The organism is Bacillus xiamenensis (assembly GCF_001857925.1).
Classification (GTDB): domain Bacteria; phylum Bacillota; class Bacilli; order Bacillales; family Bacillaceae; genus Bacillus; species Bacillus xiamenensis.
This window is the reverse complement of the sequence record NZ_CP017786.1, coordinates 1,730,145-1,845,487: the sequence shown is the minus strand read 5'-3', so window position 1 is coordinate 1,845,487 and position 115,343 is coordinate 1,730,145. Positions and strand designations below refer to the sequence as shown.

Genomic DNA, 115,343 nt, shown 5'->3' with positions numbered 1-115,343 from the left:
CTGCTAAAGAAAAGTGAAGCGACAAGACCGGCGACACCATAGACGCCGATTAAACGGACATCTCCCCATGTTTTCATCGTGAGATTCGACTGTCCTGACTGATTAATGGTGATATTAAAATAGCTGCAAATGGTGACAAATGCCTCTGCCATCCCAGTAAACATGGCATTGATGGCGATCCCAACCAAAATCATACGGATCGGGCTTAAACCGCCCTTCCAAGACAGGACGTATACGAGGAAACATGCAATGGCCCCGCCTAAAACCGAAAATAAAGGAGAGTAGAAATAAAATTGAGGAAGCGCTGTAATCGCCATTAAAGAAAAGAAGCTGGCTCCTGATGAAATGCCAATGACGCCGGCATCCGCTAACGGATTTCTCATAACCGACTGCAGCAGGACACCGGAGACAGATAAAGCCGCCCCTGTAAACATTGCAATGAGCATGCGGGGGATTCTCAAATCTTTAATGATTTCTACCTGTGCATGTTGACCGGTGATGAGCCCTTCCAATAATTCAATCGGAGTGACATGAATGCTCCCAGTAATGGCGGAATAAATAAATACGCCGACCAATAAGAAACTGACTATCAGAAACAAAAACCCTGTTTTTTTCATCTTGAACGTCCTTTTGTCATTAAGATTCGCCGCTTATGACGGATACAACATACGGGTCAATTCCTCTAATGCCTCTGCTGCTTTTAAATTCCCTGTTGTCCCGAATAAGCTTTCTTCTAGGTCGTACACTCGACCTTGCTGGACTGCGTTAAAATGCTTCCATATATCATTTGTTTTGAATTCTTGATCAAACATACGGACGACTTCATCTGGCATCCCATGGGCGGCCCGGAGAATGATATCTGGATTGGCTTTTTGTAAATACTCTGTATTGGATGCCAAATACTCCATCTTCTCACCTTTGACGATGTTCTCTCCTCCTGCGATACGCACAAGATCACCGATATATGAATTCTCTGTTGCCACTAAATAACTGCCTGGTACACCAAGCAAAATGAGAACGGACGGTTTACTCTTTCCCTTCGTCCTCTCCTGTATGTCTTTCTTTTTTTGCTCAAAGTCAGACACAATGCGTTTGGCTTGTTTCTGTCTGTCATACTTTTCTCCAAGCTTTGTGATGGCTTTCTCCATGTTGTCCAGACTTTCAAGATTTAAGTATGTGGCAGGGACACCTGCTTGTTGAAAAGGTGTCTCTAAATCGTATTGAAGGGTCGTGACAGACAAGACATCTGTCGGTTGAAGTGATTGGATGATTTCCATGTCCGGGCTCATTGGGTTGCCGACTTCTGGCAGTCCTTTGTAACGAGCTGGCAAGGATTTTTGACTTGTTGGAACCCCGGCAAGATCCACCTCTAGGGCATCCATGATCTCTGCAGCAGCTACAGTCGTTGCCACAATGCGTGCACTTGATTCTGCACTTTTTTTGCCTTTTGCTGAGCTTTCAGCTGACTGTGAACAGCCTGACAAGATCATGCACATGCTGAGAGCAGCGATCAAGGTCCATAGCATTCGATGCTTCAAAAAACAAAAGCCTCCTTTCGAAAAAAGAGCGTGGATGCGCCAAGATGAATGGCGCATCTCACTGAAAATAGATCATTTTATCTTGTACGAGTTTGATACTTTCTCACGAGCACGAATAACGAGCCGCCGAATAAAAGAAGATACACCCAGAGAAGAGAGGTATCTCCTGTTTTCGGGTTCAGCTGTCCAGTCTCAGACTTGGTTTGGTCATCTGATGGGGTAAATGTCATTTGCTCTGCACCCGTTTCCTCTGGTGCCAAATTCACAAGCTGGTTTGTTTGAGAATCGTGATCATTTGGATTTTTAACAAAGCCGATACCCTCATCGTCTCCAATCACCGTCGCAATCCCGCTTCCTTCACCAAGTGCGATTCCTTTTGTGTCATAGACAAGCTTGACATCATATTGCTCATGGTAATTCGCAGCTGGAATATCGATCTTCACACGTGCCATCTGATCACTGCTTAAACTTTTTGTTTCATATTGAATCACTCGTGTATCTGCTTTTTGGTCTGTCTTTGCCACAAGTGTCTCTGCATATTTCCCGCCAGTCCCTATTTGGAAGGACGTGATGGCTGAGCTGTTCTTCACTGTATATGAAACGAAATAGCGGTCATTTTTCACCACCAATGTCGCAGGGCTCACGACGTAATCGTTCATTCGAGACAGCTCATCCTTGTCCGCTTTCTTTATTGAAAAAGGAAGCTTGTATACACCATCTTTTAGCTGCGCAGTCTCTTGATTGGCTCCGCCGTTAGTGGTTTCTGCGGCTGGTGTATTTGGTGTTGGTGTTTCAGAAGAAGCTGGTGTCTCCTCTTCTACCTCACCGTCCTTCAGTGGAGCGATACTATTTGAATCAAATTGAAAACGAATATCGTACGTTTGGTCATAGTGAGCGGCGGCTACCACAATGTGTACTTTTCCTTTCACCGCTTTTGTCAGATCAGCTACATCAAATGAGACCACTCTTGTGTTCTTCGCTTGATCTGTGCTGACAGTCTTCACTTCTTGATATGAACCGTTCTTCTCTGTTTTCAAAGAAGCAACAGACGTATGGTCCTTCACCGTAAAGGAAATGGTTTGTTTTCCATTTTTGACGGTTAAAGATGCAGGGTGTGAGAAGTATTGGTTCATCCGAGATGCCTCATCCTCATCTCCTTTGAGCACACTATAATTGATACGATACACACCATCTTTTAATTGATTTTGTGCAGAATCATCAGGTGTTGTCGATTGATCGTCAGGCGTTGTACCGTTTTGATCATCCGGCGTTGTTTCGCTATCATCTGGTGTTGTGCCGCTGTCGTCCGGTGTTGTTTCGCTATCATCTGGTGTTGTGCCGTTTTGATCATCTGGCGTGGTGCCGCTGTCGTCTGGTTTCGCAGGCGTGACAAGTGTGAGACTGCTTGGATCGAAAACAAGCTGTACGTCATACGCTTCGTCATAAATAAAACCGCCTAAATCCCAGTAAATTTTGACCCAGCCATTTAATTTCGCTGATAAATCGGCTACATCAAACTTGATCACACGTGTATTGGCTGTTTCATCCTCACTCACCGTTTCAGTAGTGACGAGAGTGCCATTTTGTTCGACCTTAAAATCTGTGATTTCTTTGCTTTGTTTTAGTGTGACATAGGCTGTCGTTTTGCCGTTTTCCACAATCAACTTAGCTGGCTTTTCTGTATAGGTATCCATCATGGACGCTTCACTGCTGCCATTTTTTAAAATAGTGAATCCGGCTGTATATTCACCATCAGCCAGCGATGCCGCTTGAGCCGTTCCTTGAGGCAGCTGAAACGCAGTCAACAAACTGAATAAGACGAGCAGAATGGCTGCGTTTAGATGAAAAAGACGTTTCAAAAGGTGACACTTCCTTCCGTCAATGCTTGATGATCCACTTTCTCGCTAAAAACCCGCCTGAGCATAGGACGAGCACAAGGAGCCATCCTATCTGGCTTGTATCACCAGTTTGAGGATTTTCTTCTTGTTTCGTATCAGTGGATGCATCAGATTTTTTTGTTGTTTCTTGTGATGATGCATGCTTGTTTTTTGCACCTGCTGTTTCGTTCGAGCTGTTCGACGAAAGTGACTTGATGCTGCTTTCATCGAATTTCAGCTGGATGGTATAGTCGTGATCGTAATCAGCAGATTTCACTGTGACATGAATTTTTGACTTGATTGGTTTAGACAAGCTCTGCGCTTGGAATTGAACGAGCCTTGTGTTGGCTTTTTTATTCGTTGATAGAACCGTCGTGTCGACATAGCCGCCATTTCCCGGCACTTTAAATTCCGTTACCCAGCTGCTATTTTTAATGGTCATTTGCACAGTCAGTTTCCCATTTTTCACGATCACTTTTGCTGGCTTCAGCCAATAATCATTTGCCATAGAGACCGCATTTCCTTCGGCCTTCAGCACAGTATAATTGACGGAGTATGTACCATCATTTAACGAGGCAGCCTGTGCGTTTGAAAAGGGCAGTATAAGTGCCAGTAAACATGCAGCCATCAGGGCAGGCATTCTTATCCATTTTTTCATCAAACGAATTTCCTCCCTTTTTATTGAACAGTTGCTGCATCAAACTTGATGCGAATGTCGTAATTGCCTGTGTATCCAATGACCGGTACAGTCACACTCACTTTTGCTGGTACAACGTCTGTCAGGCTGGTTACATTGAATTCTACCGTTCTCTTATTAGCAACTGTGTTTGTACTGATCACCGTTGCATCTTTGTATACACCTTGATCAAGTGTTTTAAAACTTGTAATCCAAGAGCTGTTCGTTAACGTGACTTGTGCTTTGATTTTCCCATCTTTCACGACAAGCTTGGCTGGTTTTTCAAAATACGAATTTGCTGTTGAAGTCGAATCACTATCTGCTTTCCATACCACATATTGTGCTGAATATTGACCATCTGCTAAGCCTGCTGCTGAAGCAGAGCTAACCGGAGCTAGAGCAAACAATAGAACAAAGCTAAAGAATAATAAGATATGTGATGTTGAACGAAGTCCTTTCATCATGAACCCTCCTAAATGATATTGATAATTATTCTCAATAGACAATAAAAAAAATAACCTTTATCCGTGTGTAAAATCCACTCGTAAATGATTATGATAATCATTATCAATTGAGGTAAAAAAATAAATCTTTGCTTCTAAAAAGTCAAAGATGTTTGTTTCTAGATGATGAATTGATACTTGTTTTAGGCAATCTGTCCCATTCATGATACCATGGCATAACCTCCATTCCATTACAGGGAAAAGAACCCTCTTCTCCTTGATATTATATGATGGATGAATTTATTGTCAATATCCTTTTTCATACTATTGTCTTAGATTTCTGGAAAATCACAAAAAAATTTCGATCAGACAGACTGATCGAAATCAATTAGGAAGGGACATGTTCCCCTTCTTTGCTGTAATTTCGCTCTAAAGACCAAGCATACATTTCCCGAATAATCGGTTCAATTTTCTTTCCTTGTTCTGTTAACTCATATTCGATTCGCACTGGGATGTCGGGATATACTTTTTTCTCAACGAGTCCTTCAGCTTCTAAATCTTTCAGCCTTTCCGATAATAATCTTCCGCTGATGTTCATTTCATTTTCAAGCTGACAAAAACGTTTCGGCCCTGTCAAAAGCTGATTGATGATGAGAATGACCCACTTCTTCCCTAGAATCTCCATGGCATCTGTAATTGGGCAGCCATCTACTTGAGCCATACCTTACTCCCTCCTGCTTTTCTCTACTTTTTTTCATTATAACACAATTAATTACTTGAAATAAGTCACTAACTATTATATAGTTTAGTTACTAAAAGTAACAAGGTATTCATTTTTATAGATTATCTAAAACATTTGAACATGCTGATGCATATATCATGAAGGAGATGACCGAGCTTTGAATAAAATCGAGCAGCTAAGATTGGGTGTAACGGAATTGCACGTATCCAGCTTTGAGCGTTCTTTACCTTTTTATACAGACATTTTAGGCTTTACTCTATTAGAAAAGACAGAATCGACCGCCACTCTTGGCAGCAATGCAAAGGAACCGATCCTTTTACTGAAAGAAGATCCACAGCTGAAGGAGAAGCCTGATCATGAGCCGGGTCTTTATCATTTTGCCGTTTTATTACCTGCCAGAAAAAACCTGGGCACATGGCTGGCGCATGTGATCAAAAAAGGCTATCCTTTAATTGGAGCAAGCGATCACTTTTTCAGCGAAGCCGTATATTTAAGTGATCCAGACGGCATTGGCGTCGAGATTTATGCTGATCGCCCCGAAGACATTTGGGTCGGTGAGCATGGAGAGCTAAAAGGTGGCGGGAATGCTCCGCTTGATGGAGATGGTCTCCTGCAAGAAGCCGCGGATTCCACATGGGAAGGACTCCCGGCTGGAACAGTCATGGGACATTTGCATTTCCATCTCAACCCAGAAGAAGCTGATTCCTTTTATGTCAATACGCTCGGTTTTCATATCCGCATGGCTCCCCCAGCAAGTTTATTTATCGCTGCTGGCGTGTACCATCATCACCTTGCCTTTAATGCATGGGGACGCGGGAGAAAAGGAGCCATTGATCCACGCTTTTCAGGAATTAGAAGCTATACTCTGGTTTTTCCAAAAGAAGAAGATCGAACATCTGTCGTCGAACGTCTGACTAAAGCTGGCGTTTCCATTAAAACGACGGCAAAAAGCAACGAATTTATTGATCCATTTGGCGTTCTCGTTCGTTTACAGATTGAAGAAACTGACAAAAAAGAAGGTGCAGAATATGGACAAACACACAGAGCATAAAACAGCCATTTTAAAAGATAAAATCAAACGAGTACAGCAAGAAGACGGGTATATATATATCACTGGACCCATTAAACTGCCAGTGAATTTAGACGGTAGAACAGTGATGTTCAACTGGTATTCATGGTTAAAGGACGATGGAAAAGAACCCTTATCAGATGAAAATTTAATCGAAAGCCTTTCCTCCCGTGAGCTTGCAGATCACCAGCAATCAAGCGTCCTTGTTTACGGAGACTTCGAGCAGGCCGATGAAGCACTTATCCGCATGCATTCCATTTGCCATACTGGCGATATTTTCGGAAGCAAACGCTGCGATTGCGGGTTTCAATTGAAACAGTCCATGCGGATGATTGAGGACAATGGAGCAGGCGCCCTGTTTTATTTAGCCAACCATGAAGGACGCGGGATCGGTCTTTTCAGTAAAGCCATGGCCTACATTCTTCAAGAGAACGGCTACGATACAGTAGAAGCAAACGAAGCACTGGGCTTTGAAGATGACACACGTCAATATGAAGAAGCGATTGCTGTTCTTCAAACATTGCGTACAAAGCCAGTCAGACTCATTACCAATAATCCGAAAAAGACAGATGCCATCAGCCATGCAGGCCTTTCTCTTTCTGGACGAATTCCGCTTTGGGGTGATGTCTCTGAGTTCAATGAAAAATACTTACAGACAAAAATTAACCGCTCAGGCCATATGAAGGCGGATCAAGAGGTGCGTACGATTGCCACATCATGAGCGATATATGAAGCTAGCCCTTGAAAATGCACGGGCAATGAAAGGTCAGACTTCTCCAAACCCGCTCGTCGGGGCTGTCATTGTGCGAGAGAATGAAATTGTTGGTGTTGGTGCCCACATGAAGGCCGGTGAACCACATGCTGAAATTCATGCACTCAACATGGCTGGAGAAAAGGCAAAAGGCGCCACGATCTATGTGACCCTAGAGCCTTGTTCCCACCATGGCCGCACAGGCCCATGCGCTGAAGCACTTGTGAAAGCTGGCGTAGAAAAGGTGGTTGTCGCAGCACTTGATCCGAATCCGCTTGTGGCCGGCCGCGGAATTGCCATTTTACAAGATGCAGGTATCCAAGTAATCACGGGCGTACTTGAACAGGAATCCATTCTCATGAATGAAGTGTTTAACCACTTTATTACGAAAAAAACGCCTTTCGTAACGCTCAAAGCGGGCATCACGTTAGACGGAAAAATTGCATCTGCTACGTCTGACAGCAAGTGGATTACATCAGAGACATCCCGTTATGATGCGCATCACATTCGCAGTATCAACGATGCGATCTTAGTCGGTGCGCAAACCGTCATACATGATGACCCTTCATTAACTGCGCGGATTCCAAATGGGCATCATCCAATTCGAATTGTCTTAGACTCTAAACTGTCTACACCGCTGACGGCAAAGGTCGTCACCGATCAGATGGCACCTACGTGGATATTTACAACAAAGCAAGCCGATAAGGAAAAACGAGCCGCTTTAGAAGCAGCAGGGGTCAACGTCATTATGACAGATGGAGACACGCGAGTCCCTTTGCAAGAGGTGCTTCAAGTGCTTGGAGAAAGACAGGTCTCTTCCCTTATGATCGAGGGAGGCGGTCAAGTCAACGCTTCATTTTTAGAGCAGCAGCTTGTAGATAAATTGGTCATCTACATGGCACCTAAACTCATTGGCGGACGACTCTCTCCTTCCTTTTTCGGAGGCGAAGGCATACGCCTCATGAGTGATGCCATTGAACTGGATCACCTCTCTATTGAACAAATGGGGAAAGATATCAAAATAACGGGCTATCCCGTTTATCAATAATCATAAGGCTGTCGAGAAAATTTCGACAGCCTTATGATTTCTTTTTGAGATGCACCCTAAAAAATGTTTTCTACACCATTCTCTCTAAAAACTCAATTCGATTTCCAAATGGATCATCTACATAGAAACGGATTGCTCCGTCTAAGGGCTGATCTTCTTTTATCAGAATGTGATGTTTCATTAATGTCTCTTTTAAATTTGATAGACTCTTTACTTGAAAAGCTGGATGAGCTTTTTTCGCAGCATGAAATGGCTCTTCAATACCAATATGAAGCTGCTGATTGCCGCACTGAAACCAAACTCCACCACGTTTAGCTAGATGAATAGGCTTAGGTATTTCACTCATTCCTAACATGTCTCCAAAAAACAAACGTGCTTTCTCTTCACTCCCCTTTGGGGCAGCTAATTGGACATGATCGATCCCAAAGAAATTTGACACCATCGTTCTCCTTTCCTGTTCCTTTCATTTCTCAAACATGATGTTTTACTATCACGTTTGAGAAAAAGCCTAGGGTGATGTACTCAAGCCATATGATGTTGTCCATTCCCCATCAACACCATAAAATTTGTCGTAAAATGTTTCATGTGAAACATCTGTGACCTGATATCAATCTCCTTCTACCAGCCTGCCAAAGCTTTCGGGTGAAAGTCCCGGTGAAATGCGAAGGCGGTGTAAGGACATCATGCCTTGTTCCTTTTTGGCATGTCCTGGCTCAGTGGTCACAGCCATCTCATATCCTGCTTCCTTCGCCAGCTTCAGCGTGTCTTCGTTATAGCGTCCGACCGGATAGCTAACCATGATCGTTTGCTGAGAAAACCGCTGATCAAAGAAGGCTTTCGATCCTTTTAATTCTTCTTCCTGCTGCTTCTGTGATAAACGATTGAGCTCTAAATGATGAATGGTATGACTCTCAATTGATATACCGTGCGCCATCATGTCATCCATTTGAGCATCTGTTAAGTGATGCAGGCGGCCAATGGATTGCTCAATCATGAAAATAGTTGCTTTCATTCCATATTGTTTTAAAATCGGAAATGCCTTTATGTAGTTGTCCGTATATCCATCATCAAATGTGATGAGAACACACTTTTCACTTGGTGTCGAATTTGTCATGAGGACCTGATAGGCATCTTCCGGCGACAGCGTGACATAGTCGTTGTCTTTCAGCCATTTCATATGAGCCGCAAACTCGCTCATTGGCACACGTAACGAGTTGCCGCTGGAGATGCTGTGATACATCAAGATCGGAAGCGCAACTGGTTCCTTTTGCTGAATCCAGTTTTGTTTGTCTATCTCTGCCACTTCTATTTGATGTGTCTGTTTTGTTTCTTTTGCTTGTACTTGACCCTTTTCCTCTTTTCCTGCTTGCTGGTTTCCTTCTGTTTGCTGCTTCGTTCCCATACAGCCCGAAATCAGCAGCAAGACAAAAGCAACCGACATCCACATACATGTTTTTTTCATTCACCAATCCTGCTTTCTCTCTATCTACCGAATGATTATAACAGAAATTGGTTAATAGCTGACAGCTATTTTGACAGGGTGTTCATTTTTTTACACATTTCGATCATTTCAATGGCAAGCAGATGGATGGTCTCTGTTGTGAGCATTTGATCTTCTGCATGTATGAGCAGTAAAGAAAAGGGAAGCTGTTCACCCGCCGCCTCTTTTTGAATAAGCGACAAGTGCAGGTGATGAATGCTTCGAAACGCTTCCTCCCCTTTTTCAATCAACTGCTGCGCTGCTTCAAAGTCATCCGCTCTTGCTAGACGAATAGCTTCTACATAATGGCTCCTCGCCTCACCTGCATGGGCAATGATTTGAAAGGCTGCTCCCTGCATTTCCTCTAATACCGTCATCTGCTTCTCCTCCGATTACTCAAGATTCATTTGCTAGTTTCAATGCATGCTCTAGAATTTTGTCTCCGTTCGCTGTTCCGTATAATCTTACATTTACAACATCGACAGGGATGTGATAGGGTGCCGCCGTTTTTTCTGCTGCCTTTCTCATAAAGCTGACTTGCGGTCCTAGCAAAATGACTTTTACATCGTCTCCATGCTCTTCTAATTCATCCGCAATGGCCCCTTCAGGTATGGCATAAATATGATAATCCAGCCCTTTTGCTTCTGCGGCTGCTTTCATTTTAGACACAACGATTGATGTTGACATTCCTGCTGCGCAAGCGAGAATGATTCGTTTCATACTCCATCAACTCCTATTGATAAATGAAATCTGGTTCAACCTTGAGTTCTCTTGTTTTGATTAATGTTTTGTACCAATATGCTGATGCTTTCAGCTGACGATTCCGTTCATTTTCCAGCTGGATTTCAACTAATCCGTAGCGATTTTTGAATGCATTCATCGGTGAGACATTATCCGTAAAAGCCCATAGCATATATCCCTTGCAGTTTGAGCCTTCTTTTTTCACTTGAAGGGCCCTTTTCAAATGCTGGCTGATAAATGAAATGCGGTATTGGTCATCAATGATGCCTTCTTCGTTTTTAAACCGCTCTTCCTGCTCTACCCCCATACCGTTTTCAGCTACAAACCACTCAATATTCCCGTATTCTTCTTTGATTCTCATGCCCATATCATAGACGATATCCGGATAGATTTCCCAACCTCTAAATGGATTCATTTTTCTACCTGGAAGTTCAAACATATCGTAATAATAGGATGGATGAAACGGTGTTCCTTCGTTCCAAGCCTTGCTCGGCGCCTTGACACGATGCGGATAGTACAAATTGAGACCTACCACATCTACTGTATGATCTTTGATGATCTGAAGGTCTTCCTCTGCTGCATCGAAAAGAATGTCATGCTTTTTCAATACATCAAGCAGTTCCTCAGGATACTCGCCTTTGATGGAGGGATCTAAGAACACGCGATTAAAAAACAAATCATACATACGGGCCGCCTCTTGATCATGTGGAGCCGTAGATCTTGCATACGTCACTTCTGGATTAAGAATGACCCCGATTTTTGCACCCGCAGATTCCTTCAATCCCATTTCCCGAAACAGCTTCACTACTTTTGCTGTCGCCAGAGCTTTATGATAGTTCCACTGCATCCACTTCTTCGTATTCTGTTCAAAGGGATAACGGATTGCATCTAAATAAACACGTGTCTGAACAACAATAGGTTCATTAAAGGTAAACCAATGTTTGACCCGGTCTCCATAGCGCTCAAACACCTTCTCTGCATAGAGAACAAACAGCTCCACAACGTGCTTAGATGACCAGCCGCCGTACTTTTCAAGTAAAACAGCAGGAAGTTCATAATGCTCTAGGCAAAACATCGGCTCTACACCTGCAGCAATCAGTTCATGAATCAAATCATCTATATAACGAGCATAGGTCTCATCCACAATCCCATTCTCGTAATCTATGAGAAACCTTGACCAATTGATGGACGTTCTGTAATGAGTTAAGCCAATCTCCTTCATGAGGGCTACATCTTCGGGATACCGCTCGTAAAAATTCGTCGCTCCTGCCGGCCCATACCCGTTGTGCCACACGTGATACCCTTCCTTATACCAGAGATCTATATACGAATCCTGATGCGGCTGCTTTCCTTTCCAGCCTTCCGTCTGCCAAGCAGAAGCCGCAGCACCTAGGATAAAATCATTCGGTATATTCATTTTGTTCATGTGCCACCTCACCCTTCTTCGTTTGAATTTGAAGTCCTTCCCAAATCCCTTGTACATACATAGCCCCAAGTGCTCGGTCATATAAGCCATAGCCAGGTCTGCCTGTCTCACCAAAGATCATTCGCCCATGATCTGGTCGGACATAGCCAGTAAATCCTTCCTCAAACAACGCCTTCACAATCGCTCCCATATCAAGACTGCCTGCTGACGATAGATGAGCCGACTCTTCAAAATCACCGTTCTCATACAACTTGACATTACGTAAATGAGCAAAGTGTATTCGCCCTTTTTTCGCATACTTTCTTGCAAGTGAAGGAACATCGTTTTTCACATCACAGCCGAGGGAACCAGAACAAAAGGTGAGACCGTGCTGCGAGCGGTCATCAATCTGAAGAATACGATCTATATGTCGTTCACAACTGACAATACGAGGCAGGCCGAATATATCCCAGGGGGGGTCATCTGGATGCAGTGCCATATTGATGTTCTCTTCCGCTGCAACCGGAAGGATATTTCCCAGAAAATAAACCAGGTTCTCAAATAACCCTTCAGCTCCCAAATCCCTGTATGCAGCCATCAATTGTCTCATTTCTGCCTGCGAATAAGACGTATCCCATCCCGGTAAGGAAAGTTGATCTTTCTCTATATCCATATGTTCAAGCTGATGCTGAAAATAGACAAGGGTTGTCGATTGATCAGCTAGTTGAAAATCGAGCTGTGTTCGTGTCCAATCAAGGACAGGCATAAAGTTATAACAAATGACCTTCACACCATGTTTGGCTAATCGGCGGATATTTTCTTGATAATGCTTAATATAGATATCCCGGCTAGGTTTCCCTAGCTTGATATCTTCATGGACTGGAAGACTTTCTACGACATCAAAAGTAAGATCATGACTTTCAATTTGCGCTTTTAATTGAACAATACTTTCCTCTGGCCACAGATCACCAGCCGGCACATCATAGACGGCACTGACAATGCCTTTCATGCCTGGAATTTGACGAATATATGAGAGTGAAACAGGATCTTCCTCCCCATACCACCTAAATTGCATGTTCATTCATGAACCCTCCTTCTATTCTGAATCAGGTGCAGCCTCTGGCTTCCGGTTGGACAAAAGGACAAACGGCAAATAAATGAAGACTGCGACGACAATACAGATCAGCTGTGTGATAACAGCCCCCATGCTGCCAGCAGTAGATAGCCAAGCATTCACAATCGGGGGTGTCGTCCACGGCACCATCACGACTGCTTTTCCAGCAAAGCCTGTAGCCGTTGCGATATAACCAATCGTACCTGTCACAAGCGGTGTGATGATAAACGGAATCGCCATCACAGGATTCAGCATGACGGGTAATCCAAAAATAACTGGCTCATTGATGTTGAACAATCCAGGTCCTGATGAGAGCTTGGCAATGCTTCGCATCTCTTCCCTTCTCCCAGCGATAAAAATCGCAATCAAAAGCCCAATGGTCACACCCGAACCACCAATACTCATATACACATCCCAAAATGGCATGGTGATAATATTCGGAATCTCTTTTCCCTCTTGAAATGCCGTCATATTCACTGCAATCGACCCTAATAACAGCGGCTCCCGAATCGGCTTAATCATTTGGTTGCCATGAATACCGATCACCCAGAAAAATTGAGCCACAAACATCAACGTTAAAATGCCTGGCAGGCCCTGCACAACACTTTCAAGCGGACGCTGCACCACGTTATACACTGCTTCATGCAAATAAATGCCTGTCAAACGGTGAAACGCAAATCCGAATGAACTAATGATTGTAATTGTAATGATTGATGGAAAAAGTGAAGAAAAAGACGTCGCCACATTAGATGGAACAGAATCTGGCATCTTGATTTGAAGCCATTTCACTTCGGTCAGCTTACAAAAGAGCTCAACAGATACGATGGCAATGATCATGCCTAAAAATAAACTTTTTGGATCGGAGAATTGTCTCGCCAGGACATCTACCACCTCGCGCATTGATCCATCGACCTCTAGAAGAAGAGTCGTCGGTATAACAGATATGAAGGATATCAATGCCATCAAGCCCGGGAACAAAGATTTGTGTCCATTGATTTTTCCAAGCTCGATTCCGATAAGGAACACAGCCCCAATCGTTAAAAAGTTCAGCGTGGCATAATTGATTGCCTTCATAATTGGCTGAAGCTCTGCTAAAAATCTGAATATCTCAAAATGAGCAAGCCCTGTTTCCGGACTCATGATCATATTCGCCACTAGTACAGCAAAAGCCCCCGTAATGATGATTGGCATCAGCGTGACAAATGCTTGTTTAATCGCCATAATATATTTCTGATTGGTAATGCGGTAAGCGACATGTCCCATGACGTCTGCCGCTTTCTCTTTGAAGCTCATGATCCATCTCCCCCTTTACAAAAACTCGTAATCATCCTCCTTTTTGATGTTATTTTAAAAGCGCTTTCATTAACATCTAATCTTTTTCCTCACAGATGCGGAAATGGGTGTCCATTTTTTTCATCTGGCTGTTCCAACACGTGAAACGCTGCGGTCAACTCCTCAAATGAAGCAGCTTTGATGATTTGCTCGACCACTTCCTTCTGCTCTGTCAGCCGCACAAGAAATTGATAAAGAGACTGCAATTCTTTTTGATACGTCTTTTGAATACTTAACAAGCAGACGACCTGTACTCGCTCTTCGCCCCATAGCACCGGCTTTCTCAACGTACAGATCGCACAAAACGTATCATCTGTTGCCGGTTTAATTGGATGGGGGATCGCGACCAAATGACCGAATGACGTAGGTGACACTTGCTCTCTTTCCAGCAATAGCTGTTCGAACTCATCCGGTATGCGATTTTGTTCCTGCAATACTTTCACGAAGAATTGAAGAACCTCTTCCCTTGTTTGTAGATCTTGCTGAAAAAAAGTCATCTTCGGACTGACATATTGCAAGACCCCCATATTCTGTGCCCCCTGTACAAACCGTTTCAATCTCAAAATATCCTCTTCACTGAGAATGGTATGTACATCAATCACTGGCACGGGCAGTGTGTTCCGAAGCGGAATGGTACTAATGATAAAATCTATACTTCTCAGGTCATACGACAGAAGGTCACCAACACTTGCAGTTCCAGCAATCTCGAGCCTTCCGCTAAAGGCGGCCTTCAGCTTATGAAGAAGAAGCTGACTGCTGGCGACACCCGTTGCACACACAATCAGGCATTTTTTTCTTACATGTTGGGTGTTTGTCCGCTCTATTGCAGCACCAATATGGAGTGCCAAATATCCAATTTCATCCTCATGAATCTCTACATTCTCTTTTTCCTTCAGCCATCTGCCCATATATATGCCTGCCTCAAACGCAATTGGATAATGCCTTTTAATGTCTGATAAATAGGGATTTCGAATGTTCATGTCATACTTGAATCGATGAATAGCTGATCTCAGATGAAGGCTTAGTCCTACGATCAGCTCCTTGTCTGTCTGAATATCCAGTGACATGTGCTTTTCGACATAAGCAAGTAATTGGTGGGTTAAACGAAAATGATCTTCATCAAGCATGTGAAATAGTGTGTGGCCCGTTTCTCCATATGCCACCATTTTTGCCCCCATTAAATGAATCGCAATATACGCCATTTCAGATGCAGGAAATTCTATACCAAGCACGTGACGCATATCTTCTGCCATTTGTCTCGCCACTTGAAAAACAGGCTGTGTTTGAATGTCTTTTAGTTCGGCCTCTGGCATCATGACCAGCTTTTTCTCTTCGATTCGTTTGCACGCGATGGCGATATGTGTCACTAAGTTACTTAAACCGATCTCCGACACATGAAGACCGCTTGCCTTTGTCCGTGAACGCACCATATCCTGAATCAATTGATACGTTTCTTCGGGTAAAAGCGCAGGATTTGGATGCTCCTGCTGAAATACATGCTCTGCGAGACAGTACCTTAATTTCATTTCATCCCCCGTCAGCCTTAGTCCATATTTAGGCCGATGTGAAACAGAAAGTCCATGTAAAGAAAATAAGTGCCTTACTGCTTTCAGATCATTTTTCACGGTAGATTCACTCACAAATAATTCCTCAGCCAATTCGTCTAATTTGATATAGTCTTCAGACAATAAAAGCCTTCTCAGTAAATAAAAGATGCGGTCCTCTGGCTGATTTGGAATGACCTGATTCTTTTTTTCATTTCTTTCTCTCATGGACTTTTTCAAAAATGTACGAAATGCTCCATAATCCTCGACAGTCAATGTATATCCTGCTCCGCGTTTTACATGAAGTGTCGACCCATGTTCTTCCAATATTGATTTAAGCGCTTTCAAATCAGTTCGAACTGTTCGTGATGTGACGCCTACCAGGCGGGCAATTTCTTCACCTGTCAGCTCCTGCTCCGCCTGCATTAATCGCCTCAGCAGCTCCTCCTGACGTAGAGATAACATAGACTCCCCTCCCTTAGTCAATTACTTTTGCCTATCATCATAAACGAAAATAGAACTCTTTGCCCAGTTTTTCTTTCGACTCGGGAACTTCGTTATAGCTCAAACGTATGAATATGAAACAAGAGGAGGGATACATCATGTTTGTGATCATGATCATATTGGCTTCTTTAGGCGCCATCGTTGCCCATATCCTTACACCGAAGGATAAGCGCACATCTTCTAAACATTCTGCACATCACAGTTCAACAACAAGTCACTATACTGATTCGTATACACATCACGCTTCTAATGCCTCCTGCGGGGGTGATGCAGGCGGAAGCGGCGGATGTGACTAAAACAAAAAAACAGCCGCTGTTCGGTTTAGCCGGCTGTTTCATTTATTTGATTAAAGAGCTTTCCAGCCCCGTTCGATTAAATGTTTGACATCCTTTGCAAAATCCTCGCCCTTTTCCATCACATCTTGGGCTCTTCCAGCAAAATTACTAGCGACAGCGAGCTCCATTTTTTTTAACTCAAAGTGCATAATTTTTTGGTCAATCTCCGTAATATAGGTTTCATACTCATGGTTCACAATGTCGTGCATCGCACGATAGGCTTCTTTCCGATGGCGGTGAAAATCTGTTCCCCTCTCACCTTTCCATGACAAATCTAGAGCAGGCTTCTTGATTTCCTTCATGTCAGACTGCGCAAGATCTTGTTCTGTTCGAATATTACTTTTGGCTGTCTTTAACCGAGAGATCATTTCGTCAAATTCTGCACGCTTGTTTTCAATTCCCATATGCAGATGGTGCAGCATCTCGGATAAACTCATGTCATCCACCTCTATTGGACCTCATAAGAAAGCACGGCGCCAGAGTCTTGGAAACCGAGCAGATCACCTGCTTTTTCCAATCCTGACATTTCTATCGTTCGCTTTCATTAAGTATAGTATAAGGTGAAAAGCCTTAGGCTTAAATAGGGAAAAGGTGTCCTTTTACCATGAGGTTTGAAAAAAAACGGAATAATACAAGGTCATAAATCCTGAATTATATATGAGTCTTTGAGACTATATTTCAATTAATATTCAACTATGCTGTCAATAAAACGATTGTGACACATTATTTTGCAGCAATCGCTTCGTCCTGTTCTTTTAATGTTTTCACATTAGAGCGTGTATCCTGAACATTTTTGATCAAGGCTTCTTTAAAGCTTGAAACCATTTCGCCCACCTCTGCTTCACGTGCCGTCCACTTGGTCACAAATTCAAGGCTGTTTTCACCAGCTTTATCTGCTGCTTTTTTCATTGTTAAAGCTTCAACTGCTTGGGAGACTTCATCTAGTTTATCCATGACTGTTTGGTAGTTTAACTTAATTTGTCCCATTGTGATATCCTCCAGATTTGTTCAGCGTGAGGGCAGCTTTACAAGCTGCTCCATGCTTTTGAGATCAAACGTTTTGCGTCTTCTACTGCGTCTTCTCCTTTTTCAGCCAGACGTGCGGCGTCTCCAGCTAAAGAGCTGGCAAAAGATAAGGCAGACTGCTCAGCTTCTAATGTACTGATTTTGAATTCAATGCGGCTCACATAGCGTGGGTATTTGTCATTCACGATCGTTTGCAGCGCATCGTGTGCTTCATTCCGCTTTGATTTAAAATCTTGGCTCCGCTCACCTTTCCAAGAGGCCCCAAGCTTTGGCTGCTTGATTTGCTTTAGGTCTGTTTCTGCCGCATTTTGTTCACGTTCAATCTTACTTTTCGCTTTTTTGAGTCGATCGATTTTCTCTTCGATCTCTGCCTTTTTATTTGAAATGCCACCGTTAAGGGCAGACAGCATATCCGATAAGCTCATATGGGTTCCTCCTCCTGTCAAAAAATAAAAACGCTGCTTAGAGTCCCTCTAAACGAGCGTAATGGCGAATCGTACTTTTTCCAATATTGTTATTATAAGGTTCAAAGACTCATGTTTGAATAGGGATTTGTGCCCTTTTTATGGTATAAATATGCTTTCGATCTACCGCATACCACACCTTGAGCTCCCTTTTATAAGGGGTCAAAATACACATTCGTCCATTAGACGATACATATAGTCTTCCGGTCCTAGGACAAACAAAAGCCGCCCCTCTCACGGGACGGCTTTTGTAAACGCTTATGATGCCGCTTCTTCTTTTTCTTGCTGGTCTTTCACGTACCAAATGAACTTCCCTGTATATCCATAGATGATCGCAAGTCCAATGGCGACAAAGCTCAACCACATGAATGGTAAATATGAGAATGTCGACACGCCGAGAATCCCTGCCATGTAAATTCCGTTATCTGACCATGGAACCATACCAGAGGTAAGCGTTCCTCCGACCTCAGAGTTTCTAGATAACACACGTCTGTCTAATTTTAATTTGTCATAGCTTTTTTCCATGATTTTTGGTGTAAGAATGATGGATACATACATTGCACACCCAAAAACGTTGGCAAAGAATGCTACAAGAATTGTGGACAGTGTCACATTTCCCGCATTATATAGCTTTTTCTCAAATGTTGAGACAATGACTTTCAATACACCCAGATGTTCTAATACTCCGCCAAAGCCAAGACCCAGGATAATGACGACCAAAGAGCCGAGCATGTTGACCATTCCACCACGATTTAATAATTGGTTAAGGAAGTCTACATCTGATTGAATTGAAAATCCATTGTATGCTGAACCAATTGCATCACTTGGATTCGTTCCCTGAAAAGCAAATGCCCAGACCGCCCCAAACAAAGCACCAATCGCAATAACCGGTAAAGCAGGCTTTTTCATCACGAGTAAAACAACAACAATCAGAGCTGGAATGAGCATAAACACATTAATATTAAATGTATCAAGCAAGGCATTCTTTAAAAATTCCACCTTCTCTTGATCAATATTGCGCCCTCCATAGATAAATCCAGTCACTGTAAACATAATAGCTGTAATAACAAAGGCCGGTATGGATAATACCATCATCGCTCTTACATGTGCGAGCACCTCAACCTTTGATAAAGACGAGGCAAGAACTGTACTGTCTGATAGCGGAGAAAGCTTGTCTCCAAAATAAGCGCCAGACAACACTGCACCTGCTACGATTGGCAGGGGAATTCCTAGCCCTTCACCGATCGCAACCATGGCAATACCAGCTGTACCAACTGTTCCCCAAGAAGTACCTGTAGCAACAGACATGATCGCACAAATAATTAATGTTGCGAGTAAGAAGATATTCGGATGAATAAACTCTAGTCCATAATAAATGAGTGTAGGGACAACGCCACCCGCAATCCATGTTCCAATTAAAGCACCGACAGCAAGTAAAATTAAAACAGCTTCAAGCCCATTTGATATTCCTCTAGTAATAGCATTCTGTAAATCTTTATAAGAGTGCCCTAAATGAAGACCAAGTCCAATTGCTAGAAACCATGAAATAAATAAAGCCAGTTGAATATCTAAGTTAAAATAAATAGTAAAGGATAAGACAATCGCTAAAAATAGCCCTAGTACTGCGATGATCTCTACCATAGATGGCAAGCGAACCGATTTCAATGTTTGTTTCCTCCCTTTGTGCGTGCGTTAAGCGTTTTCAAAATATTGCGAAAAAAGTGTGTCAATTTGAAAGAAAATGAATTGCCTGTTTTTTCTCTCTTTCACAGGCAATTCCACATATTAATAAAATAAATTTTTTGATATTATTGTCGCTCTAGCAGCTCTTCACCGGCAATACCAGGCTTTGTCATCTCGTAAGGATTTAAAATAATATCAAGTTCTTCTTCCGTTAAAACATCATACTGCAAGCAAAGATCTCTGATCGATTGTCCCTTTAAAATCGCTTCTCTTGCAATCCTAGCGGCTGCTTCATAGCCTAAGTGAGGGTTCACGGCAGTGATCACGCCCGCACTTTTTTCTACATATTCTTTCAAACGTTTTTCATTTGCTTCGATGTCCACTAAACAATGATCTGTGAATGAGCGGAATCCGTTGTTCATTATACTAATAGATTGAAGCAAGTTAAAGACCAAAACAGGCTCCATCACATTTAACTCCAGCTGACCTGCTTCAGAAGCAAGACAGATGGTGTGGTCGTTCCCAATGACCTGGAATGCGATTTGGTTAATGAGCTCTGCCATCACTGGATTGACCTTCCCAGGCATAATGGATGATCCCGGCTGACGGGCTGGCAATGCAATTTCAGCAAGACCTGCACGTGGACCAGACGCCATTAAGCGAAGGTCATTCGCAATTTTAGACATGTTCATCATACATACCTTTAATGCAGCAGATACTTCTGTGTACGCATCTGTATTTTGCGTAGCATCAACAAGGTGCTCTGCGCCTACTAATGGCAGCCCTGAAATGTCAGCGAGTTTCTTCACCACGATCTCAATATAGCGAGGATCTGCGTTAAGGCCTGTCCCAACAGCTGTCGCACCCATGTTGACTTCATATAAATGCTGTTTTGATTGGTTAATTCGTTTAATATCACGGCTAAGCACACGGCTGTATGCTTCAAACTCTTGTCCCAAACGGATCGGAACAGCATCTTGTAGATGAGTACGCCCCATTTTGATCACATGATCGAATTCTTGTGCTTTCTTTTGAAATACGTCCTGCATGGCTTGCATCGTCTCAAGCAGAATGTCTAACTGCTTCAGCACAGCAATATGGATCGCAGTAGGGAACGAATCATTTGTCGATTGCGACATGTTGACATGTGTGTTTGGACTTAAATGAATGTAGTCACCCTTTTGATGTCCCATGATCTCCAGGGCTCTATTCCCAATGACCTCATTGGCATTCATATTCATGGAAGTTCCTGCGCCGCCTTGAATTGGGTCTACGATAAAGTACTCATGGAGCTTGCCTTCAATGACTTCATCCGAAGCCTGAACGATGGCATTGCCAATTCCTTCATATAGACGTCCAACTTCCATATTGGCTTGAGCGGCTGCTTTTTTGACGATAGCAAAGGCTCTAATGAGTTCCTCATGCATGCGATATCCTGTAATCGGAAAATTCTCTTTTGCACGAAGGGTTTGAACACCATAATACACGTCTGCCGGAATTTCTTTTTCACCAAGAAAATCCTTCTCGTAGCGATAAGTTGCTTGAACCATCTTGTATGACCTGCTTTCTATAGTTAAATCACTAAATCTTCTGCGATTGGCGTTTCCATAATCTTTTTCACTTCTCGTGGATCTGTTGTTTTGCCTAATGCCCACATGAGCTTCGGCACGATGGCTTCTGTGTTCATGTTGCGTGAACGTGCCACCAGTTCTTGATTGATTTTGCGCCCTACTTCGTACACACTCATGTCTTCTCCTTCTTCGAGACACTGAGTTGTGATGACAACAGAAATGCCTTCTTCCAGCAATTCGTTGATTTTTTCTAGAAGGTTTCTTCCTTCGAAAGGAATGCCGCCGCTGCCGTAGCTTTCAATGACGACACCTTTGTATACACCTTTGATTGAATCTAAAAACTCAGGCTTCAGCCCTGGGTGCAGTTTTAATAAACAAACATCTGTGTTCAAGGATGCATCTAATTTAAGCGGTTTCATTGGTGATCTTTTTACTTTGCTATTGTATTCAATTTGATGGTTTTCAATCGATGCAATATATGGGTAGTTGATGCTTTCAAATGCATCGTAACTTTTCGTTCTTAGTTTGATTGCACGCGTTCCTTGAATGACCCTGCCATCAAACACGACATACACCCCGCCAACGCCGTCACATGCAAAGCGAATCGCATCTGTGATGTTTTTCTTCGCATCTGTTTTCTTAAAGGTAATCGGAATTTGTGAACCTGTAATAACGATCGGCTTATCAGGATTTTGTAGCATATAAGATAGTGCTGCTGATGTATAGGCCATTGTGTCAGTTCCGTGCGTGACGACAAATCCGTCATATTGATCATAATTTTCATAAATGGCTTTTGCGATATCCACCCAGTATTCAGGCTGCATATTGGTACTATCTATACTCATCAGGGACTTTGTGTCCATTGTGTACTCTGCATTAATTTCGTTTAAATAGCTTAAAAGGTCCTCAGCTTTAACACCTGGAGCTAAACCATTTTCACTCTCTACAGATGCAATCGTCCCACCAGTCGTTAAAAGCAATAATTTCTTCAACAGGTCCACCTCTTTCAGTAAAATTACTTCGTTTGTCACACATATTATAAGCCAGCTTGTGCTATTCTATAATATACGCTTTACGCGTACCTTCATTGCCATTATAGTCACATAACGCGAATTAATCAAGAAATTATTACGCATAACGCGTACACTCTATGTCAAAATATGATATACTGTTGTTGTATATAAAGGAGCGTTCATGTATGATACTCGATCGTTTAACCACCCTTAGAAAGAAGAAAAAATGGTCTCTCCAGCATACGGCAGATCGCCTAGGTATCGCCAAAAGCACCTATGCCGGTTACGAATCTGGGTACCGACGACCTTCGCTTGAAGCAGTGAAGCTGCTGGCTGATTTGTATGATACGTCCATTGATTTTTTACTTGGTAGAACGGACGAGCCAGAGATACAACGCAAAATCTCTGATATCAAAATTGAACTGACGGAAGCAAAAGAAGGAACGATCTATGTAGACGGCGTTCCACTAACTGATGAAGAAATCAAACAGCTTGTTGCCTTTATTCGGGCGAAAAACACTCTGAAAGTATAAACACAAAAAAGAGAGGTCCCTGTCATACGGGTACCTCTCTTTTCCCTTTCATATCAGCTGCTGCTTACGACAGCTCACTTAATTCCTCTAACCGCCGCTTTGCTTCTTCTTTATTAAAGGAACTATAATAGCGATAATTCTCATCGTCTAAGATGCGGTAATGCTGGCTTAGTACATTTTGCTGGAGACGAAACGCACCTTTTTTCACAGACGTTCGCCACCAAACCTTTCCGCCAATCGTACGTTCAACCGATAGATGCAATTCATCATGTGCCACGACTTCCAAAATCTCGAGCGGATCATCCCCAAGTGTTCCTTTTAAAATGTCACTATCCCTGAATAATGCACATACGGCCGCCGATTGTGTCCAGTTGAGGCGGAGTCTATTTTTTTCTACTTGCTGCACATGCCGCTTTGATAGACCAAGCACCTCAGCCATACGATCCTGCGTATAATTCTTTTCTTTTCGAATTCGTGCCATTTGTTCTGTGACGAGGTCGATTACCATTTCTTTGTCCATCTCTCATCACCTCTTGAATGTTCAGTCTTTACTGACATCATACACGATTTCTTCAAAAAAGTAGCGTCTCATCTCATGAAATCATGACAAATTCAGCTTAGTTAACCGGCTCTTCGCTCTGACCATGCTGCTGTCTCCAATTCTGTTGGGCTGTCTCATGTAAATATGGATATATGTCTTGCTTGACGGTTTGCTCAAATACTTCTTCATCTAAAATACTGTACGCCGGAATCTTTATTAATTTCCCATCTATTTTACGAATGAGCACATCCATGAAAAGAAAGCCCCTTATACTGTACCGATGCCTACGCATATCAATGGATTGGATATCTTGAAAAGGGATCTTTTGTTGTTGATACAAAACAGCGCCATTCTCTCCGAGCTGAATGCGAAAAATGACATTTCCTTTCTTCGTAAAAGCCGGCAGGATCATCAAAAAGGATATGCATCCGTAGACAATGCCTAATAGTCCGCCTAAAAATAAAAACAACGTATAATTCGATTCAAATGTAAGAGCTTCTGAAAATAACCAAATACCGATGATACCAAAGCCGCCCGTTGCTAAGAATGCCCATACTCTTAGAAAGAGCCTGCTCCTCACTTCTATTACTTCACTTGGATTCAAGCGCCATTCTCCTTTTCCCCATTAGAATATAGAACGTAATCCGTCTCTATGAGCTGTCTCTATGCGAAATTCGTTTTCCTTGATCCCAGACACAAGCCAAGAATGCCTCTCCCCCGGAATAACAAATATCATAGATTCTACATCCGGCGTATTGTTTTTGTCATAAGCGACCTTCATGAGGGAGTCCATTTTCCCTTTTCTTGCCCGCACATCAGAAACAAATGCCATCACAAGCTCTTGGTTCTCTGCTTGGTTTAGAAAAGAAAGCCATTCACCTTTGCCTTCGCTGGCTTGTTCTAACAGCATTTCAAATTCCTCTGCCTGCAGGTTGATGACGGATGTGGGGTGATCACTCATGTGTATGTTCAAGAAGGTTGTCACTTGCTCCTCTGTCTGCTGATCGTCTTTTAGTTTGTGGATCTGATGCACTTGCTGGTCATAAAGCGTATGATGCGCATACACACCTGCCTGCGTCGTATGAAAGGACGTACTGACCTCTTCATCTAACGCGCCAAATCTTGAAGCCTTCACGGTATGCGATGCATCATTCATGGCCTGAATGAAATGCCGGTAATCTTCTTTATAACGGTATTGTCTGTTTCGAAATTCCAGTACGCCCTTTGCCAGCAGAGAGCGGCATGCGATTTCAAATAAAAAACCAAGACGTTCATCCTCTACTTCTGGATAATAAGCTTCCTTTAATGACATGCCTTGTTCAAAATAGCCTTCACTGTAAAAACTAAAGATGAGCTCCTCGATACTTAGACTTAGCTGATCCAACTTGATCTCTCCTTATCCAAAAGAAAATGCGCCCTTCAAGAAATCACCTGCACCTTTCATCAGCGAATCTGCGGTTTCTTTTGTTTTTTCTATTCCTTTATGTATCATCTGATTTGCTTGATCAATGGTGTCATTGACTGCTTTTACCCCTTGACCCGCCAGTTCAAATGCTTTTTTCCCTTTGTCGACGACCGCATGAATCGGGTCTTTCAATTTCACTGCGACCTGTTCTGCAAAACCGGATGTAAGTTTGGCGACTTTTTCACCAATAAATCCACCCACTGCCGATCCTATCGCTCCGCCGACTACTGTTCCAATCGGCCCTGCAAAGCTTCCAAGAGCGCCGCCGACAACGGCACCTGCAACGGACCCGCCTGCGATAAAGACCGTATTATTCACTGCATTTCCAACTGCCTTTGCATTTTCACGCTTGAGCACTTCCGGTTGATCACCGAATTCTGCATAGTTCTCAGCAATTTTCAAACCACAGCCAACCGTTTCTGTTGCACCTGTGACAACCGTTGCAATGATGGCATTTCCTTTCGCAAATCTTGCACCATTTTTCAGAACAGACTTGATTCCAGCTGTGTCCTTCCAATTGATACTTCCTTTTGTGAAATCACGGACACTGTTTGTAAACGCAACCGTGTCGTCAGGATAAAATTTTGTGAATTTCTTATGGACCAAATCAGCCATCGACCAGTTCGACCGTTTTAATAATTCTTTTTTACTCAGCCAAATCCTTGCCAACCGGTCAAATCTCGTTCCTTCGACCCGGCTTGTCAGATCAAGAAGCAGCTTTGAATGCTGCGCTGCATAGCGGCCATTTTCCCTCAAGAAGGTCGTCATCCCAAGCCCATAGTATTTCGCCTGCATCATCACAATACCAGCTAAGCTCGTGAGTGTACCATATTGATCATAAATGCTGTACATTTTCCTTAAAATATCATCAGCTTCGACCATTTTATCCTTGGCATGACGAATGGCAATATCATCACTGCTCAATTTGCTGATTAAGGCTTGGCCAGCGCTCCATGCGTCTCCAACTCCAGAAAAACAGCTTCTATAACGAGGATCACAGCCTAGGATCAGACCATCCAGTTCACTATGTAAATCGTGATGCTTTGTTTCAATGACCGAAAGCTCTCCTATCACATCATTCGCCAGCCCTGTCAACTGATCTGGGTCCACTACAATGTCACGTGCCATCACATCATCTCCCTTCTCGAGCTCTTTCTCTCCGTTCTTCTCTTCTTTTTCGTTCAAGCTCTTCCATTCGAGCAATTTCAGCTTTACGCTCCTCGATTTTGGCGGCTGCATCCCGCAGTTCCTGACTTGTTTCAAGCAAATCCTTTTCAAATTGATCATAGCGTGCCGCTGTTTCCTCAAAGCTTTGATCAAATTTATTTCTTGCTTCTCCTTGCCAGCCTGATCCCACTGCCTTCAACCGGTTCTCAAGCAGCTGCTTTGACTGCCGAATGTCATCAGCCGCTTCTTGAAACTTTTGAGCGAGTGCCAGCGTTTGACTAGAATCCAACTTTCGCACCCCTTTCTCCCAAATTAACGTACAAATGGATGATTTTATATGTCCTCATTATAAATAAAAAGACACCCAAAAAAATCACCCTAAAGAACCATTCAGCACATCACAAAATAAAAGTAGGCCTTTTTTCTCCCCAATTGTCAGAGAAAGCCTTTTTTGTTACGAAGCACATTCAAGACATGATAAAATGAACGTATTCTACAAAAGGAGTGACGTATTGATGAAAGACGAAATGATCCAGCGTTTCACACGTTATGTAAAAGTGGATACCCAGTCTGATGCAGAAAAAGAAAGCTGTCCATCGACTGAGGGACAGTTGAACCTAGCGAGGCAGCTTGTTGAAGAGATGAAAGACATCGGCATTCAAGAAGTGACAATGGATGATAACGGCTATGTCATGGGAACGATCCCATCTAACACAGACAAAGAAGTGCCGACCATTGGCTTCCTGGCTCATATCGACACAGCCACTGACTTCACTGGCAAAAATGTAAAACCGCAGATCCATGAGAACTACCAAGGCGGCAACATTACGTTAAATGAAGATCTACATATCGTCTTATCTCCAGCTCAGTTTCCAAATTTACAAAAATACCGAGGACATACACTGATCACCACTGATGGCACGACCTTACTTGGTGCAGATAACAAAGCAGGTATCGCAGAAATTATGACCGCCATGCATTACCTCATTCAGCATCCAGAAATCAAGCATGGAAAAATTCGAGTCGCCTTCACACCAGACGAAGAGATCGGCAGAGGGCCGCACAAATTTGATGTTGATGCCTTTGGCGCTTCTTATGCTTATACGATTGACGGCGGGCCGCTTGGAGAGCTTCAATATGAAAGCTTCAACGCAGCAGGTGCAAAAGTATCAATTAAAGGAAACAGCGTCCATCCAGGAACAGCAAAAGACAAAATGGTCAGTGCTGCGAAGATCGGAATGCTCTTTCACAACAAACTTCCTTCAGACGAATCTCCAGAATATACAGAAGGATACGAAGGCTTTTTCCACCTCACGAGGTTTGTAGGAGAAGTAGAAGAAGCAGAGCTGCAATATATTATTCGTGATTTTGATAAAGAAAAGTTTAACAAACGCAAAGCATTATTTGAAAAAATCGCGAATGACTTAAAAGCGGTATACGGTGAAAACAGCATTACCCTCAGCATTCAGGATCAATATTACAATATGAAAGAAAAAATTGAGCCGGTGAAACATATCGTGGACATCGCTCATGAAGCCATGGAAAACCGCTCAGTGACACCTGTCATTGAACCGATCCGCGGCGGCACAGATGGTTCACAGCTTTCATATAAAGGACTCCCAACACCAAACATTTTTACTGGTGGAGAGAACTTTCACGGTAAATATGAGTTCATTTCTGTGGAAAACATGCTAAAAGCAACAGAAGTCATCGTAGAAATTGCACGTTTATTTGAAGAAAAAGCATAAATATGTTTAAAACCGTTCCTGTTCGGGAACGGTTTTTTAATGAAAGTTTACAATTTTCTGAAACTTCTGTGACACTTAATCGTACTAATAGAGACAACCCCAGAAAAATTCTTCTTGACGAGTGAAATAACTGGAAATATAATAGTTACAAACGACCAGTATTTTAGACCTAAATTAGCAGATAAACTAAACCTTAAGGACTAAACTGAGTCTGCTGCTTATTTTCAGTTATAAACATCACTCACCCTGTCTACACTGAAAGAATAGGATGAATTGGAGGAATGTCATATGATGATTTTATTGATTATCGCTTCACTTTGCTGCTACTTACTACTCTCTTTCAAAAAAGATAACCGCACCCAAAAACGAAAAAGCGCAGAGCTTTCGGAGTTCGAAATCTTTCGTATGCGCCGCCACTACAACGGCAAACGCCGCCACCCACTACACAATGCACCCAAACAAGTATAAATTGAAAGGAAGAGCCTGATCAGGGGCTCTTTTTGTTTGCAAATAACCGATTCAGACACATCAAAAACGACCAAATTCATGGCCGTTTCTCTTTTTTTATTTATACACCTTCGCAGGAACTTGAATCATAGGGATTCCTTGAGAGTATGGTGCGATTTCATATGGCTGGAAGACAACTGCAATTCCCTTTTTCGTGAAGTAATACTGCGTGTTGTAGTCGATTTGAATATCACTTTTTTTCAGGTCCGCATAGAATTTACTTTTATGCTTCTTCGTATATTTATAGATATAATCTCTTACTTTCGTGCGTTTTTTCTTTGTTTTCACAACATCTGTTAAGTACAACTGCTTTGTCTTTTTCTTTGTTAACACATAGTTCATGCTCGTGACCATCGTATCCCCATGCATGGTGCCGTCATTCATGTAATCATAGTTTAAGAAACTTAGTTTCTTCCCATTGTTAAATTTCGTTTCGAACGATCTCTCGTACGTGATCTTCCCAATGCCTTCTTTTTTCGCTTCGTCCTTTAAGAACAAGTACATAGAATAGGAGAATGCGATATCTTCTTTTAAATCATGGTTGATGGTTTTCATATGCGCCTTACTAAGGTTTTTCACCTGTGCATATTTGAACGTTTTTTTCTTCTTATAATAATGTGTGCTTACTTTTGCTTTTTTTGCTTGTTTGGCATCTGCAGATCCAACTGGAGCAAACAACGAAACAATCAGCGAAAAAATGAGCAGGCTGATCGTTAAGCTCTTTTTCATTGTCATAGTAAAAACCCCCATTTTTGTCTATTACCAACTGAGTATACCATGACAAAAGAACCAAAAAAGTATTTTTTCCATATTATCCTTTCTTTTTCCACATCAGGTTTGTTTACCGTTTTCATTAGTTCCTGTATGCTTAATATAGAATGTTAGATGAAGTGTGGTGTTTATCATAGAAGAGAATATTTTTAGTCATATTAGAACAACGTTTCATAGTTTATCTCCAACACAGAAAAAGATTGCCAATTACATTTTGCAAAACCCTCAGAAAGTTGTGCTTCATTCCATTAGTGCGCTCGCCGCTGAATGCAACACAAGTGAAACGACGATCTTTCGGTTTCTACGAAAAATTGGCTATGAGTCATATCAAGTGTTTCGCGTCCACATCGCGCAGGATATTGCGACCAATACGCCCCAATCAATATACGGCGAGATCGAGGCATCTGATAGTGTCGCAGATATTAAACACAAAGTCATAGAGTTAACAACAAACTCGATTCAGGATATGAAGCATATTCTAGAAGACCAGGCTGTGACAAAGTTTATTGAGAAAATGAAGCAGGCACATAAAACTGTCTTCTTTGGAGCAGGTGCATCCGGTTTTATTGCTGGAGATGCCTATCATAAATTCCTTCAGCTTGGTTTTGAAGTGAGTCTATGCAGTGATCCTCATATGATGAATATGATTGCAACCCATGCAACGGAACATGATTTTATCGTTGCAATCTCACATTCAGGAGAAAGCAGAGAAATCCTGGATGCCGTGCAATTTGCTAAGGAAAAAGGAGCAGCAATCGCTTCGATCACGAGCTATCCAAAATCAGAGCTCGCCAAGCGATCTGATTTTCATCTGCTCAGTTCATCAAGAGAAACAACCTATCGCTCCGACTCAATGATTTCCCGTATTAACCAGCTTGTGATCATTGATGTTCTGTACGTTGCAGCTGTTTTAGAACTAGGACCACATGCGATCGAAAACGTCAAACGATCTCGATTAGCCGTAGCTAAAAATAAAACATAAATGGCATAAGACCGGAGCTGATTCCGGTCTTTTTTTGTGACTTCCCTCATATTTTCCGTTGACACGTTCTATCACGTCATGTACATTAAATGAACAATAGTTTATTTCCTACTATCAAATATAATAGATAGTATATATACTAACAAAAAGAAAAGAAAGCGCTTTTTGTAAGGGTTTTCGAAATGGGAGGCGACAAAATGACGAAGCAAATTGGATTCATCGGATTAGGAATTATGGGAAAACCTATGGCACTTAATCTATTAAAAGCCGGTCATACTGTGACTGTTTTCGATATTCATACGGAAGCTGTTCAAGCATTAAAAGAAGCAGGAGCAAAAGGCGCCACTTCAGCTGCTGAGGCAGCATCTGAAAGCGATATCATAATCACGATGCTTCCCAAGGGTGAGCATGTAGAAGCAGTTGTAGCAGGTGAACAGGGCATTTTAGCTGCCGCTAAACCTGGCACGGTCATCATTGATATGAGCTCTATTTCACCTGTTACTTCTAGAGCATTAGCTGCACTGGCAAAACAGCATCAGGTCGAATTTATTGATGCACCTGTCAGCGGCGGAGAGCCGAAAGCGATTGACGGAACACTGGCGATTATGGCGGGCGGCGAAGAAGCGATCTTCGAACAAGTGAAGGATGTCCTGCATGCCATGGGCACAGATGTCGTATTAGTTGGATCAAATGGAAGCGGTACAACCGCTAAGCTTGCGAATCAAATCATCGTCAACTTAAATATCGCTGCCATGTCCGAGGCGCTTGTTCTTGCCGCTAAGTCAGGCATTGCGATTGATAAAATGTATGAGGCTATTCGCGGTGGACTGGCAGGAAGTGCTGTTCTCGATGCAAAGGTTCCGCTCATCTTAGAACGAAACTTTGAACCTGGCGGACGCATCGACATCAACTTAAAGGATTTAACCAATGTGATGGAAACTGCCCATGATATTGGCGTTCCTCTTCCGCTTTCTAGTCAGCTGCTTGAAATCTTCCACGCCCTCAAAGCGGACGGAAAATCTGGACTTGATCATGGCGGAATCGTTCAATATTACGAAAAAATGGCTCATGTTGAAGTGAAGAAGGGATGAGGCTTTATGAAACAAAGTATTGATTTACTAAATACCATTCCGAAAGCGGATTCAAATAGTATCCAATCAGCATATGAACAAGCACTGAACCATTTTCATCATAAAATCATTGTATTAGACGATGATCCAACTGGCATTCAAACCGTACACGGCGTCTCCGTTTTCACCGATTGGTCAGAGAAAAGCATTGAAGCTGGTTTTCTTGAAGACAGCCGTATGTTCTTTATCTTAACCAACTCTCGCAGTATGACAGAGAAAGAAACGACGGTTCTTCATGAAACGATCGCATCAACGATTGTGAAAACGGCTGAACGGCTTGATCAAGATTTCATCATTGTCAGCCGGGGGGATTCCACCCTGCGTGGACACTTCCCGCTAGAGACTGAAATTCTCAGAACAACCATTGAACAGCAAAGCTCCCACCAATTTGACGGCGAAATCCTTCTTCCCTTTTTTAAAGAAGGCGGGCGCTTTACGATTGGCAATATTCACTACGTACAGGAAGGACACGAATTAATTCCTGCTGGTGAGACAGAGTTTGCACTAGATCGTACATTCGGATTTCAATCTTCTCATCTCGGTGAGTGGATTGAAGAGAAATCAGGCGGATCGTTCACAAAGGAGAACACTACCTATATTTCTTTAGAGGATATACGGGCTTTACGCATTGACCAGATCAAGAATCAGCTTATGACCGTGAAGAATTTTCAAAAGGTGGTTGTGAATGCGGTGGACTATGATGATGTCAAAGTCTTTGTCACTGCCCTCATAGATGCCATCAAAGCAGGACAGCAATTTCTATTTAGAAGTGCGGCCGCTCTTACAAAAGTGCTTGGCGGGGTTCAGGATCGACCCTTATTAACAAGAGAAGATTTGATCCAAGAAGAAAGCCAGCACGGTGGTCTCATCATGGTTGGTTCCCATGTCAAGAAAACAACGGAACAATTAAAAGCACTTCAACAAAATAAAGAGATCGCTTTTATCGAGTTCGATACACACCTCGTGTTAGAACCTGAAGCATTTCAAGTGGAAATTGACCGCGTGATCCAACAGACTGAAGCGTTGTTAACATCAGGGCAATCTGTTGCTGTTTATACAAGGAGGGAACGGCTTGATCTTGGGGACGATCGTCAAGAGGAAGAATTGAAGCTGTCTGTTCAAATTAGTGATGCTGTGACAAGCATTGTCCAGCGCCTCTCCATTCGTCCTAAGTATCTGATTGCCAAAGGTGGAATTACCTCAAGCGATATAGGAACAAGGGGTCTTAACGTCAAGCGTGCGACTGTCGCCGGTCAAATTCGACCAGGTATTCCCGTTTGGCAAACAGGAGAAGACAGTAAATTCCCATTCATGTCTTATGTGATTTTCCCGGGAAATGTTGGCTCAAAGGATACGTTAAAAGAAGCTGTAGACATACTTGAAGGATAAAGCATAGGGAGTGTTCACGCTCCCTCATGCAACACAAAGGAGGAAAGATCATGTCATTAGTTTTTATTGGACTTGGCGTTTTGTTATTACTTTTACTTATGGTGGTCTTTAAGTTAAACGCTTTCATTTCATTGATTATTGTCTCTTTAATTGTTGCCGTGTTAGAGGGCATGTCACCACTTGAAGCGATCGCATCTGTCGAAAAAGGGCTCGGAAGCACACTCGGTCACTTAGCATTGGTTCTTGGTTTTGGAGCGATGCTTGGTAAATTGATGGCTGATTCTGGCGGTGCTCAGCGTATCGCGATGACACTCATCGACCGATTTGGTATCGGAAAAATTCAATGGGCGACGATGCTGACTGGTTTTGTTATCGGAATTGCTCTATTTTATGAAACCGGATTCATCATTCTCATTCCATTAGTCTTTACCATTGCTCAAGCCGCAAGACTTCCTGTGTTGTATGTGGGAATGCCGCTCGTCGCTGCACTCATTACAACACACGGCTTCCTCCCTCCTCACCCAGGGCCGACAGCCATTGCCAATGTATTTCAAGCCAATATGGGACAAACCTTATTAATTGGAATCATTTTAGCGATTCCTGCTGTTTTAGTAGGCGGACTTCTCTTTACAAAACTATTTAAAAAGGATCAACTGCACGCACACATTCCAAAGAATTTATTTAATCCAAAGGAATTTACAGAAGATGAAATGCCTAGCTTCGGCATTAGCATTTTCACCGCTGTTTTGCCTGTATTGCTCATGACATTCAGAGCATGTTTAGAAATTTTCTTCCCGTCCTCTCCACTGCTACCGGCGGCTGAGTTTTTAGGTGAGCCCGCGATCGCCCTATTAATCTCTGTGCTGCTTGCCATCTACACATTTGGCCTTGGCAGAGGAAAGAGCATGCAGGACGTCATGAAGTCGATTACGGATTCAATTGGCTCCATTGCGATGATTCTATTGATCATTGCAGGTGGCGGCGCCTTTAAACAGGTGCTCATTGACAGCGGTGTTGATCAATACATTGCAGGGATTATGCAAGGAAGCACACTGTCTCCTCTGCTCCTCACCTGGCTGATTGCCGCTGTCCTTCGTGTCTCTTTAGGATCAGCCACTGTCGCCGGTCTCACAGCGGCTGGCATTTCTGCACCGCTGATTGGTTTGACGGGTGTCAGCCCGGAATTAATGGTGATTGCAACAGGTGCCGGGAGTATTACATTCTCTCATGTGAATGATGCGGGTTTCTGGATTTACAAAGAATACTTTAATCTGTCGATGGCTCAAACCTTTAAAACTTGGACATTGATGGTGACTGTTCTTTCACTTGTCGGACTAGCTGGTGTCCTCGTCGCTGATTTGTTCATGTAGGAAAATAAATTGTAAAAACCATTGACTTTTTCTCAAAAAGGTTGAATAATTGTGTTTATTAAGAAAATTGAATCAAAAGGTAACCTTATTAAGAGTGGTGGAGGGACTGGCCCTGTGAAACCCGGCAACCGCTGTTCCTCGGAACAGAATGGTGCTAATTCCTTAAACAAGCTGATGCTTGTTTGAAGATAAGGCAGAGATCTCACAGTATATGATGCTCTTCCTTATCCAAGGAAGAGCTTTTTTATTTGAATGTTAACCTGAAGAAAGAAGGGATTCAGCATGACACAAGTACAAACCATCGGAAAGAAAACAACAAAGCCGCCATTTCGCGCAGATCAAGTAGGGAGTTTGCTTCGTTCTGAGCGCATCAAAGAAGCTCGCAAGCAAAAAGCCGACGGTACACTGACAGCAGAGCAGCTAAGGCAAATTGAAAACGAGGAAATTACACGTATTGTAGAGAAGCAAAAGGAAATTGGATTAGAGGTTGTCACAGATGGAGAATTCAGACGTGCATGGTGGCATTTTGACTTTCTAGAAGGACTTGATGGAGTCGAAGGATTTGAAGCAGACCAGGGCATTCAATTCCACAACACGACGACAAAAGCGAGAGGCATCAAGGTAACAGGCAAGATTGATTTTACAGATCATCCAATGCTAGAGGATTATCGCTTCCTTCACAGCATCGCGGGTGATCATACGGCTAAAATGACGATTCCAAGCCCGAATATGCTCTTTTTCCGCGGCAAGCTAGATGAAGGTGTGTATGACAGTTTAGATGAATTCCACCATGACGTGGCACAGGCTTATAAAAAAGCCATCCGTGCATTTTATGATGCTGGCTGCCGCTACTTACAGCTAGATGATACAGCATGGGCTGTGTTCTTCTCTGAAAAGGGACATGAACAAATCAAAGCCTTTGGCCGCGAGGAAAATGAACTTCGTGAGTCGTTTGCAAAAACAATTAATGAAGCCGTTGCCGATCGACCAGATGATTTAGTCATTACAATGCACATTTGCCGTGGTAATTTTAAATCGACTTGGGCAGCTGAAGGTGGCTACGAAGCCGCAGCAGAAACGATTTTTGACGGCCTAGATCTGGATGGTCTCTTTTTAGAATTCGACGATGATCGTTCTGGCGGATTTGAACCCCTTCGATATGTGAAGAATCCAAACCTTCAAATCGTACTTGGCCTGATCACGTCAAAGTACGGCGAGCTTGAGCCAGTGGAACAGATCAAAAAACGAATCGAGGAAGCGGCTCAATACGTGGACATCAACCAAATCTGTTTGAGCCCGCAATGCGGATTTGCTTCAACAGAGGAAGGCAATCTGTTAACAGAAGAGCAGCAATGGGAAAAGCTGCGTCATGTGATTGAGATTGCGGATCAAGTGTGGAAATAAAATGTATAGTCCTAAGCTCTCTTGGCTTAGGGCTTTTTTTATTAAAAAAAGAACTGCCATTCAGCAGTTCTTCAGGTTGTTGACAAAGAATGCGAGGTTTTGTCTACATCTTTCTTTTCTTAGTTTCGCAATCTTGATACGATATTCTCTTTTGACAGTTCTTTCTTCATACGTTTTGTGATGATGTAGCGCACAAACCATTTATTCAGTATAACCAAGACGAGAAGAAGTCCAACTGCTGTACCGCCAATCCATAAAATGACCTCTCCTGGTAATTGTCCAAGTAACAAAGCACCCAAGACAGCAATGAGTATTACCGCCACAATATACACTCTTAGATTCATCTTATCTATACTACGGTAGAATTGCTTGATCATATCCTTGGGTGACATCCCATTTAAATACAAGGACAACAAATCTCGATTCAAAATGCTAATTAGTGTATGCATCTGACCTCGATAAATAAAAGCAATGACCACAAATAAAATGGTCTGAAATACGACAAGCAACAAAAATGACAATTTTGAATTAGCAACTAATTTCTCTAGCCCTTGCGCTTGATAGTATACAAAAACGTCCTCTTCATCAAACATCCGATCAAACTGGTTCACAAACTCATAAATATCCTCGGTTTTATTTAAATGAACAATGAGTGTTCTAACACCATCGTAGTTCTCACCAATCTTAATTTGACTACTCAGTTTTTTGTACAGATCTGGTGATAGGTAACCGTAATCTTTTAAGAAATAGTTACCTTCACCTTTATAGTACTCGATATTCGCTTCTAATGGCTCCACTTCACCATCATAGGCTTTGATTTTTTTACCCTTGAACCTTTCTGGAAGAAGGATGGTGTTCTCTTTTAGATCTCCCTCATAGCTCACAGCCTCTTTGGTTGTCGGATTGAAGGATAGAGCTGATAATATATCCGTTTCTCCATCTGCTTCGATAGATAACGAGACATCATATTCGTAGACAATGTCTTTGACATTCGGCATACGCTTAATTTTATCTGTATCGTACTCGTACTCACCAGTTTTCGAATACCCATTAATTAAAACCATTGAAAGCCGATCGTTAGTCAATACGTTTTTGTAAATATTATCAGCTGAAATCAAGATAGTAAATATAGAGAAAAAGATCAACATCAGCAAAACAAAATTCAAAACAGCCAATTTTCTCAAAGTCGATCGATGTTTCTTTTTTAAATACTCAAACACGAATAACATTTTCATATGGATTGGTTCCTTTTATTCAAGTCTTCAAAACGAAGGACGACATCGGCTTGTTGCACAACGATATCAGAGTGTGTAACGACTAAAATTGTCCTCGTTTTCTTCAATTCAGATAACATACCAAGCATCATCTGAATATTATCTTTATCAAGGTTATTTGTTGGTTCATCTAAAAGAATCAGTGAATAATCAAACAGCATGATTTTCAAAAAAGCCGCGCGCTGCCTTTCTCCACCTGATAGGTTACTCACTGTTACATCAAGTTTCTCGCTCATTTTGAGCTTCTTAGCCTGTTCTGCTAATCTTTCATTTGAGATTTCTTGTTCATTGATTAACGAGATGACATGTAGATTCTCTCTCACAGTCAAAGACTCAATCAGGTTCAAATCTTGAAAGAAATAGGCAATTTTCTTGCGGTATTCATCAACCTGTTCTTGATTCGTAAAGTCAATGGATTGATTGAACAACGTCATCTTCCCGGCACTCGGTTTTTGAATCAACGCAATAATGTTAATAAATGTCGTCTTCCCACTACCACTTTCCCCATGAAGGGCATAAAGGCCAGAGCCTTGAATATGTAAAGATAAATCTTTTAATATGGTTGCATCCCCATATCGAAAGCCAAGGTTATCGATCTTTAGAATCGACGTATCTCCTTTATTATCTAAGTTCACTAGCCATCTCAATCCCCTCTAACAAATTAAGTGTGTGATTGCCATAAACACCCAATTCAAAATCATAATTTCCTTTAGATGTGCAATAACCCAAACCACATTGGGAGGATTTAATTTTTTTCTTGATTTGATCTTTTGGCACATTAAGGTTATAGCGCAATAAAAGATCCGTATATAAATTGAGAATAATGTAATGATTAACTCCATGATATGAAATAACTTCATTAAACATATCTACCAATTTATTCTTATCTTCTTGATTTATGTCTACAATATCATATTTCATAAGTGTTGTTAATAAATCATCCGAATCGCTCCACTTCACAATACTCTTATCGGCTTTTTCCCCTTTAAGTTTAAAACAATAGTACATTTCACTACTGTTCTCTATGTTTTGACACGCGCCACCAGGGATCGATGTTTCGTCAAACGGTAAACCTAGTTCACTCGTGATTTGCTTTGCGAAAAACTGATTTTGATAACTGCTTAATTGATGTTCATCTTCTAGTAAACCTTCATATCTATTAGTTAAAATCTGTCTATATTCTTCTGCTTGGTCAAAATCAGCACTAGAAAAAATGTTTGACATTAAATAAAGATTCCTTAAAGAATCTAATGAGTAAAATAGTGAAGGAAAAGGCTTATAATCTGAAGGAATGTTAAAAGTAAGGTCGCTCTCTTTTTTATGATTCATATCCTGTAATAACTGAATGATTTGAAAGTGAAACCAATATGTAATTTCATCTCTAAACAAAATGGTTTTTTGGTTACCTTCATTAAAATAAATCTTCGTTAAATGTTTCACATTTGGTTCTACCTCTAACATATTCGCCAATATAAGAGATGCGTAAAGAATGATAGGCTCGTCATAATCAAAAAGAGATAGACTTGTATATTGTTCCAAGTTAGATTGAATCTCTTTCTCTAAAAAGGAAGGTACCTTATGATGGAAATATGATGTCAATATTAAATAATAATGGTACTCTATTTTATCTTTCGGAGACGGCTTTTCCAATTTGGAGAAAGTTTCATTGACTAGTTTAACACCTTTAGAATCCTTAATTTCAGTAAAAACATTATATAATAAAAAAAGATTTAAATAGGAATCCATACCGGTAATATCTTTCTTTGAAAATTGACTTTTATTCACACTGCGAGAAAGTGCCACCTTACAGAAAAATTGATTTTTTTCTTCCCTACACTCTACTTGTTTACGATCGTGACCATGATTTTTTTGGTAAAGGGCTAGCGTGTTTTGAATTAATTCGGATGGTTGCTCTTGCTGACTATTGACCTCAAAGACTTGACCTCCTGACTCACTTTTCATATAAGAGTGGATAGTACGTAAAAAGTCTTTGTTATATATCTTTCGTTGCATAGATATCTTTTCATTTTGACTACATCCCGTTACAATCAAGATCATTGAGATGATAAATATTAGTATTCTATACATGTTGTATTCTCCTAATACTAATTGAAATAAGTGCGGAATAACTGAATCAATTGACTTTTAGATTTAGATTTTAGCTGTAGCTGTGTAAGTTCTGCTGCTATTTTGATCTACTTCAGTTGTCGTATACATACCAAGATAAATAGCTAATCCGCCTGCACAAACGTTACCTGAAGTAGTGTAGATTTTACCTTTCGTTGACTTACTATAAGATTTACTTGATGCACTTCCTGTAGCTCCCGTTCCTGGAGCAGAAACACTTCCTCCAACAGTGTAAAAACTGACATCGTGGTGAAGTTTCTTAAAGCCTGTACGTGTTGTTTGACTTTGAGCTTTAAATTTACCGCAACCTTTAAGATCAGACCAATACGGTAAATCCGCTTTAGCCGTTACCTTAGAAATTGTTTTTACTGCTCTATAAGCTTGAGCATCTTGAACATAAAATAATGATGATGCAACTACAAAAATAATAGCTAGATATAAAAATTTGAATTTAGACATATCTTCCCCCGATTTCTCGATACAGTTATTCCGCAATAGGGATGATTATCCTATATTACCAATTTTATATCAACTACTATCGATCGACATATCACGACAATCCTCACAAACTTTTAATATAATTCATATATATTTGTTAATTGTAAAAAAACAAAACCACTCATGGTAATGAGTGGCCAGGCTGTCGAGAAAATCTCGACAGCTTTATTTTTTCCTTAAAATTTACATCTTCTCATTTTATAATAGAGAAAAGCCTACTAAAGGAAGGTGTTTTTCTCATGTTCCACACTAGAAATTCTTCTCAGCACGAAGCCGAATTTGTATTGCTAGATCAACTGGTCGAAGAGGATCACCTGCTTCGTAAAATTGATCAGTACATTGATTTTTCATTTATCGTAGATAAAGTAAGACCGTATTATAGCGAGAATAAAGGTCGCCCTTCTCTTGATCCACTTATTTTGTTCAAAATGATGTTTATCGGATACCTGTACGGTATCCGTTCTGAAAGACAACTTGAAAAAGAAATTTACTATAACATGGCGTATAGATGGTTTTTAGGTTTGAACATCAATGATCCCGTTCCTCATCACTCGACCATTAGCTGGAATCGTCGCACTCGATTCAAAGATACAACGATTTTTCAAGACATTTTCGACGAGATCGTGCTTCAAGCTATCAATCATGATATGGTAGGAGGCCGCGTTCTTTTTACTGATTCAACTCATCTTAAAGCCAATGCCAATAAACATAAATATACGAGAAAAACGATTGAACAAGATACCCAGAACTATATAAATGATTTAGAAGAAGCGATCCAAGAAGATCGGATGGCACACGGAAAAAAGCCCTTAAAGGTAAAAGAGGAAGTGAAAACAAGCCAGAAGGCTTTTTCTACCTAGACCACCGTACAACAGATATGAAGTACAATATCATCACTGATGCTCATGTCACACCAGGTAATGTCCACGATTCTGTACCATATCTTGAACGACTGGATCACCAAATCGCACGATTTGGTTTTCAAGTAGAAGCTGTTGCCCTTGATTCTGGTTATTTGACAACCCCAATCTGTAAAGGTTTATCCGATCGACGTATTTTTGGTGTTATCGCACATAGACGCTTTCATCCAACAAGAGGATTATTCGAGAAGTGGAAATTTCAGTATGATTCTGAACACGATCACTACATATGCCCGAATGGTGAAAAGCTTTCATATACCACAACTGATCGAAAAGGTTATAGGTTCTACAAATCAGATCCCAAAAAATGTGCTTCGTGTCCTTTTCTTGAAAACTGTACAAGATCTAAAAATCATCAAAAGGTCATCTCAAGACATGTGTGGGAGGAACATAAAGAAAAGGTCAGACAAAATCGTCTGTCTCCCGCTGGAAAAGAGCTATACAAAAAAAGAAAAGAAAAAATAGAGCGAAGCTTTGCAGATTCAAAACAACTGCATGGGCTTCGCTACTGCCGGTTGAGGGGAAAACAAAATGTGAGTGAGCAAGTGCTTCTCACAGCTGCCTGTCAGAACATGAAGAAGATTGCCACACACCTAGCGAAGTTAGGCTAGGTGTGTGGGAGGCCTTTTTCATTCAATCTTATCCATCATACTTACGCTGAAAATAAAAAAGATTGTAGAAAAACATGAGTTTCTCTACAATCTGACCACTCATGGTAATGAGTGGTTTTTTGTTTTTTATTATTTATGCATCTAAATGCTCACCATTCGTAGCAATCACTTGCTTATACCAATCAAAGCTTTTCTTTTTCTTTCTCTCTAATGTACCGTTTCCTTCATTATCACGGTCGACATAAATGAAGCCGTAGCGTTTTTTCATTTCCGCTGTTGAAGCACTGACAAGGTCAATTGGGCCCCAGCTTGTATAGCCGATGAGATCCACACCGTCTGCGATGGCTTCTCTTGCCTCTAACAAATGGCTTCTCAGGTAATCAATTCGGTAATCGTCTTGAATGGATCCGTCTTCTTCTACTTGATCGACAGCGCCCAATCCATTTTCTACAATAAACAATGGTTTTTGATAGCGGTCATACAGCTGATTCAGTGTCGTACGAAGTCCTTTCGGATCAATTTGCCAGCCCCAATCACTTGCTTCTAGGTAAGGGTTTTTCACGCCAGCAAATAGGTTTCCACCTTCCGCCTGATCAAGGATTGCAGGGTCTGTACTTGCCACGAAGCTCATATAGTAACTAAACCCAATATAGTCCACTGTATGGTTTCTTAGAATGTCTTCGTCACCGTCTTGGAATTCAATGTTGATGTTATTTTCCAGGAAATAACGTTTCATGTATCCAGGGTAATAGCCTCTTGCCTGTACATCTGAGAAGAACAATGTTTTACGATCTTGTTCAATCGCAGCAAACATATCTTCCGGTCTTGAGCTGTACGGATATGTCGTCATAGCTGCAATCATACAGCCTATTTTCGCATCTGGAATGATTTCGTGTCCTGCTTTGACAGCTAGAGCACTTGCAACAAATTGGTGATGTGCTGCTTGATATTGAATGCTCTTCTCGTCTTCGCCCTCTTCAAATACAAGGCCGCCACCTGTGAAAGGTGCATGTAACACGACGTTGATTTCGTTGAAAGTCATCCAATATTTCACTTTGTCTTTATAACGAGTGAACAATGTTTTGGCATAGGTTTCGTAAAAGCCCACAAGCTTACGGTTTCTCCAGCCGCCATAGTTTTTCACAAGTGCAAGCGGCATTTCATAATGAGAAATGGTGACAACCGGCTCGATTCCATGCTTATGCAGTTCATCGAATACTTTGTCATAGAAAGCGAGTCCAGCTTCATTTGGTTCAGCATCGTCGCCATTTGGGAAAATACGCGGCCAAGATATAGATAGTCTGAAGCATTTGAATCCCATTTCTGCAAAAAGGGCAATATCTTCTTTATAGCGATGATAGAAATCGATCGCATCATGGTATAAGTTAAGGTCTTTCATTGACTCATCGAATGGATGCATAATGCCATGCGGTGATACGTCAGCTGTAGATAAGCCTTTTCCATCTTTGTTATAAGCGCCTTCAATTTGGTTGGCTGCTACTGCGCCGCCCCATAAGAAACCTTTAGGAAATGTTTTTTCTAATTTGGTCATGTTGAATGCCCTCCTCATTTTCTTCCACACTGACTGTAAGCAGTGTTTCTTTCACTGTAATCGTACCATCTGTTTTCGCATCAACTCGCGCAAAATCGTTTGTGTTTGTGACAATAATCGGTGTGGTTACGTCATAACCATCTTGCTGAATGCCGTTGATATCAAATTCAACGAGTACATCTCCTGCCTGGACAATATCACCTGACTGCACATGAGTTGTGAAATGCTTTCCGCCAAGTTTTACTGTATCAATTCCGACATGGATGAGAAGCTCTGTGCCTTGATCACTCTTTAAACCGATGGCATGTTTCGTTTGGAAAATGGTTTCAACCTTGCCGTTGAACGGTGCAACCACTCGTCCAACTGTTGGTACAATGGCAGCTCCTTTGCCCATGATTTCATTAGAGAATGTTGCATCATTTACTTGATTTAGCGGCTTTAGTTGACCTTCAAGCGGGCTTTGTACCACTTCATTTTGAAGCGCTGTTGTATCTTTATTTTCTTCTGGTTTGTCTGCTTTTGTATCATCTTTCACTGGTACATCTTTAAATCCAAGCACAAGTGTCATGATGGTTGCTACGACAAAGCCGATGATTAAACCAATGATCGAGTAAACAAACGTTGGTCCAATGAACGTTGGGATACCTGGAATACCTGCTGATCCAGACACCACATAGGATTTTACTTTAAAGATGGACATGAACACGCCGCCTGTTGCCGCACCGATGAGGGCTGCAATGAACGGTTTTTTCAATCTCATGTTGACACCATACATAGCAGGTTCCGTAATACCCATTAATGCTGTGATACTTGTTGACATTGCCAATGACTTGAATGTTTTGTTTCTTGATTTTAAGAAGACACCAAATGCTGCACCGGCTTGTGCCATATTGGCAACAAACATCATTGGGATAATGTAATCAAAACCGTTTAACGTAATGTTGTTAATCATGATTGGAACAAGTGCGTAGTGCATACCCGTAATGATCAATGGTGACATGAAGCCGCCGATTAAGAGTCCTGCTAAAATACCTGCATGTTTAAACAATAAATCAATTCCGCCTGAAAGGCCATTTCCGATAATGGCACCAATCGGTCCAACTGCTATGAGCATAATTGGCACAACGACAAGAAGTGTAACCGTTGGAACAAGGATGATTTTTAATGATTTCGGACTATATTTTTCTGCGAATCTTTCAACATATGAGCCAAGCCAGATTGTGAGCAGAATCGGAATCACCGATGAAGAGTACACAACGGCTACCACTGGCAAGCCTAGAAATTCTGTATTTCCTGCACCAAGTAAAGCGGTTAGCTGTGGATGCAGCGCTGCTGCAGCAATGGCTGCGGCAATATACTGATTTGTGCCCAGTTTTCTGGCTACGCTTACAGCAAGCAGGATTGGTAAGAAGTAAAAAGCTCCGTCTCCGATTGCTGTTAAAATGGTATATGTGCTGCTTTTATCTGATATCCACTGGAACGTCAGCATGAGTGCCAATATTCCTTTGATCATACCGGCTCCAGCGATGGCTGGAAGAATCGGTGTGAAGACACCAGAGATAAAATCGAAAAGTTTTGACAATACATTTTGTTTTGTTTCTTCTTCTGTGCCGCCTGACTTTACCTCTGTTGATAGCCCTGAATCAGCAACCATCGCTTGATAGACGTTTGATACGTCGTTGCCGATAATGACATGGTATTGACCACCGCTTTGATTCACACCCATGACGCCATCTGTTGATTGCAGCTTCTCCTTATCCGCCTTGCTCTCATCGTATAAGTTAAAGCGAAGTCTTGTCATACAATGTGTGACGTGCTTGACATTCTTTTCACCGCCGACTAGCTCTAGAACTTCTTTTGCTGTTTGTTTGTGGTTCATTGTGTTACCCTCCAATCGTTGATTTCATTTTATAGAAAAAACCTAAACATCCATTAATGCCCGAAAAATAGCGATTCAGACATTAATCGATATTTAGGTTTTGCCTGCTTGACCAGTAACAATCCTTCATAGCGATTGATCGTTATTCAATTTTATCAGTCTTTAGATGCAAAAAAACCTAAATCATGCCTTATCAAAGATAGGGACAATGATTTAGGTTTTGCCTGCTTGACCAGTAACAATCCTAAAAGATTGTGGGTTATTGAGTTTATAGTTATAAATTATCATGTTAATTTTGTGATGTCAACGCTTTCTTTTTGATTTATTTTCTTTTTATGACTCGATCGATATGCAAAGTTAAGTATAACATCTCATCTTCTATGAGACTTCGGTTGTATTCTTTCTGAACATAATCATTAATTTTCTCAGCACATTGAAAAGCTGCTGTGTTTTTTTCCTTTACCACTTCATACAGAAATTCATTTTGATTTTCCATTTGTGTTTCGTTAAACAGACGTTGTCCAAAAAACTTTAAATGCGTGACAAAACGGAAATAATTTAATGATTCCTCGTCCAAATCAATTTGAAAGTGATATTTGACGATGTTCAAAATATCTTGAATCAGCTTTGTGATTTGAATAACGTTTGGCATTTCCTCATTGAGCTCTGCATTGACGATATGCATGGCAATAAAACCTGCTTCATCCTCAGGAAGGCGGATGTTGAGCTTGTCCTGTATGATGCGAATTGCTTCTACACCGCACATAAACTCATCTTTATACAACCGTTTGATTTCCCAAAGCAAAGCATTTTTAATGTCCATTCCTTTTTGATGACGTTCAATGGCAAAGGTGATATGATCCGTCAACGTGACATAGATACTGTCATTTAAATTTTTGTTCAGGCTCGTTCTCGCATGATCAATAATCGCCTCACACACTTGCATATACTCAATTGGAATATCGTAAAGCAGGGTTTTGAATTTTTCTGATATATCTTTATTTTGAATGGAAAATACTTTTTCGATACGTTCTTCGTCAATCGGATCTCCGCTTTTCTTTTGAAACGCAATTCCTCTGCCCATAATGACCAGCTCATGCTGCTCGTCATCATAAGCACTGACCACATTATTATTGATTACTTTCGAAATGATCAATTGATCCCCCCCCAGTACATTCCGCTTTTTCAAGCATTTCATTGTTGATATGTCATTTTATTATTATTTTCAAAAAAGAGGACTTTAAGATGATTTTACATTTTTTTTTGATACGGTCAACTAGAAAGAATGACATATTCCCTCTCAGAAATGATGAAATAGAGGCAAAAAAGTCTAAAAGCAGACAAAAAACACTCTATAAAAGAGTGCTTTTGATAAAATTAGGAACAATCCCAATTATAGACGACATTCTCGAAATTCTTTCGTTTGAGGTCTTCTGGTTTGATAAAAAAGTTGGCGATTCCGCAATCTCCCCACAACATATCTACTTCATCATCTGAGTCAATTTGCAATAACAGAACGGTATGTTCTTGATCTTCATAAGTACGCGGGTCTTCTTGTGTAAACCCTGGATACCCGCCCAATTTGTGACCAAAGCCACTCGCTGTTTCATAGAATTCATCCAACAGGGTATCTGCTTCATCACCATCAATACCAACTGCATCTTCGAATAGGTCCCAGCTATGCTTTCCTGTGACTTTTTCAAAGCGGAAATCTCCTACACTGATCGTTTCGCTTGCTAATTCACCTGTAATTGCGCCTTCCTTCGTAACGGGAAAATAAAAATCGTCTGGAATTTTCACAAAAGAAAAATCAGTCAATAACTCTTCTTCTGCTAAGAAAGGTTCTTCAATAAATTTGATCCGGAAATCTTTTTGTTCTGTTTTATGGTCAATATTCATTCCATAAAGATCATCATGCACAGAAATAAAGACTTGCAAAAGTCCTGTTTCTGGATAATCTTTCAGCTTCGGCAGCTGGCCGAAATTAATTTGTGCCAATAGCTTCATAGGATGACCTTCAGCATCCACTGGATATTCATCGGTCTTTGGGAAGTAGGGATCACCTGCTATTTTACTGTCATAAGGTCCTGTTTTTCCTTGCTTCATTTGTAATTCAATCTTTGGTTTTTTGGTTTGATCTAACAATGTACGGTAAGGCGCTAGTACTTCTTGCAGCTTTGCTGATTGTGTCACGATGATCTTCCTCCTTATGAATCGGTCTAGTGATCAAACAGGTATCTCTTTTTCTATCATACAGAAGTGTACCCTACCTGTCAGCGATCAACCGGTCAATATTCTGACAAATACCTCACCTTAAAACGTTAAAAAACCTCCGATCTAGCTGGAGGTTTTGGTCAAAAAGTTTTTATTTTACTTGATAATTTACTAAGTCATCTGCTAATGTTTTCATCGTTTCGTTTGTTTCATGAAGTCCTTCAATAATTTTTGTGAAAGTGCTGACAAGCTCTGCTTGATGTTCAGAAGAAGCTACAATTTGTGCAATTTCTTCTTCCATTCCTTTAATCGAGCCCTGCACATCTTTCAATGCTGCTTCGATATCCGTTGTGGCTTGCTTGGCGTGGGTTGAAAGTTTTCTGACCTCTGTTGCGACCACTCCAAAGCCTGCCCCTGCTTCACCTACTCTTGCAGCCTCAATGGATGCATTGAGTCCAAGTAAGTTTGTTTGATCAGAAATTCCTTTAATGAGATTGGACACTTGATTGATTTTAGAAGAATTTTCGACAGTGGCTTTTGTATTTTGTAGAATTTGTTCACTTGTCGCTTGTAGTTCCTCTGAATGTGCGGCCACTTGCTGGACCATCGCGACTAGTTTTTCAGAAGCTTGGTTACTTTCTGTCATAATGTGTTCTAATCGTTGTTGATTTGACTGATCATAAGCAACACAAAAGACAGCTACCACTTGACCTGTCTCATCTGTGATTGGTACGGCTACGATATCCAATGGAATTCCGTACACCTCTTGAGGAACTTGGATAAATGATGCCTCTCGGCCATTTTTCAGCATAGAAAAATTTTGAAATCCCTCATCAACTGCATCACCAGTTTTAAACCCCAAGTTAATATCCCCGTGTTGCTGATAATAAAGTACCTTCTCTTTACCTAAAACAGAAAAGGTGAGTTGCTCTCGCATAGCTAGTCCAACGATGGGTAAAGTGGCTATTATGTTTTCAACAATTCTTTGTGACATTCGCTCACGTTCATCCTCTCTTTTCTCAGTACACCCTCTATATCGGTTCGTTATATGATCTATTACAGCCTGTAATGCGTCCCAATATCAACCAAATGACCTAAGTCACATAAAAAACCCACATTCCATCATAAGAATGTGGGGGTTTATCAAAAAATAAGCATGCACAACAGGACACTCACACTAATGAAAAAGAGATACATGTAGTCAATCCATGATGTGCTGATGACATGATAATACGTTCGCTCTCTCGTTCCTGTGAAGCCTCTTGCTTCCATCGCAATGGCCAAGCGCTCTGACTTCCGAATGCCCTGCGTGAAAAGGGGCAGTGCATAACGCATAAAAGCTTTCCAGCTGTTTTTTTGCTTGTAGCCTCTGATTTTATGCGCAGCCTTCATTTGCTTTAATTCACTTTGAAACAACGGGATAAACCGGAAGCCTGCAAGCATTCCATACGCCCATTTTGGTGACATTCGGCATTGATGTATCAAGCTCATCATAAAGGCCGTCAAATCAGTTGTGGATGTAAAAAGGAGACCAAATGTCACAAAGCCAAGCATTCTAAAAGAAATGGTGAGTCCATTTCTTAAACTCTCCTCTGTGACATGAAACCATGCCCACTTCCACACAGTATGATCCCCCTTACCAAAAGCCGCCATCATCCAAAACACGAGAATAAAAAAGAGCAGATAAGGAACAAGTCTTGTGATGAGATATTGGATATTCCAGCCGCCTAAGACAAGCCCGATGCCAAGGGCCAAAAACCAGATGACGAACGTTGTTTTAGGATCGGAAATGGCCATCAGACAGCACATCGCAAGGAGATGAGCGAGTAATTTCACGACTGGATTCACAGTGGATAGAAAGGAATGATTACTTTGCAAGCGTAAGCACTTCCTTTCTTTCAACCACATAGCGGTAATGCAAAGGCACTCTCAGCTGATAACCATTGACGAGTTCCTGATTTGAAAATAAATCGAAAGGCGTCCCATCATACACATGCTCCCCTTGATGAAAAAGAAGTACCTGATCAGCGCACGCATCGACGAGCTCCATATCATGTGTGACCATGATAATAGTGGTGCCTTGCCGTTGACGCTCTTTCAGACGTCTGATTAGCTCCTTCGCCGTTTTCTCGTCCTGCCCGAAGGTCGGTTCATCTAAAAGGAGTACATCCTGATCGAAAAGAAGCATCGTGGCGACACTTAGTCTTCTTTTCTGCCCTAAACTTAAGGTGAATGGATGCGCGTTTGCATGCTTCTCTAAGCCGAACTCTACTAATAGCTGATTCGTTTTTTCTTGCACCACTGATTCTGGCCAATTTCGCTGTCTTCCACCAAATGCGATTTCATCAAACACTGTGTCCTGTATAAATTGAAGTTCAGGATTTTGAAATACAAAGCCCGCCTCTTCATATAGTGATCGGTCAGACCACTTTTTTAGATGTTTTTCTTTTAAGAAAATGTGGCCTTTTTTTAATGGCTCTAAACGTATGACATGTTTAAGAAACGTACTTTTCCCGCTTCCATTTTCACCGATGATCGCAACCCAATCGCCTGCTTTTATGTCTAGCTGCAGGTCATCTATAATCCTTTTTTTCCCGTAGCTTAGTTGAAGGTGTTCGGTTCGAAGGATTGTCTCTCCATCTATTGATGAGACTTTCTCATGCCGCTCTTTTCTTGCCTCAAAGGTTTGCATGAGTGTTTGGCTTAGTGGATGAAATGGATCTTGTACGACTGTGGACCATTTCTCGGGAAATATTTTCGGACGCCAAATTCCTGCCTCTTTCATTTCTTCCCCAAACGCTTTCATCACGTCTTTTGGACGTCCATCTGCTATAATACGGCCTTGATGGTCTAATAAAATCACCCGATCCATCCACTCGATCACACCGTCTAACACATGCTCCACAAAAATCATCGTTTGATCCTGATCAGCAGAAAGCTGCTGAAGCAGTTGAAATACCTCCATTCGTCCTGCTGGGTCAAGCTGTGCAGTCGGTTCATCAAAGAACAGGACATCTGGCTCTAGCGCTAGTAAACAAGCAAGCGCCAGCCGCTGCTTCATGCCGCCAGATAATGTATGAATATCTGTATTTGGAGCGACATCCAGCTTTACCTTTTGCATGAGATGTTGAATGATGTCATCCATTTCTTCACGAGGCACAGAGCGGTTCTCTAGGCTAAACGCAATTTCTTCATTGACTCGGTGCATACAAAACTGGGCGTCTGGGTCTTGAAACATGACACCTGTATGTCTTTGCAACATCACTTCTCCCTGTACATGAGCTTCCATATGTTCTGGAATGATTCCAGCAAGCACCGAAATGAGCGTGGATTTTCCGCTTCCGCTTGGTCCTAAAATCAGCACCTTTTCCCCCTTTTGAATAGAAAGAGATACTTGATGGAGCACGGGGTTCGTCTGTTCATAAAAACGGACAGTAAGGTTACTGCACGCGAGAAATGAATCCATGCTGTTCACCCTTATTTCGTTTTTCTTTCATAATGGCATATTGATTCAATACACCAGTTTTAGATAAGGCATCCACTACAACCTTTGCTAAGCATCCACCGAGTAGCATGCCACTGATGATTTGAGTGACAAGTGTCATGAGTAGCACTTGAGGGGTGTAATAACCAAAGCCATTGGCAATCAGGCTATATACCATCGCTCCTACTGCTGCAAAGGCACCAGACAGCATGAGTGTCCACATGCGATATCGCTGATAGCCAAAAAGCGCGAAGGCGATTTCTGCCCCAAAGCCTTGACATATACCAATCAGCAGCGCAGAAAGACCAAAGTGGCTGCCTGTCAGTAATTCTACGGCGGCGGCAGCTGTTTCTGCGATGAGTGCAGCTCCTGGCTTTTGGATAATGTAAGCAACGATTGGACTGGCAATGACCCAAATTCCGAACATGATGCTGCCCCCTGCTGGGCCAACAAGTGCTGTAATCGGTAAATAAAGAGTCGACCACCCTAAATAGATGACACCGCACGCTACAGATAAAATGACAGCAAGAACGACTTCTTTCATTTTCCACGTCATGAAGAATGCACCTCCATTTGGACTGGCCACTCTTCCACAGTAAAGGCCATTTCCCAAAATTGATACTCAAGTTGACAGCTTAAGATGAAGTGCTGTTTCATTTTCTCTTTTTCTTTCTCACTTGCTTCTTCTGCCCACTGATCAAGTCGTTTGCAAAGCTCCACTGTGACAGAGTCCGTTAACCCGCCATAAAACGTGATCCACTCATAAAACGGATGGGCTGTGTCAGGCTGCACATCTGAGAGCATTCGTTTGCCTATTTCCCAATAAGTCCAAGGGCACGGGAGCAGCACTGCAATGATTTCTCCAAGTGTGCCTTCCTGAGCGACTTGCAGCATGTGATGAATATAATGGTGAGCGCTTGGCGCCAAAGAAGCACCCTGAAGCTCATCATATGCTACACCTGCTACTCGGCAAAGGTTTTGATGAGGATGCGTCTCACTATCGAGTACAAACGCCATCTGTTGGTGGAAAAAGCGAATATCCTCTCTGTCTGTACACCGGCTGATTGCCGCCGCATAAATTTTAATAAAAGCATTTAAATATTCTGCATCTTGTTTGACGTAATGAATGATCTGCTCCTTTTCCAGCTTTCCTACTGCAAGTCCTCTGACAAACGGATGCTGATAAATGGCTTCAAATAATGGTTCTGCTTCTTGCCTTAATTGCGTTGAAAATGTCATAAAAAAAGCCTCCTCTTCTTCAGTTGAATAAATGAAAAAGCCACCCCAAATGGAGCGGCCTTCTTATCGATTCAATCATGAATAAGACAAGGTCCAGCTCCACTTCCCTCCGCTAGTACAAACTAGATCAGGTTCAAAGGGTCCAAGATTTTCTCTTGTCTCAGTCATACATGACTCCCCTAGTGGACTTTTGTCATTTAATTATCTTTACTCTACACATGTGGCGATTTGATGTCAACCGCCTATCTTAATTCAATGTTTTGATTGTTGGTAGCTTCTCGATTCCTGCAGCATAGTAGAAATTCAGGACACTGAAGAAATCAATTGGCTTTCCTGTTTTTAAATCAACAGCCAATATATGATCACCGTAATTTGTCAGATCATCAATGTCTAAACGCCTTGGCGTTGTCTTCCCGAGTGTATCCACAAAGGTATCATGGTAGTATTGTCCGCTAGCAAACGAAGATTGATGGTACATAAACAATGTCTCCACATCTAAGTAAACGAGAATGGCCTCAGATGAGCTCGCATAAGGGGCTGAGTACGACACTGGTGTCGAAATGCTTTTCACTTTCACGCTTGAAATAGAATGGGTTCTCTGTTCATATTTTCCATCATAGGAGAAATAAAATACACGCTCCCATTGATAATCCGCCGTCTTTGATTGGTTGTTATACACTTTTGCACCGTTCGCAAAGACGTCTCCATTTTCATACTCAGCGACAAAGTATTGCAAGGTTGACGATAGGGATACAGCACCTGTGAAATTGGGTGGATTTTTCGCATTAACCTGCAACGTGTAGGCGTCTCCGAAGTCTCCTCCGCTGGTGATACCGAATGCGTAATCACCAGCCGGTAAATTGGTTAATCCAAGCAGGCTTCCTGCCGGCTGAATGAGATCCGTCGGATAGGCTTGATCTGCTTCAAAATCAACCACAAATAATTGGACGAAATAATCAGCATTTGGAGAAGTAATCCGGCTAATAAGCGCCTGAGGTGACGATGTGCTTAAAAACCATAAATCAACTGGATCTTCCTCGTTTAAAACAGACGATTGATTGATGGCTAGTCCATCAATCGAGCGAACAGCAGACGTACGCAACTTTCCATCGGCAGCGGCTTTTCGTTTAATACTCACCCCGTTTTTCTTATCTACTTTAAACGATTTTTTCACTTGCTTTTGTTGAATCGCCGTTCCTTTATCTTGCTTGACAAATGACTCTTGCACTTGCTGAATGGCTTTTTCTGTAAGCGGCGACATTTTTCCATTTGGTTTTGGTGTATCTTCCGCTTTTATGGCTGGTGAAAATAAGCCTGTTACCAATAAAATAGATAGTAAGGCAGCGGTGATTTTTACGTAAAATGCTCTCACAGGAACATCCCCTTTTCCCTTATTTGGGTTTTTTACCCTGTGATCATTTTACCATTTTTCAATACTTGTTTTAGTCTTTTTGGAAAATTTTTATAACAAAAAACCAGCCGCATGAGATGAGTCACGACTGGTTTTTAGTGATTTATGAAATGGTTTTGACAAATAAGCGTGCTGTTTCTGCACTTGATCCTGGATTTTGTCCCGTAATGATTTGTCCATCTACAACAGCAAATGGCTCAAATGCTTCGCCTTTTTCAAATGCTGCACCTTGCTCACGAAGCTTTGTTTCTAATAAAAATGGAACCTTAGATGTCAGCTGAACAGCGTCCTCTTCCTCGTTCGTGAAGCCAGTTATTTTCTTCCCCTCGATAAACGACTTTCCATCACGACCCTTCACATCAACAAAGGCAGAAACACCGTGGCAAACTGCTCCAACCGCGCCATTTTTGTCTAAAATCGCTAAGATCGCATCGGCTACCAGTTGATTAGACGCAAAGTCGATCATTGGGCCATGTCCTCCTGCAAAGAAGATCCCATCATAATCAGCTGGGTTCACATCTGTTAGTGCCTTTGTGTCTTGAAGTAATTCATACACATCTTGATATTGCGCTGGGACACCGTCGGGAATCGAATTTTTATCAATCGGTACTGTTCCGCCCCGTATAGAAACAATTTGTACGTCTAGTTCATTTTCTTTAAAAATATGAAATGGCTCGGCCAATTCTTCTAACCATAAGCCTGTTGGGTGTCCGTTCATTTCTGAGCTGCTTGTTGATACTAATAAAACTTTCTTACTCAACTTCATCATCCTTTCCATTCATCATGTGGCTATTTTATATTTTGTGCAATTAAATTTCAAGCAATCATACTTAGGTGCAACTATTTATGTTATACCCGATTTTCTAAAAAATATGGCATCACTTTCAATCTAATCATTCTGTCACTTTCTATTGGCAGGGAATTTCATGTAAAATTGTTATGGAGTGATATATAATATTGAGAAACGATTGACAGACCTCTTGTGCTAGAGAGACTTTTAAAGGAGTGGAAAAAGAGATGAAAACCTATTCGATTGTGATGATTATCATCACGCTCTGTATCATATTAGCCGTCTTTTTGATGAACCTAACTGGGGTCATGTACGGAAAAATCATTTTGGCTGTTGCTGTTGCACTGTGCCTCACATCCATTATTCGTTTGATGGGTCTTCGAAAAAGATAAAAGCCGCCCCGACTAGGGCGGCTTTCTTTCGAATTAAATAGCCAGCATGAGCGCAATTAATGCGAGCAAGGCTGGTAAACCTTGTTTAATTAAAATGGATTTATTAGAAGTCACACCGCCAAATATCGCTGCGATCAACACACAAAGAATGAAAAATAGCTGAATCATATATCCAACAGTATTTGATCCAAGAATGAGCCCCCAAATGAGTCCTGCAGCTAGAAAACCGTTATAAAGCCCTTGATTAGCAAACATCACTTTCACATTTGGATCCTTTTGTAAGTGTTCAGGCAGTCGGAAAGATCTTTTCGCCATGTTTGATTCCATAAAAAACATTTCTAGTAACATGATGACAATGTGTTCTAAAGCGACAATTCCTACTAAAATCATTGCTAAAATATTCAATTTAGTTAATTCCTTTCTGGCAGACGATCATGAATCTGTATTTTGTCCGTGTATAAATCAAAGTCTTGGATGAGTTCTAACGCTTCAGTAAACCGACTTTGTGGAATATCTTTCATTTTTCTTACACCAAATTCCTTTTTAATAAAAGCCATGATGGTATTGATATGAAGCTTCCCGTGGCCATCATATTCTAAATGGCTGCAAAAAGTCTGCATTGTCCCTCGAATCACCCTTAATTGCTTGTCAGTGACACAACTCATTGGTAACGCTCATCCTTTCCTGTTTTTTAACAGCTAAAAAGAACTACGCATGAAAGAAAAACCTTCCAGTCTCTATTATATAATGATTTCATTCGGATATCAAAATAAAAAAGAACAGACATTCGATCAAAGAGCGATCTTGGGATAAAAATTCTCAACTTCACATAGGAAAAAGCCGGATTCAGTGATAGAAACCGGCTTTTTGTTTAGTTACTTTTAGAAATTAATACCTTTCCAACAGAACGATCCTTACTTTGTCCGACGACTTTAAAGGATAGACCATATGTTGGTACATCACGTCCTGCATCTGGATTATCTGGATTCACATAGTTCTTTTTGTCACTAAATGTACGGGTCGGTCGAATATAGCGATCTTCTAAAGTTAAGCCTGTTGTCGCTGTATAATCAATATTCAACTTCGTACTTGGATTCAAAGAGAATGCTGCATCATGTACTTGGAAACCTGTTGTTGCGATAGTGCCGTCACTCCATTTCAACACTTGTTGATCCGCATCTACGACACCAAGGAAGCCGTTACCTGGATGTTTTCCAACCCAGTTATCACTATACGATTGATCAACATACCACACGACCAAACCGTTATTATAGCTCATCAGACTCGCCCCACGTTTGATATGCTTCAAGCCTTTATCGACTTCAGCATAAGAGCGCCATTCTAGTAAATAGTACTGCCCTGCAAATTGTTTTCCATTAGATTGAGAGAATCCATTGAAGGTGAACGTGGGCGTTCCCTCCGCATCATCTGACCACACTTCCAATCCATCAGCTGTTATCTTTAGATCATCTACAAATAAACCTGGCAGTGAATATCCTGCATCAGTTGTATAGCGGAATTGCAGATCGATCTTCTTCCCTGCATAAGCCGACAGATCAAAGGATGCGTCTACCCAGCCGTCTGATGTTCCGTCGATGCCATTGCCTTCATTAGCCCCTTCTTCATTTCGATCATTCGTGATATTACCAGCAATGGTTGTCCACTTATCTGTCCCAGTTTCACGAACTTCTACATACGCATAATCAAAATCCTCTTCGATATCGTACCATGCTTTAAAAGTAAGCTCTGCTTTGCTTCCCTTCGACAAATCAATCCCTGTTGTCGTCATGGTTGCGTTCAAATTGTCACCTGTTCCGCTAAAGTATGCGTATTTCCCTTGGGCAGGCTGCGTAACGACAATCTCTTTATCTGGTAAATCGACCCGAACCGCATCATAATTGGTTCCTTTTGTGGCTGCTTCATCGATTAATACTGTTTTACTTTTCTTTAAAGTTGTACCATCAATGGTTTTTCCAGAAAGCCAGTTGCCGCCATGCAGATTTTGAAGCATTTCTTTCGCATATGGACTAAAGCCTGTTGGTTCCGTACCAGGTATTCTACCTGCCCAGCTCCCGCTTGACATGATAGACCAATAAGAAACGGGCTCTCCTCTGCCTGTGTATTGTGTATCGTACTCATCAGGAAGACCAAGATCATGTCCAAATTCATGTGTGAAAACGCCCGCTGCGCCATCTTCAGGCTCAATGGTATAATCTAGAGCGCCTAACTTTCCACCTTGACCCACTTCAGATTCAGTGTTTGGAATCTCAAATACATCACCAAGTGACCAGCGGTGCGACCAAATAGCATCAGAGCCAAGCTGTCCGCCGCCTGCTTCTTCACCTATGCCAGCGTGAACGACCATGAGATGGTCAATAATGCCGTCCGGCTCATGATAAACACCGTCCTCATCAATATCATAACGATCCCATTGATCATATTCACCAAGGTCAATATTTGGGTCTTTTGCCGCTTCTTCTAATGCTTCTTGCACCAATTCACGCGGTCTGACATCACTGCCTTCTTCGTCAGGTCCGTTCCCACCATAATAAGCAGCATCATGCTTAGCCGTATACCATCCAGCAACTGTTCCACTAATGGTATAGCTACCACCAGACTGATTTTCATAATATTGCTTCATGGATACTTTGCGTTTACCATCTGGACCGATGTAGCCATTTTCTCCGAAAATCATATCTTGATAGTGCTGCTGATCGTACTTATCATAGTACATATCAGTCTCTTCTTTTTTAATACTATTATGCTTATAATCTTTAAAATCTATTAATAAAACCAATACTTTATCATTGCGAACTTCACCTTTATACTTTTCCTTTTTAACCGGTTTCACTTCATTTTCTACTTGTCCTTGATGCTTCTTTAATTTTTTCTTTTTGGCTAGTTTGTTATGTACTTTTTGTTTGTATTCTTTCAGGAATTCAGGTTCTTCTGTTAAGGTGCTTGCGCTTTGTTTCATCGCCGCTTCTTCTTTTTTCTTGAGATATTTCTTTAATGCTTTTTGGGATTCTGCTTCATTGGCATTCTTTTTGATTTTCCCTTGCTTTTTCAAGGCTTTGATGAGACGGTCTTCATTCACAACACTTGCGTCAAATGGAATACCTGAATAATGACCGCCATCTGAGGATGTTGACTTTTCCGAGGTGTGGGCAGATAGAGGGGTGCTGAAAGCTGTCAATGTGCCTAAACTGAGGACAGCCGTTAGTGCTATGCTCGTCCATTTTCTTTTTTTCATATTATTTCCTCCCTAATTTGGTAATAAATAATATCTTATTCTAGCATATTCCAATATACTTAAGCCGAAAAACATTTTGTTTTCAGAAACTTTGTGGAAAATGCACAATACGGGAGTGAAATAGATATCGAAAATAAACGAACCCTAGGCAATAAACGCCTAGGGTGTTTGTTGTTTTTCTATGAAAGCTGCTCTCCTTGAAATGCTACAACATCAAGCGGAGCCGCTAAAAATTCTTTTGCCTTTGCTACGAAAGCTTGGAAATGTGCACTGGCATTATGACTCTGAACCGCTGTTTCATCTTTCCACACTTCTACCATTAGAAAGGCATTTTCCTTTTCAGTATCCTTGAACAGCTTGTAGGATATATTGCCTTCTTCTGCCTGTGAAGCTTTCATTAACCCATTGATCTCTTCTAGAAATACGTTTTCCTTTTCTGGATGAATGGTCATCCCTGCATGAATAATGATCATGTGATCGTCTCCCTTTTTCAAAAATTATTTCCACTCCGCTATACGATCGATCGGTAAGCGGTAAGATGCATAACCTTCGTCAGCCGCTTTCCCAATGGATAGAAGCATGACTGGTACATAGCGTTCTTTATCCCAGCCAAACGTTTCAGCGATGACCTCTTTGTCATATCCGCCAATTGGGTTTGTATCATAGCCATGAGCACGAGCAACAAGCATGAGCTGCATAGACACAAGTCCACCGTCAATTAAGATCGTTTCACGATTCACTTGCTCTGGAAGAGCGTCAAAATGTGCAGTTAATGCAGCAATTTGTCTTTCTTTTACTTCCTGCGGCATGTAGCCATTTTCTACTGCTTTTGAATAAATTTCTTCTAAGTATTCATTGTTTTTCATATCTGCGAACACTGCGATGACAGCTGATGATGTTGCCACTTGTGTTTGGTTGAATTTTGCGAGTGGTGCAAGCTTTTCTTTTCCTTCTGGGCTGTCAATGACCATGAAGCGCCAAGGCTGTGCATTCACTGATGATGGTGCTGTAGTTGCCTCTTCTAAAATCTCTGTCATTTCTTCTTTGCTAATTTTCACAGATGGATCATAGTTACGAATCGAGCGGCGTCCTTTCATAATGTCCATAAAATCGTTTGTTTTTAATGTTGTAGCCATGTGTAACACTCCTTTAGGTTGTTTGAATCTTTTCGATGTTTTGTTGTATACGGATGAGCACATCAGTGAGAAGCTTTCGTTCTTCATCACTTACGTTTTCAAGCATTTCTGAGATAAATCGTTCTTTTTCTTTTTTAGAAGCTTCGATTCTTGTTCTGCCTTCATCTGTGAGACGAACAAGTGTGACTCGATTATCTTCTGGCTTTCTTCTGCGCGTGACCATTCCTTTTGTTTCTAACTGCTTTAAGTGACGCGTCACAGCCGCACTATCAATATTTACTTTTTTCTGCAAATCTGATTGGCTGATTTCGTCGGCCTTGAATAACAGTGATAGCAATTCCAGTCTTGATTGGCTGATGCCCGTGCATGCTTCGAACTTCACACCCATCATACGGCTCACGCACTGCAAACGATATAATACCTCTGCTTCTTCAGAGCAAAATGCAGTCAATGCCATCCCCTCTTTTCTATTCAGATCAATTAGTTGATATATCAATCATTGACTCGTCAACTAATATACACCCATTGTTTCATGATTGCAAGAGGTTTGTTTCATAAGGTAACTCAACTCTACCAAAATAAATAAAAAGGATAGTATTAAATTTCACTCAAAAAATATTGACTTAATTACTATAAAATGTAATTATTTCAAAAGTAAGTAAAAATTTAATAAAGGATGATAATTTTGAAAAAGAATTTTCTTAAGTTTTTAACAGTTATTATGATTTGTTTCATTATGATTACGCCAATAGTAGCTCAAGCAGCCACTAAAGATTTCAAATTTGATATGACCCACCAATTATATATTGGTAAATACAAGTCAACTAAAAATTCTGTAACCGGAAAGATAAACATGACAAGTTGGGGCGGAGATACCTATTTCACCATTCATGTATATGAACAGAATTGGTGGAGTAATGAGTTAGTTACTCGTCTAGGATTTGAAAAATCTAGTAACGGTTCTCTAAGTTACTGATAATCTTAGATTCAAGGAGAGTCTCATATGTTAAATCCTTCTCCACCCTATTTCATTATATGCGGTACTAGTTTAGTGATCTTCATATATAAATTAATGCGCGGTACTACAAGTAAAATCTTATTTCTATACTATATATTATTTTCTTTATATATTGCTAGTCTTGTTTCACTAACTTTTTTCCCATTTCCTTATCAAAAGAAGTTAATAGAACTCATGATAGAAGACAATTTAGGTACTATTCATAATTTAATACCTTTTAAAACAATCATTGTCACACTTGAATTAGGCCTGACATCATTTATAAAACAAATCATTGGAAACGTTATTCTATTCATACCACTAGGATTTATTCTGCCTATTCTTTTCTCATTTTATCAATTACGAAAGGTTACTTATATAGGTTTCCTAGTGAGCCTAAGTATTGAATTGATACAATTTGTTTTAGATTTGATTGTAGGCTACAATTATAGAAGTTTTGATGTTGATGACATCATAACAAATACTTTAGGTACTTTAATTGGAGTCATAATTTATAAGTATTCAAAGAATTTATTAGATAAGTACAACTTAACACTACGTTAATATTTTTAGTAAAAAAGGACAAAAGCGACGAATCACTTTTGTCCTTTTTCTTTATTCAGTAATAACCGTATGAATCAAAGTCGGTGCATCGGCATGGTCAGCAATGCGGATGTTGTCATAAATTTTCTCGATCACATTCGCCACATCTTCACGATTTGCATGAAGCGTCACGAGAGATTCGCCTTTTTCTACACGATCGCCTACTTTTTTGTTGAGCATGATGCCGACAGATAGATCAATATCGTCTTCTTTTGTTGCACGTCCCGCTCCAAGAATCATCGCTGCGACACCAATTTCGTCTGCGACGATTTCAGCAACCACACCTGATTCTTTTGCAGGTACTTCGATTTGGTAAGGTGCTTGCGGCAGTTTTTCAGGCTGATCCACAATGGAGCTGTCTCCACCTTGGTTTTCTAAGAATTCTTTGAATTTCTCTAGTGCTTTGCCGTTTTTCATCACTTCAATCAGCTTTTCTCTTGCTTCATCAAGTGTGCTTGCTTTTTTCGCAAGAACGACCATCTGACTTCCTAATGTGAGCACAAGTTCATTTAAATCTTCAGGACCTTCACCACGCAGTGTGTCGATGGCTTCTTTCACTTCTAAAGCATTTCCAATCGCTAAGCCAAGCGGCTGAGACATATCAGAGATAACAGCCATTGTTTGTCTGCCAACATTGTTCCCGATGCGAACCATTGCTTTTGCGAGCTTTTCAGAGTCTTCAGGTGTTTTCATGAAAGCACCTGCACCTGTTTTCACATCTAATACAATGGCATCTGCACCAGCAGCGATTTTCTTACTCATAATAGAGCTTGCGATCAGCGGGATGGAGTTAACAGTTCCTGTCACATCACGAAGAGCATATAGCTTTTTATCCGCAGGTGTCAGGTTGCCTGATTGTCCAATAACCGCAACTTTATGACGGTTCACCAGCTCGATGAACTCGTCTTTTGATATTTCAACGTGGAAGCCTTTGACCGCCTCAAGCTTATCCACTGTTCCACCTGTATGTCCAAGGCCGCGTCCAGACATTTTCGCAACAGGTACATCAAGTGCTGCAACAAGAGGAGCCAGTACAAGCGTTGTTGTATCGCCTACACCGCCTGTTGAATGCTTGTCTACTTTAATGCCGTCGATAGCAGACAAGTCAATTGTGTCCCCTGAGTTTGCCATAGCGAGTGTTAAATCTGCACGCTCTTGATCCGTCATATCTTGGAAGAAAATCGCCATCGCCAAAGCACTTGCTTGGTAGTCAGGAATTGTTCCGTCCGTATATCCTTTGACAAAGAAAGAAATTTCCTCTGAAGATAATTCTTTTCCGTCACGTTTTTTCGCAATGATATCTACCATTCTCATTGTTTTCACCATTCCTTTTTTAAATTAGTAAATCAAACCGACAACGACTGCTGTTAAGAAGCTGACGAGTGTTGCACCGAATAACAGCTTTAATCCAAAGCGTGCGACAACGTTTCCTTGTTTTTCGTTTAAGCCTTTGACTGCTCCAGCAATGATACCGATAGACGAGAAGTTGGCAAATGACACAAGGAATACAGAAATGATTGCTTCTGTACGAGCAGTGAAATGGAGACCGTCCCCAGAAAGAGCCAGCATTGCTACAAATTCGTTAGACACCATTTTCGTCGCCATAATACTTCCTGCTTGTACCGCTTCGCTCCAAGGTACACCGACAAGGAAAGCAAATGGTGCAAACACATATCCAAGTATATCTTGGAAAGAGATGCCAATCGTTGCTGTGAAAATACCATTAATCATCGCAATTAATGCAACGAATCCAATCAACATCGCAGCAACAACAATGGCTACTTTGAAACCATCCATAATATATTCGCCAAGCATTTCGAAGAAGGATTGCCTTTCTTCTTCTACAACTTCGAGCATATCTTCGTCCTTAGACACTTCATATGGATTGATGATAGACGCAATAATAAATCCACCAAATAAGTTCAGCACAAGTGCTGTGACAACGTACTCTGGTTTAATCATTTGCATGTACGCACCGACAATAGACATTGATACAGTCGACATCGCAGATGCACACAATGTATAAAGACGCTGTTGAGGTAATAATCCGAGCTGTTTCTTAATGGAAATGAACACTTCTGATTGACCTAAAATCGCTGACGCTACGGCGTTGTAAGATTCTAGTTTCCCCATTCCATTGACTTTACTAAGCAAATATCCAATTCCGCGTACGATCAGCGGAAGGATACGCCAGTGCTGCAGAATACCAATCAATGCAGAAATAAAGACGATCGGCAGCAAGACATTGATGAAGAAAGTTGATGCATTATCATTCATTAATCCGCCAAATACGAAGTTGATCCCTTCACCGGCATAGCCTAGAAGCATTTGGAACCCTTTTGCAAAGCCTCCAACTAGGAAGTTTCCAACACCTGTATTGAGCAGAATATAACCTAAAATAAATTGCAGTAAAATCATGACAATGACTGGACGGAATTTCACTCGCTTTTTCCCGTTACTTGCCAGCCATGCAATGGCGAGAATCACCAGCAAACCGAAGATACCAATGACGTATTTCATGTTTTTCCTCCTTGAATGAATTCGTTTACATTAATGCGCTTGTATGATGCAAACCCTATTTCGCAAACAAAGCGCGGAAGAAATTACCATAAATGAGATTCTTCCGCATATGACTTTTTCATCATTTAATGAGTCATGAATGTTATCCTACCATAGGATCGTATGAATTAATAGTCTTTCGAAGGAGCTGATTGATCACCTTTAATAATGGAAACGCCTGCACTGGCACCAATGCGGGTAGCGCCTGCAGCTGTCATCGCTTCAACGTCTTCTTTTGTTCTCACACCGCCTGATGCTTTGACACCGATGTCAGGTCCTACTGTTTTACGCATTAATGCGATGTCCTCAGCTGTTGCACCGCCTGTACTAAAACCAGTTGATGTTTTCACAAAGTCAGCGCCAGCTTTTACTGAAAGCTCACATGCACGTACTTTTTCTTCATCTGTCAGTAAACATGTTTCAATAATGACTTTCACAAGCGCCTTGCCTTTTGCAGCTTCTACAACGGCACGAATATCTTGTTCAACGACATCATTGTCGCCATCTTTTAATGCGGCAATGTTGATGACCATGTCCACTTCTGTTGCACCGTTTTCAATCGCATCCTTTGTTTCGAATGCTTTGACCGCCGTTGTGCTTGCGCCTAACGGGAAACCAATGACTGTACACACATCAACGCCTGTTCCTGCCAGCTCTTTTGCTGCAAGAGACACCCATGTTGGATTGACACAAACGGAGGCAAACTGATAGGTCTTGGCTTCTTCAATTAACTGCATGATCGCAGCTTTAGATGTATCTGGTTTTAGTGCTGTATGATCAATGAGCTTTGCTATCGTCATGCTTCACACTTCCTTTTAATTATGATACTTTCATCTTAAATCACCATTGAACAATTGTAAACATAGTTATGAAATTTTGTTCAACTATTTTGTGACATTTAAAAGAGCCCTTGCTGTGTGCTGGTCAATAATTAATACGTTCGCATATTTTCCTCTAAGCGCCCCATGGATGGAGGCAACCTTTCGATGTCCGCCAGCGACAAGAATGGAGCGTTCTTTTGTTCTTAAATCATCAAGCTCCACGCCGATTGTTCGATTGTTAATGGCTTCACTGCAAATGCGTCCTTCTTGATCATAAAAACGAGAACAAATATCTCCCACGCTGGATGCCTTGAGCAGTGCCTTTTCTTCTTCACGGAAATAACCGAGCCTAAACAAAAGTGCCTCATCTCTTACCGTCCCCACAGTAAACACAGCGATATTCGCCTGTCTGCCCATTTCAATGATGCGCTGAATATGTCTATCCTGTTCGACCATCTCTTTGACGGTTGCACTATCAAACACAACAGGCAGCGGTAAATAGCGTGGGGCTGTTTGAAAAGCCTCAGCAAACAGCTGGATTGTTTCCGCAGAATATGTATTCACATGTGAGTGGCTGATCCCGCCTTTTAGCTGGACCACCTCTACACCCTTTACTTGTTTAGGTTGCATCTTTTGTGCAATTTGATACATCGTGGTTCCCCAGCTCACCCCAACGATATCGCCGTCTTTTACCTTGTCTTGCAGGTAATCAGCACCAAACCGGCTCAAGTAATCGGTGATGGTTGGATAGTCGTCCTTTGGCGAAAATACCACATGGGCCTCAAGCAGATCATATTTTTCTTTCAGCAAAGAGGACAGCTCATTTAAATCCTCAAACGGGTCCATCACCGAAATTTGGACGTACCCTTTTTCCTTCGCATATTGAAGCAGCCGAGACACAGTTGGTCGCGACAGGTCAAGCTGTTTGGCGATTTCCTGCTGACTGTAATCAGATAAGTAATAGAGCCTTGCTGCTTCAATACTTAATTGCTGTTTCTCCCGATCCATTCGTACGCCTCCTTTTTTCTTCTATCATAACAAATTGTTCATCTCATCATGCACAAATGTTCATTTAAAGAAAATGGTATAGGCTGCGTGAAAGGTCTCATTCTTCTCTAAAGTTTGAATGCCGAATTTCTCCTTATACTGCCCATTCGTCCCTTCCATATCAGCGATCCCATACCAAGGCTCAATACAAACAAAAGGTGCCATCGTTCCCTTTTCTTGATCATATGGAGACCAAATACCAACGAACGGAAAGCCACTGAGATCGACCTCAACCCCGTGACCCGCCTGTGAAGTCAATGATACTCGATTGATATGGCTAAAGATCATCGCATCGTTCTGAAAAAGCTCTGGGCGAAGCTGAATCGGCTCAAGTTGAACACCTTTTTTCTTCTCTCTTACAAGTGAATCCTGAAGTTCATATTGGACTGGATCATGTTCGGTAGAAGGTGTCAATGTGAGTGAATAATCCGCAGGCTTCTCCCCTTCAACAAGCGGGACATGAAATGCCGGATGCCCGCCAATAGAGAAATACATCGTGTCATCACCGTCGTGAACAATTTCCCAGGAAATCGTCAGACCATTTTCCGACAGCTCATAACGAATACGTGCTGTAAATTCATACGGATATTGTGCAGTGTGGCGGCCATTTGATTGATATTGAAAAACCACATCATCTTTTGCTTCTTTCAATAGATCGAAATCAACATCACGCAAAAATCCATGCTGAGAGAGTTCATATGTTTGGTCTCCTATCTTATATTGATCATCCTTCAACCGTCCGACAATCGGAAATAAGACGGGCGACACCCTGCCCCAATAAGCAGGATCACCAGACCACATATAGTGACGTCCGCTTTCTTTATGAAGCACCGCTCTCACCTCGGCGCCTCGCTCATTGATTTGGACCAATAACAGATCATTTTCAATCGTTCTCATTCAACACATCCCCTTTCCTTCTTCTTTTATTATGACAGGGATTTTCGGTTTGAGTATAAAAGAGTTAGTTTGAATAAAAAAGACTTCTCCCTTCTAGGGAAAAGCCGTTAAAATTACTTATTCATCATCTTCTTGTATAGTCCATCTAAGGCCTTTGATTTGTTTTAAACTCTCAATTTCTTCCTCGTTTTCAGGAAAAATATAGCTCTCCTCTTCATGTGAGCTTGAAACCAGCCACTCTTTACCATTTTTGAAGAATGATAAATCCTCCAGTAAATTAGGGTGAACCCACCCATATAGAGAGTTCGAAAGTTCTTTTAACAGATTTTTTGTGTGTTCATTGGCATAATAATAATAAACATATGCTGTTTGACCATCTCCTAGAATCGTGGTGGCCCATTCAGACTCTTCCTTCATTTCTTTAAGAGATGGTGAAAGTTTATCTAGAATTTCACGATAATCAGCAAAATCAGCAAAATCTTTTCTAAAAACTAATTGGAACTCATCACATACTTCACAACATAAATCGATGAGCGCATTGTATTCCTTCTTTCTTGGTTGACGATTAAGAACAATCATCGAAAACCTCCTCTATCTGGATTTCTTATCTAGGGGCGCCAAAAAAAGCATGTGCTCCAGTTCTTTCATATTTACCTTTTAATTTATAAACTGGATGATAGTGATAATGTTTATTTTTACCTTTTTTGTCAATTTCTGCGCCTATTACTTTTCCAATCGGACTGGCTGCTTTAGCAATAGATTGTGCATTGCTTTTGGAAGTAGACCATGTATCTTTTTTCTGAGCTAATCTTTTTACAGCGTTTGCACGACTAATACCTTTTCCAATAAATAAATGAGGTTTATCTTTGTCTCGATAAGCAATAAAGTGATTATGTTTATTGTCTTTCCTTTTTATAAATTCAGAATAAGCAATATAGGTAACACCTACTACTGTTACTGCAAGTCCCAAAGCTAATAAATGTTCTAATAGAACAGCCCCAATAGCAATACCAATAGGAATAACAAATGCAAAAGATGCTTGAATATCTTCAGAATTCACTTCATATTTCTTATCATCTTTTGTATCTTTAAACGTAACGTCTAAATTATCATTTAAAAGTGTCTGCAAGTCAACTTCATAATCTTTTGAAACCTTTTCACCTTCACTACCAATTTCTTCAGTTTGATAACTGATTTCTACTGTTTTTTTATTTAGAGTTAGAATACCAGTTACTCCGTCTTGCTCCTGTGAAATTACATATTTTTCATTACTATCTTCTAAAACATGAAAATCTTTTGTGGTAACAGCCTCTGTTTTATTTGGAAATTGGAAAAACAAAGTTATAACCAGCGATAGGCATATAACAATTGAGATTAACTTACTTATTTTATTCATCATCCTAAACTAAACCTCCGAGTTTCTTGTTTAAAAAAACAATTTTATTCAAATAATCATCAATACCATTTTTTCAAGATGTTATATATTTGTTGGTTTAAACTTTCTTCAGAATTAATATTAAAACTTTCCCGGTACTGTAAAATTAAGCTTACTACACCTGTAATATGGGCACTCGCTAAAGAGGTGCCACTTTCAATCGCATAGTTGTTATGAGGCCTAAGAACTGGTATATCTACACCAGGAGCAGCAAAATCATAATTTCCTTTAGATGAAAATTCAGCTACCTTCTTATGCTTATCCACAGCGGTTACAGAAAAAACATTCTCATAAGCAGCTGGGTAATCCATTTTCCTTCCATACTTATTACCAACAGCAGCTACTATAATTATGTTTTTTTGTATTGCTTTGTCTATAATCTTCTTAACAGATGGATCATCTTTCATTAATCCAAAACTAGCATTGATAACATCAATTTTATTATCAATACACCATTGAACAGCTTTGACAAAATTTTTTATTGATCCCTTGCCTTTTGCATCTAGAATTTTAACAGGATATAACTCTACATTCTGCGTTATACCTACAAGTCCAATTTCATTATCATTAGCGGTGATTATTCCAGCTACAGCAGTACCGTGCCCTAAACTGTCCTCTTGTTCTCCTCCTTTACCAATTGTGTTAAGTCCTTTTTTAACTTTACCTACCAAATCAGGGTGTGTCCCATCTATCCCACTATCAATTATTGCTATTCGTACACTTTCTCCTCCTCTATTATTTTCCACATATTTTTTTGTTAACTTTATGCTCCATGGAATCTGTTGATGAATATTACTAGTGAAGTTTAAATGTTTTGAGTGTAACTCAAAACATTTAAAATAAATCAAAAGAACTATTAATATTATCAAACACCTTTTTACTAAACTATTGATTCACTACCACTCCTTTTTCTACGATATTATTCTATTTTATGTATATTAGTCAATATAAAACCAAAAATGTTATTTATTATTGTAACGATCCACAAAATTTATTAAGGAAATTCAAACTAAATATTATGCGATCTCGTCTATTAAATATACGATAAATAAGTGTCCTAAAATAAAGGTGCTTTACCATTGATGGGAGATTCATTTTCATGAACAGCAAGGAAAACCGTTTACGTTACATATTAGGATTAGATGGGCTGAGAGCTGTTGCGTATTGGCGGTCATTGCTTATCACTTACATATCGCCCCCGCAAGCGGCGGGTTTCTTGGCGTCGATTTATTTTTTGTGATTTCTGGTTACTTGATTACAACAATCTTGCTGCATAAACAGGATTTGGGCTATCAAGAGCTGGTGCGCCATTGCTAGTTCAAATGCATTAATGTCCATTCGCGGCGATGCCTTATCGTCCTTTTTTATGTGAATAACTGGTGGTACATTTTTCATCAGCTTTCTTACTTTGACAGCTTCAATGCTGTATATCCACTAAAAAATTTATGGTCGTTGGCGATTGAAGAGCAATTTTATCTCATTTGGCCGGTACTGTTGATTGCTGGACTGAAATGGGTGAAAAATAAATCCCATCTTCCCATGATCACCTTTGGTCTGGCGCTCGCTTCTGCGCTTTGGATGGCGATTCTCTATTCACCGGATACTAATCCGAGCAGGATATATTATGGAACAGACACGCGTGCGTTTGCACTCCTCATTGGGTGACCACACCGGTCATTGAAATTGGACAGCCTTCCATCGGACGTGTCACATTTCAACTCATCGCGATTCTACTCATATCAGAGGCTTCCTATCGTTTGATTGAACAGCCGATTCGAAAGCTCGGGTTTAGACAATATTTTTCCTCTTGACCGATTTGGAAAAGGGGATTCAAACAATGGTCTACATCTCATAAAGTGTTCCTTGGAATCGTCGCAGCTCTCTTGATCTTATTTGCCATTGGCATGTCCAGTTCCTCCCATACATCCCCACATGCCAAGGAAGTGACACAAATAAAAACAGCACCGAAAAAGGCAGGAGACTCATCGGAATCAAAGGCGAAGAAAAAGAAGAAAAACACGAGAAAAAAGGAGCAGATCAGAAACAGTTTCACCAAGTTCTTGCCATTGGTGATTCCGTCATGCTGGACATTGCGCGGAATCTTGAAAAAGCATATGCACAAATCACCATTGATGCGAAGGTTGGCAGACAAATGAACGAAGCTGTCAGTATTGCGCCTCAATATGCGTCATTTAATCAATCTGATGCCGCTGTTATTATTGAGCTTGGCACAAATGGTTATTTTACAGAGGGGACTTTGACCTCATTCAACACTTCTCGAAAGCACATATTTTTCTTGTGAATACTCGCGTTCCAAGATATTGGAAAAATGATGTGAATGCAGTCATCGAGCGTGTGGCTATTCAGCTACCACAGGACAGCCTTCCTATTTTCATCCAGATGGTGTTCATCTTTCCAAAAAAGGCTCTGACACATTGACCCAGCTCATTACAGCCAGTATCAAGAAAAAAGGAGATGTATCTTCAGCATCATAAAAAAACTAGCATTTCGCTAGTCTTAGATGATTGCTCTTATTGCTAACACTTGCTCTTTCTTCGTTTTTTGATCCACCAAAGCGAAGACGCCATTCGAATACGCTAGTGAAAATAATTCTTCCATATGAAAGACGCCTGCTTGAAATCGTCTGTTCAATAAGTGCAGAGCTGCGGCACAGGCAACCTGAGCCGTTGCTTGAGACTCATCATGCCCCTCGATTCCAATCGCTGCATGCTGCCTCCCATCCTTCCCTGTCACATCCACTTTGACCGCATATTGATCTGTTCCCATTTGAGAGGATTGAATCAATGAAATGACTCGATCCTTCATCTTCGTTGAGGTGAGAAATGACGTCATTCCAAGGGTTCTTGTCAATGCCAGTGCACGCGTTGCCACGCGGGAATCAAAACAAAGTCTTGTCGTTACAGAAGGCACTTGGAGTGTGAAAGGCAATGTCTGTTGATCAGAAAAAGGGAATCGGTAAGCATACCGCTTTCCAAGCCTACCACCAAAGTCTATTGGCTTACCTCCAGTAAAGCTTTTGACTCTCTTTTGCTGATGATTCTCCGTCAACTCATAATCCATATGCACATGATCAATTGTCCATTCAATGGCGGCTTTTCCATGCTGATCGCCAATCCCAAGCATGATGCTAATATCGATTTGCTCTACGGATGTCAGCTCAGATACCGCCTTTGCTGCAAGTAAATTTGTTAGGCCAGGCGCAAGCCCTACACTGAGCAAAGCCGTTGCGTTCATGTGCTGGTGATCCAGCTTTGCCACCTGCTCAATATACACGCCCTTTGCCGAAATATCGAGATAATCAACACCTGATCGCAAACATGCTTCAGCAAATGACGTGTCTTCTTGATCAAGGCACATGATCACGAGTTTCGTTTCATCCATCCAGTCCGTATTTAAAGGGTGTTTGACATCTATTTGAAAGGGACGTACACGCCCCTTTGTTAGACGTGAAAATTGGTCAGCCTTCTCATAGCTCCTGCCTGCCGCAAAGACTTGACCAGGATACTGTTCACTTAATTGAAGACATATTTGCTGTCCAACATGTCCATAGCCGCCTATCACCATAATCTTTGACTTCATCTCTCATCCGCCTTTCTACGGCCTCGCTTGCAGACAAGCCCTTTGATCATCCCCGCTTGAAAATAAGGTCTGATGTCTTGAAATCCTGCTTCGGTTAATTGTCCTGTCATCTCTTCTTCAGACACGGGATGTGTTGTTACACCCAGCCTTTCTTGAAAGGACGTAAACACGTCTTTTCCCAAACCTTGACGTTTCATGAATAGAGAAAGCATATGAAGCTCCTGCCGAAATGCAGGCGATTCCGGGTCTCCTTGAATAAACGCCATCATGAGCGGTGCACCTGGCTCAAGCCGGCGGGCGATCTCCTTTAAAAAGGTCATCTGATCTTTTACAAAATGAATGACAAGCAAACTCACCGCTGCATCGTACAACTTTTCAACCGGCACATTGTCTAAGGCAATCTCATACCAAGTGACGCGGCCCTGCATATGAAGCTGTGCCACTCTGCGCTTGGCCATATCAAGCATAGCCTGAGATGGATCAACCCCTGTGAGATGCCAGTCTTTATTTCTTTGAAGCATGTTGATGATCTCTTCGCCCCCACCTGCTCCGACTGTCAAAATGCGAGATGCCGCCCCCATTAATTCGATTTCTACTCTATCCACTGTCAGCTCATGCAAAAGATGATAGCCCGGTACTTTATGCGCAATTGTTGCTGCATAAGATTCAGCAACAGGATCATGCCAATGTTGATTTACACTCATATGTCTTCTCCTCCAGTTTCCGCTTTGCTTCGTTTCCTTTACACTAACGGTATGTTATCTTCATTGTAAGAAGATAGATGAGAAAAAACGATCCCTAAAAGTGGGGATATTGAGGAGGAGATCAAATGACCAATCCAGCCCTTCATTTTCAGCAGCTGAGAAAAAACATTCGAGACGAACTTGCCGATATCTGTGATTTTGATGCTGCCTGTATCACAACCATTGATCCAGCGACCCTCCTCTCGACGGGTTCTTTCACAGATGAACCGATTGAATCCATACATAACCAACTGTTTCAAAATGAATTTTTAAAAAAGGATGTGCACCAGCATGAGGATCTGGCTAAAGGTCCTGTACACACTGCGAGTCTCGTCCAAAGCGGAGAATATCTCAATAGCGGTCGATACCAGCACATTTTGTTACCTAACGGATGGGCAGATGAATTGCGGGTGGCCCTTGTGATCCAAGGTGAATGCTGGGGAATCGCAAGCCTTTATCGGAAAAAGGGAAAGGAACCTTTTCATGAACAAGACATACAAGCGGTTAGCCGCCAATCACCAGCACTTGCAGCCAATCTGAGGGATGAGCTTTTCAAAAAAAGAGAAACGGAAGCAGATGAAACGGAGGAACATCAAGGCTTCCTCATTCTTTCACACGATTACCATCTTCTTTATGGAAACGAAGCTGGACTTCATTGGCTTCACACCTTCCAAACCTTTGAACAAATTCACGACGATGCCGTCATGCCCCGTCCGTTCAGAGCATTAGGCGCTAAGCTTTTATATGGTGGCGGTGACCAAACAGCGGTCAGCATATCCAGAATGCCGACAGGACTTTTTCTCTCTCTTCAGGCCTTTCGATTAACGCAGGCAACAGAGCAAGAAGAAGCAGTTATGATTCATATTAAACGAGCGCAAACAAGTGACATTCTTCCTTACGCAGCGAAAACATATCGCCTGACAGAAAGAGAAATGAACGTCCTTGACTGCTTAATAAAAGGGCAATCCACGAAGGAAATTGCCAGTACGTTATTTATCTCGCCCCATACTGTGCATGATCATGTAAAGGCGATGCTGCAAAAAACGAATTTGAGCAGCAGACGTATGCTCGTTTACTTTTTCTCACACATTTAAAAAAGCGGCTACCTCATTGGTAGACCGCTCTTTCTTTATTTTCCGATGACTCGCTCATGCAGAATATGTGCTACTCCAGCTTCATTATTGGATTTTGTCACAACATCCGCAACTGCTTTGACATCATCAATGGCATTTCCCATGGCAACGCCACAGCCTGCAAACTCAAGCATCGACACGTCGTTCCCATTGTCACCAATCGCCATCACTTCTTCACGAGAAATCCCCAGTTCATGAGCTAAAAGCTTCACAGCATTCCCTTTGCTCACATCAGGATGAAGGATTTCTAGGAAGAAATCTGTACTTTTCACCATCATATATTTATCCTTCACTTCAGACGGGATAGCTTGTATCGTCTTTTCCAAACGTTCCGGCTGATCAATATACATCATCTTCGGAAGCCTCATTGATGGCTCTGCCTCTTCAACAGGTAAATACTTAAGCGGCAATTTCGTTAAGTACGATTCAAGCACCGTGTATTCACTAATATCACGATTCGGTGTGTACAAATGAGCTGAATCGAAATAATGCATAGGTGTATCGAGCTGACGGCTCAGTTCATATAAAGAAGTCAAATCATCATAGGATAAAGTTAATTCTGACACCACTTCATTTGTATGGCTGTTTTGTACAAGCGCTCCATTGTAAGCAATCACATAATCTCCCTCTTGATCGAGCTGAAGCTCTTTTAAGTAGCGGTTCACCCCACCAATCGGCCGGCCTGTACATAAAACAATTTTCACGCCTGCTGCCTTTGCCTGTTGAATAGCTTCAAACACTTCATCCGGCACCATATGCTGATCATTTAATAACGTACCATCCATATCAATTGCGACTAATTTATACATTTACTGCTCCCCTTTTCTCAGCAAAACGTGCTGTCACTATTTAAGCGATCATTTCTATGATCACATGATGTTCCATCATACTATTTACCTATTTTAGCCTATCGTTTTTTTCTCAAGCTGTCTACTTGTTCATATCTGTAACAAAACATCACTTTCTCCTCATCTATTATAACGTATTCTATGAAATCTGCTGTGAATAGATCTGCTCTCTTTAACTGAATTGAAAAGAACAAATGTTCATCGGAGAATATTTTGAAACTAGCAAATCTAATTGTATGATGGATAGCAAAGAAAGGAGGTGAAGGTAATGATGACATTTACAAGAGGAAAATTGTCAAAAATGTCTGGTGTGCATATTGAAACCATTCGTTTTTATGAAAATGAGGGTGTGCTCCCTGAGCCTAAGAGAGCTCGTAACGGCTATCGTTTATATGATAAAAAATATGTACTGATGCTATCATTTATCACTGAAGCGAGAAAGCTAGATTTCTCACTTAAAGAAATTCGTGAAATTATCACGTTACTATTCGAGAAACAGTCCAAAACCGAAGCTGAACAGCTGCTCGAACAAAAAATAGAAGATATTCAAAACTCCATTCAAGAGTTAAAAAAGAGGAAAGCAGCCATTCAATTGTTAACAAAACAAACATTAGCCAACATCAGCTAATTGGAAGGGCTGCCAAAGTTGTGCCGGTATTCTTGACCGGCACCCCTCTGCCCCCAGTTGCCAATGCACGTTCTATGAAAACATCAGGTATACTAGAGACAGCTTTACTTGACATCAAACGTTTGGAAGGGGTTTTGAGTAGAATGAGAATTGCAACCATAGGGACAGGTGTGATTGTAGAAGGCTTTCTGCAAGCAATTGAACAGCTCGAAGGCGCTTCTTGCCACGCTGTCTATTCAAGAAAGGAAGCAACGGCAAAGAAACTCGCAGATCAATTTGGGGTGCAAACGACTTATACAGATTTAACCGCTATGTTAGAGGACCCACACATCGAAGCGGTGTATATCGCATCACCGAATCGTTTACATAGCGAGCATGCCGAAGCTGCATTGAAGCACGGAAAACATGTGATTTGCGAAAAGCCTTTTACCTCTACTGTGAAAGAGCTAGAAGCCTTAATCGCTCTCGCAAAGGAAAAGCAGCTCCTCTTATTTGAAGCGATTACGACCGTTCATATGCCCAACTATCATTTAATCAAAAAGCACCTTCATCAATTAGGCAGAATCAAACTGGTTCAATGCAACTATAGTCAATATTCAAGTAAATATAATCAGCTGCTAGCCGGCGAAACACCGAATGTCTTTAACCCAGAATTTTCAGGCGGCGCTCTCATGGATATTAACATCTACAATGTCCATTTCATCATGAATCTCTTTGGACCACCGGAGCAGATTCGCTATCATGCGAACCGTCATCCAAACGGTATCGATACATCTGGTGTTTTGACCTTCACTTACAATGATTTCATTGCGACAAGTGTCGGCAGTAAGGATACAAGCAGCATGAACTTCGCATTGATTCAAGGAGAAAAAGGATTCATGCATGTGAAAAATGGGGCAAATGGCTGTGAGGAAGTGCTGTTGCATATGGATGACCAAGTGATCTCACTGAATGCACAAACGAATGCAAACCGCCTGTTTTATGAAGCAGAAGCGTTCCAGCACATCATTGAAACAGAAAATCACAAGCAGTGTTATGCATGGCTTGAAGAAAGTCTTTCTGTCATGAAAGTTCTTGAAGCCGCAAGAAAAGACGCCGGCATTGTGTTCCCAGCAGACCATGCTTAAGCAAAAAACCGCCTTCTGATAAAAAAGGCGGTTTTTACATTATATACTCTTTGAATACGCCACAAGACGTTGAGACATATGATTCACTTCATCAACTGAAGCGTTCACTTGCTCGGTTAAAGCAGCCTGTGTTTGTGTAAGAGCTGTCATATTCGAGATATTTTCAAGGATTTGATCAATCTGTGTTTTCATTTCAGTTAAACTAGATTCGATATTTTCCGTAGCATTGGCACTATGGAGCGCCAGTTTGCGTACTTCATCTGCAACGACGGAGAATTCGCGTCCCTGCTCACCAGCTCTAGCTGCTTCGATGGCGGCATTCAAACCAAGCAAATTCGTTTGGTTTGCCACTTCTTTGATCAAGTCTGAAATGTTCTTCGTCTCATCTGCACTGTTTTTCGCAAGATTTGCGGCAGACGTTGACTGCTCTTGAGCGACAGCAAGCTCCTGCGCTTGGTTTGTCACAGAGCTGATGCCCGAAACCATCTCACTAATAGAGCTTGAAAGTTGCTCTACTTGGGAAGCCATTTCATTGGCTGTTTTCTCTTTATTTTTTTCTAGCGTGATGTCACGAATGGTGCCTGCTACACGAAGATGTACACCTTTTTCATCACGAATGGTTTCACCGCCTGCATGATACCAGCGGTACTCTCCATCTTTACGCTGTAATCTGTAATCAGTGTCAAATGGTGTGCGGCCAGAGTGGTCATTTAAATGCTCCGCAAAGGCTTGAAGAGCCCTTTCTTTATCTTCAGGATGCAAACGATCGCTCTAGCTGCTCAAAATGTTTGGGAAGTCATTTTCATCCGTAAAGCCAAGTGTTTTTCTAAACTGTGGAGACCACCAGAATTCATTGTTTGGATTCACAGGGTCGCCCGCCTCTACCACCATGTCCCAAGGCGCTTCCACAAGCGCAAGGTTGATCAAATCAAACCTTGTCACGAATGCTTGCAGCTCTTCTTCTTTCAATTTCTGATCATGAATATCAAAAAGAGCCCCTGCCACACGAAGAGGTACACCATGACGATCTCGAATGGTCGTGCCAGTTGCCTTGAACCAGCGATAATCCCCGTTTTTCAATTTCAAACGATACTCAATATCATACGGTGTACGGCCAGAATGATCCAATAAGTGCGTAGAGAATGCATTCAAGGTGTCTTCGTACTCATCTGGATGAATTCGAGATGCCCAGCTGTCTAGGACATTCGGAAAATCGTTTTCATTTTGAAAGCCAAGCATTCTGCGGAAATCATCCGTCCATGTGAATTCATTTTTCGGATTCACAGGATCACCTGCTACAACCGTCATATCCCATAAGCCTACTTTAATGGCTTTTGTCACTAAATTCATGCGCATCTGAATATCTTCATACGCTTCTTGCATCTTTTGCAAAGCTTCATTTATTTGAACCACTGCTTCTATTGTTTGACTAGAAGAAAATGCAGCAGTATCTATTCTTGCTGAAAAATCTCCCTTATTCGTTCTACTAATTGACTGCTTTCTCTTAGAAGGGTCCCCGACGATGAAACACTTGCTTTTCTCATAAACATCTTCCATAAGGCAAATCTTCTTTTTTCTTCGTAACGTTCAATAAATGATTTTTATTTTTGGAGATCGGCGCAATATATGGATAAAAATAGGTTTTTTAATAAAATCAACCGGCTGTTCTGTCTGAAAAATCTCTTTTTTTATATTGACACTGACGTCTCGAAAAAAGAAAATGGAACATAAGCATTTTAAAAAAGGAGAACGTCATGAGCGCGAGTCAGGAACAACATGAATTAAAAAAGCTTTTATCGCCGCGTCACATTCGCATGATTGCAATGGGCGGTGTCATTGGTACAGGAATCTTTAAAGGAAGCGCCGATACCATCGGTTTAGCAGGTCCTGGGGTGATCTTTTCCTATGTATTTGCCGGATTGCTTCTTCTCATTGTCATGGCAGCTTTAGCTGAAATGGCGATCGTCTATCCGGGAAATAACCTTCGCGACCTCGTACAAATTGCGCTTGGTCAACGTTTTTCATTCGTTGTCGGATGGGTGTACTGTTTTATGTGGCTCACTGTATGTGTCATTGAAATCATTGCAGCGGGCAGTTTACTTCAATATTGGATGCCGAATGTCCCTTTGTGGTCCCTATGTTTACTTTGCTCACTCTTAGTGATCGGGATTAACTTAAATAATGTAAAATACTTCGGTGAAATTGAGTTTTGGTTTGCTGGAATGAAGATTTTTGTTATTATTGTCTTTATTTTTCTTGGTGCAGCACTATTATTTGGGGTTATTCCAAACGAACAAAGCACACCTGTCCTCACCAATTATCAAAACTTCGTCCCGAACGGATGGGGCGCTGTCTTCGCCTCATTATTAGTGGTTATTTTCTCTTATGGGGGCTCTGAATTGATTGGGCTGACCATTACAGAAACAAAGGATGCGGAGAAGGTATTACCTGGTGTTGTCAAAAGTATGATGTGGCGTATTATTTTATTTTACACATTGCCGATTTTAATTATTTGCGGACTGATTCCTTGGAATCAAATCGATCCCAATAACAGTCCTTTTGTTCAAGTCTTTTCAGCAGCTGGCATGCAAGGCGCCTCTCACTTCATTAATTTCGTATTGATTACAGCCGTTCTATCTGCTGCCAATTCTGGAATTTACGGAACAACACGAATGATTCATTCTCTTTCTAAATCAGACGGCGGTCCGAAAAAGCTGGCACAGGTCAATCAAAGAGGTGTACCTATTTTAAGTTTATGGGTGACTGTTCTGTTTCTCTTAATCGGAACATTCTTTGCTTACTTGTATCCAGACCAAATTTTCAGCTATATGCTGGCTATTCCTGGTTTTGCTGTTTCTCTTATTTGGATCAGCATCTGCCTGGCACATTTGAAACTGCGTCCAACATATTCACAGGAACCGTATTTCAAAGTTTGGCTGTTCCCGTATTTGACGTTATTTGCTGGTCTTGTGCTCAGTGTCAGTTTTGTAATGTTCCTATTCAGACATGAGAACTTACCTAGTTCCATTATCAGCATCGGTTTCTTAGTAGCTGCCATCATTGCTTCATTCTTAATGAAAAAGAAGGCTTAACCACCAAAACCCGCCTCAATGGGCGGGTTTCTTCATGAGCTGCTGCGACCTCAAAATCAATTGACGCTTTTGGGATGCCGTTGATGATGATTGTTAATGTATGCGTTCCCTCATAGTGCTTTCTCGTCGTCATGTTTTGAAACGACTGGGACCTGACGAATTCTTTATGTATCGCTGAGCCTGTTTCAAATTCTGTGATTTTAAATACCTTTTGATTGCGGGTGCCCCGAGCTTTCACGTAATCAATGGCATATTCAACGCGCAGCTTTAACGGCTTATCCGCCTGAAGAGTAAATTGAAAGGTCATTTTTTCTCCGATACGAATGGGGTCTTGCGTGACCTTCAAATCCATTACTTGAATAGACGGATCATCTCCATAGCTAAACATAGCCAAGATATCTGGATCACCTTTTTTCAATAACGTACGGGATGCATGTTTGACAATCCAATTCGTATGTGGATTGTCCCCGTACCACCTTTTGACCGTTTGCTTCATCAAATCAGGCTGAATCGCAGAAATATCATTTAAATGATTCGCTACACTTTTTTGCACATACTTGGCCGAATCAGACTTCAAGTTTTCCAAAATGGGCAGCGTGACCGAAGGATCCTTTTTAAGCGAAGGAACTGATAATCCCCATGGCAAACGAGGTCTGCATCCTTCACTCGCCAGCCGGCGAATATGCTCATTTTGATCCTTTGACCACACGAGCATCTGCGCAAGCATTCTCTCTTGATCTAGAATGAGAAAAGGCCGAACGGCAAATTCAGCAGTGGAAAACGGGGTAAAGAATTCAAGCGCCTTGATCGAGATATCCCAATGGTCAAGACCATACGTCTCGACGTAGTCTGGAAATACGAGCGCACTGAGCCCTGTAAAATGCGGCGCCGCCTGACGCAGTACCTTGATTGCTTGCTCATACTCCTCTGGCAGACAGGCATGCATTGATTCAGTAACTCTTCTCATTCGCCCTTTTAACTCAAGCTCCTGCCAATCCTCTTGAAACACGAGCTGTTGAAAATGACCGGCATCAAATACAGCGGACTCTTGTGCAAGTGTCTCCGCTAACTTTTGAATAAACGACTCATGATATACATTTTTTAATGGTTCGATCTTTTCCGCCTCCTACATCTCAGTATCATCATTCTAACCCAATCATTCAAAAGTGGCAGCGTCAACGGCTGAAAAAAGCCCAATTCCGCAGAACTGGACTTTGATACAACCTATAAAAACATATTAATGATCATAATAAATGCAAGAGCACTAACGGAAATGATCGTTTCCATAGCCGTCCACGTTAAGAACGTCTCTTTAATGGTCATGCCAAAATACTCTTTGATCAGCCAAAAACCAGAGTCATTGACATGAGACAAAATCAACGAACCCGCTCCTGTTGCCAACACTAGAAGCTCTCTGCTCACATCCGGCATGGATGCAGCAATCGGAGCTACAATACCAGCGGCCGTCATCATGGATACCGTAGCAGATCCTGTTGCCACACGAATGACCGCAGCAATCAGCCAGCTAAGTAGAATCGGTGAAATCGGTGAATGTTTGGCTAAATCGGCAATATATTCACCAACACCCGAATCAATCAGTATATGATTGAAGGCCCCGCCTGCTCCAATGACAAGCAGAATAGAAGCGATCGGCCCTAAGCACTCATTACTAAACGACAGTACCCGGTCACGGCTCATTCCCTGAATAAAGCCAAGGCTGAAGAAAGAATACACTGTTGCAATCAGCAGGGCTGTAATTGGATCTCCGATGTATTTAAACAGCTGAAACCAAAAACTGTTCTCTGGCAAAATAATATCTGCCAGTGTGGCAAGAAGCATAAGAATGACCGGTACCAAAATGGTAAACATCGTATTCGCAAAGCCCGGAAGCTTACGGTCTACATTTCGTTCAGTGAATTGCTTTTTGAGCATCTCTGGAACTGGTTTATGTATCCGTTTTCCAATCCACTTTCCATACAGTGGTCCAGCAATGATAGCTGTCGGCAAACCGACGATAATTGATAAGAAGATGGTTTTCCCCACATTGGCTTGATAAATCCCTACTGCTGCCATTGCAGCTGGATGAGGCGGCACAAGCCCATGCACAACAGACAATCCAGCGATTAAAGAAATCCCAATCGTCACGAGCGATATACCCGTTTCAATCGCAATGGTAAACAGTAAAGGAATCAGAAGAACGAATCCGACCTGGAAAAAGACAGGTATACCTACGATAAAGGCAACGAACATCATCGCCCAATGCACATTCTTCGTCCCAAATCGGCCAATTAATGTTTGAGCTATCCGCTCAGCTCCCCCTGACTCAGCCATCATTTTCCCAAGCATGGTCCCAAGCGCTAGAACAATCGCCAGTAATGATAACGTGTTCCCTAACCCCGTTTTAATTGATTGAATGATTTCCTGCAAATCCATACCTGTAGCAAAGCCTACTAGCATAGAGGTAATAATTAAACTCACAAACGGATTCAACTTAGCGATTGTAATGAGAATGAGTAAAAGGACAATCGCCGCAATCACAATGAATAAAAGCATACACTCCCACCTTTCTCCTGATGTTTAACGATTTTGTTTTAATTGCAGCGCACTAATGACATCAAATTCATCCTTCAATTTGTCATAGAGACGCTCATATAAGTAAAACAGCTCTATGTATGTCTCATTGTTCTCCATATTTGGTTCATGACGGGCCGAAATTCGTATCCATTCTTTAACCTCTTCTATCTCACCCATATGACCTAAACTATGAAGAGCGAGGACAGCTGCTCCAAGTGCCGAAGCCTCATAGCTTTCTGGAACAAGCACTTCTCTGCCCATCGTATCCGCTAAAATTTGTCGCCATATTGGAGATCTCGCAAATCCGCCTGAAGCACGAACATCCTTCGCTGAACCAGTTAAATCTCTTAGTGCCACACCGATCGAGAACACACTCATAATGACGCCTTCTAAGACGGCTCTAATAAAATGCTCACGCTTATGCTGGAGACCAATACCAAAGAAAGTGCCTCTCGCATTTGGATTCCAATAAGGTGCACGTTCACCTGTTAAAAATGGTAGAAATAGCAGTCCCTCTGAGCCAGCCGGAACCTTTTCTGCAATATCAATCATCAAATCGTAAGGGTCCACGCCAAGACGCTTTGCAACCTCCACCTCTGAAGAAGCAAATTCATCTTTAAGCCATCTCAGCATAATTCCGCCATTATTGGTCGGTCCTCCTACCACCCAATGCTTGTCCGTCAGCGCATAGCAAAACGTCCTTGATTGCTCATCTGTGACTGGCTTTTCTACGACTGTACGGACTGCGCCGCTTGTCCCGATCGTGACAGCCACCTCTCCTTTTCCAATCGCGCCGACACCTAGATTTGCTAGAACACCATCATTTGCCCCAACAACAAAAGGCGTCTCTTCTGCAATACCCATTCGCAGCGCAATCTCTGGCTGAAGCCCTCTCAGCTGATGCGTCGTTGGGACAAGTTCAGACAGCTGATTGGCTTGAATTCCAGCAATGCGAAGTGCCTCTTCGTCCCATTGAAGCGTTTTCAATTGGAACAGTCCCGTTGCTGAAGCGATGGAATAATCGACCACATACTGACCGAAGAAATGATAAAGAACATACTCTTTTATGGAAATGAATTTTGCAGCCTTCTTGAAGACATCAGGTGCCATTTCCTTGATCCATCGTATTTTTGAAAGCGGTGACATTGGATGGATCGGTGTACCCGTTCTTTTATAAATTTGAAAGCCATCCATGTCCGTGATAATGCGTTTCGCTTGTTCTGCACTTCTGTTATCAGCCCAAATGATACTGTTCGTTAATGCCTTACCATACTCATCCATGACGATCAAGGAATGCATCGCTGTACTAATCCCCACGCCTATGAGATTTTTTGCATCAAATGCGGCTTTCGTCAATGCGCCTCTTACACTCGCAATGACAGCATCTAATATATGTTCAGGGTTCTGCTCAACCCATGCCGGCTGCGGGTGAATGAGTTCATAAGGAACAGAATGTTTTGATAACACTTTCCCCTGTGGTCCAAACAGAACCGCCTTTGTACTTGTTGTCCCAATATCCAAACCAATTACTGCTTGGTTTCCCTTCATCTGTATCACGCCCAATCATTGATTTGAAATAAAATTCATGGTGTTGATGTACCTGATAAATCCCATTATAGGAATATTTTTTTCGACATTCAATGACCAAAAAGAAAATTATTTTCATTCAAAACCTCACAATCGTTACCACAACAGCATTTTTCTCTATTAGAAAAATTTATTTTTGAAACCATTACACCCTTTTTTGCGAAATGGTTTCTCTCATTTTCTTCAAATTGGTTAATGTTTCCTGCTGTCTTAAATGAGCAAGTGCAAAATAAAGGACATCAATTACAGTGAGCTGAGCAAGTCTTGCAGACATCGCTTCTGTTCGGAAAGCTGTTTCTTGCGTCGATGTATATAGCGTGACATCTGCAAGCTGACTCAATGGGGAACGCTGATAGCTTGTAATGCCAATGGTTTTCGCTCCTTTTTCCTTTGCTGTTCTCATCGCATCGAGTAAATCCTTGTTTCGGCCAGAATGAGATATACCAATCACTGTACTGTGATGATCAAGAAGCCCTGCAGACATCGCTTGAAAGTGAGAATCTGTATGAACAATACAATTGATGCCTGTCCTCATAAATTTGTGAAAAGCATCTGTAGCAATAAGGCCAGACCCGCCGCTGCCATAAAACTCTAAGCGTTCAGCCTCATGGATTAATTGTATAGCCTTTTCTACATCTTCTGGATTCAACAATTGAAAACTATCCTTTAATGCAGATATATTCGCTTGGAATACCTTTTGCATAAAAACAGCTGTATCATCATCAAGACTCATCTCTTCATCTACATAATCACGCTTTGTTTGATCTATTTCCTGGGCAATAGCAATCTTTAAATCTTGATAACCCTCAAATCCAAGCCTTTTACAGAGACGAAAAATGGTTGCTTCTGAGCTCGCTGTCTTTTTGGCAAGCTCGATAATAGACAAATGGATGATGTCGCGGGGTTCACTCGTAATATGTTCCGCAATTGCTTTCAGTTTTGGCGGTAATCCTCTGCTTGCTGCCCGTATCTTTTCAATACTACTTAAACTGACAGAAGCCATTCGACTTCACTCCTTCCTGACTCATGTGAACGCATACATTTCCTCATGTCCCCATCTTATAAAAAAGAAGCCTGTTTGCACAGACTTCTTTTTAAGAATTCATGACTTTGATCAATAAATCAAAAAAGGCTTCATCATCGACATCCATACACACTTGGACATTACGTTCTTTTCCCCATTGATGCTGAAAATCACATATCATTTGACCATCACAAAACTCACTTTTCGTCTCCACTTCTACATGAAAAGCCTCTGTTTTCACAAGCTGATTGTCAATTGCAAGACTCACAGCAAGCGGATCATGCATGGCGCACGCCCACACCCCATTCCGTTCAAAATAGCGCTGGCGGTAAATGTTTGTACTCTCTCTGATATAATCTGCCAACGTTTCATTTTGAATCGCATCAATTCTCTCATCCGTTAACAAGACTTGTCTCGTGACATCTAATCCAACTTGAGTCAATGAAGGGAAGCCAGCTTCCAGCACCACTTTCGCTGCTTCTGGGTCTGCATATGTATTAAATTCTGCTACCGGTGTGACGTTCCCCTGTCCCTTCACGACACCACCCATAAAAATAACTTCTTTCACGTGATGAATCAGCTCAGGGCATTTTTTCACCGCAAGGGCTAAATTCGTTAAAGGCCCTGTCAACACCAGCGTGACCTGCTGCGAATACTGCAACACCTGTTCAATGATAAAATCAGGTGCAAAACCAGCATCTGCGGTCTTCTTAGGCTGGACATCCTTCAAAGCACCGCCAATTCCATCCTCACCATGCACCCGATGTTCATAATGAGGTGCTCTTAAAAGAGGAGTCGCCGAACCTTTCATGACAGGGATTTCATCTGCCTCAACCAACTCAAGCACTTTACACGTATTCAATGTAGCCGCATCAACAGACACATTCCCGCACACCGTTGTAATCCCCGATATATCAAACCGTTTACTTTTCACTGCAAGCAAAATGCCAATCGCATCATCAATTCCAGTATCGACATCCAAGATCAATTTCTTTGTATTTGGCATTGCTGAACTCTCTCCTTTATTTGAAAGTGTTGTTAGGGGAATGATAGCATATTATTTTTGAAATTGATTTAGGGAATCAATCGGCTTTGTCGACTTGTTACTTCTCTTTTTCCCCAATGTCTTTCAGATACTGTTCACGTTCCTCCTTAGTAAAACTTTTAAGGTAATTTTCTTTCACTTCCGGCTCACCTTTATATTCTTCCCAATCTATAAAGCGGTCTGATAAATCAGGGTCATAACTCATTGAACCGATTTTTTTAGCTCTATATTGTAAAGAAGCTGAAAAACCGTACTTCTCCGGTTCATTATTTACATAACCATCAATCGTAATATCTCCCATTGGGTTAATGGTCACATTTTTTTCAAACGTGATGGTTTTGATAAAGTTATGAATATCTCTTTTGTGTAAGTGCTCTTCAATCTTGGCTTTCATCTTCTCTGCAAACTCTTCTGCCTTTTCTTGATCGCTTTTTTCTTTCACCGCATCATTTTTTGATTGACTTTGCTTATTGTACTGAACGATTAGCGAAGTCACTGAGACAAGGATAATCACAACCAATACAGATACAAGTTTTATTGTATTTTTCATGTCTAGCGCTGTCACCTTTTTATTCATGAAACGTAAAAAATCAGGCAGGTAAATACCTGCTTCAGGCTGTCGAGAAAATCTCGACAGCTTTTTTAAAGGTTTAAACACACCGTATATTGAGTGAACTCCAAGGCAAAAACACTACATACTGCTTCTTGACCCAGTTCAAAAGACAAAAATGAGGGTTTTGTAGACACTTGTCTTAAAAACCCTCACTTTCTCTTCACGCTGAGGCAGGTAAATACCTGCTTTACTCTTTTTCCCCAATGTCTTTAAGATATTGCTCTCGTTCTTTTTTGGAAAGGCTATTTAGAAAATCTTCTTTCACTTGTGGGTCAAAATCATCCCAGTTCTCGAAACGGTCTGATAAATCAGGGTCATAACTCATCGAATCTACTTTGTCAGATTCGTACCTTAATAATGCTTCGAAACTAAATCTCTCTGGTTTATCATTGATATATCCTCTAATAATGATATGCCCCATCGGATTAATCGTCACTTGATTTTCAAACGTGATTTTTTTGATAAAATGATGGATATCTCTTTTATGTAAATGTTTCTCAATTTTCGGCTTCATCTTCTCCGCATACTCTTCTGCTTGTTCTTGATCGCTTTTTTCATTTTCTTGCATGCTGTCATTTCCTCCTAAATCATTTATATTGTTTTGATGTTTATTTTGAAAAATGAGTAAAATCACTGCGATAACTATGATGAGAAATAACACACACACAACTTTAATTGTATTTTTCATTATAAATAATATCCACCTTTTAAATTTATATATATTTTTTCTATCAATCTTTTTTATGCATTAAATAGATAATTAACCCATTATATATTATAATTTACAACATCAATATTATTAAAGGAGTAACGATTTTGTCTAAAACTTTAAGGTTAGATAAAATGACAGATGAGGACTATAATTTAATTTCTTCAAGATCTTATAGTATAGAAAACTATAAGAATTCAAAAGAGATAGAAATTAGTAACGGTAGAAGAATGTATGTCGTTGATTTTCAAGAAACGAAAAAAGGTCTTAATGCACTAACCCTTGTCTCAAAAGAAGATTATCGTAATTCAAACAATGGCAAAGACCTCACCAAAATCAAAAACGCCGTCATCGCTTATCGCGGGTCGGAGCCGATTGGCGCAGGGCAATATAAAGATACCATTAAAAACATGGAAAAAAAGAGTCGGATGATCTTCTTTCTACCATTTTGACAAAGCTGCCTCCTTTTAACCAGTCACAGACGTCAAAGGAAGTGACGACTAAGGTGGCAACGGGGACAACTACCTATACAAATGAGATTGTACAGGATTGGTTGGTTTCGGATACCAAGTATTTGATGAAAAATATCCCTTTTGAGCATGGTGCGGAAAATCAAATGGTTCAAGCAGATCGGTATGCGAAAGAGATCCATAAGAAAATCCCAAATGCCAAGATGTATGTGACCGGGCATTCACTTGGCGGGTCAAATGCTTCCTATGTTCTTGTCAAAAATGATTTTATTAAAGGCGGGGTCACCTTTGAAAATCCGAATATTTATCCAAATCTATCGGATGGTCTGCAAGCCAAAGCGTTAAAAGGTGATTATCGCAATAGATTAACAGAATATATCAATCTCAATGACGGGCTTTCTCTTTTAAATCGACATACGACAGAAATCGGTCGTGTGAAAGTGATGTATGATGCCGCTCTACCTGAAGGCATCGATTACTCCGAGGACTCCTCAAAAGCCGTCCAATTTATAAAAAATCTCCTCAATCGGGCAATGAGTGTGAATCCTTCACTGGATGCGAATTTATTCCTTGAAGCCCTCGCTGGCAGTCATGGCTTAGATCGTTATTCCTTTTCGTCAGATGGCTCCGTTCAAACCATTGATGATATGTTGAGAAAAAATCCTTCTCTCACTTCCGCCATGTTACATCAATTGAGTCAGTCGAATGTTCACCCGCAAAGTGTGATAGCGATTTTAATTAAGTCGCATGTGCTCATGAACACAGGACGTAAATTCTCGACATATGCCGAGCACCATATGCAGCAAATCATTCGCAAAATCGAAAAACTCGATGACAAAGTGGATCAATCGGTAGAACGAGTACGCTCGAGATACAAACAGATTGTTGGTTTTGGTTCGTATGACCAACTGACGGCTTCAGACGTTGATGCTGTCATTCACCACTTAAAAACAGAAGGTCTTGAGAATGAATTCTACTCAGTCAAAAAGTATGATACAGCCATTGATCACGCGATGAATCTAAAAAGATGGCTCGACTCAATATCAGATGATATGAGCCAGCTCGGAAAACAATACCACGATGCAGATACAGCTCTTGCAAAGAATATGGGTATTTCGTAAGGAGAACGAAGAATGGAATTTTCAAAAAAACAACCAACAGATGCAGATCGTTTTTTGCAAAGAATGACAGATACACACACATCAAGCTCCGTCTTCTCTCAAGCTAACTTTGACACGAAAGACATGACACCAGCAGAGCTGGCTGCTTTGAAAGCAAAAATCAAAGAAGAACAGAAAACAGCTCTGATCAGAGCCATCCGGCATCAGCTTCAACATGAATTTGCAGAAGATCGGCAAGAAGCGGAAGACATTTTAGATCAGATCGATACGCTTCTTATGAAAGTCTATAAACATCAGAAGCAAATCCAATCGCATATGTCAGGCCAAGCCATTGACGCCTTAACAGAGAAAATCGAGCAAAGGCTGACGTTTTTTGAACTGAAAGAAGATGTTCGTTCCGCCATCAACTCGATCGGCATTTAAATGAACCTTCCATCCGATGAATCTTTTCCCCGCCTCACTCGTATATACTAAAAGAGTGATTGATTTGAAAGGAGATCTGTTTGTGGGATATATTTTGCTATTTTCGGTTGTGATCGGTCTTATCTTGACCCTTTTGCTCACACCACTCAGGTTGATCGTTAGAAAGAAAGGGACTGAACAACAGGTACCGCTCACGTGGATTGCGGGTCTGGCATTGCTATTTATCATCGGAATTTTCGGTTTCTACTACATCACCAATTTAGATCGGAACCCTTCATCATTATGGCTGATTGGACTTGTTGTGACAGCAGCAGGCGCCTTATTATCAGTGGGGTTAGAGCGGAAGATCAAAGGCGTGTTGTTCCTCATTTTATTGCTGCTCGGTGTTTATATGGCAACCGCTTTTCTATTCAATGCAAATGAAAAATTCAACGTCTCTAAAATGGATCAAAAAGTAGAAATCAAAGCGTTTGATGAGACGGAAACACCCGCGAGTGTACCTCCGCAATTTGCGCGCAATAAAATGAAGAAATCGTTCGGACAGGTTCCAAACACAAGCTACTATGAGCTTGGCAGCCTGCAAATTCAGAAGGTCAACGGCGAGTATGTGTACATAGCACCAGTGGAGTTCTCCGATTTCTTTAAATGGATTCGTTCTGGTAGCACACCGGGTTACTTTACATTAAGTGCGACCGACTCATCTGCCAATCCAAAGTTTGTGAAAACCGAGATGGTCTATACGCCTTCTTCCTATTTCAATAAGGAAATTGAGCGGCATATCCGTCTTCAGTACCCAGATTTGATTTTCTATGGAGACACGCAGCTCGAGATCAATGATGATGGCAAGCCTTATTACATTCAAACGTATGGTGATTTCATCTCTGCAAGAAATGGCTTTAAAGCCTCGGGCGTGGTCGTTGTTGATGCCAAAACTGGCGCAACGAAGAAATATTCTTTAGATCAAGTACCTGCCTTTATTGATGGTGCTGTTTCTCCAGAAGCGGTCAGTCTGCAAAATAGCTACTTCGGAAACTATGTTCATGGGTTCTGGAACAGTATGTTTGGAAAATCAGATGTGAAGCTGCCTTCAGATGAGGGAACTGAGGCGAATGTGAGTCCAGTCTTTGATTCTAAAGGAGATATGTATTACTTCACGGATTTCACAAGTCCAAAAGAGGGCGTTGATTCCATGCTCGGCTATGCTCTGACAAATGCCCGGACAGGAAAGGCGACGTATTATACTGGAAATCTTGAAGCATCCTACATGGATTCTCAAGGAGCATTGCAAATTATTGAGAAGCGATTTATCGAGAAGAAATGGAAAGGACGCATGCCAATTCTGTATAATTTCTATGGAGAAGCCAGCTGGCTTACACCTGTTCTCGATTCAAACGGATTCCTGCAAAACTACTTTATTGTTTCAGCAGCCAACCCTGAAATCGCTGCATACGCTTCTACACCAAACGAAGCACTACGAGCCTATAAAACAGCTCTTCAAAAAGGCGGCGGCACTGTCAACAGTTCATCTAAGCAAGAAAAGAAAGATACGTCAGGCAAAGTGAAACGAGTGTATAAGGAAAAGACCGGTGATTATACAACCGTCACCTTCCTGCTCGACGACGGGAAAAACTACACCATGTCCTCTGAAAAAGAGCCTCTTGTGATTTATTTAAAAGAAGGGGATCAGGTTACGATCAAATATACAGATACAGGTGAAATTTTCCTTCCAGTAGATGAAATAAAAATCAAAGGACTATAAAAAAAGACGTTTCTCCTATTGCGGAGAAGCGTCTTTTCTCTCTTTCCTTAACAATTCAACAAGCAATTCCTTATTTTTATTCCCGCCTGTCATCGGTGATTCGACATAGGAGAATTTCCGTTTAAAGTCCATTCCTCTCACAGAAATAACAGCCAGCTCCCCGCCAATACTGCCTCGCTGGAGCACATATTTTGATAAAATTGATAGCCCCATCCCGTGAATGACTGCTTCTTTAATCGCTTGGTTGCTGCTAAATGTCACAAAGGTCCTTGCTTTCAGTCCATTTGATTTCAGCACGTGCTGCAAGTATTCACCTGTACCTGACCCCTTTTCTCTCGTCACCCATGTTTCGTTTTGCAATTGATCAATTGTGACATCTTTTTTCTTAGCAAACGGATGATCTAATGGAGCAACGATGTAAAGTTCATCCTCTAGAAATGTCTCAACAGAGAGTTCTTTGTCATTGGTCTGACCTTCAATAAGACCGATATCGACATGGAACAAACGAACATGTCTGGCAATCGCCTCTGTATTATCAATCACCACCTCAATATCCACATGCGGATAGAGCTGGTGAAATTCCGCCAAAATTTGCGGCAGCACGTACTCCCCAATGGTAAAACTCGCTCCAATCGTCAGCTTCCCTCTTGCTAGATGATGATGCTCATAAATGTCCTGCTTCGCCTGTTCATATAAGCGAATGATTTGTTTTGATCGATGATAAAGCATATCCCCAGTTGGTGTAACGGTCAATTGCTTTGGCGAACGATTAAGCAGAACGGTCTGGAATTCCTGCTCCAAGTTCTTAATATGAAGACTGACACTCGGCTGAGAAATCCGCAGCTTCTGGGCTGCTTTCGTAAAGTTCTTCTCCTCCACAACGGTCACAAATGTCTTCAGTGCATCGTAATACATCTGTCCCTCTCCTATCAGAAATCTTAATCCAACATCTTCAATACATATATCTTACTAATTCCTCTCCAGATCGTAAAGAACAGCCTAAACGAAAACAATTTAATAAAATATTTACTAATTTTTTTAAAAACTCTATACTGAGAGGAGATATTTTCTATAGGAGGTGCTGACTTGGCAGCAAAAATAAAAGACATTGCGGAAAAAGCTGGCTTATCCATTGCGACCGTGTCTCGTGTACTAAACCAAGATCCGAACCTTTCTGTCACGGATCAAACACGCGAGAAAGTATACGCCGCTGCGGAAGCTTTGTCCTATCAAAAAAAGACATTCAAGCATTCATTAAAAAAGATCGCCTTTCTCTATTGGATGACCGAAAAAGAAGAGCTTGAAGATATTTATTTTAAATCCATTCGTCTAGGCATTGAGGAACTCACCAAAACCAGAAGCTTACATGTTTCCGCTTACAATCCATCTGATGGTCTTCACTCCATTGATCCTTCTACAGAAGGCATCATTGCCATCGGTCGATTTAAAAAAGCAGAGCTTGACCAATTATACGCAATCACACATCACATCGTCTTTATTGATACATCACCAGATGAAGATCGCTTTGATTCTGTCAAACCAAACCTAAAACGAATTGTTGAAAAGATCATCGATTCTTTTATCGAAAAACAGCACACATCCATTGGGTTCATTGGCGGGACAGACCTTGATCTCAATACAAATAGGCGGATTCCAGATATCCGTGAAACAACCTTCCGTCAATACATGACAGCAAACAATAAACTGGATGAGCGGTTGGTCTATATCGGACACCACTTCTCTGTAGATGAAGGCTATTCGCTCATGATGAAGGCAATCGACGAGCTCGGCGATGACCTGCCCACTGCTTTTTGCGTCGCAAGTGATCCGCTTGCCATTGGCTGTTTACAAGCATTAAATGAACGTGGTTTTTCTTTACCAAATCGAGTGAGTGTATTTAGTATCAACGATATTCACGTTTCTCAATATGTCTCGCCACCGCTCACAACCTACCACATCCATACCTCCTTGCTTTGCGAGACAGCGGTCGATTTACTTTTAGAAAGGCTTGTTGACGGCAGAACATTACCAAAAACCGTGCTCATTGCCTCAGAACCTGTCTTTCGAAAAAGCACCATATAAACAGCTGGAAGCCCTGCCGCATGTGGAGGGCTTCTTTACGCTTCACACGAGTAAAAAAGTTTACTTAATAAATTTAATAAAATATGTTTACTTTTTTTACTTAAGTTGATATTCTCACATTAAGAAAGCGTTTTCTTGTTATCTGTGAAAAAAGAACGAGAGGGGATTACCAATGAAAAAGGGAAAATGGGCGACATTATCGGCAGTCGTTGGAACTGCTGTGCTGCTGCTTTCAGCATGCGGGCCAGGAGACGACAATTCGAGCGGTACACAGCCGGCTTCTACAGGGACAAAGACCTTGCTAGTGTGGGAGGATGTCAAAAAGTCTGATGGGATTCAAGACGCTGTAAAAGAATTTGAACAACAAAACGGCGTGAAAATCAAAGTGGTCGAAAAAGCGTATGCCGACCAAATTGAAGCGCTTCGTCTTGATGGAGCAGCGGGAACTGGGCCAGATGTCATCACCATGCCTCACGATCAAATTGGATCAGCTGTCACGGAGGGGCTGCTGCAAGAAATCAAACCAGATCAAAAAGTGATTGATTCCTTCACAGACGAATCGATTCAATCACAAACAATGAACGGAAAGCTGTATGGTCTGCCAAAATCCGTCGAAACCACTGTCCTTTTCTATAACAAAGATCTTGTGAAAAAGGCACCAACTACACTCGACGGCTGGTATGATCTTTCAAAGAAACTGACAAAGGACGGGAAATACGGTTTTGTGGCCAAATGGGATGAAATTTATTACGCACAAAGTGTATTAGGTGGATCAGGAGGCTATATTTTCAAACAGAAAAGCGACGGCTCTTATGATGTCAATGACATTGGTCTTAATAACGCTGGTGCCATCGAAGGCGGAAAATACATTCAGACATTCTTTAGAGAAGGACTATTCCCGAAAGGTATCATTGGTGAACAAGGAATCAACGTCCTCAACTCCTTATTCACAGAGAAAAAAGCAGCGGCTGTTATTTCTGGTCCGTGGTCATTCGGACCATATAAAGAAGCCGGCATTGACTATGGCGTGACCGAACTGCCCACACTCCCTAACGGAAAACATATGAGCTCATTCTTAGGTGTAAAGAGCTACAATGTCTCCTCTTATTCTAAAAATAAAGAACTCGCTGAAAAATTTGTTGAGTTTATCACAAACGAAAAAAATTCGAAAAAGCGCTTTGAAGTAACAGAAGAAATTCCACCAGTGAAAAAGCTGATGAAAGACCCAGTCATTACTGAAAATGCAAACGCGGATGCTGTTTCAAAACAAACGAAATATGCCACACTGACACCGAACAATCCAGAAATGGCAGAGGTGTGGAAACCGATTGACAGCGCATTAGGGCTGATTGCAACTGGTCGTACCGATGTGAAAAAGGCATTTGATGATGCGGTCAAACAAATCGACTCTCAAATGAAAGCGAATCACTCCAAATAAACATCAAGCGCGGGTAGCTGATCGTTTATCAAGCTGCCCGTATTTGATCTCATTTCATATGAAGTAGGTGTTAGACGTGACGGGTAACCTTGAACTAGACCGCACACACACAGTGGAATCAAAGACACACCGGAGACGGGCGTTAATGTTCTCCCTTATACCGGGAATGGGGCAGCTATACAACAAACAGTATGGCAAAGGGGCACTCTTTTTCCTGTTCGGCGTCTCTTTTCTCATTGTGTTTTATGATTTATTCAATATTGGCTTCTGGGGGCTGTTCACACTTGGTACGATGCTGCCTCGTGACAACTCTGTGTTCCTTTTAGCAAAGGGAATTATTGCGCTTTTAACAGCTGGATTTGGAATCGGCTTTTACGTACTTATGATGCGTGATGCATTTATGAACGGGAAGAAACGTGATCAAGGGGTTCCGCTTCATTCCATCCGTGCTCAATATCATCAGCTCATCGACCAAGGCTTTCCTTACTTAATGAGCACTCCTGCTTTCTTTTTACTTCTATTTTCCGTTGTCTTTCCTATCATGTTCAGCTTTGCGCTTGCCTTTACGAACTATGATTTATACCACTCGCCTCCTGCCAATCTCATTGATTGGGTAGGGATCAAGAACTTTCAAAATATCTTTTCAATCGATATTTGGCGAGACACCTTCATTGATGTACTTGGCTGGACCGTTGTATGGACATTGGCGGCTTCAACCCTTCAATGTGCCGTCGGCATCTTTCTAGCGGTTCTGCTCAATCAGAAGGATTTAAAAGGGAAACGCTTTTTTAGGACGATTTTGATTCTGCCTTGGGCTGTTCCGGGATTTGTGACCATTTTGGTGTTTGCAGGATTGTTCAACGACACGTTTGGTGCGATCAACAATACCCTTTTTGCATCAATTGGGATTGATCCTAAGCCTTGGCTGACAGATCCATTTTGGAGCAAAATGGCCCTTATTACGATGCAGACTTGGCTTGGATTTCCTTTTGTATTCATTATGACAACCGGTGTTTTGCAGGCCATTCCCGAAGATTTATACGAGGCGGCAACCATTGATGGGGCCAATTTCTTTCAGAGGTTCCGTTCCATTACATTACCGCTTGTCCTCTATTCCATTGCACCTATATTAATCACACAATATACGTTTAACTTTAACAACTTTAATATCATCTACTTATTTAATGGCGGGGGGCCTCCTGTTGCTGGATCAACAGCTGGGGGACGGACATATTGGTTTCTTGGATTTATAAACTAACGATGCAGTCATCTCAATATGCGCTTGCTGCCGCTGTCACGATCTTACTTTCAATCTTCGTCATTGCCATTGCCCTTTGGCAGTTTAAGAGAACGAATTCATTCAAAGAGGAGGACATGATGTGATATGGGATCAAAACAGAATAAGCTCATCCGCCTGAGTATCACTTATTTTATCCTTTTCATTGCCTCCGCTTGTATTCTATATCCACTCCTTTGGACGATCGGTGCTTCCTTTAATCCTGGGAACAGTCTGATGAGCACCAGCATGTTTCCGAAGAACCCAACGTTCAGCCACTATACCGAGCTGTTCTTTGGTCAAGGGGCTCTTTATGCAAAATGGTATTGGAACTCAATGAAGATCAGTATTGCGACTATGCTCTTAACGCTGATTCTTGTCAGCTTTACAGGCTATGCCTTTTCTAGGTTCCGATTCAAAGGACGGAAAAATGGGTTGATGCTCTTTTTGCTGCTGCAGATGATTCCTCAATTTTCAGCGCTGATTGCCATTTTTGTATTGGCTCAAATGCTCGGACTGATTAACAGCCACCTCGCACTGATTTTAATTTATGCAGGTGGACAAATTCCGATGAATACGTATTTAATGAAAGGCTATCTTGATGCGATTCCAAAGGATCTCGATGAATCAGCCAGAATGGACGGCGCAGGGCATTTTCGGATTTTTATCCAAATTATTATGCCGCTCGCCAAGCCGATTTTAGCCGTTGTTGCCATTAACTCATTTACCGGGCCACTGGGTGACTTCATCATCTCCAGTGTCATTGTCCGCTCACCCGATATGTATACGCTCCCAATCGGTCTATACAATCTTGTATCAGACAAAATGGGTGCCAGCTACACGACTTTTGCAGCCGGGGCTTTACTGATTGCGATTCCAGTTGCTTTCTTGTTTCTTGTTTTACAAAAACAATTTGTATCCGGCCTCACACAAGGCGGGACAAAAGGATAAGGGGAGATTTGATGAAAAAATGGGTGCTCGTCACGGTTGTCGTTTTCTTTCTGATGGGGTTAGGGATTCTGCCTGAAGCAAAAGCCGATACGATTTCTGTGAAACCGATTAATGGACTGCAAGGTGATTTCATTAAAGGAGCCGATATCTCCATGCTGGCAGAAGTCGAGAAAAGCGGCGGCAGATACTTCGATCAGAACGGACAGCAGGTTGATCCGCTCAAGCTGTTAAAGGAAAAAGGCGTCAACTACGTGCGCATCAGACTCTGGAACCATCCATACGACAACCAAGGACGTGCCTATAACGGCGGAACGAATGATATCAATACAGCCATCGCTCTATCAAAACGCGCAAAAGCACAAAATATGAAAGTGCTGCTTGATTTTCACTATAGTGATTTCTGGACCGATCCCGGTAAACAGTTCAAACCGAAAGCTTGGACCAATCTCTCCCAAAGCGATTTAGAAAAAACTGTCGGCACTTACACAAGCGATGTGCTCAAAGCGATGAGAGCACAAAATGCCCTGCCAAATATGGTACAGGTCGGAAACGAATTGAACTCAGGCATGCTGTGGCCGAACGGAAAGAGCTGGGGTGAAGGCGGCGGCGAATTCGACCGGCTCGCTGCTTTACTAAAGGCTGGCACAAATGCTGTCCGCTCTGTCGACTCAAACATCAAGGTCATGCTTCACCTAGCACATGGAGGGGACAATGGCGCATCCCGCTGGTGGTTTGATGAAATCACCAAACGAGGTGTCTCATTCGATACCATCGGTTTATCTTACTATCCATATTGGGACGGCGGATTCAGCGGTCTTTCCACCAATATGAATGATATTAGCGCCCGCTATAACAAAGACGTTATCGTGGTAGAAACGGCTTACGGCTTTACGACAGCCAATGGTGACAACCTAGAAAACTCATTCAACCAAGATTCTGTCAATACTGCCGGTTATCCAGCATCACCGCAAGGGCAGGCATCTTTTATACGAGATCTAGCAGAAAAAATTTCACAAGTGAAAAACAATTGCGGAAAAGGGTTCTTTTATTGGGAGCCGCTTTGGATTCCGGCGAAAGGCGCTCCGTGGTCTAGTCAATACGGGCTCGCTTATATTCAAACAACCGGAACAGTCGGGAATGCTTGGGAAAATCAGGCCATGTTCGATTTCAACGGAAAAGCACTGCCTTCTCTTGATGTATTTAAACAAATGACACCGTAATTAAACTGATAGGACGTGACAAAATGGGAAAGCGTTACCCACTCGTTCACCCAAATGTAAAAGGCTTTTTGCATGGTGGCGACTATAATCCTGATCAATGGCTTCATATGCCGGAGATCATTGACGAAGATTTCCGATTAATGAAGCTGGCTCACTGCCAAACATTCTCCATCAATATTTTTGCATGGAGTAAGCTTGAGCCAAAAGAAGGCCAATATGACTTTGCATGGCTGGACGATATCATGGACCGCTTGGCAGCGCAGGGGGCTCACGCCATTCTCGCCACACCAAGCGGGGCAAGACCTGCTTGGCTCTCACAAACATATCCAGAAGTCTTACGCGTCGAAGCAAACCGCCAGCGTAACTTACACGGGCTTCGGCATAATCATTGCTTCACCTCACCGGTATATCGAGAAAAAACGAATACACTCAACCGTTTGCTTGCTGAACGCTACAAGGATCATCCAGCGCTGATCATGTGGCACATTTCAAATGAATACGGCGGTGAATGTCATTGTGATCTTTGCCAAGAGGCATTTAGGCACTATCTGAAAGACAAATACAACCATGACCTTGAAGCCTTGAACCAAGCATGGTGGACAGGATTTTGGAGCCATACCTTTACTGATTGGTCACAAATCGAGTCACCCGCACCGCATGGAGAGCACATGATTCACGGCATGAACCTAGATTGGAAGCGCTTTGTTACCGCACAAACGATCAATTTTTATCAAAATGAGATTGAGCCGCTACGAGAATTAACGCCACATGTCCCAGTGACCACCAACTTTATGGGCGACTATCCGCATATGCGTCCATTCCTTGGACTGGATTATCATCAATTTGCAAAAGAAGTTGATGTAATCTCATGGGATAGCTATCCTGCCTGGCATAGCGGCAGAGAAACCACTGCTGAATTAGCGTCAAACGTTGCCTTCGTACACGATCTATATCGGTCATTAAAGGATGGTCAGCCGTTTCTTGTGATGGAGAGCACGCCAAGCCTCGTGAACTGGCATGAAGTGAATAAGGTCAAACACAAAGGAATGGCACACCTTTCTGCTATGCAAGCGATCGCCCACGGGTCAGACTCGGTGATGTATTTCCAGTGGAGACAAGGTCGAGGCGCCTCTGAGAAATTCCACGGTGCAGTTGTTGATCATTCAGGGCACGAACAGACGCGTGTGTTTCAAGAAGTGTCTGAGCTAGGGAAACAGCTGGAGCAGCTACAGCCGATTGCGGGCACATCCATTCAACCAGACGTTGCCATCATATATGATTGGGAAAACCACTGGGCAATTGATGATGCACAGGGCTTAAATAATACAAACAAGCGCTATGTGGAGGCTTGTCAAACTCACTATCGCAGTTTCTGGAAAAAGGGCATCCCTGTTGATATTGTCGGAATGGAAAAGGATTTCTCATCCTATCGAGTGCTTGTTGGCCCAATGCTCTACATGATCAAACCAGGCGTGGCAAAAAAGATAGAAGCGTTTGTCAAAGAAGGCGGCATTTTTGTCGCAACATACTGGAGCGGCATCGTCGACGAAAACGACCTCTGTTTCCTCGGCGGCTTCCCTGGTCCTCTCCGCCATGTACTTGGCATTTGGGCAGAGGAAATCAACACATTGATGCCAGATGAACACGTCATCATGACGACAGGAAATGGACGCACTTACCATGTCGGTCAATATTGCGAATCCATTCACCTAGAATCAGCCTCTGTGTTAGGGCATTTTGAGAATGGCTGCTATGAAGGACAGCCAGCCCTTACTGTCCGTCCATTTGGAGAGGGAAAAGCATACTATATGGCATCTGAAAATGAGCAAGCTTTTTATGATGAGTTTTACGAAGATCTCCTCGCAGGAATGGACATCAAACCTGTCCTATCCTCGACGATTCCAGAGGGCGTCAGTGTACAGAAACGAACAGACGGGTCGCAGGAGTATGTGTTTATGATGAATTTTACAGAACAGCCGCAGAGCATTTCACTAGATTCAGCGGATAGCTATGAAAATATGCTGACTGGAAAGCATATACCTCAACAGCTTCAACTGAATCCTTACGAATACGTCATCTTGAAAAAATAGTGTCGAAGAAGCGTCCATGGATTGGACGCTTCTTGATTTTAGTGATTCTAAATACCTATATAAACTTACACAACAGTAGATAAGCGCTTGAAGCGTTATTTTTTATCTAAATTTTTTGACATGTTTGACCCCGCTCCATGATTGGCTTCACCATCCTTTTTTACCATTGTATAGGTATGAAAGCGGTTGCCTCATACTCGTATTTTTGATACCCTTTTTTTCAATGCAGATGTGGGACTGCATTGCGGGACAAAGAACAATCAAATGTAAACGGTTTATTGTAGGGGGAGGGGCTTATGTTAACGTTTGTTGGGTTGTTGATTATTTTAACGATTGTTGTATTGCTGATTTGGGGGAAAGCAAGTCCAATTGTCGCCATGGTCATGGTGCCTTTCATAGGGGCGCTCATTGCGGGATTTGGTATCAATGACATTCAAACCTTTTTTGAAGAAGGGATTATCAAAGTATTGCCAGTGGCGACCATGTTTATCTTCGCCATTTTATTTTTTGGCATTTTACAAGATACAGGGTTCTTTGAACCTGTAATTAAAGCATTAATTAAGCTGACAAAAGGAAATGTTGTCACGGTTGCGATGGGAACAGCTTTGATTGGGGTGATCGCACACTTAGACGGAGCAGGGGCTACGACCTTTTTATTAACTGTACCTGCACTGCTTCCGCTTTATAAAAAATTACATATGAGTCCTTACTTACTGCTGTTATTAATCGGGACGAGTGCCGGATTAACCAATATGATTCCGTGGGCCGGACCCACAGGACGGGCAGCGAGTGTCTTGAATATGGACCCATCTGAACTCTGGGTACCACTCATTCCCATTCAGCTCATTGGAGTCGTACTCGTGTTGGGAATGGCGTTCATCTTAGGAAAAAGAGAAGAAAAGAGAATTCGGGTGAAAATTGCTGCAAACGAAGTAGCTGCTGTTCAACTAGAAGGGTCCGATTGGGATCGTGCCATTCAGTCTATTAGCGAAACAGGAGACGCCTCTTTAAAGCGTTATCACTTAATCTGGGTAAACCTCATTCTGTTTTTAGCTGTTGTTGTCCTTCTTGTGCTTAACGTGATTCCTGCTAGTTATATGTTTATGATTGGTCTTTCACTAGCACTTCTGATTAACTTTCCGAATGTGAATTTACAGATGGAGCGAATTAAGGCACATGCGCCAAGTGCGCTCATGATGGCGGCTGTTATTTTCTCTGCAGGTTCTTTTTTAGGGATTCTCGAAGGAACGGGAATGCTCAAAGCCATTGCAGTTGACAGCATTCACATTTTGCCGGCTTTCCTGCTGCCATTTTTACATATCATTGTCGGAATGCTTGGGGTGCCGCTTGATATGCTGACTAGTACAGACGCCTATTATTATGCACTGCTTCCAATTGTCGAGTCGATTACATCTGAGGTGGGCGTACCAGGGACATCTGCGGCATATGCCATGATGATTGGAAATATCATTGGGACCTTTGTCAGTCCTCTTGCGCCTGCTGTATGGCTCGCTGTCGGTCTTGCAGGGGTCGATATGGGGAAGCATATCCGCTACTCTTTCTTCTGGATGTGGGGATTCAGTATTATCCTCCTGTTCATTGCAATGGGAATTGGCATCATTTAAAAAAGAAAGACATGCGCATATGGCGCATGTCTCAGCGTGTAGACAAACCCTCGCATTCTCCCGCAGTCCTGCGTGCCGGTGCTCACGAATGCCAAATTCGCTCCGCTCCGGTACTCGTCCTTCCTAGACTGCAAAGGTTTTCAGTTGACGCTGAAAAGAAGATAAAGGGCTAAAATAAAGATCATTTTAGCCCTTTGTCAACAATCTAAGACATGCGCATATGGCGCATGTCTTTTTCTTTTATTTATGAAGGATATTCGCTTGTGTAAGCATCTGCTTTCGGCTTTCTAATGAGGGACATCAATCCAATCACAATCAACAAGATCATTGGAACGAATGCAAGACCGACTGTTCCAATTAAAAGAGTGACTGCAGAAACCAAGAAAAGAATACCAGAGATCACGGCACGGCGGTCTGTTTTCAAGAAAATCACACCGACAAGCGTTAACACAGCCGCAATGGCGGAAACCACCATGAACTGGATACCAAAAGCATTCACCCCAGCCTCAAGTGTTTCAATTGGCAATGTTTCGCCTTCCTCTTGTAACACTTCATTGATTTGATTATAAAACGACTGATCCATAGAGAGCATCAATGCCCCGAAACCAATACCAATGACATTGAGGACAATACTAATAATCCCCATAATTTTTTCACCTTTACGCTTAATCATATAGTAACCTCCTAAAAAGTTAAATTAACCTGTTTTTACTTCTCGCTTTTGGAAAACAATGAAGGCGATCGCCAAGAAGATAGCCCAATAGATGACTAGGACTGTTAATGAGAATCCTAGGGACATACCTTCTATAAGAGTCACTTGTTCCATAAAGTATTGAGATGGATCATTTGCAAATAACAAGTATTTCGCCCAATCAAAGAAGAACATTAAAATACTTGTAATCGTTCCACCTACAACATAAGCTAACACACTAATCGCAATGGATATAGCTTCACTTCTAAATACGGTTGAAATGGCAAAGGAAAGTGTCCCCAAAACGACAAACATTGCACAATGGGCAAGATAATAAAAGAGCATATTTGCAAACTGTGAACGTTCAATCACTTCACCATTTTGATATACCAGATTCACATAATCAGTGTTGAGTCCAAAGAAGATGGCACCCAATATGAATGACAAGATAAACAGCACCACAACAAGTAACAGAGAATACAGCTGTACTGTAATATATTTAGATAGCAGGATCTTGATCCTTGATGGTGGACGAATGAGTAATAACTTAATTGTACCCTGCTTATATTCTGCAGATACAATGGTAGAAGCAATAATAATCACAAACACACCGACAAGCTGAAGTAAATTGGCGTTTGTTTTCACATAATCCCAAGCATTGTCGCTAAACTGTTGAGCTGGCGGTAAATTATGCTTCAGGCGATACTCATTAATAGCTATCTCTTTTTCAAGGTTTCTTTTAAAGAAACCATTTTCCATTTCTTTAAGTTCTTTCTTGTCTTCATCATTGATCATTCGCAGTTGCTGTTTCCAATCACCTGATGCTTGATTTTCGTCATTTGTCTTAACTGCAAAAATCAATGTCGCAATCATACCTAACACAAGAAGCCCAACCATAATCCAAGTACCAACACGATAACTGATTTTCATCCACTCGTTTTGAATGAGGCGAATCATACGTCTGCCTCCTTTTTACCTGTTAAGCTTAAGAACTTATCTTCTAAGGTTTGTTTTTCTATTTTTATTTCGTACAAATGAATCGAAGCCTCGCTCAAATGACGAATCAATTGCGGCATGTTCTCTTCTGGCATGGAGAAGAATAAGTACTGCTCCTCTTCTCTAACTGTGATACCTTCCTCAAATGCTTCAATGAGCTTTTGCGCTTCTTCAAGCTCGCTTGATGCTACCTTCATTCGATAATTGACCAAATCATCCTGCTTCGTCTCCGTACGCTGATCCTCAATCGCAATCAGCTTTCCTTTTTGGATAATAGCAAAACGATCACACATCAATTCCATCTCTGACATGAGGTGACTTGAAACAATGACAGCAAGGCCTTCTTCCTTTGCCAGCCTTCTCAAGTAATCTCGTATCATTCGAATTCCCTCTGGATCTAGTCCATTCGTCGGCTCATCTAAAATCAGCAGTTTCGGTTTATGTATCAATGCCTGTGCAATGCCCAAACGCTGCTTCATTCCTAATGAAAACGTACGGACACGCTTATGTTTCACATGCTGCAAACTGACTAGCTCTAGCAGCTCATCAATTCGACCTTCATCCACTTTTCCATTCATTCTGGCAAAATGAACAAGGTTCTGCCTTGCCGTTAAATGATTATACATTTCTGGGTTTTCAATAATCGCACCGACATCTTGGATCGCATGCTGATATGAGGTTTGAATACTATGACCATTAATCAGAATGTCACCAGATGTAATGGGAGAAAGACCGACCATCATGCGAATGGTTGTCGTTTTTCCTGCGCCATTCGGCCCTAAAAAGCCAAAGACTTCGCCCGCTTGAACAGAGAAGCTCAAATCTTGAACAATCTTTTTCCCGCGAATATGCCTAGATACATTATGCAGTTCTAAAACGTTCGTCACGTTACCTCTCCTTCTTTGTCAAATTATCATCTATCATCTATTTCCTGATAAAAACCATGATCCGTCAAAAATAGAAGAACACTTCCATATGGTACAGCAATGCCCAAAAGTTGTGAAGGGGATTAGACGAAATTTAGAGAATCATCTGCTTTTTTTAAGGTAAGGTTAAGAAAACTGTAAATTTTTATGTGAAAAGAGGCTTGATTTTTTAAAAAAATAATTATGTTCAACAGGTACATATGTATGGGATTCTGATTAAGATTATTCCTTTCACCTATAAATAATGAAATGAAAAAGAGGCTGTAGATCATCAGCCTCTTTTCATTCATTATATCTTTTTCACAAACTCCGATTTCAACTTCATCGCGCCAAAGCTAGGAATTTTACAATCAATGTTATGATCGCCTTCCACTAAACGAATGCCTTTGACCTTCGTCCCTATTTTTAAGACCGAAGAAGAACCTTTGACTTTTAAATCTTTAATCACAGTGACCGTGTCACCATCACTTAATAAATTCCCATTCGCATCTTTGACAACAAGCTGCTCCTCTGCCACTTGTTCTTGTTTTAGCGACCATTCATGCGCACATTCGGGACAAATAAGCATGGTGCCATCCTCGTATGTATAGGGTGAACTGCACGAAGGACAATTCGGTAGATTAGACATTTGTGTTTCCTCCAACTTTCTTTTTCATTTATAACAATTTTACCACATTTCTATAGAAAGGAATGTGATAGAAAAGGAAACATTTTTCATCATTTACTTCTCTCTTCCAAATGTCATCACAGCCGCAATATTCCTCGCTGTTCTCTCTACATAAACACTAGCATCCTGCATGGCTTCAGCAAGAGTGGTGACGCCCGGAACAATACTAAAAAGCGCATCAATGCCATGATCATGTACAACTGCACTGTCTTTTGAGAGGGAGCCAGCGATGCCAATCACCGGGAGTCCATATTGTTTCGCAGCGTTGGCTACACCGATCGGCGTTTTGCCGTAAATGGTCTGCCGATCAATCCGGCCTTCTCCTGTAATCACTAGATCTGCGTCCTTTAATACGTCATCAAAGTGAACGGCCTTCAGTACAATATCGATTCCCTTTTGCAGATCGGCCTGTAAAAAGCCTAATAAACTCGCACCAAGTCCTCCTGCCGCTCCTGCACCTGCTGCATCGCCAAAGGGGACATGAAGCTGCTGTTTAGCTACTTGTGCAAAATGAGATAAATTCTTGTCCAACACTTGAACCATTTCTGTATCTGCTCCCTTTTGAGGACCGAATACCGCAGACGCTCCTCTTTCACCCGTTAAAGGATTATCTACATCACACGCTACTTCCAGACGGACCGATTGCAATCTTGGGTCGAGTCGAGACAGATCAATAGAAGCTAATTGATTCAGTGATCCACCGCCCGGCGTGAGCTCTTGACCTGCTTTATCGAGAAAAGAAGCGCCTAACCCTTGCATCATGCCAACGCCGCCATCATTTGTTGCGCTTCCGCCAAGCCCAATGATTAAATGCTTCGCCCCTTTATCCAGCGCCGCAAGCATTAATTCTCCTGTCCCTCTAGACGTCGTGAATAATGGATTCCTTTTTTCTGGCGGGACAAGCTGTAGTCCTGATGCTGCTGCCATTTCTATAACTGCGGTCTGTCCATCTCCCAGCATGCCAAAAAAGGCATCGACAGGTTGACCAAGCGGACCTGTGACCACTTGCTGGACAATGTACCCGTCAGTCGCATCAACCAACGATTGAACCGTACCTTCGCCTCCATCTGCCATAGGAATTTTCATATATTCTGCATGTGGCAAAATAGATCGAAACCCTCGTTCAATGGCACATGCTGTCTCATAGGCAGTTAAACTTTCTTTAAATGAATCTGGTGCGATCACAATTTTCATCCAAACACCCCTCGTTTCTCATCATGTTTCTGTCCAATCCTTTTTCGTTCACCAGAACCAATCTTGACACCATCTGAATTCATGACATTGATGTTTTGATGTAAAATATGCCTCGTACATTCAACCATCACTTGAGCCAATTCATTGGTCAAAATGTCACACAGCACCTCCCCTGAAGGTGTTTTCATTCAATGTATCATAGTGTCATTGCACAATACATGCAAAGCCCTCAAAAAACAGCCGTTGACAAATGGGGGCTGAAAAGTGTTTAATCAAAGCAAGGGACCGACCGACAGTCTAGTCAAAAGAAAGGATGGCTTTATGAGAACCGTTAAACATCCTGAAGAACGCAAAAATGACATCTTAAACGCAGCAGAGGTGCTTTTTTCAATCAAGGGCTATCAGCAAACAACAATTATTGACATCCTGAAAGCCGTTGGGATTGCAAAAGGTACATTCTATTATTACTTTACCTCCAAAGAAGAGGTGATGGATGCGATTATCGACAGGATCATCAAAGCAGATATCATTGTGGCAAAGCGCATTGCAGCTGATCCAAACCTGCCAGTGATTGATAAACTATTTCGTATCATCATGGCGCAATCTCCTAAGCAGGGCAGTCATAAAGAGGGCATGATCGAACAATTTCATCAACCTGCTAATGCTGAAATGCATCAAAAAAGCTTAATCAAAGCCATTAAAGAGCTATCACCCGTTTTGGCAGATGTCATTCAACAAGGTGTAAAAGAAGGAATATTTCAAACGGAGTATCCGCAAGAGACGGTCGAATTTCTCCTTGCTTCTGCACAGGTCATCTTTGATGAAGGTCTTTTCCAATGGACCGCAGAAGAAAGTACACAACGAGCTCTAGCGTTTATCTCGATCCTTGAATCCTCATTACATGCAGAAAAAGGAAGCTTCTCCTTCCTCCTCCAGCGTTTAACTGGAGAGCTGGAAGACAATAATCAGTGATTGGTCACTTCAATACCAATCTGCATACATTATAGACTGACGGTCGGTCTAAAAGGAGAGTGATTTTCATGTCGTTGTCAGCCAAAAAAGGTTCCACCCACTTCATCTACCTCGTCCTCGGACAGATTATTTCCGTTTTTGGGTCTTCCTTGATTCGGTTTGTTCTATCTTTACATGTGCTGGATATGACACACCGTGTTGATTTATATGCCCTACTTTTCGCTTTATCCAATATCCCGCTCCTCCTTTCGCCATTAGCAGGAGCCATTGCTGATCGGTTTAACAGAAGAAATTTGATGATCTTATTTGATGTTCTTACTGGCATTATGATTCTGGCTTTTTATTTCTGGTTATTCTCAGGAAATGATTCATTATATATCATTGGAGCCGTCATGATTCTTCTTGGGGTCATGAGTACGTTCTATGCTCCTGCTGTGATGTCCAGCATTCCTCAGCTAGTGAAAGAAGAAAGATTAGAACAAGCGAATGGCATTGTTAATGGGGTGCAGGCACTTTCAGGTGTTGTCGCTCCTATCATTGGCGGCGTTTTATACGGACTCATTGGGAGTCAGGCCATTATCGGCGTTAGCAGCATCGTATTTTTTCTATCAGCATGTTTGCTTTTACGTTTAAATATCTCGTTCTCACCTAGCCCTCTCACAGAGCCGATGACCAAAGTGCTCGTGAAAGATATAAAACAAGGATTTTCCTATATCGGCAGCCAGTCATTTTTAAAAAGAGCCATGCTGCTTGCAGCGCTGCTAAATTTCATCCTCACACCATTTTTTATCGTTGGAGGCCCAATTATTTTAAGGGTCACAATGAAAAGTAGTGACATCATGTATGGAATAGGAATGGGCTTAATTGAGTTTGCCGTCATCGCAGATGCCTTGCTAGTTGGGCTTGTAGCGAAGCATTGGCGTATTCCTACTTTATATCGCTGGCTGCTTATCATTGCCGTCATCTTACTGCCTGTCGCTTTCTCAACATCCAAGATGGCTCTTCAATTTGGTACATGGCCAGCCTATTTTCTCTTTTTAACAGGATGTCTTCCAATTGCCATGCTGCTCACAATGATTTCGATCGTTGTCATCTCACATGTACAAAAGAAAACACCAAATGCTCAATTAGGAAAAGTCATGGCCAATCTGACAATGGTCTCTCAATGTGCCGCTCCGCTCGGTCAAATGATGTATGGGTTCTTGTTCAACAATTTTTCAGCCAACATGTATGTGACCGTGTTAATAGTCAGTATCTTGATGTTTGCACTTGCCTTTTTGACAAAAAATATGCTTCAACATGAAGGAGAATCAGCCTCATGAGAATGACGTTTATCAAGAAAGACTTAACCCGCCACCGTCTCATTTCAGTCGGCTTAACCATTTGCATCATGATGACATCATTTTTAGCAACAAGCGCTGCGCAAATGTCGGCACAGCTGAATGGTTCCATTTCAGATTTACTCCAATCAGCCAAAGCACCAGATTTTGTCCAAATGCACGATGGCAGCTTAGATGAACAAGCCGTCGACACATTTTCAAGTAAACAGTCCATGGTAAAGGCACATCAAATTGTTCCAATGATTCCGGTCGAACACGTTAGCATCAAGTTCGGGCAGACGTCTGCTCAAGCAGGTGTGATGGATCATTTATTTGTAAAGCAAAATCGCTTTTTTGATTTTCTTTTAAACGAACGAAATGAAAAGCTAACGGTCAATAAAGGAGAAGTAGCAGTCCCTATTTATTTTCAACAAAAATACCATTTAAAGATTGGCCAAAGATTACTCATTACAAAAGGATCTCATCAATTCTCTTTTCAAATCAAAGCGTTCTTACGAGATGCCCAAATGAATCCAAGTCTTGTCAGCTCAAAGAGATTTCTTCTGCATGATTCGGATTGGGCGGCACTGAATCAAGTGTTTCAAAAGAAGGAGTACTTGATTGAATTTTTACTGCATGATGCTGCGCAAGCAGATGCTTTTCAATCACTCTATCAATCATCTGAGCTGCCACAACAGGGACCAGCTGTCACATTACCCCTGCTTCGCATGCTGAATGCTCTGACAGATGGTATGGTGATCGCCATTCTCCTTCTTGTTTGCTTTCTGCTTATTAGCATTTCCCTCCTCTCTCTCCGTCTGGCTATGACTGCCGCTATAGAAGAGGATGAACGTGAAATTGGGATCTTAAAAGTACTAGGCATCCCTTTATCAAAAATCAAACAATTATACGTTGGGAAGTATGCTGTGCTTGCCTGTATAGGGTGTATAGCAGGATATTTGTTCACGCTGATATTTGGTGATTTGTTTACGGCCAATATTCAGCGGTATATGGGGAAACATCCATCTTTTACTCATCAGTTGATTCCGCTTTTCGTGTCTATTTTGACGGCAATAATCGTCATCTCATTCAGCTATGCTGTCCTAAGAAAGTTTGGCCGAATATCAGCAGCTCAGGCACTTCAAGGTGGCATTTCTTCACCAAGTCATAAAAAACTAATCCCTATGCATCTCAATAGAAACATGTTCCTCCCTGTCAACCTTTGGTTTGGTTTGAAAGATCTGTTCTCGCGAATGAAAATGTATTCAACGATTATCTGTATCATCGCACTTTGTACATTTTTAATGCTGATGCCGATTCAGTTATGGCATACATTGCAATCACCGGATTTCATCACATATCTTGGCTCTGGAAAAAGTGATCTTCGAATCGATATACGGCAAGGAAATGATTTAGAGAAAAATACAAATAAAATCGAGTCTATGATTCGCGAAGATTTAGATATTCGCACATCTGCTGTATATGAAACAACTTCTCTACAGTCCAAAACAATGGAGAATACATTAGAAACGCTCTATTTAGAGTCAGGTGACCTGTCTGCTTTCCCTCTCACCTATTTACAAGGAAGGGAACCGTTGAAGGAGGAAGAAATTGCTTTATCGGTGTTGAGTGCTGACTCACTTCAGAAAAAGATAGGAGAAAAAGTCACTCTCTCTACAAATGGACAGCAAGTTCAAAGATTAGTCACCGGCATTTATCAAGATGTCACCAACGGAGGGAAAACAGCTAAAGCATTATCTCAGCCTTTTCCTCAAGCATCCCTTTGGAAAACCATTCAAATACAACTAAAACAAGGAAAAAATATCGCAGAAAAAAAAGCAGCATTTGCAGCAAATATGTCTCCTGCAAAAGTAACAGATATGAAAGAATATGTTCATCAAACAATAGGAAGCACAGCATCTCTAGTAAAGGTGATTGCATTATACTCAACAATCGCAGCTTTTGGAACAGCCAGCCTAATGTTCATGATGTTTCTGCACATGTTAAGGGCAAAAGACTTAAATCGTAATCTCATGTTAAGAACGATTGGTTTTTCTAAAAAGGATTTAACATATCAATACTTAACAAGTTTTATCGTCGTTCTTTCTTTTGGCGCCTTCATTGGAACAATCACTGTTCACACCATTGGTCCGGCGTTGATGAGTGTAGGCGGAGCATCATTAGGAGCATCAAGCCTTCATTGGTTAGCCCCGCAATGGGTATCGGTCGTGTATCCGCTATGGCTGTTTATTGTGAATTTAGCTGTAATCTCGTGGTTATTGAAGTCCTTTTTTTCTAGTAAAATGAGCCGTCATACACTTTCATAAGGAGATGTTTCACATGGAACAATTAATTGAAACGAAGCAATTGTCTTTGCAAATTGATTCATTAAAAGGACAAAAACAGACTATTCTTAGAAATATTCACTTATCGATTAAACCCGGAGAATTTGTCACCATTATGGGACCTTCAGGGTGCGGAAAAACCTCTTTGCTTTATCAACTTAGCGGTATAGAGACAGCCTCAACAGGAGAGATCAAATATAAAGATCAACTACTATCAGAAATGACAGACAAACAGTTAACAACTTTGCGCTTAACAGAGATGGGGTTCGTCTTTCAACACAGCCATTTACTAAAAAACCTCAATCTATTTGATAACATTATTGCTGCAGCTTACTTAGCGAAAAAAAAGCCGAGAAAAGAAGTAAATGAACGAGCTAAATATCTAATGGAGAAACTTGATATTGATCATTTAGCTGATAGATATTTATCAGAAGTATCAGGAGGTCAACTCCAAAGAGCCTCTATCTGTCGAGCTCTTATGAATGAACCAAACATTCTTTTTGCCGATGAACCAACAGGTGCTCTTAATTCAAGTACCACAAAGGAAGTCATGGATATTTTTTCTCAAATCCATTCTGAAGGAACAACTCTGCTGCTTGTCACACATGATCCAAAAGTCGCCCTTTGCTCTGAGAGAATTCTGTTTATGAATGACGGTGAAATTTCATCCCATTTAAATTTAGGAAAATACGATCGCTTCAACGCTGAGAAACGAGAGGCCGTGTTAAACAAGTGGTTACAAAATTTAGGGTTTTAATTGGTGTAAAACAGGCAACTTTCTGCCTGTTTTATTTTTCCTTACACTCAAACGAGTAATCCATAGACAAACTATTTGTTTCTAGTATGATTTTGCCGTCTGCTTGTTGACAAGATTCTGTCAGCAACTCAATTTCTTTGCTATAAAAGTATCTCTTTGAGATATAAAGAGTCACTAAAACAAGTAAAAGCGTCGTAATCACAACTGTCATTTTCCAGTTTAAAATTTGAAACCTTTTTTTCATTTCAACATCCTTTCTGAAAGGCTAGCATTTGTATTGGTTATTCACCTTTCTCATCAATTACCAGTTTCTTTTCCAAAATGATCTAGCAACATCATAACTGATTTTCCCTTCTAGATCGACCTTTCATTGTTCTTCTCCCATAGTTAAAATAGCTTTATTTCGTATATACAGATGGTATTTTCGAACATAAACATAAAAACAATTGTAACTTCCACGTTTTTAGACTCTCAAAAAAAGATTTTAGTCATTTGTACAAACAATCAATCACCATTACAATATCGTATATCTCATGACATAAGGTCCTTTTTATTACCTCCTGTCAATCACCTCCCAGAAACGATTATATTTTACCAAAAATTGTGATATCGTTTTTTATTGAAACAGGCGAAAGGATGTTAAAGAGGTGAAATTTGAATGACGATCATTTCAGCTGAACAGGTGGGGAACCGTTTAAATGATTGGCGAATTGCCATTCGTAAGCATGATGTACACAATGCAAAGACAATCTACACAGAATTAAAGGGATTACTTCAAGAAATGGAAGAAAATCAGGAGGTCTTGACTTACTATTCATTACTGGAAGGCAAGTTTAAGCTCATGTTATATGAACGAAGGGGTAAAAAACTGAATGAACAGACAGAGCTAGAATGTCCTTCTAAAACAAACGACTTAATTGAATACTATTTTTACCTATACAAAGCCCTTTACGCTTCATATAACAGAGACTATGCATCAGCCATCGGACTATTTAAAATTGCCGAGAAAAAACTACAAAGCATTCCTGATGAAATAGAAGTAGCCGAATTCCATACGAAGGTTGCAAACCTATATATGCTGCTTCGACAAAGCCTGATTTCACTTCACTATATTCAGAATGCCATTGATATTTTCAAAGGTCATGATGGCTATGAAAGAAGACTGGCAGCAGCTTTTGTGATCGCCGCCACCAACTTCATGGATATTGGCGATTTCAAAAGAGCTGAGAACTACTACACAAAAGCATTACACATCTCAAATCGATTAAACGATCATTTTCTAACATCACAGCTTTATCATAATATCAGTATTCTATATGCCGAAGCTGGAGAATCAAAAAAATGTATTGATGCCCTAGAAAAGGCTCTTAGTGATGATGACTACCTTTCATCTTGTTATTTCCAACACTCCATGTTTATGTTACTAAAAGAGCTACTCTCCATCGATGAAAGGTCGCAAGCTCTCTATTATTTTGAATTGGTCAAACAAAAACAAGAAATGGAGAAAAACCCCATCTACACAGCAAAAATGAATTTTCTTTATCACCTATATTTCACTGAAGACATATCCCAAAAAGCTCAAACCTGTTTCGATGACATCAGCATTCTAAAAGAATTGAAGGATGTTGAAAGTGCCCGTGAATTGAGTGCATTAGCTGCCAAACACTTTGAAGATCTGGGTTCCATTCAACAGGCATATCTCTTTTTAAAGGACGCCTATCACATGGAACAAACCACACTCGAATGGAGGAATGATGATGAAAAAAATGAGTTTACTCATTTTCGCTTTAGCCATCGTTGTTGTCGGACAAACGGTGTCTTACAATTCGTTACATGATACAAATCCTGGTCCAGCAGAGCGACCTATCGGAACATAAACCGATACAACCCAAAAAACCACTTGCCTCATCACAAGGCAAGTGGTCCATATTTATTTTAGTTCTTGATAAGAAATGAGGCGGTGAATATGTACCGCAAGATACGTAAGTTCATCTTATCATTCATCAAAAATTCATAAAAAACCAGATAAGTTGATTCACTCATCTGCTTTAAGATCACCTATTTTTTCTTTTCTTCTGCCTTCTTTTTAAATGCTTTAGCTTGTTTTTTATATTCCTCTTTCGTGACAGCTTTTAACTCTACTGAATCGCCTGTCATTATATATGGTTTAGCGATTTTTTTATATTCCTTTCTCGTGAAAGCTTTTAACTCTACTTTACCGTCTGTCATTTTAACTGGCAGTTTTATTGATTTTGCATCTCGATCAGTCGAACCTATAATGACACCTTTTTCAATTATAGGATCATAGCTCATTTCGAAAAATTCTCCCCCATCAGTAAATCCGCCGACTTCTAATTTCATTTCTTTATAGGGCTTACAATCTTCTTCAGAAACAGTTGTTATTAGAAAAGAGCCGTTCCATCCAATCTCAATATGCATGCTTTTCACTTGTAGAAATAGTTGTTTGTCCTCTGCCGTATATAGGAAACCATAAACCTTCGACACTTTCTCCTTGAAGTGTCTCATATTATCATAAAATCTAGTTTCTGATGTATCGAATAAATATTCATATCGATCTTGAATCTTTTTGTGATACGAATCTAGCTTTTTTTGATTGATTGCTTTATATATAATGCTTTTCTTATCACCTTGTTTTTTCACAGAAAGGTCTTCCCCTGATATTTGGACTTCGTATATGATTGTTTCTTTGCCTTGTTTGACTCGCAATTCATAACCGTTTTCCTTTGAACTCCCGGATACGACATATTGTTTTCTATATATTTTGGGATCCCACCACACTTCTTCTACATACTTTTCGTTCAGATGCCCCGTTACTTTGCCTTTATTCTCAGATAATTCAAACCAGTTCATTCTATCCTTAGTTTTATATGCATAGGCATAGGCATGATTCAATGAATTTTTTTGTGCGATTGCTTGATATGCTGTCCAACCGCCTCCACCCAAGATGAGTACTGCCAGAATAGACACGACCCACATTTTCAATTTACTCATACGTACCTCCACTAATATATGATTTAAAAAACCTTCATCATCCATATTTATATATTCAACTAGATTCTTATCGCCCTGAAATGCAATTCACAAAATTGATCTGTTCCAACTCAACTCGATCTATTTTTGCATTTCTTTCGCCTGTTTTTTAAATGCTTCCGTTTGTTCTTGATATTCCTCTTTCGTAACCGCTTTAAATTCTATTGTCCCGCCTGCCATTTTAAAAGGAAATTTTGCGTCTCGGGCAGTTTCCCCTACAATAAACCCCTTTTCAATTGCAGGATAAGTACTCAAATCAAACATCATCCCATCTGAAATACCACCGGCTGTGTGTTTCGTTTCTTTATATGGTTCACCACCATCTACTGGGACCGTTCTCATCAGAAAAGAACCTGCCTATTCAGACTGCATATACATTCGTTTTACTTTTGGTATGAACCATCCTCCGCCGTATACAGATAACCATACGCGCCTGTTACTTTCTTAATGAAGTTTCTTACATAATCATGAAATCTATTTTCAGTGTCTTCCATGAGTTCATCATATTGAACGTGAATGTCCTTTTGAACAGCACGTAGTTGTTTTTGATTAACTGCTTTGGATGTGATGCTTTGCTTTTCACCTTGTTTTTTCACAGAAAGATTTTTTTCAGCAAGGTACACTTTAGCCTCTTTCCCTTGCTTCACTTGAATTTTCAATTGATTTCTCAGTTGCTTGATATTTGTTGATAAATATATTGGGATCATAATGCCTTTTCGGGTTTTCCTCTAAAATGGTCTCATTCAGATGACCTGTTACTTTTCCGTTTCTCTCCGTTACATTGAACCAGTTCACACGATCATTTGTCTTATACGCAAAGGCGTAGGGTTGATTCAATACACTCTTTTTTGCGATTGCTTGAAATGCTATCCAGCTGATTGCACCAATGATTAGTACCCCAGGATCGTCATGATCCAGATTTTCTATTTACTCATATGTCCCCCTGCAAAATATGATCGTTCAATCTATATGAATGATTCATCTCATTGATTAACAAAATTATTGATCTCTCCACCTCCTTTATAGAATTTCTTTTGTCTCATACATCTTGTATCTGTAGTAGCTATCGGTTATTATATATCTAAATGATATATCTTTTAGATAGGTGTGTTGATGTAATGAAAAAATACAATGATACGACGTATGCGATTTTAGGTATTTTAACGACAGATAGTAAGTCCGGGTACGAAGTGAAGCAATTAATTGATAAGAGCTTGCATCACTTTTGGAAAATTAGTTATGGGCAAATTTATCCTGCCTTAAAGTTAATTGTCAAAGACGGACTCGCAAAGGTTTCACCTGCTTCTACAACTGGCCGCTCAGATAAGCGTGAATATCATCTGACTGAAAAAGGATTGGACACTCTGAGGCAATGGCTGGCGCAGCCGCTCGATCAAGTACCATCAGAACGAAATGAAGTGTTATTGAAGCTATTCTTCGGCCAATATCTTTCGTTTAAGAAGAAAATAGCGCTTTTACAGGATTATGAGGGGCAGCTCCGTATCCGTTATGAGACATACGTTTCAATTGAACAAAACATTCAAGAGCTGTATCCAGATAAAGCTGATGCGAAGTATTGGCTGTTTACGTTAGATTATGGAAAGAAAGTGGCGCAAGCTGGCATTGATTGGTGCATGGAGACCTGTGAATCGATGAAGAAAGAAGGATGAACGAATGAAAAAAAACTTACGTGCTGGCCGGTTTACAACAGACAATTCTGAGCCGATTGTTGTGTTCATCATCGGAATGAGAATCAATAAACGCTGGGCTGTCCATCAATGGCTGCCAGTATTTATGGCGATGCCGGGGATGATCAAAGAACTCTATACCCATCAAGAAAAACTTGGTTTTCTCGGGACAGAAAATTACTTCGGTTTACGCACCGTCACCATGATCCAATATTGGAAGTCATCAGAGGACCTCCTTGCCTACGCCAAGATGGAGAAGCATTTGGCTGCTTGGAAAGGATTTAACCAAAGAGCACGAAATAATGATGCAGTTGGAATTTATCATGAAACGTATCAAATTCAAGCCGGCTCATATGAATCTATCTACGTGAACATGCCTTCATATGGATTGAGCCAAGCTAGAACCACCATCCCAATTGGAAAAGGGAAAGAAACCGCAAAAGAGCGTCTTTATACAAGAAATTCCTAGAGCTGAGTTCTCTAGGAATTTCTTTTTGCAACAGTCACAAAATGCTTTAATATACGGGCTGTTAATCCCCAAATGGTATAGCGCTCATAATCATAAAACCACTCCTCAATCAAGCGACTGCCCCAGCTGTATTTTTCACCATTCATGATTTTTTCATAAGGGAAGTCCTCGCCTGGTGTTGGCTGAACCGATACATGGTGTAAGTACGGCTCATATTGGCAGAGCCATGATAGAGGCACAGTAAAGGTCTCCTCCACTTCCTCTTGATTATAGGAATGTTTGACCTGTTGTTCATCAATGATCCCGACATATGGATACACCACGAAGGATGGAGAGGCAATATAAGGACTGAGCTGTCCAAGCATGTTGACTGACTCGGGCGGAATGCCTAGTTCTTCATAGGTTTCTCGCAGTGCAGCTTCTTGTGCGGTTTCGCCGCCGTCAAGTTTGCCTCCTGGAAAGCTAATATCGCCAGGCTGTTTTCTCATCGTCAATGATCGCACTTCAAATAAAACGTGCCATTCCCCGTTTACTTGCACCAAAGGGACAAGGACTGCTGCTTTGAACGCTGTCTCTTCTCCAATAAAT

The 115,343-nt window shown here is 41.3% G+C and carries 113 protein-coding genes, 4 pseudogenes and 2 riboswitches (2 of these 119 cut by a window edge); of the genes and pseudogenes, 39 read left to right on the top strand and 78 right to left on the bottom strand.

Features of this window, described 5'->3' with window-relative positions; genetic code table 11:
- The 6 genes from BK049_RS09325 to BK049_RS09300 all read right to left on the bottom strand — a co-directional run.
- A protein-coding gene (locus BK049_RS09325; protein ID WP_008355498.1) for a FecCD family ABC transporter permease crosses the window boundary here: on the bottom strand, window positions 1–617 show its 5' portion. It extends 370 nt beyond the left edge of the window; 617 of the gene's 987 nt are visible here — the first part of the coding sequence; the start codon lies at window positions 615–617; its stop codon lies beyond the left edge, outside the window.
- A 33-nt stretch (window positions 618–650) separates the two neighbouring features.
- Window positions 651–1,538, bottom strand: a complete 888-nt coding sequence (isdE, locus tag BK049_RS09320) for a heme ABC transporter substrate-binding protein IsdE (RefSeq protein ID WP_071168368.1) — start codon at window positions 1,536–1,538, stop codon at window positions 651–653.
- Window positions 1,539–1,615: 77 nt separating this feature from the next.
- Entirely contained in the window at window positions 1,616–3,397 is a 1,782-nt protein-coding gene (locus BK049_RS09315) for an NEAT domain-containing protein (RefSeq protein ID WP_071168367.1), read from the bottom strand.
- 19 nt (window positions 3,398–3,416) lie between these two features.
- Window positions 3,417–4,073 (bottom strand): heme uptake protein IsdC, encoded by a 657-nt coding sequence (isdC, locus tag BK049_RS09310; RefSeq protein WP_034738274.1) that lies wholly within the window; start codon window positions 4,071–4,073, stop codon window positions 3,417–3,419.
- 20 nt (window positions 4,074–4,093) lie between these two features.
- Window positions 4,094–4,552 (bottom strand): NEAT domain-containing protein, encoded by a 459-nt coding sequence (locus tag BK049_RS09305; RefSeq protein WP_071168366.1) that lies wholly within the window; start codon window positions 4,550–4,552, stop codon window positions 4,094–4,096.
- A gap of 370 nt (window positions 4,553–4,922) precedes the next feature.
- Entirely contained in the window at window positions 4,923–5,255 is a 333-nt protein-coding gene (locus BK049_RS09300) for a winged helix-turn-helix transcriptional regulator (protein WP_008355508.1), read from the bottom strand.
- Window positions 5,256–5,433: 178 nt separating this feature from the next.
- On the opposite strand from BK049_RS09300, the gene BK049_RS09295 reads away from it, so the two are divergent.
- The 3 genes from BK049_RS09295 to ribD are packed head-to-tail and all read left to right on the top strand — an operon-like array spanning window position 5,434 to window position 8,144.
- Complete coding sequence (locus tag BK049_RS09295) at window positions 5,434–6,327, top strand: VOC family protein (RefSeq protein ID WP_008355510.1); 894 nt, start codon at window positions 5,434–5,436, stop codon at window positions 6,325–6,327.
- Window positions 6,305–7,066 carry a GTP cyclohydrolase II gene (locus BK049_RS09290; protein ID WP_071168365.1) on the top strand — a complete coding sequence of 254 codons (762 nt, stop codon included), beginning with the start codon at window positions 6,305–6,307 and terminating at the stop codon, window positions 7,064–7,066. Before BK049_RS09295 ends, BK049_RS09290 begins: the two co-directional genes overlap by 23 nt.
- Window positions 7,053–8,144 carry a bifunctional diaminohydroxyphosphoribosylaminopyrimidine deaminase/5-amino-6-(5-phosphoribosylamino)uracil reductase RibD gene (gene ribD / locus BK049_RS09285; protein WP_071168364.1) on the top strand — a complete coding sequence of 364 codons (1,092 nt, stop codon included), beginning with the start codon at window positions 7,053–7,055 and terminating at the stop codon, window positions 8,142–8,144. Before BK049_RS09290 ends, ribD begins: the two co-directional genes overlap by 14 nt.
- 70 nt (window positions 8,145–8,214) lie before the next feature.
- Here ribD and BK049_RS09280 read toward each other — a convergent pair whose 3' ends face one another.
- The 8 genes from BK049_RS09280 to BK049_RS09245 form a co-directional block, all read right to left on the bottom strand.
- Window positions 8,215–8,583, bottom strand: coding sequence for a VOC family protein (locus BK049_RS09280; protein ID WP_082194718.1), 369 nt, complete (start codon window positions 8,581–8,583; stop codon window positions 8,215–8,217).
- 168 nt (window positions 8,584–8,751) lie between these two features.
- The gene (locus BK049_RS09275) at window positions 8,752–9,606 is read right to left on the bottom strand and encodes a polysaccharide deacetylase family protein (protein ID WP_008355517.1); all 855 of its coding nucleotides are present in this window, start codon (window positions 9,604–9,606) and stop codon (window positions 8,752–8,754) included.
- Window positions 9,607–9,671: 65 nt separating this feature from the next.
- Window positions 9,672–10,001, bottom strand: a complete 330-nt coding sequence (locus tag BK049_RS09270) for a PTS sugar transporter subunit IIA (protein ID WP_008355519.1) — start codon at window positions 9,999–10,001, stop codon at window positions 9,672–9,674.
- A gap of 19 nt (window positions 10,002–10,020) precedes the next feature.
- The gene (locus tag BK049_RS09265; protein WP_008355521.1) at window positions 10,021–10,344 is read right to left on the bottom strand and encodes a PTS sugar transporter subunit IIB; all 324 of its coding nucleotides are present in this window, start codon (window positions 10,342–10,344) and stop codon (window positions 10,021–10,023) included.
- Window positions 10,345–10,357: 13 nt separating this feature from the next.
- The gene (locus BK049_RS09260) at window positions 10,358–11,791 is read right to left on the bottom strand and encodes a glycoside hydrolase family 1 protein (RefSeq protein WP_034738262.1); all 1,434 of its coding nucleotides are present in this window, start codon (window positions 11,789–11,791) and stop codon (window positions 10,358–10,360) included.
- Window positions 11,766–12,851: a mannonate dehydratase gene (locus tag BK049_RS09255; protein ID WP_071168363.1), complete on the bottom strand. Its 1,086-nt coding sequence runs from the start codon at window positions 12,849–12,851 to the stop codon at window positions 11,766–11,768. Before BK049_RS09255 ends, BK049_RS09260 begins: the two co-directional genes overlap by 26 nt.
- Before the next feature lie 15 nt (window positions 12,852–12,866).
- Complete coding sequence (locus tag BK049_RS09250; RefSeq protein ID WP_008355527.1) at window positions 12,867–14,177, bottom strand: PTS sugar transporter subunit IIC; 1,311 nt, start codon at window positions 14,175–14,177, stop codon at window positions 12,867–12,869.
- An 89-nt stretch (window positions 14,178–14,266) separates the two neighbouring features.
- Entirely contained in the window at window positions 14,267–16,225 is a 1,959-nt protein-coding gene (locus BK049_RS09245) for a BglG family transcription antiterminator (RefSeq protein ID WP_071168362.1), read from the bottom strand.
- Between the two features lie 137 nt (window positions 16,226–16,362).
- Between BK049_RS09245 and BK049_RS09240 the strand changes: the two genes are divergently transcribed.
- The gene (locus BK049_RS09240) at window positions 16,363–16,560 is read left to right on the top strand and encodes a hypothetical protein (protein WP_071168361.1); all 198 of its coding nucleotides are present in this window, start codon (window positions 16,363–16,365) and stop codon (window positions 16,558–16,560) included.
- 50 nt (window positions 16,561–16,610) lie between these two features.
- Here BK049_RS09240 and BK049_RS09235 read toward each other — a convergent pair whose 3' ends face one another.
- The 6 genes from BK049_RS09235 to BK049_RS09210 all read right to left on the bottom strand — a co-directional run bounded on the left by BK049_RS09235 (window position 16,611) and on the right by BK049_RS09210 (window position 22,335).
- Complete coding sequence (locus tag BK049_RS09235; protein WP_071168360.1) at window positions 16,611–17,036, bottom strand: YwqH-like family protein; 426 nt, start codon at window positions 17,034–17,036, stop codon at window positions 16,611–16,613.
- Window positions 17,037–17,322: 286 nt separating this feature from the next.
- Window positions 17,323–17,586 (bottom strand): YwqI/YxiC family protein, encoded by a 264-nt coding sequence (locus BK049_RS09230; RefSeq protein WP_008355536.1) that lies wholly within the window; start codon window positions 17,584–17,586, stop codon window positions 17,323–17,325.
- A gap of 38 nt (window positions 17,587–17,624) precedes the next feature.
- Window positions 17,625–18,050, bottom strand: coding sequence for a YwqH-like family protein (locus tag BK049_RS09225; RefSeq protein WP_008355538.1), 426 nt, complete (start codon window positions 18,048–18,050; stop codon window positions 17,625–17,627).
- A gap of 297 nt (window positions 18,051–18,347) precedes the next feature.
- Window positions 18,348–19,754 (bottom strand): Na+/H+ antiporter NhaC, encoded by a 1,407-nt coding sequence (nhaC, locus tag BK049_RS09220; protein WP_071168359.1) that lies wholly within the window; start codon window positions 19,752–19,754, stop codon window positions 18,348–18,350.
- 143 nt (window positions 19,755–19,897) lie between these two features.
- Complete coding sequence (gene aspA, locus BK049_RS09215) at window positions 19,898–21,322, bottom strand: aspartate ammonia-lyase (RefSeq protein WP_008355541.1); 1,425 nt, start codon at window positions 21,320–21,322, stop codon at window positions 19,898–19,900.
- Between the two features lie 23 nt (window positions 21,323–21,345).
- Entirely contained in the window at window positions 21,346–22,335 is a 990-nt protein-coding gene (locus BK049_RS09210; protein ID WP_008355543.1) for an asparaginase, read from the bottom strand.
- A gap of 206 nt (window positions 22,336–22,541) precedes the next feature.
- On the opposite strand from BK049_RS09210, the gene BK049_RS09205 reads away from it, so the two are divergent.
- On the top strand, window positions 22,542–22,889 hold the full coding sequence (locus BK049_RS09205) for a helix-turn-helix domain-containing protein (RefSeq protein ID WP_008355544.1): 348 nt from the start codon (window positions 22,542–22,544) through the stop codon (window positions 22,887–22,889).
- Between the two features lie 64 nt (window positions 22,890–22,953).
- Here BK049_RS09205 and BK049_RS09200 read toward each other — a convergent pair whose 3' ends face one another.
- The 5 genes from BK049_RS09200 to BK049_RS09180 form a co-directional block, all read right to left on the bottom strand.
- Complete coding sequence (locus BK049_RS09200; protein ID WP_008355546.1) at window positions 22,954–23,409, bottom strand: helix-turn-helix domain-containing protein; 456 nt, start codon at window positions 23,407–23,409, stop codon at window positions 22,954–22,956.
- Window positions 23,410–23,506: 97 nt separating this feature from the next.
- Window positions 23,507–24,034 (bottom strand): YfjD family protein, encoded by a 528-nt coding sequence (locus BK049_RS09195; protein WP_071168358.1) that lies wholly within the window; start codon window positions 24,032–24,034, stop codon window positions 23,507–23,509.
- Between the two features lie 21 nt (window positions 24,035–24,055).
- Window positions 24,056–24,814 (bottom strand): hypothetical protein, encoded by a 759-nt coding sequence (locus tag BK049_RS09190; RefSeq protein WP_071168357.1) that lies wholly within the window; start codon window positions 24,812–24,814, stop codon window positions 24,056–24,058.
- A gap of 12 nt (window positions 24,815–24,826) precedes the next feature.
- Window positions 24,827–26,023 (bottom strand): DUF6861 domain-containing protein, encoded by a 1,197-nt coding sequence (locus BK049_RS09185; protein ID WP_071169210.1) that lies wholly within the window; start codon window positions 26,021–26,023, stop codon window positions 24,827–24,829.
- Window positions 26,024–26,027: 4 nt separating this feature from the next.
- On the bottom strand, window positions 26,028–26,351 hold the full coding sequence (locus BK049_RS09180; RefSeq protein WP_008355553.1) for a WXG100 family type VII secretion target: 324 nt from the start codon (window positions 26,349–26,351) through the stop codon (window positions 26,028–26,030).
- Window positions 26,352–26,577: 226 nt separating this feature from the next.
- Here BK049_RS09180 and pepT point away from each other — a divergent pair, with 226 nt between their 5' ends.
- A complete protein-coding gene (pepT, locus tag BK049_RS09175; protein ID WP_008355555.1) occupies window positions 26,578–27,810 on the top strand; it encodes a peptidase T in 1,233 nt (410 codons plus the stop codon).
- Between the two features lie 288 nt (window positions 27,811–28,098).
- On the top strand, window positions 28,099–28,278 hold the full coding sequence (locus BK049_RS18860; protein WP_082194719.1) for a hypothetical protein: 180 nt from the start codon (window positions 28,099–28,101) through the stop codon (window positions 28,276–28,278).
- A gap of 96 nt (window positions 28,279–28,374) precedes the next feature.
- Here BK049_RS18860 and BK049_RS09170 read toward each other — a convergent pair whose 3' ends face one another.
- Window positions 28,375–29,052, bottom strand: a complete 678-nt coding sequence (locus tag BK049_RS09170) for a DUF3298 and DUF4163 domain-containing protein (RefSeq protein WP_008355557.1) — start codon at window positions 29,050–29,052, stop codon at window positions 28,375–28,377.
- Window positions 29,053–29,212: 160 nt separating this feature from the next.
- Between BK049_RS09170 and BK049_RS09165 the strand changes: the two genes are divergently transcribed.
- The 5 genes from BK049_RS09165 to BK049_RS09145 all read left to right on the top strand — a co-directional run bounded on the left by BK049_RS09165 (window position 29,213) and on the right by BK049_RS09145 (window position 35,363).
- Window positions 29,213–30,070, top strand: a complete 858-nt coding sequence (locus BK049_RS09165) for a MurR/RpiR family transcriptional regulator (protein WP_174549226.1) — start codon at window positions 29,213–29,215, stop codon at window positions 30,068–30,070.
- A 197-nt stretch (window positions 30,071–30,267) separates the two neighbouring features.
- The gene (gene garR, locus BK049_RS09160; protein ID WP_071168356.1) at window positions 30,268–31,161 is read left to right on the top strand and encodes a 2-hydroxy-3-oxopropionate reductase; all 894 of its coding nucleotides are present in this window, start codon (window positions 30,268–30,270) and stop codon (window positions 31,159–31,161) included.
- Window positions 31,162–31,167: 6 nt separating this feature from the next.
- Entirely contained in the window at window positions 31,168–32,589 is a 1,422-nt protein-coding gene (locus tag BK049_RS09155; RefSeq protein ID WP_071168355.1) for a four-carbon acid sugar kinase family protein, read from the top strand.
- 50 nt (window positions 32,590–32,639) lie between these two features.
- Complete coding sequence (locus tag BK049_RS09150) at window positions 32,640–33,959, top strand: gluconate:H+ symporter (RefSeq protein ID WP_008355563.1); 1,320 nt, start codon at window positions 32,640–32,642, stop codon at window positions 33,957–33,959.
- An 82-nt stretch (window positions 33,960–34,041) separates the two neighbouring features.
- Window positions 34,042–34,154, top strand: a riboswitch (SAM riboswitch).
- Between the two features lie 87 nt (window positions 34,155–34,241).
- Entirely contained in the window at window positions 34,242–35,363 is a 1,122-nt protein-coding gene (locus BK049_RS09145; RefSeq protein WP_071168354.1) for a 5-methyltetrahydropteroyltriglutamate--homocysteine S-methyltransferase, read from the top strand.
- Between the two features lie 119 nt (window positions 35,364–35,482).
- Here the strand turns inward: BK049_RS09145 and BK049_RS09140 are convergent, their stop codons facing one another.
- From BK049_RS09140 to BK049_RS09125, 4 genes are all read right to left on the bottom strand, one after another.
- Window positions 35,483–36,598, bottom strand: coding sequence for a hypothetical protein (locus tag BK049_RS09140; RefSeq protein WP_071168353.1), 1,116 nt, complete (start codon window positions 36,596–36,598; stop codon window positions 35,483–35,485).
- A complete protein-coding gene (locus BK049_RS09135) occupies window positions 36,595–37,272 on the bottom strand; it encodes an ATP-binding cassette domain-containing protein (RefSeq protein ID WP_232532097.1) in 678 nt (225 codons plus the stop codon). The genes BK049_RS09140 and BK049_RS09135 overlap by 4 nt, the downstream gene beginning before the upstream one ends.
- Window positions 37,259–38,725 carry a hypothetical protein gene (locus BK049_RS09130; RefSeq protein ID WP_071168351.1) on the bottom strand — a complete coding sequence of 489 codons (1,467 nt, stop codon included), beginning with the start codon at window positions 38,723–38,725 and terminating at the stop codon, window positions 37,259–37,261. Before BK049_RS09130 ends, BK049_RS09135 begins: the two co-directional genes overlap by 14 nt.
- A 63-nt stretch (window positions 38,726–38,788) precedes the next feature.
- Window positions 38,789–39,223: a hypothetical protein gene (locus BK049_RS09125; RefSeq protein WP_034324807.1), complete on the bottom strand. Its 435-nt coding sequence runs from the start codon at window positions 39,221–39,223 to the stop codon at window positions 38,789–38,791.
- A gap of 278 nt (window positions 39,224–39,501) precedes the next feature.
- Here BK049_RS09125 and BK049_RS09120 point away from each other — a divergent pair.
- A pseudogene (locus tag BK049_RS09120) lies at window positions 39,502–40,793 on the top strand (transposase).
- Window positions 40,794–40,926: 133 nt separating this feature from the next.
- On the opposite strand, the gene bglH reads toward BK049_RS09120, so the two are convergent.
- The 11 genes from bglH to BK049_RS09065 all read right to left on the bottom strand — a co-directional run bounded on the left by bglH (window position 40,927) and on the right by BK049_RS09065 (window position 53,332).
- Entirely contained in the window at window positions 40,927–42,345 is a 1,419-nt protein-coding gene (gene bglH, locus BK049_RS09115; RefSeq protein WP_071168350.1) for an aryl-phospho-beta-d-glucosidase, read from the bottom strand.
- Complete coding sequence (locus BK049_RS09110; RefSeq protein ID WP_071168349.1) at window positions 42,317–44,224, bottom strand: beta-glucoside-specific PTS transporter subunit IIABC; 1,908 nt, start codon at window positions 44,222–44,224, stop codon at window positions 42,317–42,319. The genes bglH and BK049_RS09110 overlap by 29 nt, the downstream gene beginning before the upstream one ends.
- 322 nt (window positions 44,225–44,546) lie before the next feature.
- Window positions 44,547–45,380, bottom strand: a complete 834-nt coding sequence (licT, locus tag BK049_RS09105) for a BglG family transcription antiterminator LicT (RefSeq protein ID WP_008355583.1) — start codon at window positions 45,378–45,380, stop codon at window positions 44,547–44,549.
- A gap of 221 nt (window positions 45,381–45,601) precedes the next feature.
- Window positions 45,602–46,417: a YwqG family protein gene (locus BK049_RS09100; protein WP_008355602.1), complete on the bottom strand. Its 816-nt coding sequence runs from the start codon at window positions 46,415–46,417 to the stop codon at window positions 45,602–45,604.
- A gap of 172 nt (window positions 46,418–46,589) precedes the next feature.
- Window positions 46,590–47,432, bottom strand: coding sequence for a methyl-accepting chemotaxis protein (locus BK049_RS09095; RefSeq protein WP_008355604.1), 843 nt, complete (start codon window positions 47,430–47,432; stop codon window positions 46,590–46,592).
- Between the two features lie 149 nt (window positions 47,433–47,581).
- The gene (locus BK049_RS09090; protein WP_071168348.1) at window positions 47,582–48,316 is read right to left on the bottom strand and encodes an energy-coupling factor transporter transmembrane component T family protein; all 735 of its coding nucleotides are present in this window, start codon (window positions 48,314–48,316) and stop codon (window positions 47,582–47,584) included.
- Complete coding sequence (locus BK049_RS09085) at window positions 48,306–49,904, bottom strand: ABC transporter ATP-binding protein (protein WP_071168347.1); 1,599 nt, start codon at window positions 49,902–49,904, stop codon at window positions 48,306–48,308. Before BK049_RS09085 ends, BK049_RS09090 begins: the two co-directional genes overlap by 11 nt.
- On the bottom strand, window positions 49,879–50,478 hold the full coding sequence (locus tag BK049_RS09080; RefSeq protein ID WP_008355611.1) for an ECF transporter S component: 600 nt from the start codon (window positions 50,476–50,478) through the stop codon (window positions 49,879–49,881). The genes BK049_RS09085 and BK049_RS09080 overlap by 26 nt, the downstream gene beginning before the upstream one ends.
- Window positions 50,475–51,161 (bottom strand): thiaminase II, encoded by a 687-nt coding sequence (tenA, locus tag BK049_RS09075; RefSeq protein WP_071168346.1) that lies wholly within the window; start codon window positions 51,159–51,161, stop codon window positions 50,475–50,477. The genes BK049_RS09080 and tenA overlap by 4 nt, the downstream gene beginning before the upstream one ends.
- 87 nt (window positions 51,162–51,248) lie before the next feature.
- Window positions 51,249–51,352: riboswitch (TPP riboswitch) on the bottom strand.
- A gap of 56 nt (window positions 51,353–51,408) precedes the next feature.
- Entirely contained in the window at window positions 51,409–52,533 is a 1,125-nt protein-coding gene (locus BK049_RS09070) for a hypothetical protein (protein WP_071168345.1), read from the bottom strand.
- Window positions 52,534–52,675: 142 nt separating this feature from the next.
- Window positions 52,676–53,332, bottom strand: a complete 657-nt coding sequence (locus BK049_RS09065) for a type 1 glutamine amidotransferase domain-containing protein (RefSeq protein WP_071168344.1) — start codon at window positions 53,330–53,332, stop codon at window positions 52,676–52,678.
- Between the two features lie 257 nt (window positions 53,333–53,589).
- Between BK049_RS09065 and BK049_RS19500 the strand changes: the two genes are divergently transcribed.
- The gene (locus BK049_RS19500; RefSeq protein WP_003214630.1) at window positions 53,590–53,754 is read left to right on the top strand and encodes a hypothetical protein; all 165 of its coding nucleotides are present in this window, start codon (window positions 53,590–53,592) and stop codon (window positions 53,752–53,754) included.
- Between the two features lie 33 nt (window positions 53,755–53,787).
- Here BK049_RS19500 and BK049_RS09060 read toward each other — a convergent pair whose 3' ends face one another.
- From BK049_RS09060 to BK049_RS09035, 6 genes are all read right to left on the bottom strand, one after another.
- A complete protein-coding gene (locus BK049_RS09060) occupies window positions 53,788–54,159 on the bottom strand; it encodes a DUF1304 domain-containing protein (protein WP_008355621.1) in 372 nt (123 codons plus the stop codon).
- 5 nt (window positions 54,160–54,164) lie between these two features.
- Window positions 54,165–54,419 (bottom strand): ORF6C domain-containing protein, encoded by a 255-nt coding sequence (locus tag BK049_RS09055; RefSeq protein ID WP_008355623.1) that lies wholly within the window; start codon window positions 54,417–54,419, stop codon window positions 54,165–54,167.
- 206 nt (window positions 54,420–54,625) lie between these two features.
- The gene (locus tag BK049_RS09050) at window positions 54,626–57,007 is read right to left on the bottom strand and encodes an immune inhibitor A domain-containing protein (protein ID WP_071168343.1); all 2,382 of its coding nucleotides are present in this window, start codon (window positions 57,005–57,007) and stop codon (window positions 54,626–54,628) included.
- A gap of 179 nt (window positions 57,008–57,186) precedes the next feature.
- The gene (locus tag BK049_RS09045) at window positions 57,187–57,480 is read right to left on the bottom strand and encodes a putative quinol monooxygenase (RefSeq protein ID WP_071168342.1); all 294 of its coding nucleotides are present in this window, start codon (window positions 57,478–57,480) and stop codon (window positions 57,187–57,189) included.
- A gap of 24 nt (window positions 57,481–57,504) precedes the next feature.
- Window positions 57,505–58,143 (bottom strand): nitroreductase family protein, encoded by a 639-nt coding sequence (locus tag BK049_RS09040; RefSeq protein ID WP_008355631.1) that lies wholly within the window; start codon window positions 58,141–58,143, stop codon window positions 57,505–57,507.
- Window positions 58,144–58,156: 13 nt separating this feature from the next.
- Entirely contained in the window at window positions 58,157–58,600 is a 444-nt protein-coding gene (locus BK049_RS09035; RefSeq protein WP_051009096.1) for a MarR family winged helix-turn-helix transcriptional regulator, read from the bottom strand.
- A 228-nt stretch (window positions 58,601–58,828) separates the two neighbouring features.
- Between BK049_RS09035 and BK049_RS09030 the strand changes: the two genes are divergently transcribed.
- Window positions 58,829–59,119, top strand: coding sequence for a hypothetical protein (locus BK049_RS09030; protein ID WP_071168341.1), 291 nt, complete (start codon window positions 58,829–58,831; stop codon window positions 59,117–59,119).
- A 27-nt stretch (window positions 59,120–59,146) separates the two neighbouring features.
- A complete protein-coding gene (locus tag BK049_RS09025) occupies window positions 59,147–59,704 on the top strand; it encodes a VanZ family protein (RefSeq protein ID WP_071168340.1) in 558 nt (185 codons plus the stop codon).
- A 51-nt stretch (window positions 59,705–59,755) separates the two neighbouring features.
- On the opposite strand, the gene BK049_RS09020 is transcribed toward BK049_RS09025, so the two are convergent.
- From BK049_RS09020 to BK049_RS08985, 8 genes are all read right to left on the bottom strand, one after another.
- Window positions 59,756–61,057 (bottom strand): pyrimidine-nucleoside phosphorylase, encoded by a 1,302-nt coding sequence (locus tag BK049_RS09020; RefSeq protein WP_008355638.1) that lies wholly within the window; start codon window positions 61,055–61,057, stop codon window positions 59,756–59,758.
- Window positions 61,058–61,081: 24 nt separating this feature from the next.
- Window positions 61,082–62,263, bottom strand: a complete 1,182-nt coding sequence (locus BK049_RS09015; protein WP_071168339.1) for a NupC/NupG family nucleoside CNT transporter — start codon at window positions 62,261–62,263, stop codon at window positions 61,082–61,084.
- A gap of 167 nt (window positions 62,264–62,430) precedes the next feature.
- Window positions 62,431–63,102: a deoxyribose-phosphate aldolase gene (deoC, locus tag BK049_RS09010; protein ID WP_008355642.1), complete on the bottom strand. Its 672-nt coding sequence runs from the start codon at window positions 63,100–63,102 to the stop codon at window positions 62,431–62,433.
- A gap of 84 nt (window positions 63,103–63,186) precedes the next feature.
- The gene (locus BK049_RS09005; RefSeq protein ID WP_008355643.1) at window positions 63,187–64,131 is read right to left on the bottom strand and encodes a DNA-binding transcriptional repressor DeoR; all 945 of its coding nucleotides are present in this window, start codon (window positions 64,129–64,131) and stop codon (window positions 63,187–63,189) included.
- Window positions 64,132–64,191: 60 nt separating this feature from the next.
- Window positions 64,192–65,067, bottom strand: a complete 876-nt coding sequence (locus BK049_RS09000) for an aldose 1-epimerase family protein (protein WP_008355645.1) — start codon at window positions 65,065–65,067, stop codon at window positions 64,192–64,194.
- A gap of 117 nt (window positions 65,068–65,184) precedes the next feature.
- Entirely contained in the window at window positions 65,185–65,646 is a 462-nt protein-coding gene (locus BK049_RS08995) for a hypothetical protein (protein ID WP_047203556.1), read from the bottom strand.
- A gap of 25 nt (window positions 65,647–65,671) precedes the next feature.
- Complete coding sequence (locus BK049_RS08990) at window positions 65,672–66,466, bottom strand: SAR2788 family putative toxin (protein WP_083381106.1); 795 nt, start codon at window positions 66,464–66,466, stop codon at window positions 65,672–65,674.
- A gap of 56 nt (window positions 66,467–66,522) precedes the next feature.
- Window positions 66,523–67,371 (bottom strand): S8 family peptidase, encoded by an 849-nt coding sequence (locus tag BK049_RS08985; protein ID WP_071168338.1) that lies wholly within the window; start codon window positions 67,369–67,371, stop codon window positions 66,523–66,525.
- Window positions 67,372–67,601: 230 nt separating this feature from the next.
- Between BK049_RS08985 and BK049_RS20120 the strand changes: the two are divergent.
- Window positions 67,602–68,164: pseudogene (locus BK049_RS20120) on the top strand (acyltransferase family protein); the annotation flags it as partial.
- A 418-nt stretch (window positions 68,165–68,582) separates the two neighbouring features.
- Complete coding sequence (locus BK049_RS19780) at window positions 68,583–68,804, top strand: SGNH/GDSL hydrolase family protein (protein ID WP_242059680.1); 222 nt, start codon at window positions 68,583–68,585, stop codon at window positions 68,802–68,804.
- Window positions 68,805–69,019: 215 nt separating this feature from the next.
- On the opposite strand, the gene BK049_RS08975 is transcribed toward BK049_RS19780, so the two are convergent.
- Together BK049_RS08975 and BK049_RS08970 are read right to left on the bottom strand one after the other, a co-directional pair.
- Entirely contained in the window at window positions 69,020–70,102 is a 1,083-nt protein-coding gene (locus BK049_RS08975; protein ID WP_071168337.1) for a saccharopine dehydrogenase family protein, read from the bottom strand.
- Window positions 70,099–70,806, bottom strand: a complete 708-nt coding sequence (locus tag BK049_RS08970) for a class I SAM-dependent methyltransferase (RefSeq protein ID WP_071168336.1) — start codon at window positions 70,804–70,806, stop codon at window positions 70,099–70,101. The genes BK049_RS08975 and BK049_RS08970 overlap by 4 nt, the downstream gene beginning before the upstream one ends.
- Window positions 70,807–70,931: 125 nt before the next feature.
- Here BK049_RS08970 and BK049_RS08965 point away from each other — a divergent pair, with 125 nt between their 5' ends.
- Complete coding sequence (locus BK049_RS08965; protein ID WP_071168335.1) at window positions 70,932–71,939, top strand: helix-turn-helix transcriptional regulator; 1,008 nt, start codon at window positions 70,932–70,934, stop codon at window positions 71,937–71,939.
- 35 nt (window positions 71,940–71,974) lie between these two features.
- Here the strand turns inward: BK049_RS08965 and yidA are convergent, their stop codons facing one another.
- Window positions 71,975–72,787 carry a sugar-phosphatase gene (gene yidA, locus BK049_RS08960; RefSeq protein ID WP_008355652.1) on the bottom strand — a complete coding sequence of 271 codons (813 nt, stop codon included), beginning with the start codon at window positions 72,785–72,787 and terminating at the stop codon, window positions 71,975–71,977.
- A 307-nt stretch (window positions 72,788–73,094) separates the two neighbouring features.
- Here yidA and BK049_RS08955 point away from each other — a divergent pair, with 307 nt between their 5' ends.
- Window positions 73,095–73,454 (top strand): MerR family transcriptional regulator, encoded by a 360-nt coding sequence (locus tag BK049_RS08955; protein WP_008355654.1) that lies wholly within the window; start codon window positions 73,095–73,097, stop codon window positions 73,452–73,454.
- A gap of 143 nt (window positions 73,455–73,597) precedes the next feature.
- The gene (locus tag BK049_RS08950) at window positions 73,598–74,581 is read left to right on the top strand and encodes a Gfo/Idh/MocA family protein (RefSeq protein ID WP_071168334.1); all 984 of its coding nucleotides are present in this window, start codon (window positions 73,598–73,600) and stop codon (window positions 74,579–74,581) included.
- Between the two features lie 39 nt (window positions 74,582–74,620).
- Here BK049_RS08950 and BK049_RS20230 read toward each other — a convergent pair whose 3' ends face one another.
- A complete protein-coding gene (locus BK049_RS20230; RefSeq protein WP_483294852.1) occupies window positions 74,621–75,343 on the bottom strand; it encodes a methyl-accepting chemotaxis protein in 723 nt (240 codons plus the stop codon).
- Window positions 75,344–75,352: 9 nt separating this feature from the next.
- The gene (locus tag BK049_RS20105) at window positions 75,353–76,138 is read right to left on the bottom strand and encodes a PAS domain-containing protein (protein WP_425304331.1); all 786 of its coding nucleotides are present in this window, start codon (window positions 76,136–76,138) and stop codon (window positions 75,353–75,355) included.
- A 197-nt stretch (window positions 76,139–76,335) separates the two neighbouring features.
- Between BK049_RS20105 and BK049_RS08940 the strand changes: the two genes are divergently transcribed.
- Window positions 76,336–77,673, top strand: a complete 1,338-nt coding sequence (locus BK049_RS08940; protein ID WP_008355661.1) for an amino acid permease — start codon at window positions 76,336–76,338, stop codon at window positions 77,671–77,673.
- Here BK049_RS08940 and BK049_RS08935 read toward each other — a convergent pair.
- The 7 genes from BK049_RS08935 to BK049_RS08905 all read right to left on the bottom strand — a co-directional run bounded on the left by BK049_RS08935 (window position 77,639) and on the right by BK049_RS08905 (window position 85,204).
- Window positions 77,639–78,787, bottom strand: coding sequence for a DNA alkylation repair protein (locus BK049_RS08935; RefSeq protein ID WP_425304337.1), 1,149 nt, complete (start codon window positions 78,785–78,787; stop codon window positions 77,639–77,641). The two genes, BK049_RS08940 and BK049_RS08935, sit on opposite strands and share 35 nt — an antisense overlap.
- Window positions 78,788–78,897: 110 nt before the next feature.
- Window positions 78,898–80,226, bottom strand: a complete 1,329-nt coding sequence (locus BK049_RS08930; RefSeq protein ID WP_008360715.1) for a GntP family permease — start codon at window positions 80,224–80,226, stop codon at window positions 78,898–78,900.
- Between the two features lie 24 nt (window positions 80,227–80,250).
- Window positions 80,251–81,795 carry a gluconokinase gene (gene gntK, locus BK049_RS08925; RefSeq protein WP_071168332.1) on the bottom strand — a complete coding sequence of 515 codons (1,545 nt, stop codon included), beginning with the start codon at window positions 81,793–81,795 and terminating at the stop codon, window positions 80,251–80,253.
- Between the two features lie 184 nt (window positions 81,796–81,979).
- Window positions 81,980–82,837 carry a MurR/RpiR family transcriptional regulator gene (locus tag BK049_RS08920; RefSeq protein WP_008360718.1) on the bottom strand — a complete coding sequence of 286 codons (858 nt, stop codon included), beginning with the start codon at window positions 82,835–82,837 and terminating at the stop codon, window positions 81,980–81,982.
- A 91-nt stretch (window positions 82,838–82,928) separates the two neighbouring features.
- Window positions 82,929–83,864: a nucleoside hydrolase gene (locus BK049_RS08915; RefSeq protein ID WP_071168331.1), complete on the bottom strand. Its 936-nt coding sequence runs from the start codon at window positions 83,862–83,864 to the stop codon at window positions 82,929–82,931.
- A 97-nt stretch (window positions 83,865–83,961) separates the two neighbouring features.
- Window positions 83,962–84,453, bottom strand: coding sequence for a DUF1433 domain-containing protein (locus tag BK049_RS08910; RefSeq protein ID WP_071169208.1), 492 nt, complete (start codon window positions 84,451–84,453; stop codon window positions 83,962–83,964).
- Between the two features lie 250 nt (window positions 84,454–84,703).
- Window positions 84,704–85,204, bottom strand: coding sequence for a DUF1433 domain-containing protein (locus BK049_RS08905; protein ID WP_071168330.1), 501 nt, complete (start codon window positions 85,202–85,204; stop codon window positions 84,704–84,706).
- Window positions 85,205–85,359: 155 nt separating this feature from the next.
- On the opposite strand from BK049_RS08905, the pseudogene BK049_RS08900 reads away from it, so the two are divergent.
- The 3 genes and pseudogenes from BK049_RS08900 (at window position 85,360) to BK049_RS08890 (ending at window position 88,998) form a co-directional block, all read left to right on the top strand.
- Window positions 85,360–86,816 (top strand): annotated as a pseudogene (locus BK049_RS08900) (lipase family protein).
- 12 nt (window positions 86,817–86,828) lie between these two features.
- Complete coding sequence (locus tag BK049_RS08895) at window positions 86,829–87,239, top strand: hypothetical protein (protein ID WP_008360727.1); 411 nt, start codon at window positions 86,829–86,831, stop codon at window positions 87,237–87,239.
- Window positions 87,240–87,321: 82 nt separating this feature from the next.
- A complete protein-coding gene (locus tag BK049_RS08890) occupies window positions 87,322–88,998 on the top strand; it encodes a hypothetical protein (protein WP_071168329.1) in 1,677 nt (558 codons plus the stop codon).
- Between the two features lie 15 nt (window positions 88,999–89,013).
- On the opposite strand, the gene BK049_RS08885 is transcribed toward BK049_RS08890, so the two are convergent.
- Window positions 89,014–89,913, bottom strand: a complete 900-nt coding sequence (locus BK049_RS08885) for a LysR family transcriptional regulator (protein WP_071168328.1) — start codon at window positions 89,911–89,913, stop codon at window positions 89,014–89,016.
- A 171-nt stretch (window positions 89,914–90,084) separates the two neighbouring features.
- Here BK049_RS08885 and BK049_RS08880 point away from each other — a divergent pair, with 171 nt between their 5' ends.
- The 7 genes and pseudogenes from BK049_RS08880 to BK049_RS08850 all read left to right on the top strand — a co-directional run bounded on the left by BK049_RS08880 (window position 90,085) and on the right by BK049_RS08850 (window position 99,680).
- On the top strand, window positions 90,085–91,080 hold the full coding sequence (locus BK049_RS08880; protein WP_071168327.1) for a LacI family DNA-binding transcriptional regulator: 996 nt from the start codon (window positions 90,085–90,087) through the stop codon (window positions 91,078–91,080).
- A gap of 172 nt (window positions 91,081–91,252) precedes the next feature.
- A complete protein-coding gene (gene ganS / locus BK049_RS08875; RefSeq protein ID WP_071168326.1) occupies window positions 91,253–92,518 on the top strand; it encodes a galactooligosaccharide ABC transporter substrate-binding protein GanS in 1,266 nt (421 codons plus the stop codon).
- Window positions 92,519–92,663: 145 nt separating this feature from the next.
- Window positions 92,664–93,901 (top strand): annotated as a pseudogene (locus tag BK049_RS08870) (carbohydrate ABC transporter permease).
- 1 nt (window position 93,902) lies between these two features.
- Window positions 93,903–94,745, top strand: a complete 843-nt coding sequence (locus BK049_RS08865) for a sugar ABC transporter permease (protein ID WP_008360738.1) — start codon at window positions 93,903–93,905, stop codon at window positions 94,743–94,745.
- An 11-nt stretch (window positions 94,746–94,756) separates the two neighbouring features.
- Window positions 94,757–95,965 (top strand): glycoside hydrolase family 53 protein, encoded by a 1,209-nt coding sequence (locus BK049_RS08860; RefSeq protein ID WP_071168325.1) that lies wholly within the window; start codon window positions 94,757–94,759, stop codon window positions 95,963–95,965.
- Between the two features lie 23 nt (window positions 95,966–95,988).
- The gene (locus BK049_RS08855; protein ID WP_071168324.1) at window positions 95,989–98,055 is read left to right on the top strand and encodes a beta-galactosidase; all 2,067 of its coding nucleotides are present in this window, start codon (window positions 95,989–95,991) and stop codon (window positions 98,053–98,055) included.
- 296 nt (window positions 98,056–98,351) lie between these two features.
- Complete coding sequence (locus BK049_RS08850) at window positions 98,352–99,680, top strand: CitMHS family transporter (protein ID WP_008360745.1); 1,329 nt, start codon at window positions 98,352–98,354, stop codon at window positions 99,678–99,680.
- 244 nt (window positions 99,681–99,924) lie between these two features.
- Here the strand turns inward: BK049_RS08850 and BK049_RS08845 are convergent, their stop codons facing one another.
- The 6 genes from BK049_RS08845 to BK049_RS18850 all read right to left on the bottom strand — a co-directional run bounded on the left by BK049_RS08845 (window position 99,925) and on the right by BK049_RS18850 (window position 104,342).
- Window positions 99,925–100,353 (bottom strand): DUF4064 domain-containing protein, encoded by a 429-nt coding sequence (locus BK049_RS08845; RefSeq protein WP_008359908.1) that lies wholly within the window; start codon window positions 100,351–100,353, stop codon window positions 99,925–99,927.
- Between the two features lie 24 nt (window positions 100,354–100,377).
- On the bottom strand, window positions 100,378–101,328 hold the full coding sequence (locus tag BK049_RS08840; protein ID WP_071168323.1) for an ABC transporter permease: 951 nt from the start codon (window positions 101,326–101,328) through the stop codon (window positions 100,378–100,380).
- The gene (locus BK049_RS08835; protein WP_008359913.1) at window positions 101,325–102,254 is read right to left on the bottom strand and encodes an ABC transporter ATP-binding protein; all 930 of its coding nucleotides are present in this window, start codon (window positions 102,252–102,254) and stop codon (window positions 101,325–101,327) included. Before BK049_RS08835 ends, BK049_RS08840 begins: the two co-directional genes overlap by 4 nt.
- A 328-nt stretch (window positions 102,255–102,582) precedes the next feature.
- Window positions 102,583–102,921 (bottom strand): zinc ribbon domain-containing protein YjdM, encoded by a 339-nt coding sequence (locus BK049_RS08825; RefSeq protein ID WP_071168321.1) that lies wholly within the window; start codon window positions 102,919–102,921, stop codon window positions 102,583–102,585.
- 93 nt (window positions 102,922–103,014) lie between these two features.
- On the bottom strand, window positions 103,015–104,154 hold the full coding sequence (locus BK049_RS08820; RefSeq protein WP_071168320.1) for a glycerate kinase: 1,140 nt from the start codon (window positions 104,152–104,154) through the stop codon (window positions 103,015–103,017).
- A complete protein-coding gene (locus tag BK049_RS18850; protein ID WP_244887382.1) occupies window positions 104,151–104,342 on the bottom strand; it encodes a sugar diacid recognition domain-containing protein in 192 nt (63 codons plus the stop codon). Before BK049_RS18850 ends, BK049_RS08820 begins: the two co-directional genes overlap by 4 nt.
- Window positions 104,343–104,475: 133 nt before the next feature.
- Here BK049_RS18850 and BK049_RS08815 point away from each other — a divergent pair, with 133 nt between their 5' ends.
- From BK049_RS08815 to BK049_RS08790, 5 genes are all read left to right on the top strand, one after another.
- Entirely contained in the window at window positions 104,476–105,126 is a 651-nt protein-coding gene (locus BK049_RS08815) for a TetR/AcrR family transcriptional regulator (RefSeq protein ID WP_071169207.1), read from the top strand.
- Between the two features lie 68 nt (window positions 105,127–105,194).
- Window positions 105,195–106,448, top strand: coding sequence for an MFS transporter (locus BK049_RS08810; protein WP_071168319.1), 1,254 nt, complete (start codon window positions 105,195–105,197; stop codon window positions 106,446–106,448).
- The gene (locus BK049_RS08805; RefSeq protein WP_071168318.1) at window positions 106,445–108,772 is read left to right on the top strand and encodes an ABC transporter permease; all 2,328 of its coding nucleotides are present in this window, start codon (window positions 106,445–106,447) and stop codon (window positions 108,770–108,772) included. Before BK049_RS08810 ends, BK049_RS08805 begins: the two co-directional genes overlap by 4 nt.
- 13 nt (window positions 108,773–108,785) lie before the next feature.
- Window positions 108,786–109,547, top strand: a complete 762-nt coding sequence (locus BK049_RS08800) for an ABC transporter ATP-binding protein (RefSeq protein ID WP_071168317.1) — start codon at window positions 108,786–108,788, stop codon at window positions 109,545–109,547.
- 658 nt (window positions 109,548–110,205) lie between these two features.
- The gene (locus BK049_RS08790) at window positions 110,206–111,384 is read left to right on the top strand and encodes a Rap family tetratricopeptide repeat protein (protein ID WP_071168316.1); all 1,179 of its coding nucleotides are present in this window, start codon (window positions 110,206–110,208) and stop codon (window positions 111,382–111,384) included.
- A gap of 221 nt (window positions 111,385–111,605) precedes the next feature.
- Here the strand turns inward: BK049_RS08790 and BK049_RS08785 are convergent, their stop codons facing one another.
- The 3 genes from BK049_RS08785 to BK049_RS19765 all read right to left on the bottom strand — a co-directional run bounded on the left by BK049_RS08785 (window position 111,606) and on the right by BK049_RS19765 (window position 113,305).
- Entirely contained in the window at window positions 111,606–112,559 is a 954-nt protein-coding gene (locus BK049_RS08785) for a hypothetical protein (protein ID WP_071168315.1), read from the bottom strand.
- 120 nt (window positions 112,560–112,679) lie between these two features.
- A complete protein-coding gene (locus BK049_RS19770; RefSeq protein ID WP_242059674.1) occupies window positions 112,680–112,940 on the bottom strand; it encodes a hypothetical protein in 261 nt (86 codons plus the stop codon).
- A 41-nt stretch (window positions 112,941–112,981) separates the two neighbouring features.
- Window positions 112,982–113,305, bottom strand: coding sequence for a hypothetical protein (locus BK049_RS19765; protein WP_242059673.1), 324 nt, complete (start codon window positions 113,303–113,305; stop codon window positions 112,982–112,984).
- Window positions 113,306–113,716: 411 nt separating this feature from the next.
- Here BK049_RS19765 and BK049_RS08775 point away from each other — a divergent pair, with 411 nt between their 5' ends.
- On the top strand, window positions 113,717–114,268 hold the full coding sequence (locus BK049_RS08775; protein ID WP_071168314.1) for a PadR family transcriptional regulator: 552 nt from the start codon (window positions 113,717–113,719) through the stop codon (window positions 114,266–114,268).
- Window positions 114,269–114,272: 4 nt separating this feature from the next.
- Window positions 114,273–114,755, top strand: a complete 483-nt coding sequence (locus tag BK049_RS08770) for a DUF4188 domain-containing protein (protein WP_008359940.1) — start codon at window positions 114,273–114,275, stop codon at window positions 114,753–114,755.
- Window positions 114,756–114,766: 11 nt separating this feature from the next.
- Here BK049_RS08770 and BK049_RS08765 read toward each other — a convergent pair whose 3' ends face one another.
- Window positions 114,767–115,343: the 3' portion of an NUDIX hydrolase gene (locus tag BK049_RS08765; protein ID WP_071168313.1), read on the bottom strand. The gene runs 47 nt beyond the window's last position; 577 of the gene's 624 nt are visible here — the last part of the coding sequence; its start codon lies beyond the right edge, outside the window; it ends in the stop codon at window positions 114,767–114,769.

Bases quoted from the DNA above. Each gene is read 5' to 3' on its own strand.
- BK049_RS08770 (WP_008359940.1), top strand. From the start codon at position 114,273: ATGAAAAAAAACTTACGTGCTGGCCGGTTTACAACAGACAATTCTGAG.
- BK049_RS09050 (WP_071168343.1), bottom strand. From the start codon at position 57,007: ATGAAAAAAAGAAAATGGACGAGCATAGCACTAACGGCTGTCCTCAGT.
- BK049_RS08940 (WP_008355661.1), top strand. From the start codon at position 76,336: ATGAGCGCGAGTCAGGAACAACATGAATTAAAAAAGCTTTTATCGCCG.
- deoC (WP_008355642.1), bottom strand. From the start codon at position 63,102: ATGACGATAGCAAAGCTCATTGATCATACAGCACTAAAACCAGATACA.
- BK049_RS18850 (WP_244887382.1), bottom strand. From the start codon at position 104,342: ATGAAAACACCTTCAGGGGAGGTGCTGTGTGACATTTTGACCAATGAA.
- BK049_RS09125 (WP_034324807.1), bottom strand. From the start codon at position 39,223: ATGTCTAAATTCAAATTTTTATATCTAGCTATTATTTTTGTAGTTGCA.
- BK049_RS08805 (WP_071168318.1), top strand. From the start codon at position 106,445: ATGAGAATGACGTTTATCAAGAAAGACTTAACCCGCCACCGTCTCATT.
- BK049_RS19765 (WP_242059673.1), bottom strand. From the start codon at position 113,305: ATGATCCCAATATATTTATCAACAAATATCAAGCAACTGAGAAATCAA.
- BK049_RS09110 (WP_071168349.1), bottom strand. From the start codon at position 44,224: ATGAACCACAAACAAACAGCAAAAGAAGTTCTAGAGCTAGTCGGCGGT.
- BK049_RS09235 (WP_071168360.1), bottom strand. From the start codon at position 17,036: ATGAGTTTATCCGAGATGCTGCACCATCTGCATATGGGAATTGAAAAC.
- BK049_RS09250 (WP_008355527.1), bottom strand. From the start codon at position 14,177: ATGAGCTTCAAAGAGAAAGCGGCAGACGTCATGGGACATGTCGCTTAC.
- BK049_RS09045 (WP_071168342.1), bottom strand. From the start codon at position 57,480: ATGATCATTATTCATGCAGGGATGACCATTCATCCAGAAAAGGAAAAC.
- BK049_RS09225 (WP_008355538.1), bottom strand. From the start codon at position 18,050: ATGAGCTTATCGGATATGCTGTCTGCCCTTAACGGTGGCATTTCAAAT.
- BK049_RS09260 (WP_034738262.1), bottom strand. From the start codon at position 11,791: ATGAACAAAATGAATATACCGAATGATTTTATCCTAGGTGCTGCGGCT.
- BK049_RS09145 (WP_071168354.1), top strand. From the start codon at position 34,242: ATGACACAAGTACAAACCATCGGAAAGAAAACAACAAAGCCGCCATTT.
- BK049_RS08915 (WP_071168331.1), bottom strand. From the start codon at position 83,864: ATGCCAAATACAAAGAAATTGATCTTGGATGTCGATACTGGAATTGAT.
- BK049_RS08850 (WP_008360745.1), top strand. From the start codon at position 98,352: ATGTTAACGTTTGTTGGGTTGTTGATTATTTTAACGATTGTTGTATTG.
- BK049_RS09230 (WP_008355536.1), bottom strand. From the start codon at position 17,586: ATGGGACAAATTAAGTTAAACTACCAAACAGTCATGGATAAACTAGAT.
- BK049_RS18860 (WP_082194719.1), top strand. From the start codon at position 28,099: ATGATGATTTTATTGATTATCGCTTCACTTTGCTGCTACTTACTACTC.
- ganS (WP_071168326.1), top strand. From the start codon at position 91,253: ATGAAAAAGGGAAAATGGGCGACATTATCGGCAGTCGTTGGAACTGCT.
- BK049_RS09185 (WP_071169210.1), bottom strand. From the start codon at position 26,023: ATGGCACGTGACATTGTAGTGGACCCAGATCAGTTGACAGGGCTGGCG.
- BK049_RS09000 (WP_008355645.1), bottom strand. From the start codon at position 65,067: ATGAGAACGATTGAAAATGATCTGTTATTGGTCCAAATCAATGAGCGA.
- gntK (WP_071168332.1), bottom strand. From the start codon at position 81,795: ATGAAGGGAAACCAAGCAGTAATTGGTTTGGATATTGGGACAACAAGT.
- BK049_RS08815 (WP_071169207.1), top strand. From the start codon at position 104,476: ATGAGAACCGTTAAACATCCTGAAGAACGCAAAAATGACATCTTAAAC.
- BK049_RS08995 (WP_047203556.1), bottom strand. From the start codon at position 65,646: ATGATTGTTCTTAATCGTCAACCAAGAAAGAAGGAATACAATGCGCTC.
- BK049_RS08950 (WP_071168334.1), top strand. From the start codon at position 73,598: ATGAGAATTGCAACCATAGGGACAGGTGTGATTGTAGAAGGCTTTCTG.
- BK049_RS08955 (WP_008355654.1), top strand. From the start codon at position 73,095: ATGATGACATTTACAAGAGGAAAATTGTCAAAAATGTCTGGTGTGCAT.
- bglH (WP_071168350.1), bottom strand. From the start codon at position 42,345: ATGACCAAATTAGAAAAAACATTTCCTAAAGGTTTCTTATGGGGCGGC.
- BK049_RS09255 (WP_071168363.1), bottom strand. From the start codon at position 12,851: ATGAACATGCAATTTAGGTGGTATGGGGAGGAAGATCCTGTTTCACTC.
- BK049_RS09025 (WP_071168340.1), top strand. From the start codon at position 59,147: ATGTTAAATCCTTCTCCACCCTATTTCATTATATGCGGTACTAGTTTA.
- BK049_RS08910 (WP_071169208.1), bottom strand. From the start codon at position 84,453: ATGAAAAATACAATAAAACTTGTATCTGTATTGGTTGTGATTATCCTT.
- BK049_RS08845 (WP_008359908.1), bottom strand. From the start codon at position 100,353: ATGATTAAGCGTAAAGGTGAAAAAATTATGGGGATTATTAGTATTGTC.
- BK049_RS08800 (WP_071168317.1), top strand. From the start codon at position 108,786: ATGGAACAATTAATTGAAACGAAGCAATTGTCTTTGCAAATTGATTCA.
- BK049_RS08905 (WP_071168330.1), bottom strand. From the start codon at position 85,204: ATGAAAAATACAATTAAAGTTGTGTGTGTGTTATTTCTCATCATAGTT.
- BK049_RS20105 (WP_425304331.1), bottom strand. From the start codon at position 76,138: ATGGAAGATGTTTATGAGAAAAGCAAGTGTTTCATCGTCGGGGACCCT.
- BK049_RS09270 (WP_008355519.1), bottom strand. From the start codon at position 10,001: ATGACGGTATTAGAGGAAATGCAGGGAGCAGCCTTTCAAATCATTGCC.
- BK049_RS08825 (WP_071168321.1), bottom strand. From the start codon at position 102,921: ATGTCTAATCTACCGAATTGTCCTTCGTGCAGTTCACCCTATACATAC.
- BK049_RS09305 (WP_071168366.1), bottom strand. From the start codon at position 4,552: ATGAAAGGACTTCGTTCAACATCACATATCTTATTATTCTTTAGCTTT.
- BK049_RS09245 (WP_071168362.1), bottom strand. From the start codon at position 16,225: ATGTTATCTCTACGTCAGGAGGAGCTGCTGAGGCGATTAATGCAGGCG.
- BK049_RS09200 (WP_008355546.1), bottom strand. From the start codon at position 23,409: ATGGACAAAGAAATGGTAATCGACCTCGTCACAGAACAAATGGCACGA.
- BK049_RS08775 (WP_071168314.1), top strand. From the start codon at position 113,717: ATGAAAAAATACAATGATACGACGTATGCGATTTTAGGTATTTTAACG.
- BK049_RS09015 (WP_071168339.1), bottom strand. From the start codon at position 62,263: ATGAAATACGTCATTGGTATCTTCGGTTTGCTGGTGATTCTCGCCATT.
- BK049_RS09265 (WP_008355521.1), bottom strand. From the start codon at position 10,344: ATGAAACGAATCATTCTCGCTTGCGCAGCAGGAATGTCAACATCAATC.
- BK049_RS08965 (WP_071168335.1), top strand. From the start codon at position 70,932: ATGACCAATCCAGCCCTTCATTTTCAGCAGCTGAGAAAAAACATTCGA.
- BK049_RS09020 (WP_008355638.1), bottom strand. From the start codon at position 61,057: ATGAGAATGGTAGATATCATTGCGAAAAAACGTGACGGAAAAGAATTA.
- BK049_RS08865 (WP_008360738.1), top strand. From the start codon at position 93,903: ATGGGATCAAAACAGAATAAGCTCATCCGCCTGAGTATCACTTATTTT.
- BK049_RS08920 (WP_008360718.1), bottom strand. From the start codon at position 82,837: ATGGCTTCTGTCAGTTTAAGTAGTATTGAAAAGATACGGGCAGCAAGC.
- BK049_RS08885 (WP_071168328.1), bottom strand. From the start codon at position 89,913: ATGTATTACGATGCACTGAAGACATTTGTGACCGTTGTGGAGGAGAAG.
- BK049_RS09170 (WP_008355557.1), bottom strand. From the start codon at position 29,052: ATGACAATGAAAAAGAGCTTAACGATCAGCCTGCTCATTTTTTCGCTG.
- BK049_RS09275 (WP_008355517.1), bottom strand. From the start codon at position 9,606: ATGAAAAAAACATGTATGTGGATGTCGGTTGCTTTTGTCTTGCTGCTG.
- BK049_RS09300 (WP_008355508.1), bottom strand. From the start codon at position 5,255: ATGGCTCAAGTAGATGGCTGCCCAATTACAGATGCCATGGAGATTCTA.
- pepT (WP_008355555.1), top strand. From the start codon at position 26,578: ATGAAAGACGAAATGATCCAGCGTTTCACACGTTATGTAAAAGTGGAT.
- BK049_RS09240 (WP_071168361.1), top strand. From the start codon at position 16,363: ATGTTTGTGATCATGATCATATTGGCTTCTTTAGGCGCCATCGTTGCC.
- garR (WP_071168356.1), top strand. From the start codon at position 30,268: ATGACGAAGCAAATTGGATTCATCGGATTAGGAATTATGGGAAAACCT.
- aspA (WP_008355541.1), bottom strand. From the start codon at position 21,322: ATGGTTCAAGCAACTTATCGCTACGAGAAGGATTTTCTTGGTGAAAAA.
- BK049_RS08785 (WP_071168315.1), bottom strand. From the start codon at position 112,559: ATGAGTAAATTGAAAATGTGGGTCGTGTCTATTCTGGCAGTACTCATC.
- BK049_RS09095 (WP_008355604.1), bottom strand. From the start codon at position 47,432: ATGTCACAAAGAATTGTTGAAAACATAATAGCCACTTTACCCATCGTT.
- BK049_RS08840 (WP_071168323.1), bottom strand. From the start codon at position 101,328: ATGATTCGCCTCATTCAAAACGAGTGGATGAAAATCAGTTATCGTGTT.
- BK049_RS08810 (WP_071168319.1), top strand. From the start codon at position 105,195: ATGTCGTTGTCAGCCAAAAAAGGTTCCACCCACTTCATCTACCTCGTC.
- yidA (WP_008355652.1), bottom strand. From the start codon at position 72,787: ATGTATAAATTAGTCGCAATTGATATGGATGGTACGTTATTAAATGAT.
- BK049_RS08970 (WP_071168336.1), bottom strand. From the start codon at position 70,806: ATGAGTGTAAATCAACATTGGCATGATCCTGTTGCTGAATCTTATGCA.
- BK049_RS09040 (WP_008355631.1), bottom strand. From the start codon at position 58,143: ATGGCTACAACATTAAAAACAAACGATTTTATGGACATTATGAAAGGA.
- BK049_RS09035 (WP_051009096.1), bottom strand. From the start codon at position 58,600: ATGGCATTGACTGCATTTTGCTCTGAAGAAGCAGAGGTATTATATCGT.
- tenA (WP_071168346.1), bottom strand. From the start codon at position 51,161: ATGACATTTTCAACGCAATTAAGGCAAGAAGCAGAACCATTATTTGAA.
- BK049_RS08820 (WP_071168320.1), bottom strand. From the start codon at position 104,154: ATGAAAATTGTGATCGCACCAGATTCATTTAAAGAAAGTTTAACTGCC.
- BK049_RS08990 (WP_083381106.1), bottom strand. From the start codon at position 66,466: ATGATGAATAAAATAAGTAAGTTAATCTCAATTGTTATATGCCTATCG.
- BK049_RS09055 (WP_008355623.1), bottom strand. From the start codon at position 54,419: ATGAGTTGTGTCACTGACAAGCAATTAAGGGTGATTCGAGGGACAATG.
- BK049_RS09130 (WP_071168351.1), bottom strand. From the start codon at position 38,725: ATGTATAGAATACTAATATTTATCATCTCAATGATCTTGATTGTAACG.
- BK049_RS19770 (WP_242059674.1), bottom strand. From the start codon at position 112,940: ATGAGAACGGTCCCAGTAGATGGTGGTGAACCATATAAAGAAACGAAA.
- BK049_RS19780 (WP_242059680.1), top strand. From the start codon at position 68,583: ATGCTGGACATTGCGCGGAATCTTGAAAAAGCATATGCACAAATCACC.
- BK049_RS08895 (WP_008360727.1), top strand. From the start codon at position 86,829: ATGGAATTTTCAAAAAAACAACCAACAGATGCAGATCGTTTTTTGCAA.
- BK049_RS08860 (WP_071168325.1), top strand. From the start codon at position 94,757: ATGAAAAAATGGGTGCTCGTCACGGTTGTCGTTTTCTTTCTGATGGGG.
- BK049_RS09155 (WP_071168355.1), top strand. From the start codon at position 31,168: ATGAAACAAAGTATTGATTTACTAAATACCATTCCGAAAGCGGATTCA.
- BK049_RS09150 (WP_008355563.1), top strand. From the start codon at position 32,640: ATGTCATTAGTTTTTATTGGACTTGGCGTTTTGTTATTACTTTTACTT.
- BK049_RS08975 (WP_071168337.1), bottom strand. From the start codon at position 70,102: ATGAAGTCAAAGATTATGGTGATAGGCGGCTATGGACATGTTGGACAG.
- isdC (WP_034738274.1), bottom strand. From the start codon at position 4,073: ATGAAAAAATGGATAAGAATGCCTGCCCTGATGGCTGCATGTTTACTG.
- BK049_RS09205 (WP_008355544.1), top strand. From the start codon at position 22,542: ATGATACTCGATCGTTTAACCACCCTTAGAAAGAAGAAAAAATGGTCT.
- BK049_RS09140 (WP_071168353.1), bottom strand. From the start codon at position 36,598: ATGAAAATGTTATTCGTGTTTGAGTATTTAAAAAAGAAACATCGATCG.
- BK049_RS09290 (WP_071168365.1), top strand. From the start codon at position 6,305: ATGGACAAACACACAGAGCATAAAACAGCCATTTTAAAAGATAAAATC.
- BK049_RS09005 (WP_008355643.1), bottom strand. From the start codon at position 64,131: ATGGATCGGGAGAAACAGCAATTAAGTATTGAAGCAGCAAGGCTCTAT.
- BK049_RS08930 (WP_008360715.1), bottom strand. From the start codon at position 80,226: ATGCTTTTATTCATTGTGATTGCGGCGATTGTCCTTTTACTCATTCTC.
- BK049_RS09085 (WP_071168347.1), bottom strand. From the start codon at position 49,904: ATGGATTCATTTCTCGCGTGCAGTAACCTTACTGTCCGTTTTTATGAA.
- BK049_RS19500 (WP_003214630.1), top strand. From the start codon at position 53,590: ATGAAAACCTATTCGATTGTGATGATTATCATCACGCTCTGTATCATA.
- BK049_RS08855 (WP_071168324.1), top strand. From the start codon at position 95,989: ATGGGAAAGCGTTACCCACTCGTTCACCCAAATGTAAAAGGCTTTTTG.
- BK049_RS08790 (WP_071168316.1), top strand. From the start codon at position 110,206: ATGACGATCATTTCAGCTGAACAGGTGGGGAACCGTTTAAATGATTGG.
- BK049_RS09080 (WP_008355611.1), bottom strand. From the start codon at position 50,478: ATGACGTGGAAAATGAAAGAAGTCGTTCTTGCTGTCATTTTATCTGTA.